This is a genomic window from Brachybacterium paraconglomeratum (genome assembly GCF_039541415.1).
GTDB classification, from domain to species: Bacteria; Actinomycetota; Actinomycetes; order Actinomycetales; family Dermabacteraceae; genus Brachybacterium; species Brachybacterium paraconglomeratum_A.
On sequence record NZ_BAABGE010000002.1, the window covers coordinates 1 to 115,343 of the forward strand.

Here is a 115,343-nt window from a genome sequence, read left to right on the forward strand (position 1 = left end):
AGACCTCGACGTCTATCCCGACACCGCCGCGCCGCCAGCTCCTACACCCTCATCTGTGAAGAGCCAGATATCACCGCTGGTAGCGGCGTGCTCGAAGCACTTCGTGGCGACCTGGTCGCGATACTCGCGCTCCGAGATCCGTGCCAGACAGCGCTTCATTGTCGAGCGGTGCACGGGATCCATGCCGATGTCGTCGAGCTCGCGAGCGCAGTCGCTCATCGAGGTCGGCTCGGTCAGTCGAGCAGCGACGAGCTGGAAGAACGCCTCATCCGCGATCACGCCGAAACCCAGGTCCGTCCACGCTGACCGGAGCGTCTCCAGCAGCTGGCGGGAGCGTTTCGAGTGGACCACCGCTGACTGCGGATCCTGCGAAAGTCCCAGGTCAAGAACCTCTTGGCCCGCATTGATCTTATCCCGGCCGGCGCTCATCAACGCAGCGAGCTCCGCCTCGGTATGTGCGGAGCCGAGGTGCTCGAGGACCACGTCCCGACGGTTCTTCCGCTCGGCGATCTGCACGGCCGTCGCCCCCGACGCCGTCTTCACCTTCCGCAGAAACACCACGCCGTTAGTGTGTCATCCACTCGGACCGTCAACGCCTTCACCAGAAGCAATACCTTCAGAATCGGCTTCCAGCCTCGAGAGAGGTCCAACTCAGGGGTGCCCCCACCCCACCGAGCGACTGAACAAAGAGATCCGCCGCCGCACCGACTCCGTGGGCATCTTCCCCACCCGCGAGGCGATCGTCCGCCTCGTCGGCGCGGTCCTGGCCGAACAGACCGACGAATGGGCCGAAGGACGACGCTATCTCGGACTCGACGTCCGGCGGTGTCATAGCGTCGAGGCAACACTCCCGGTCGGCGGGGGTCTGATCGGTGAGGTGCACGGGTGGCGCGAGTGGGGCTGACGTTCAGTGACAGGTCGGAGATCTCGACAGCGTCGAAAGCGGGCTGGTCCGTGCGGAGGATCGCTCGTCACCTGGGGCGATGTCCCTCGGTGATCTCCAGGGAACTCCACCGGAACTCGACGAAGACCCGCGGCTACCAGGCCGTGACCGCGGACGTGAGAGCGCAGCGTCGCCGGGCCCGTCCGCAGCAGCGGAAGGTTGCCAAGGGCCCGGTGCTGCAGGCCAGGGTGGACGCGGACCTCGCCGCGTCCTGGACGCCGAACGAGATCGCGGGCCGCTTGCGCCTGGAGGCCGCAGACCCGACCGTTGAACGCATGGCGAACTCTCCCGACGCACGCGGCCAGACCGTCTCCGGCGAAGCGATCTACCAGTACATCTACGCGCTCCCCAAGGGCGAGCTCGCCCGGCGGGGCATCTTCTTGCAGTCCAAGCGGACCAAGCGCCGGCCCCGCACGACAGGCCGGACGAGGGGCGGCCCGGTCGTGGGCATGGTCCCGATCGCGGAGCGGGGCGAGGACGCCGCCGAGCGGCGCGTGCCAGGGCACTGGGAGGGCGACCTGATCATCGGGAAGAACGGCACCTCGTGCGCAGCGACGCTGGTGGAGCGGATGAGCGGGTTCACCGGGCTGCTGGCCCTGCCCTCCAAACACGCCGAACCGACCGCGGACGCGGTCATCGAGTACTTCAACGCCCTGCCCGAGATGATGAAGGCGTCGCTGGCCTGGGACCAGGGCAGCGAGATGGCGCGGCACGTGAAGGTCTCCCTGGCCACGCAGATGCCGGTCTACTTCGCCGACCCCCACTCGCCCTGGCAACGACCCAGCAACGAGAACACCAACCGGCTCTACCGCGAGTACCTCCCCAAGGGCACCGAGATCCCCGATCACCAGCCCTACCTCACCACCATCGCGGAGGAGATCAACAACCGCCCCCGCCGCCGACTCGGCTTCCTGACCCCGACAGAATCCTTCGCCCGACTACTGGCCGGCGAGCCCCATGTTGCTTCGACACATTGACACCACCTCCTCGCCCGCTGCCGCCTCAACCTCGTCCCCGACACCAACACCGAGGAGGTCACCACAAGATCCCTGCCCGCACTGACAGCCTGACCCCTCCCAGCGAAGGATCGCTACACCACTTCCAGGGACTTGACCAACATCGACTATCCGGTCTTAGAGCAGCTCCTGCTTTACCCACTCGGGAATTCCACGAAGGGAGCCATTCTGCTCCTCATATTTCACGATGGCTATCTTGGCCTCGTGCGCGCGCCCCAGCTTGAGGAGGGCCTTGATCTCGCCGCTACCGCCCTCGGAGTTGAATTCAATGTCAAGGGATTGCTGAAACAAGCCCAGTGCCCGTTCATATTCTCTCTCCAAATAGGCCTCACGGCCACGCTCAGCAGGAAAAACCGCGAGACCGTCCTCCACGATCTCCATCTGGAGAACGTCATGCTCCTCAATGTAAGTGGTCATGAATGGCTTGAGCAATCCCATATGCTTCATGGTTTCCAACACGGTATGTCCCGCGTAAGGCAACTCAATAAGGTTTGCTTCCGGATATGCAGGGAGAACAAGCTTCCGAATAAACTTGGTCTCATCGCGGCGGTGCGGGTCGAACAGGATCAGCGGAGCATAATCCGAACGTGGGACTTCCGTCAGTTCTCGATGATGAAACCCAAGATCCGCGAATCGCTTCTGCAACACCAATGGATGCGCAGAATTCTTTGGTGCGGCCGCAATAATCCGCGCATTCACCGAACCCCCGAAGTATAGAGCCGCATATGCGCCCAAGCTCGATCCATAAGCAAACACATCGTACGCCGCCGCGATGCTGGACACATTCTCGCGGAACTGCTCAATGCTCAGATGTTGATACTGCGTCATTTCCTCTTGCGCGACGAATATGTGATCCCATCCTTGGTTGAGGATAAATTTAGACCCAAAGCCAGTCTGGGTCTTCTTTGAAGGCAGGCCTCCAAAGCTGATTACTAGTTTATCCGTCGGTGTAGAGTTTCGATGGTACGTAATCTTATATCCGGGCGCCTCGTCCAGAACCAGTTCCGAAGGCCGAGGGTTCGCAAGCAGCTTTGCATGTTCCTCCTTCCGGAATCTTTCACGAATCCTTCTCGCGTCCGCAAAGTTCACCGGAAGGATCTTCTCCCGAGATAGGCTATTGACATAATGAAGCACCGCCGATAGGGTCTCTGAGCTTACGTCATACTTGGAAAGCTCGCCTCCTTCAGCAACGACACCGTGAAACATCAACACGAGCCAACGCCGCTCTTGGATGGCCACATCTATCCACTCGGTGATCTCATCCAAGGTAGTGTCACAGCGAACCGGATAAGAGTTCAGCAGCCGCGACCTACTCGAGATGCTGTTCATCTTCTTCCCATCGATGCGTACGAAGTTGTACGCGGAGATGGCCGCCTCAAGGACGCGATTGTCAACCTTTGAGAACGGGACGCAAAATGACTCCACCCCAGTCTCTCGAGGCAGCAGCGAAGTTAAAACTTCTTTGCTCTGCTCAAGTTCGGCGTGAAGAAGTCCATCGTCGAGGTCTGTGAGCCGAGATCTGTGCGTCAATGAGTGACTGGATATCTCAACCCCTCTGCGCACCGCATCAGAAACCTCGAAAGGTGTCATAAACTTGTTCTCATATACACGATCTCGCGTACGTTCCGCAATTACTGAGAAAACAGCAGGGATCTGCGCATCCTCGTGAAGCGGGAGAGCTACTTCGTAATTGTTGCGACGCCCGTCGTCATAGGTGAACGTGATCAGAGCTTGCCCGTGGTAAGCATCTTCAATCATTCTGCTTGCCCCGCTCCCGATGGGATTCGTCAAATCTATACCTGATACACCAGAGCGTCACTGAGAACTTAGGTGTCGAGTCGCATCTCGAACATATGCACCGCTGATTAGGCAATCGAAACTCCGGGGGTAACAATAAAGGGATCCGCCTCTTCGAGCGTTACCTCGGAAATGCTAGCTGACCGTGGGAGGCCACCACGGTCGCTTACCAGCTTTTCGATCCCACGCCTCGTGCCACAAAGGTACGCTACGACGGAGCCGTCACTGGCATTGGACACCTTGCCATGCACTCCTGCCGCTCGTGCACGATCAAAGTCTTGCATGTTCTCAACTTTAGAATACACGCCCCTCCCCTTGCTCCAGCTATTTGCCTTTAGGGCAATCGGGAATCCGATGCTTTGAGCAGTTGATCGGATGTCTTCACGATTGAACGGGGCGGCAAACGCCCTTCCGCGGGGCGTTTTAACGCTATTCCTGGAAAGGAGGTTCTTTGTGGCGTCCTTGTTGCCGACGATCCGATTTGCCTCCCGCGCGGAATCTTGGTCTAGCCGACTAAGCTTGAACGAAACTTCCGTGTCTTCAAAGTTGAGGCGGAATCCTCGGTCGCGGAGTAGTCGTAGACTGATACCGCGGCGCCACGCCTCGAGTGCGATAAGCGCCCACCCGTTTCCAGTGACCGGGAAAAAGTCAGTCTCTGGCGACTTCCATCGTGATGCCACTGACGCATCCTTTCATCCAACCTTAAAGTTGAGCCTATTGCGTTATGATCGCAGCGCGCGGTGCGGGCGACTATGCCAAGTTGCTCGATCGACGGTACTCCAAGACCAGCGTCCGGCTCGAGCTCCAGTTGGTTCTGCGCAGATCTCCATCGAGCTCCAGCCACTCCGTGACCATTTGCTGCTCCTGCTCCCGATGGATGTCGTCGACGACGATTAGAGCGTGGTCTGCAAGTTTGGACCTCAGGAGGGGGAATGCCGGGTTTCGAGGGTCCGGGCCGGTCGACTCCGGCGGGCCGTCGACCACGACAAGATCGATCCGCGAGAGGTCCTGTAGAGCCTTGGTGTTGTACCAGCTGATCGCGACTTCACCGACCTCTAGCGGGGAGAGCTCGGCCAGGCGAAGCTCGACCGCATCAGTGAGACCGAACTCGTTTAGGTCATCTTGCGTCCGTGCCCGGTACTCCTCGAGGTGATCGATCGACACAACGGACGCACCGATGTTCTTCGCGAAGGAGCCCAGCCAGATTGTCGAAGTCCCGCTCCCTAGCTCGAGAATCTGCTCTGGGCGGTGGAGTTCGATCAGGTCCGAGAGAAGGAGCAGGCTGTCTGGAGTCATCGCGAAACCGCCGGATGCCGGCAGACGGCGAGTCTCAGCGTTCACTCGAGGCAACAGTTGCATCAGTGCCTCCGTTTGCCTCACCGTCTCGATACCTGCACGGTCGACGTGGCGGTGCAGAGCTTTCACATCATTCTTCAAGACGTCCGTCAGGCGTACGAGGCTGCTCAGCTCAGCTGCCGCGGAAGTATCAACGCCATCATGGTCTGTTGAGTCGGTCTTCGCACCGTTCCACTCCTCTTGGAGCGCGTCCCAGCGATCGACCAAGTCGTTCAGATCCGACCGGATCGACGTCACCAGCCCCTCGACTGCCTGTTGGGAGTCAGCGCGCTCCTTGAAGAGAGGCCTAAACTCTTCGTGCAGAAGGCTAATTTCCTGCATGGTCGATGCGGAGCTATCCGCGGCTCGAGATGTCACGTCGCCGAGACTCTCGAACGACTTCGAGTTCTCGGCTCTTACGCGGTCCATGACAGACGCAAGGGCTTCCATCTGACCGGCGATCTCGTTCGTCTTCGTATCGAGCGTTTCCACGAGGGCCCCCAAGGCCTGGGATCCGTGGCTGATGGTGCTAAGTTCGCTCCGCAGAGCACCTCCGTCGAGCACCTCGGCTCGCAGCCACTCCCTCAATCCAGAATGGGCTTGATCGACGGATCGTGAAAGCTCCCCGGAAGTCGTCAGTGCGCTTGATTCGACACTGTTCAACAGACGTCTCTCTGAAGCCTGCATGCGGTCAAGGACGAACTGAATGTTTCCTTCACGCCGCAGGAAGTTGATGAGTCGGCGCTGCGCACGCTCAATTTCCTCCAATCTGGTAGTAAGTGCCTGGAGATCCTGCGAGTGACCTGTGACCGCTGCGCGGTTCGCTTTCGTGTCGGCACGCACGACGTTCAGGAGTTTCCTACTGTTGTCACGGCTCTCCAGGGCTAGACCCCTGGCTTCGCCTGTCACGTTGGAAAGGCGATCCATCGCGTCCACCCCGGAACGGGACTGCTTCCGTATCGTGGCGATCCCGTCCGTCTGCTGTCGGAAGGACCTCGCAAGCGATCCGAGCGCCTTCGATGTCTCTTCATCCCGCTCTCGTAGAGAGTCAACTACTGCGCGTAGTTCCCGGGCATCATGTTCGAACTTTTCGAGCATCTCACGCGAGTGCTCCTCGACAAGGTTCAGCTGCTCGACAAGGTCAGCCTGGCGTCTGTCATGGTCCTCGAGGATGTACTTCGTCTGCTCCTTCATGCGCGCCCCGAGCCCGGTCAGGGCCTGTCTCATCGCACTTCGGAGGGTGAGTGCCAGGCTCACGATGCCTACTGCCAGAGCAAGAGTCGCAAGAATCGACCCGAACACGCGGGTAGGGAGCGCGTTCTCTGGCCCCGTCAGTGCCGTAGCGCTAATCAGCGCCACGGCGATGGTCAAGACTGCCAGGAGTCCGGGAATCAAGAGGCGTCGCCGGCCGTCAGACATCATCAATTGCTCCTGCCAGTGGATTGTTCAAACACTTTCGCACGTAGCCCTCGACTCTTGCAGGATCAGAGAAGTTCTTTATCAGCTGCTTGCTGTGGCGAAGAATTTGCTCCATCCGCTCTGAGTCCTCACTGACGGACCGCACCATCGAGACAGCCTCCTCTGGTGAGATCGGGACTACCGCCCCTTGGTATTTGCTCGCCGAGCTCATGCCTGTGAGAACCAAGGTCCCGGTTGCGAGCGCCTCCAGTACGGAGCGATCGATGCTCGGCCCCTCCAGCTCCCGTCCAAGAAAGACTGCGGCGTCCACGGTCCTCCAGAACAACGCAGAGTCTGTCTCGTTCTCCCGAAACTGAACCCAGTTCGCAGGGATGCGCGTCTCCTCGATCTCGCGGAGTGCTCCACGCGCGTCGCCGAGAACGCGCACGTCTTCCGTGCCGTCGAAGGGAAAAGCTGCGAGGAGGTCATCCCGCTCCGGCCATGCGAGAATATCGTCGATTGCAGCGCAGCCGAGAACCGGGGGGCCTCCTGCGGGTCTACGCAAGCGAGGGCCACTGTATCGACTCGTATCCACATATAAGGGGTATGTTTCTCCCCCTACAGGGATCCCAAATCTGTTGGCCACGCCGTCGGCGGGATCGCCCTCGGGGAAACTCCAGATAGGTTCTCTGCCGAACATCACCCGCGCAGTTGCATGCGCGTTCGCTGGATCGTAGTCCCGCACTTCCGTCCGGCGGTGGGCAAGCGCACCGTGACCGATCAGTACCGTCTGTCCGCATCGCAGCTCACTGGGTGTCCTGCGGGCGAAATCCATCGTCTCTGGCGCTCTCACCAGCATGAGGTCCACGTCGACCTGTTCGTCGACAAGGATCCTGTCCACTTGTCCTGTAGAGATCAGGCGTTGTACCTCGGGGTGGAGGGATCGCGGCTCTGTTCCCTGCCCCCAGGGGGTATCTATGTGGAGCACGGCGACCTCAAGGTCAGTGTCCGCTAATGCTGTCAACTCATCACGTGCTGCGCGCTGTTGTGGAGTATTTCCACGCCAATCGGCAACGATGCACACGTCGAAGCGCTTGTCCTTCGTCCACTCCCGCCCGGCGATTCTCTCTGGCGCTGTCGAAGGAATACTTGCGACATCGCCACTCGCATCGATCTGGAGTTCCTCCCTAGGCGCGCTCCTGTGCCAGAGCTTGTACGAGCTCCAGAATGCACGCCGCGCTGAGTGGGACCAGCCCGGACGAAAATCCATTCGGGACAGCGACCCGTACGACATCCTGATCATGTAGAGGGGGTGGTCGATCACTTGGGTGGGCTGTCCCGCCCAAGCCTCCAGACGCTCTCGGAACTCACTGTCCGCTGCCTTTCGCACAGGGAGGTAGCCTCCGATCGCTCGCGCATCGTCTACCCGGAGCATTAGGCTGACCTCGCACTTGCGATGAGGACTATGCCCCGGTGCCATCTTGACCAGCAGATCATCGGTCCGGTTGGCGGCAGTAGCCACACCTGGCAGGCTCTCGTTCCCCTCCAACACGGCCACCTGCATCGCAATGCGCTCCGGATGCGACCAGTCATCCGTGTCCTGCCCGGTCATATACTTCCCGTTCGCCTCCCTGATGCCGGCGTTCCTGGCGCGGTAGGTTCCCCCATTTACGGGCAGTCGAAGCAGCCTGATCCGCGGATCCTCCGCAGCTAGCTCATCCAGAGGCCGAACTTTATCTTCATCCGAGTGGTCGTCGACGAGGAGCACCTCAATGTTCTTCCACGTCTGCCTGAGAATGGAGCGCACCGCGGTACGGATCTCGACGGGGCTCGGGTTAAACGTCGTCACGATCACCGACACCAGCGGTCCTTCTACGGTCCCCGGCGAAATCTTCGGCGACAGTCCATCGAAAGGCGTCTGCGCGGCGGGGTCGACTGTAATCTCGCTGAGACCCGCATCCAGAAAAGGAGCATTTAACCCCTTGATCCACGCATCTGTTGTTTCGGAATCATCTCGCATATAGGGGTTGAGAAGGTCGGTGCCGAGATATCCGTGGTGGAGGCTGGACAGATCGCCGTTCTTACTCAGCATCTCCCTTGCACGATCAAATTTTCGAGCGCTGAACAGCAGCTCCAGGTGAAGCTTCCTCAGCATGAGGGTTGCGGGAGTCGTGGGAAGTTCATCGACAGCGAGCTCAAGCGCCCTGAATGCAAAACCATGCAGTTCATTCTCGTGGGGCTGGAGAAGGATAATCCTCGCAAGCCGCCCCACCCACGTCGCGTTCCAGCCTGCCAGACTGCCCTGGTGGACGCTGCCCATCAGGTCCCCGAATGTGCGCTTGCCATCGCTCGCTATCGAGGCATAGATGTCTTTCGCCACGGTGGCCTCGGACGCCAGAGCCCACGCGTCGAGCTTTGTGCCCATACGTCGATAGCGCTTGTAATCTATCGAGCTGTCCCGCACCTCATGCCCCATTGGTAGGCGACCCCTCCAGAGTCTCTGCGCGCTGGATCCATCCAGCCTGCTCGATCAAGCTTTCCAGGAAGCTGGCAGCTTCCTGAGCACCCCGCGGTTCGCTCAACGCATCGAGCCTCTGTTGGAGCGCTGCTCTCTGTTCTAGGTCCAGCATCTGCGCAAGAGCTTGACGCTGTCCGGCTTCGTCTTCGGCATTGAAGCACAGTTCCTGTGCGGCGAGCTGGCGTGTGCGGCGAACTTGGTCATCCGTTCGCGTCATCCGGTTGGGGACCATAATGGCCGGGATTCCAAGTGAGACCGCCTCCTGTGACGAGTTGTATCCGGCTGCGCAGACCATGAACTCGAAAGCCCGCACATACTTCATCACTGGGTATGCGCGGATTCGCTCCACACCTGGCACAGGCTCCGGTCTGGGAGCGAGCGGTGAGATGACTTGGACCGGGACTAGTTCTGGCGCCATCTCAGCAAGGAGGTGCCGGAAGGAGTGGGCCAGGGTAGTGGGGTCGCTGATGTCACCGCCGCCCAGGTTGAGCAGGACGTACTTCCGTCCCGGGTCGAGGTTCAGCGCTGCGCAGGCAGATTCTCGATCGAGCAGCTCGTCTTTGGTTGTCATGACCACCGGCCCGGTATACACAGGTGTGATGCGCGGGCCTGAATCAACCCGCTCCTCGCCTGCGTAATCGCCCGGCACGATCACGTAATCAGCTACCGTCGCCGCATGGTGGCGCTGAGTGGAAGCAAGATCCACCTCTTCTCGCCACATCCCCCGTTGCACCCAGACAAGGGGAATACCCTTTGCTCGACAGACCTCTGCGAGCGCCGAATAGACCCAAGTACCGTCGAATACGACCAGCCTGGGAAGGGACGATTCCATCAGTCGGTTCAGGTGGGCTCGAAAGTGTCGGTTCCAGCGCCGTGGATCCTGCCCTGAAGCCTCGCTCGAAGGGAAATAATGGACTGTCATCCCCTGACCGCCCAAGTTCCTGTATGCAGTCGACAGTGTGAGCAGTTCAGCTGATCTCTTTCCGGGAAGTTTGCGAGCGATCGCCATCATCCGAGAGATGTGTCCGAGACCAGCACCATTGCTGGTCACGAAGAGAACATCAATGTCGGCTTCATCGATGGCGAACGTGCGAGACTGGCTCTCGGCGGTCAGGCTGTGCAGTCGCTCCTCGATCCGCTGAAGAGCTCGGTCCTGCCGGCTCAGTGACGCGGAAAGGCCCTGGCGGGCTTTGGTGACGCCGTTAATAACTGCCTGCTGGGATCTTCTCAGGTCCTCACTGCTGGCAGTTTTCTTAAATTCCGCCCGTGCCCTCAACATCACGGCATATAGCACAGGCAGAACCCAGGCGCCAATAATCAGTGCGACGCCCACGGCACGGAGTACGGACAACTCCCCCAACAGCACAAGGAAGACGCCCAGCCCCAACAACATCCCGCAGATTCCCAGGGCCACGAAGAACCTGGGCCTACGGAGGCGGGTTGCAGAGGCCATCATTCGGCGCCGTTCTCCTGGAGAGTGCTACGGCCGTGCTCGAGCAACGCCAACAGCCGCTCCTCGAAAGCGTTGGCAGAGTACCGCTCCATCACGACCTCACGGGCCCGCTGGCGCTGCGCCTGCAGCTGCTCGGGATCCTGCCAGTACTCGCGGATCTTCTCCCGCACCTGGCCGGGTTCCGCATAGACGGCGCCGTCATCGAAGTTCGGGCGCATGTAACGGGGCAGGAACACGACCAGGCCGCTGGCCATCGCCTCGACCGTGGACATGCCGAAGGACTCCGTCAGCGAGTCCGAGTGGAAGTACGCCCAGAAATCCAGGTCCTGCAGGAACTCCTCGGGGGCCTGTTCGCCGAACTCGACGACCGTCGCGGCGGCGCGCAGCTCCTCCTGCAGCTCCTTCGACTGTGACGTCACCCCTCCGAGGATACGCACGTCGAGCTCGTCGTCCCCGCCATACACGGACAGGGTGGTGGAGCGCTTGTCCGGCCACTTCAGCACTGCGTCACGGGAGTGGCGACCGAGCACCGGCACCTCGCCGCGCCGCTCGTCCTGCGCAGCGGGGCGGAACCGCTCGATATCGATAAAGCCGGGCCAGTCGTAGTCCGCGAGCACGCTCGAGTGCACCATGGTGAGGGCCAGATGCCTGGTCACCTCGCTCTCCGGCGCGATATCGGGGGTGACACCGAAGAGCTTCGCCGCGTTGTCGCGCACCGTCTCCAGATCGAACACCACGCCGGTGCCGCCGGTGAGGATGGGCGGGTTGTTCACCACCACCACCACGTGACCCACTGCGAGCTTGGTGGTGAGCGACTCCGCGAACTGGAGCACCGTGGGATGGCGGACCACCAGGAGGTTCACATCCGCCTGGTCGTTCAGCGAAAGCACCTCGACGTTGTCGAGCTGCGCGACGTCCAGAGCGCGCAGGCCGATCGAGTCCTTCGTCGAGTTCATCGGGGAGTCCAGCTGGATCATCCCCACCCGAAGGCCCCGCTGCGCCGCGAACTCGATCTCGTTGGTGGTCAGCGAGGTGGTACCGCCCGGGAAGCGGAAATCGGTGGCGAAGACGACGTCGAAGGTTCCCAGGTGCTTACCCCGCATCCCCGGCTTCATGTTCAGCGGCCGCGGGAAGTCTTCCTGCTGGAGCTTTCCGTCCACCACCTCCGCGGAGTGCAGGGAGCGGAAGTAGGCGGACTGGTAGAACAGCCGCGCCGGATCGATGTAGCCGCGGCCGATCTCCCCGGCGGTCAGCGAGGCGCCGTGGGTGCGGGTGAACGAGAGCGGCGCGGTGCCCACGATCTCCACCGGCTGCCCGGTCAGCTTCACCACGCGGTCGCGGAACTCTGCGTCGGCACCGCGGTTGACGGTGTCCCATCCGCCCAGCTGGTCCACGAGCTCCCGGCGGGTCAGGAGAGAGGAGAAGTTCGCCTGGGAGAAGGAGGGGTTGTTGTTGATGCGGGTGAGCTGCAGGTCCTCGGAGGTACGAGCATGGCGGGTCATGTTCGCCGCCTGCTCCGGGTGCTCCAGCAGATGGTTCACCTGGATCTCGAGCTTCTGCGGGTGCGACCAGTCATCGTCATCGTGCACGGTGACGAACTCGCCGTCGGCAACCGTGAGGGCGCGGTTCCGAGCCATGTAGGCCCCGAGGTTCTCCGGCTGGAGCAGCAGGGTGACGTCCTCGTACCGGGCGCAGATCTCCTGCAGCCGCTCGCGATGAGCGGGATCCGAGAAGTCATCGACCACGATGATCTCGAGGTTCTTCCAGGTCTGGCCGGCCAGGGAGTCGAGCGTGGTGGTGATGTGCTCGGAGCCGTTGAAGGAGGGCACGAGCACGGACACCTTCGGCCCGTCCACGCTCCGGGCCGGCGCCTCGCAGCGCAGCGAATCCAGCAGCGTGGGCCCGAGCGGCTCCCGGAAGGCGACCGGGGCGAGCTCTTCCGCCGCGTAGATGGAGTTGAGCGCTGCCGCCCAGCGGTCTCGGTTCTCGGCGCTGTCCAGTCCGCGCTTGTGCACAGCGTTGAGCTCCATGAGCTTCGCCTGCATCGGGTCCCGCCGGGACAGCTTGGTCTCCCGGAACACGCGGGCGGCCTCGTTGTGCTGCCCCTCGAGGGCGAGCGCCTCGGCGAACACGTAGGCGTCGCTGCGACCCAGCTTCCCCACCCCGAAGACGTCCTTCACGAGGCGGAACAGCAGCACCGCGTCCCCGGAATCGCTGGGGGTGAGGCGCTGGTTCGCGACCACGCGCGCGGTGGCGAGGATCCCCTTCTCCGACCAGCCCTTCACCACCGATCCTGCGCCCGGTGCCTTGCCGGCGCGCAGAGCCCGCACGATCCGGAGCATCTCCCCGTAGTCGAACTGGAGGTTCGTCGCCGAGCGGGCGAAGGCATCGCGCATTGCCACGCTCTTCGAACGCAGGGCGAAGGTCTCGAAGTGCCCGGGCGCCTTGCCCGCGCGCTCCCCGTACTCGAACTCCGTGCCGATGCCGAAGTACGCGCCGCCGCCGCCCACGGAGTTGCCCGTCGAGGCCTTCTGCATATCCTTCCGGAGCGACTGCTTCGCGTCCTCCAGCAGCGCCTTGGATTCGGCTTTCACCGCGCTGCTCACGCCTGAGGAGTCGAAGGAATCCGCCAGCTGCGTGACCTTCGCCTTCGTGGCAGCGGTGGCTTTCGAGGTCTTGTCGAGGCTGTGATAGAGGGTGCGGGTGTCCCGCTGCTGGACCTCTCGCGCACGGACCGTGCTGCGGACCGTGTACCCGTGGGACAGCAGGATCAGGCCGAACATCCCGATCACGGCGAGAGCGAGCGCGGCGGCTCCCCACTGCGTCGCACCCACCGCGAACAGCACCACGGAGATCGCAGTCAGCGCGACGCCCGCCAGTGCGAGGAGACCGAATTTCGAGAAGAGGAGCTTCACAGGGCGACTTCCGAGTCGAAGGTGTTGGAGGAGATCAGGCCCGGGCTCTGGTCACGTGCCGCGCGAGCCCGGGCGGCGGGGATCGTCAGAGACGGACAGCCGGCTTCGGGGCGGCGCCCCGGGTGTCGAGCATGACCTTTGCGTCAGCGGCGAGCTTCTCGAGGTCGTACGTCTCGTGAGCCTGCAGCACGACGACCACGTCGGCGGCCTTGACGGCCTCCTCGAGGCTGGCCTCGCGGGTGACACTGCCGCTCTCGAGGTTCCAGTTCTCCACCATGGGGTCGTGGAAGCGGATCACCGCGCCGCGGTCGCGAAGCGCCTCCGCCACCGGCATCGCCGGGGACTCGCGCTGGTCCGCGATGTTCGCCTTGTAGGTCACGCCGAGCAGTAGGACCTCGGAGCCGTTGACCGGCTTGCGGTGCTCGTTGAGGAGCTCGCCGACACGGTCCGCCACGTAGCGAGGCATCGAATTGTTGATCTCCTGCGCGAGTTCGACGAAGCGGAAGGGGTAGCCGAGCTGGTTGCGGACCTCGTAGGAGAGGTAGTTGGGGTCGATAGGGATGCAGTGACCGCCCACGCCAGGTCCCGGCGTGAACTTCATGAACCCGAACGGCTTGGTGGCCGCGCCCCTGATGACCTCCCAGATGTCGATGTTCAGCTCCTTGCAGAACTTCGCCATCTCGTTGACCAGAGCGATGTTGACGTGCCGGAAGGTGTTCTCGAGCAGTTTGGCGGTCTCGGCCTCACGCATCCCGTCCATCGGGACGGGATGGTCGATGAACGAGCCGTAGAAGGCGACAGCGCCCTGCGTGGAGGCGTCATCCATGCCGCCCATGAGCTTTGGGGTGTTCTTGATGCCGTAGTCGGTCCGGCCCGGGTCCACTCGCTCCGGCGAGTAGGCCAGCTGGAAGTCGTCGCCGGCGGTGAGGCCCGAGGCCATCTCCAGGATCGGCTTGACGATCCCATCGGTGGTGCCGGGGTACGTGGTCGACTCGAGGATCACGGTGGTCCCCTCGGTGAGGTTGTCGCCCACAGTGCGGCTCGAAGCCTTCACCGCTCCGAGATCCGGGCTGCCACCGTCGCCGAGCGGTGTCGGCACACATATCACCACGACATCGGAGTCGGCGACGACCGCCGGGTCCGTCGTCGCGCGGTACCCGAGGCCGAGCATCTCCTGGATGTCCGCGTCACTGAGGTCATCCACATGCGAGGTGCCGTCATTCAGGGCCTCGACGAGCGACTCGGTGACGTCCAGCCCGTGCACCCTCCACCCGGCGCGTGCCGCCGCCTGAGCGAGCGGGAGCCCTACATAGCCCTGTCCGACGATGGTCACTGTCTTGCTGGTCATCTACTTCACTCCTTGGTCATGCTCTGGGTACAGGGGCCGCTTGGCCAATGATGGGGTCTGATCCGTCTATCCGGTGAAATCCTGTGGTCTTTCGCCGTCGCCGAACTTCCAACGGAGTGCGGCGACCGCTCTCTTCGCCGCGTGGCCGTCGCCATAAGGGTTCACCGCGTTGGCCATACCGCTGTAGGCCTCCTGCGAATCGAGCAGCAGGGAGACCTCGTCGACGAGGCGCTGACGGTGGGTTCCGATCAATTTCACAGTACCGGCCAGCACGGCTTCGGGCCGTTCTGTGTTCTCGCGCATCACGAGCACCGGCTTCCCGAGACTCGGCGCCTCCTCCTGCACCCCGCCGGAGTCGGTGAGCACCAGGTCCGCCAGACCCACCAGCTTGGTGAACTGCGGGTAGGGCAGCGGCTCCAGGAGCACGACGTTCTCTCGTGACTCGAGGAGCGGCATCACCGCGTCGCGGACCAGAGGGTTCTTGTGCAACGGGAAGGCGATCAGGAGGTCGGGATACTTCTCCGCGAGATCTGCCACGGCGTTCCCGATGGAGACCATGGCCTCGCCATGGTTCTCCCGCCGATGCGCTGTCACCAGCAGGACCCGCTGCTCCGACCCCTGCTCCTTCTCGCGCCGGAGACGCTCGAGGCGGTGATCGTCGAACTGCACCTCGAGGTTCTCAGCCGCGTGGAAGAGCGTGTCGATCACCGTGTTGCCGGTCACCACGATGTCCCTCTCGCTGATCGCCTCCCGCAGGAGGTTGCCCCTGCTGGTGGGCGTCGGCGCGAGATGAAGCGTGGCGATCTGTCCGGTGAGCCGGCGGTTGGCCTCTTCCGGGAACGGAGAGCTGATGTTGCCTGAGCGCAGGCCCGCTTCGAGGTGGATCACGGGGATGTGCCGGTTGAACGCAGCGATCGCCGCGCCCATGACGGTCGTCGTATCGCCCTGGACGATGACCGCATCCGGCTCTTCGAGCTGCAGGATCCGATCCACGCCCTCGATCACGCGGGACGCGATCTGGTTCAACCCCTGACTCGCGGACATGATGTTCATGTCGTGGTCGGGCACGATCCCGAACATGTCGTTCACCTGATCCAGCATCTCCCGATGCTGACCGGTCACCACCACGATGCTCTCCAGGCCCTCGGTGCGCTCGATCGCCTTGATGACCGGGGCGACCTTGATCGCTTCCGGGCGCGTGCCGTAGATCGTCATGATCCGCAGGTTCGGCGGATGAACGTCCTCGACGGCGGTCATCGGAGCGGCGCCTGCAGGAGGGGGGTGGCGGAAATCAGGCTATTCACAGAGATGAGACTACAGAGCCTTGCCGTCGCGCCGCGTGCTCGCCCGCCGTTGTCCACGGTGTATTCACCGTGCATATGGGACGAAGCACATTACTTTTTGGTCACATGCCCGCCCCACGGGCGTTATGCCAGAAATGTCCGTTGCGGAGGAATTCTCGAGTCCCCCTCCCTCGCCGTAAGATGGACAGAACCCCATGTCTTCCCGGAGGTCTTCGTGCCTAATCCGCTTTCTCAGCGCGTCACCTCAGTGCGCCAGGCCCTCTGGCACTTCCGTCAGGGAGGGATGGCCCAATTACGTCTGTGGTGGAGCCGTCAGGACTCCGGTCGCTCTCATCCCGGTGACGACGGCGCGGTGCGCAACTCCGACCTCGCCCGTGACGGGTTCCCCTTCCCTGAGCTGCGCCCTACACCTGAGTACGAGGCGCGCCGCGACCACGTGCTCTACCTGCTCCACAATTCTCTCCCCCATCACTCGGGCGGTTATGCGACCCGCACGCATGGGCTGCTCACCGAGTTGAACCGCAGCGGGTGGGACGTGGATGGCGTCACGCGTCTCGGTTACCCCTACGACATGCCCGGCATGGCTGATGTGCCGGATCTCCCTGCGCAGGAGCGAGTGGGGCTGGTCGACTACCACCACCTGCTCACCGGTCGGCAGATCGAGAAGAAGAATCCGATGTTCGACTACACCGAGCGATACACGGAGGCGCTTCTGCCACTAGCCCGTGCGGAGCGACCCGCGATCCTGCACGGAGCCTCGAATCATTGGAACGGGCTCGCGGCAGTGAAGACGGGCCGGCTCCTCGGCATCCCGTCCGTCTACGAGGTGCGGGGCCTGTGGGAGGTCACTCGAGCCTCCCGCGATGCGGACTGGGGGCGAAGTGATCAGTACTCCTACCTGGCGAGGATGGAGGCCGATGCCGCGCGCGGGGCGACGCGGGTCCTGGCGATCACCGAAGCGCTGAAGGCGGAGCTCGTGGACCGCGGCGTGGACGCCGAGAAGATCACGCTGGTCCCCAATGGTGTCGACACCGCACGGTTCACGCCGATTCCCCGGGACGAGGAGCTCGCCACAGAGCTCGGGGTGCAGGGCAGAACGGTGATCGGCTACGTCGGCACTGTCGTGGACTACGAGGGCCTGAACCTCCTGCTCACTGCCGCCCGCGAACTCCGGCGCACCCGCGAGGACTTCCATGTGCTCATCGTCGGCGACGGCGCACAGCTGGATTCCCTCCGCGCAGTCGCCGAGGACGAGGATCTCGGGGACGTCGTCTCCTTCATCGGGCGGGTTCCGCATGACGAAGTCGAGCGCTACTACTCGATCATCGACATCACTCCTTTCCCACGTCTGCCTCTGCCCGTGTGCGAGATGGTCTCACCGCTCAAGCCTTTCGAGGCGATGGCGATGGGCAAGGCCGTGATCGCCTCCGACGTCGCCGCGCTGGCCGAGATCGTCACCCCGGACGTGAACGGACTGCTCCACGCCAAGGGCAGCTCGGATTCCCTGCAGGAACAGCTCACCCGGCTGCTCGACGATCCCGAACTGCTCCTCGAGCTCGGCGAGAACTCACGGCAGTGGGTGGTGGAGAACCGAGATTGGCGCACACTCGCGCAGGTCATCGCCGGTATCTACGCTGAGCTGACGGAGTCATGAGCCTGGATTTCGATGCTGCCGCCCGGCAGGCCCTCGGGGGCTCGTACCGCGATGCAGCCGTGAAACGGCTGCTCGACGGCACGCTGCACTTGTCCCCCCATCCGGAGTGGGCGCTTCCCGCCACGATCGATTGGGGCGCGGACCCCTTCCAGGACGTCAACTGGCGCAGCCAGTTCCACATGCTGCGCTGGCTCGATCCAGTGCGGAGAGCCGCTGCAGCCGGGGAGGTCGCCGCTCATGAGATGTGGATCCGCTACGCGCGAAGCTGGGTGGAAGACAACCCTCGGCATGCCCCCGCCCACCAGTGGGTGTGGAGCGACATGGTCGACGGAATCCGTGCGATCAACCTCTGCCTCGCCGCCCCGCTGCTGCGGGACCACAGCCCCGAGGACCTCGGATGGCTCGAGCAGACAATCCGCGACCACGCCGAGCATCTCGCCGACCCCGCCAACCTCGGACACGCGAACCATGCCCTGCACCAGCACGAAGCACTGTTCGTCTGCGGGCGCGTGCTCGGCGATGACGCGATGGCGCAGCTCGCGGTCCAGCGATTCAACGAGCTGCTGGATGCGGCGTACGACGAGCAGGGAGTCAACGCCGAGGGAGCGATCGCCTACCACCACAACAACTTCCTCTGGTATGAGCGAGTCCTGAAGCGCTTCGATGCCGAGGGGGTGCCGCGGCCACCGGCTGCGGAACGTCACGCCCTGGCCCCTGAGGAGATCGCCCACGCCACCCGCCCGGACGGCACCTTCGTCTCCATCGGGGACACCGACGGCGGTGATGCGAAGAGGATCCGCTCACCGTTCACCGAGTACGTCACCTCCGGCGGCGCTGACGGAGAGGCCCCCGCCGATCTCCTGAAGATCTACGACCGCGGCTATCTGTTCGCGCGCAGCGGGTGGGGCGAGACGGAGCGGAACTTCGAGGAGGAGACCTTCTTCTCGGTGAGCTTCGGTGAGGCGGATCGCGTGCACGGGCATCCGGACGGCGGCTCGCTCACCCTCAGTGCCGCCACCGTGAACTGGGTCGTCGATCCGGGCAAGTACCAGTACGGCGGCGGCATCGAGCGCAAGTACATGCTGAGCCGCGACTCCCACAGCCTGGTCTCGATCGTGGGGAGGCGGCCGGAGAAGGGGGCCGAGGTCTCGCTGACCCGGCGTAGCGTCACTCAGCGCTCCTACGATTTGCTGTTCACCGACACCAGCTTCCCCGGCGTCGATCTGACGCGGCGTGTGATCTACTCCCGGACCGGCGACTATCTCGTGGTGATCGACCACGTGCGCTCGGCGGAGCCGGTGACTGCACGCCAGCGGTGGCAGCTGGGCCCGGACGTCTCGGCGTCGATCGTCGGACAACGTGCCGAACTGCGCTCGGGGGATCGTCGAGCAGTGCTCGCCTTTGCCGGCACCGCCGCGACCCTCGCACAGGTCACGGGCAGCGAGAGACCCTTCGATGGATGGGTCGCGACCGGCTGGAAGCAGAAGGTCCCGGCGACAGCCGTGACCGCGTCGAAGCAGGGAACCAGCTTCCGCTTCATCACCATCTTCGCGACGGGCGACGGTGCGGTCCCCACCGTGTCATCGATGCCGATCAAGGGGGCGGTGTTCAGCCTCGAGGTCTCTACGGGTCGGGTCACGGAGCAGCTGATCGTGCATCCCGATCACGTGACGTTCCCGGGCACCGACGAGGACGCGGACAGCGGCGAGGGCCTGCCCGCCCCGTCGGCGCTTCCTCCTGCCGCACCGCGCTCCTCGAAACCCGGGCCTGTCCCCCATCTGGACCCGGCGGTCCGTCGCGAGGTCTTCACCCTTATCGCCGAGGCGCGGCGCAACGCGCAGGGCGCTTCGGACGCCGAGCGCCGACAGGCCGCGGGCGTGCTCGGTGTCGAGGCTCGTGATCGTGGCCTGGACCAGGAGAACGACCTCGGAGTCATCGCCGCGATGACCGACCTGCGCCAGGTGGTCCGCGGCCGCATCGATCCTGCGCAGGTCCAGCCCCACCGCACAGCGCTGCACAACTGGTCCCAGGACACTCGGTGGAGGCCCACGCACTACCCTTTGCCGGTGCAGAATCACGGAACGGACTTCACCCTCGCCGGGAGGCCGCGTCACGCCGCGATCCACACGGTCGATGTCGGTCCGCTGGTCCTGCCGATGGCGCTGCAGCCCGATCGCGGAGAGATCCTGACCGTACTGTTCCAAGGAGCCGTGGACCGGGCGAAGATGCGCCTGCCGATCTTCCTGCGCTGGCGCTATCAGCTCGAGCTCGGACTCGGCCCCACACTTGCGGTCGCGGACCCTACGCTCGATCTGTCGGGATCGATGCGTCTGGGCTGGTACCTGGGTACTGAGCGTGATGACCTGACGCCGCAGATCGCCTCGTCGATCCGCCGTGCGGCGGAGGCCCTCGGCGTACGACGCATCGTGCTGGCCGGCAGCTCGGGGGGTGGATTTGCCGCCCTCCAGGTGGGCGCGCTGATCCCGGAGGCAGTGGTTCTCGCGATGAGCCCACAGACGGATCTGCGCCAGTATTCACAACGACTCGTGCAGTCGGCCGTCGAGCCGGCGTTCGGTGTCGCCGACCTGGCCGCGGCAGTGGTCGAGGCCACCCGGCTGAGCGTGGTGGAGAAGTACCGAAGCCTCGACGCCCTCCCCCGTGTGGAGCTGATCTCCAATCCCGGGGACAAGGTGCATGTCAAGCGGCACGAAGGCCCGCTGCGCACGGTCTACACCGCATCGGGCCATGCCGAACGATTCCGTACGACGAGCGTCGATCTGGGGCCCGGCCACCGCTCACTGGGGAACGACCAGTACGGCGCCTTCCTGACACAGCTGTACTCGACGCTCTAGCCCGTCCGGCGCCGCGTCACCGCTCGTCGTCGAAGGGGAGGATCGCTCCGGGAAACGGCTGTGCCTTCATCTCACGCTCGAAGATCTTCGCGAACGGGTCGGGCTCGAGCTCGGGCACGTCATCCTTGGTCACGGGATCCTCGTCATGAGTCAGGGACAGCTGTGAGGCCTTCCGCTGCGCCGCGCCTTCGGTGATGCACTCCCGCAGGTGCGCGAACGCCTCTTCTTCACGCTCCTTCGCCAGGAAGTAGCTGAAGGTGCGGTATTTGCCGCAGACGTCCTTGGTGTCGCCATCCATCACGATCCGGCCCTTCTCCATCCAGATCACGCGGGAGCAGACATTCTCGATCGTGCGCGGAGCGTGGTTCACCATGAACACGGTCCCGGCCTTCTCGAGCAGATCGTCCATCTTCTTGGCTGACCGCTCCGCGAAGGCTGCATCGCCGGTGGACAGCGCCTCGTCGATCATGAGGATCTTCGGCTCGGCCATCACGGAGATCGCGAACTTCAGCCTGGACGACATCCCGGAGGAGTAGGTGCGCATCGGCAGATCGATCGCCTCGCCGAGGGCGGAGAGCTCCACGGCCGCGCCGAACTGCTCCTCCACCCGGTCCGGCTGCATCCCCAGGGCGAGGAAGCCGAGCTTGATGTTCTCTGCGCCGGTGAGATCGCCGATCAGAGCAGCGCTCACCCCGAGCAGCTGCGGCCTGTCGCTCGTCATCACCACCCCGGAGGTCGGTGGTTCGACGCCGGCAAGCATCCGCAGCAGGGTCGACTTGCCGGAGCCGTTGCGGCCGATGATGCCGATGAACTCGCCCTGGCGCGCTGTGAGGTCCGCTCCGCGCACCGCCGAGACGGAGACCATGTGGCGGCGTTTGGTGAGCTTGCCGAGCAGGCCTTTCCGAGGCGTGCGGTCAGTGCGCGGCACCTTGTAACGCATTCGGACCCGGTGCGCGACGACGGTGAGAGGTGAGTGCTCCGGCGGGACCCAGAGGGAGCTTCCCACCGGGGTGTCATCCTCCGAGTCCTCCGAGAGGGATTCAGCGAAGCTCTCGGCCATAGCTCTCCTCCCCTCGCCAGAAGAACAGGAACCCGCCGACCACCAGGACCACGGCCCAGGCGCCGAGGATCAACCACGACTTCAGGTCCGGTACGGCTCCGTCGATCAGCACCGTGCGAGACATGTCGATGACCCGGAACAACGGGTTGAGCTTGACTATCTCGCTGACCGTCGGGTCATCGATGAAGCGCTCGATCGGGAACATCACTCCCGAGCCGTAGCGGAGCATCCGTCCGATGATCGACATCAGGTTCACCATGTCCGGGAAGTGGAAGCCGATCCGAGCGCAGATGAAAGTGACCCCGAGATTGACCGTCATGTGCAGAACGAAGATCGGGATGATGAGGAACCAGGTCAGCTGGGGCAGGGCATGTGGAGGCACCAGAATGATCGCCACGCACATTGCGGCGGTGGTCACCACGGCAGTCAACGCGCTCTGCAGCACATTGGAGATCGGTACCGCCGCCCGTGGGAACGAGAAGGCGCGCAGCATGGATTTCGCGCCGCGCATCGAGTTCGCTCCGCCTGAGATCGCACTGTTCGTCGACTGGAACATCAGGATGCCGATGACCAGGAAGGCAGGAAAGTTCTCCATGTCCTTGTCGACCTCGAGCAGCAGAGCGAAGATGACGTAGTAGAAGGCGGCATCCATGATCGGACGGATGATCAGCCAGAGATTTCCGAGGATGTTGCGGTTGTTCGTGTTGGCCGCCCGCTGTCGGGAGTCGAACCAGATGAAGTGCCGCCGCGCCCAGAGCTGCCGCAGATAGACGGTGAGCGGGGGGCGCACCCCGATGTGGAACAGCGCGCTCGGGTCCTGCCCGCGAGCTTCGAGTGCCTGTTTGACCTCGGCGGAGCTCTTCACGTCATTCGCCACGTGGGGTCTCCTCGGCTGAACTGTTCACGAGGGCACGATACGCGACCTCGTAGCGTTTCATCATCTCCGGCCAGGTGCGATGCCTCGCAGCCGCTCTGCCCTTAGCGCCGAGAGCATGACGGCGGCGCTCGTCACCAAGGAGATCGGCGAGCGCCTCGGCGAGCTCTCGTGGGGAGTCCGGCACCACCAGCACGCCCAGCTCCTCGCCGTGATCGTCGGTTAGCGTCTCTCGAATCGCTGGGAGGTCGCTGGCGACGACGGGCCGGGCGAGCGCCATGGCTTCGGCGGGCTTCTGCGGCGTGACGGTGCGGGTGACCTCGAAGTCCTTGCGGGGAACGACCACCACATCCAGCGCCTGCACCCAGAGCCTGGCCTCGTCGCGCGGAGCGCGACCAGGCATCAGGACGCGGTCCCCGATGCCCAGCTCCTTGGCGAGGTCGCTGAGTGCGGGTGCCGTGACCCCGTCCCCGACGATCACGATATGGAGGGCATCCTTGAGTGCTTGCGGGACCGCGGTGTCCGCGAGGATCACCGCCACCGCGCGGAGGAGGATGTCGTGGCCCTCGTAGTCGATGAGGGCGCTCACGGCGCCGACCGCGAGCGCTTCCAGAGGAAGATTCGCACCGAGCGCGCTGCGCGCTTCGGCGGGGCAGTAGCTGTCCGCGAGCAGGGTCGCATCGACACCGTTCGGCATCAGGGAGATCCGCTCCCCGTCCACGCCGCGCTCCTCGAGGGCGCCGGCCATCGTGCGGGAGAGGGTGACGACGGCTCCCGCCTCTCGAGCGAGCCCGCTCTCAGTCGCAATGATGCGACGCACCTTCTCCGACTGCTCTGCTTCCGTGCGCGCCTCCACGCCGCGATGGGAGGCGATCCAGGTCTGCTCCATCAGGCCGCGCACCTCGAACATCCAGGGAATTCCGCTCGCCTCGCTCACGGCCTGGGCGACCAGGCCGTTGCGGTAGTCGGTCGTGGCGTGGAGGACGTGCGGCCGGAACTCCTGCACGATCCGCAGCGCTTCCTCGACCTCCTGCTGGAGCCTGACCTCGGGAGTGGCCCCGAGCGTTGCCGGCAACGTGCGGCGGTAACGGATCCCGTCGACCACGTCCTCATCGGCGCACCACGGCTTGCCGACCATCACGGGATATCCCGTGCGCGTCAGGGCGAGGGAGTCGATGCCATGGTCCCGCAGTCCGGTCAAGATGTTGTGAGTGCGCAGCGAGTACCCGGACTGGGTGTGCGGGAGCGAGTTCGTGATCAGGTGGAGAACCCTGAGAGGTTCGTCCGCCCGTGGGAGGGCATGCCTCTGGGAAGTTCTCGGGACGCTCAGTCGATGGCCGCCCTCGAGGAGCTTCAGCTCGCTGCGCAGGCGGCGCGCATGCGATGAGTTCCCTCGCCCGCCTGTCTCGAGTATCCGGACAGCTCCGGAGAGATCGCCGCAGGACCAGGCGGCGCGAGCTCTCGTCGAGGCTGCGGCGTCGTGACGCACGAGGTCCAGGCGTCCGAGGAGCACCGCCACTTCGTTCGACAACGGTGCCGTGGCATCCCGGGACTTCTCCAGCAGTTCTTCGGCTCGGGCGGACTCCCCCGCCATGAACGCGCCGAGCGCCGCGAAGCCCGCACCCTTGGGCACCTGACGACCTGCCGCGAGAAGTGCTCGGCCGGCACGTGTCCGCACAGAGAGAGGCAGGCGGCGGCTCATCTGGAGCGCCAAGAGCGCGGGATCGTCGATGAGGTGCTGGATCGCCGATGCTGCGAGAAGCCGGCCGTTCCGCAGGGTCCGAGGAGCTGACGACAATGCTGCTGTCGCCCTGCGCAGCCGGCGCCCGGCAATCCCGATCATGTTCCTGAGAGTACCGAGGGAGCCGGTGCAGCGGCACATCGGGGAGTAAGAGCGTCGCATCCAGGAGATGTTCCTCATGGCGACTGTTCCCTCCCACGGGGCGGGCACATCTCGACCGCTGATCGCTCTACCGGTAGCGTGCCCCCGTTACGACGACCATCAGCCGTGCCCGGATCGCCACTCCACGACGAACGCCCGGGCTACGCCGAGGAGCACCCCGTGTCCGCGCTGTTCGGCCTCTCCCTGATCGGGATCTTCTGCGTGATCGGTATGGCGCTGCGGCGCTGGCAGTGAACCGGATCAGCCGCACGGGCCAGTCCATCGGCCCCGAGCAGCGGATCTCGATCTGGGAGGCGCTGCGCGCCGTCACCTGCGAGGCCGCCTACCAGTACGGCGAGGAGGACTCCAAGGGGCAGATCCGGGAAGGGATGCGGGCGGACCTGGTGATCCTCTCCGCTGATCCGCTCGCGAGCGCACCGCAGGACCTGCGAGACATCGCAGTGCTCGAAACGATCAAGGACGGCGAGGTCGTGTTCCGGGCGTGATCGTCACTCGATGATCTCGTCCCGCCCCGTCCGTCGCAGCTCCGCCAGCCCCTCCCGCATCGTGCGCACGCTCTCCTCGCTGTGCCGCGGCCAGTCCTCCAGCTCGCGCACCACGCGCACCGGCTCGGTGCTGCGGTAGGAGCGGGTGGGGTTGCCGGGGAGGCGCTTGTCGGTGACGTTCGGGTCGTCCTCGACCTGGCCCGTCGGCTCCACGACGTAGACGCGGGGCTCTCCGTCGCCGAGCGCGAGCTGCGCGCCCCAGGCCGCGGCGTGCATCGTCTGGGTGACGTACACATGCCGTAGCGGGGCGTTCTCGCGATAGTTCGAGGGCTGCGCCGGGGTGAGGAGATCTCCCGGCGTCAGCACGGCCCTGGTGCCGTGGAGGTAGACACCCTCCTCGTACACCTCGAAGGGGACTGGCTCGCTCATCGCATCCTCGCTCTCCGTCGGGCCCTCGCCCGGCCGGCCCTCATCCTCCTGCATGCGGACTCCTCGCGCACCGCCGTGCGGGAATCCCCCACCCCACGTTGGGGCCTGCCCCATCGTCCCTGCATCGCGGCCTCTCGTAGCCTTCCGACATGACGTTCGCCGGGATCCTCGCCTTCTTCGGGCTCGCCGTGGTGACGATGGACGTGCTGGGCGGCGTCATCGCGATCGGCGTCATGCTGCGCGGCGGCACGGTGCGGCACCTGCTCGCCTTCGCCGGCGGGTACTCGGTGGTCGTCATCGCGGCAACGCTGATCCTGCGGCCGCTGCTGGAGCTGCTGAACCGCTGGCTGCGGCCCGTGCTCGACTCGAACAACGCGATCGGCACCGTCGAACTCATCACGGGGCTCGCGCTCGTCGCGTTCAGCATCCACCAGTTCCGGGCCGCGTCCCGGCCGGCCGTGCCCCACGGCCGGCTCGAGCAGCGCTCCACCCCGAAGCGGCTGGCCACTGCTCCGCTGGTGCTCGCAGGCGTCGGCTTCTCGGTGACGGCGCTGGCCGATCCCGGGTTCACGATCGCCGTGGGCATGGCCTCCCAGGAGCATCACCTCCTGCGCCACGTGGCGCTGTTGGTGCTGTGGAACCTCGTCTACCAGCTGCCGCTGGTCGCCGTGCTCACCGCCGCCTCGTTCGGCCGGCACGAGCAGCTCGTCACGCGGGTCATGGAGCTCGTCGGCCCTCGACGCCGCGCCCTGCAGACCGTGCTCGCTGCCCTGCTCGCCCTCGCAGGCATCGCTGTACTGGGCGACGGCGTCATCTCGCTACTCAGCGAGCACGTGCCGTGGTTGCGCCAGCTGCTCCTGCTGCGGTGAGCCCGGGGGCGCCCCGGCGGGCCCCGTGAAGGCCCGAGGGGTGCGTCCCCGCCGACAGTCGGCGTCCAGGCCGTGAAACCTGGGCCCGCGACGCTTCCCTCGTGATCGCTCGCGCTCCCCCTGCTGCCCAAGTCCCCGCCCCGCGCCCCGCGCCCCGCCCGACCTTGGTCCCGGTCGGCACCCAGCGAGCGCCGAAAGTCGACACATGTCGGCAAGGCCACAACCGATTTCCGCGTCAAGTGTCTGATCGATAGCTGAAGATGTAATCACTCGGAGCTCCTCCTCAAGACAGAGGCACCGATGCTCATGGCTCGTCCCGCTGCTCACCGGTCTGACCGACCTGCAGCTGGCGACCTGGGCTCACCCACCCTCATCGGGCGACGTCACCGCTCCCGAACCCATGCACAGGGGCACCCCGTGACCTCGATGGACCCGCAGGGGGTCCTACACTCTCCGGTAAGCGCTGGCCTGCCAGTGCCCGATGTGCGTGCGCCCGCGCCCCATGCCTCATCCCGGGGTTCGCCGCCTTTCGGCCCACCGACCATCTCGACGGGAGTGCCCCGACATGCTGACTCCAGAAGCCGCCGCCGACCTTCAGCACGTCCCGCGGTTGACCTCCCGGGTGCTCCCCCGCCCCGCCCTGCTCGCGCGCCTCGACGGGCCGGCCCCGCTGACCGTGCTGCGCGCGCCCGGCGGCACCGGCAAGACCACACTCATGGCCCAGTGGGCGGTCGCGACCTCGCCCGACCAGCGCGGCACCCTGATGTGGATCGAGGCCGAGAACGGCACCCGCACCCGTACCGGGTTCTGGATGCGCGTGCTGGGCCGCTTCCACGCCCGCGGGCTGCTCGCAGATCGCGCCCTGTACCGGGAGATGGCCTCGATCGCCGACCACGCCGACACCATCCCGGCGACGATCTGCCGGGTGCTCGAGGACCACGGGCAGCCGGTGACCCTGCTGCTGGACGATGCCGGCTCCGCCGCCGACGGCGGCTACTGGGACGAGGTGTGCGAGGACCTGGTCGAGATCCTGCGCCGCGTGTCGTTCGCCCGTGTCGTGGTCGCGGGCCGTTTTCCCACCGTGCTGGAGTCCGCCCGCATCCACGCGGTCCTGGACATCCAGGTGCTCACCGAGGAGCATCTCGCACTCAGCCTCGAGGAGATCTCGACTCTCCTGGACCTGGCCGTCCCCGCCCTGCAGGGCGATCCACGACGCGCAGGAGTCCTGCACCAGCTCGGAGCGGTGCCCTCCTCCCGCCGGCTCGCCTCGATGCGCTGGTCGCTCGGGGTGCTGCAGCACGCCCTCGAGACCCGGCCCACCGAGGAGGATCTCGATCTGGATGACCTGCTGGTCACAGCATCCCGCCACGAGCTGGCCGCCCGCCCCGGAGACCCCGTGCTGCAAGAGTTCCTCGAGGTCACCGCGCAGTCGCCGCTCGTGGACGTCGACCTGGCGCGGCAGCTGAGCGGCCGCCACGACGCCGAGACGCTGCTGGGCACGCTCGAGCAGCTCGGTTCCGGGCAGTGGCTGCGCGGCCCAGAGGGCAGCGCGCCCGTCTTCCAGTACAGCCACCACCTGCGCCTGGCCGCCGCGGCGAACTTCACCCCGCCCGCGCCGGCCAGGCTGCGCGAGCTGCACTCGACGATCGCGCACTGGCTGGCCGAGGTGCGCGGCGAGAAGCTGGCGGCGATCGAGCATGCGCTGCGGGCCGAGGACATGGCCCATGTCGAGCATCTGCTGATGCGTTCCCATCCCCTGCCGGCGGAGGACGCCCGGCACCTCTCCCGCCTGCTGCAAGCGCTCCCCGCGGCCCGCATCCATCGCCACCCCATGCTGGCGCTCTGGCACGCACTGGTGCTGAACCGCTCCGCCGATACCCAGCCGAGGGCCATGCAGTTCTTCGTCTCCGCGGCGATGATCGGTCGCGTCCGCTCCTCCTCCATCCCGCCGCTGGACCGTGCGATACGCCAGGGGATCCAGTCCGCTGTGCATCGGATGCTCGGCCAGTCCCGGTCGATGAAGGACCTCGCCCTGCGCGCCCTGCCCGTCCTCGAGAGCGCCGCGGAGGATCCGCAGCGCGATCGCCAGCTGGACGGGATCCTGATGACCGCGATCAGCCAGACCGCGACCACCCTGTTCTACGCCGACGACTTCGCCGCGGCGCGCGATGCCCGCTTGCTGCAGGCCCGGTTCGCGGAGACCGTGCACCGAGCGCACCATCGCAACGTCGCCCACGCGCACCTGGCTCTGATCCACGCGGTGAGCGGGGACATCACCGCCTCGATCGCCTCCCTGGACCGGATCGACGCAGAGGACTGGCCGCACTCCTGGCGCAGTGGGTACCACGACGCCGTGGAGATCATCGCCCGCGCCTGGGTGTCGCTGAACGAGGCCCGCCCCGAGGCGGCGCTCACGCAGCTGGCCCGCCTCGATCCGCACTTCGCCACCATCGAGTACTGGGATCTGATCACCGCCGTCCGCAGCCTCGCGCTGGCCCAGCAGGGCCTCCCGGACGAGGGAGAGGCATTCCTCGCTCGCACCACGGCCGAGCGACGCTCCGAACGCACTCTCCCGTCGGCGCTCCAGCGCCTGGAGTCTGCGGCGGCGATGCTGCGGATCCTCGCCGGCGGCGTGCCCGCCCGTCGGCCCGCAGGCGTGCGGGATGCGCCGGTGGCGGCGATGCTGTCGGCGCTGTCGGCGCTGACCGTCCTCGCCGAGGGGCGGCCCGAGGAGGCGCTGCCGCTGCTGGCACGGGCCGAGCTCGCCGCGACCACCCCGCTGCACCGGATGATCACTGCGATCGCCGGGGTGCACGTGGCCCGCCGTTCCTCGCAGGGCCTTGACCTGGCCGGCTACGGGCTGCAGATCCGCGAGCTCACCGGCGGCCATGCGCTGCGCTGGCCGCTCGTGCTGCTCTCGGAGGGGGATCGCGAGGCCCTGCTCGGCGCCCTCACCGACTCCGGCCGGGAGCAGGCCGCCGCTCTGCTCGAGGCGGACCTCTCCCGGATCCCGCCTGGGACGGGCGTGGCCGAGCCCTCCCGCGTCCCGCAGCTGACCGCCCGGGAGCGCGAGGTGCTGACGCTGCTGGCCGAGACCGACCGGCGCAGCGAGATCGCCGCGCGCCTGTTCGTGTCCCTCAACACCGTCAAGGCCCAGCTGCGCAGTCTGTACGCGAAGCTCGGCGCGTCCACCCGCGAGCAGGCCCTGGCCAGGGCGATCAGCGCCGGCCTGCTGCACCCGGCGGACCCGCCCGGCGAGGACCGACCTCATGCGGACCGGCCTCACGAGAACCGGCCTCACGCGGACCGCCCCCGCCAGGACCGATGAGGCGATGAGGCGATGACTCGGATCCTGCAGCTGGCGGTGATGCAGTGCGCGGCGCTCGGCGCCCTCACCGCCCCGGCGGTGGTGGCCGTCTCCGTGCTGGTGCGGCGCATGGTCGGTGACGACTCCGCGCCCGACGTGTACGCGCTCATCGATGCGGCCGCCGCGCTCACCGCGATGATCGCGGCGCCGCTGTGCGGCCTGCTGGCGGATCGGACGATGAGCCGCCTGGGCAGGCGACGCCCCTGGCTGCTCGGCGGCTCGGTGGTGGGACTGCTCGGCAGCGCCGCCATGGCCTGGGCTCCCGACCCGCTGACCCTGGCAGCGGCCTGGATGCTCACCCAGGCCGGATACAACGCCGTGTTCGCCGCGATCAACGGCCTGCTCGCCGAAGGCCTCGCCCCCACCGACCGCACCCGCGCCGCCGGCATCTTCTCCGCCGCCGCCTTCCTCGGCACCGCCCCGGGGCTCCTCGTGGCAGCCCTGCTGGCCGAGAACGTCCGCGCGATGCTGCTGGTGGTCCCCGTCGCGGCCCTGGCGGTGATCGTGCCGCTCGCGCTGCGGGTGCCGGATCCGCCGCTCACAGCGCGGCGTCCTGCGGCCCGGCGCACACCCCGGCGGTGGCTCCGCGCAGCCGCCGCATCGGGCGTCTCCTCCGCGCCGTTCCTCGCCGTGCTCGCGATGCGCTTCCTGTTCTCGCTGCAGCTCTCGGCCGGCCTCACCTTCGCGCTGTACCTGTTCCTCTCCCGGTGGTCTCTCGCCGAGGGCGCGGCCGTGCGCGCCACCTCGCTGACCACCTTCACCGGCGTGGTGGGGGTGGTGGCCGGCGCCATGCTGCTCACCTCCTCGCGGTGGCGCAGCATCCGGATGACACCAGTGCTGGGCGTCGCGCTGGTGCTGCTCGCCGCCGCGATGCTGGCCCGCGCCCTCGCCCCGACTCTGCTGGTCTTCCATGTCGCCACAGCCGTGGCGGGGCTCGCGATCGGGCTGGGCATGACCGCCACCCGCTCCCTGGCCTACGCCCTGCTGCCGGCTGCGTCGGCCGGGTTCGGGCTCGGCCTGGTGGGTGCTGCCGGGAGCCTCGCGGGGCTGATCGCGCCGCTGGCCGCTGCCGCTCTGCTCACGCTGAGCACCAGCTGGGGATCGGCGGACCCCTACATCGGGATGTACACGCTGCTGGCCCTCCCCGCGCTGCTGGGCCTCGCCCTGCTCCCCCTGACCCGCGTACCGAGCGCTTCCCAGCGGCCAGCCGCGGAGGTGGTGGCGTCCTGAGCCGAAGAGCGCAGCGGCCCGGGCGCACGACGACCGCTGCCGTAGCGCGCCGGTGGGAGTCATTCCGCGCTGCATCGCGTGCCCTGGCGTGCCGCTACGCGGCGCGGGTGAAGGCACCGAGCGCTCTCAGTGCATCTCTCAGCGAGTCGGCGGGGAACGGTCCGACGGTGACTTCGTCCCCGTCCGTCGTGCAGGTGATCCAGATGCCCTCGGCGTCCGTGGTGAGGGTGAGAGCGTCGCCCTCGGGATCGGTGAGCTCGACGACGTCGAGCGTGAGCATGCGCTCGGGCGCCGCACCGAACCGGCGGGCGGCGATGGGTTCCACGGGGGTCAAAGGTCTTCTCCAGGGATGAGCGGGGACGGAGCCCCGCGGGCGGGCATGCTGCTCGGATGCCGTGAACGGGCAGGCGGGCAGCAGTGCGGTGGAGTCAGTCTTGACGAGGAATCGCGCCCGCGCGCTCCGTGCGGCGCCGAACCGCGTCTTTTCACCCCCGGCTCACCCCCGAGGACCATCGGCCGTTCGGGCGAAGGGCTGCGCCGATAGACGCTGAGAGGCTCTCCTTAGATCCGCCCCCGCTGATCCGCCCCCGCGCGAGGCACGAGACCCTGAGCGCTGGACCTCGGGACCCTGGAACGACGCCTTCTCCTCGGCGGCCGGGCACCCCGGCGAACCGGCTCCGCGCCGCCGCGAGGCCGTTCCCGAACTCTGGCACTCTCGCCCGGAGAGTGCTAATCTGCTCGTACTTGAGTCGGAGGGACTCAAGGTTCGGCGACCACCGGACGACCGGGGGTCACATCAGAGAGGAGAAGCAATGGCCACCACCGATCCGTTCCGAGAGATGGAGCGATTCGCGGGCACTTTTCTCGATGCTGGACGTCGGGGACCGCGGCAGATGCCGATGGATCTCTACCGCGCCGGCGATCACTACGTCCTCGCGGCCGATCTGCCGGGTATCGATCCCGGTTCGGTCGACGTCGACGTGGACGGTCAGCTCCTGACGATCCGTGCGGAGCGGACCCTTCCGAAGGACGAGGGCGCGCAGTGGATCACGCGCGAACGCACGGGCGGGACCTTCCTGCGCCAGCTCAGCCTCGGACAGGGCCTGGACACCGAGCGGATCTCCGCGAGCTACAGCAACGGTGTGCTCAGCGTGAGGATCCCGCTCAGCGAGAAGGCCAAGCCTCGCAAGATCGAGGTCACCGCTGACAGCCCACCCGCGCAGATCGAGTCCACCGCGACCTGAGGCTCCCCCTGCTGCCGGGCTCCCGGCATCCCACGATGCCGGGGCCCGGGCAGCACCGACCTTCCCACGGCGAGCGAAGGAGTGACAGCCATGCATGACGAGCTCACCGCGGCGACGGTGCGCACCTGGGTGGACGGATGGGCCCGCACCCGGGAGTACGAGGTGGTCCATGAGGGCACCTCGCACACCGTCGGTCCGCGCACCGAGCACGGGGATTCGGAGACCGTCCTGTTCCGCTGGAGCGAGGACGAGCTGCGCAGGGCGACCTCCTCTGTCGCGGGGAATCCGGGTCACCTGCTGACCCTCATCTCCGAGGTCGGCGAGGCGCCGCCGGCCCTCGGAGAGACCGGCGATCTCGAATTGATCAGCGATCAGGAGAGACTCATGGTCACCGATATGGAGCTGCAGGACGTCGAGGCCCCGATCGTGCCGGACTCCTGCACGGTCGCCCGCGAGACGTTCGACGGCTGGATGCTCCTCACCGTCATCCAGGCGGGCCGTGTCGTCGCCCGAGGACGCATGGCGGTGGTCGACGGCTGCGCCGTGCTCGACCGGATCTACACCGCCAGCACGCATCGCCGGCGGGGTCTGGGCACCTTCGTCACCCGCACGCTCCTGGCGATCGCCCATGAGCACGATGTCGACACGGGCCTGCTCGTGGCGACTGGACGGGGCGTCGAGCTCTATGAGCACCTCGGCTGGACGCCCCTCGCGGACGTGCGCGTCCTCGGCGCCCCGGGGGCGCGGAACCGGCGCCGGCCCTCGCACGCCCAGATCGACGAGGAGCTCGGCTAGCGCAGCGCGATCCGTGTCATGGCAACATGGGTCGACTCTCCCAGGATCCGCCCTGGATCATCCACACCTCAGCGGGCTCGGACGCACCCGGGTCGCGTCACGCCCCCTGCAGCGACTCCAGCATCGCGCGCAGCCGAGCGTCGGCGTCGATCCTCGCTTCGACGAAGCGCCCCGGGTTCTTCACCCGCCTCTTCGGTCGCTGATCGGAGTCACACGAGCATCGCGTCGTACCCGGAGCGGAAGTCCGGATGCCGGAGCTCTCCGAGCAGCTCCCTCATCCGCGCCCCGCTCAGCACGGTCCCGTGGCCGGAATCGGGGTCGGCGGCGGGCGGGACCGGCAGGCCGAGCCGGAAGGCGAGGTGGGTGACCACCTCTCCGAGGCGCGCGGGCGCGCCGTCGACCGCGTGCAGCAGCACCGGCGGTTCCGGATGCGCCAGCAGGGCGAGGAGCACGCGTGCGAGGTCCTCCTCGTGGATGCGGTTCGTGCGTCGGCGGTGGTCGACGGGGCGTCCCTCGCGCACCGTGCGCAGCAGCCGATCCCGGCCCGGGCCGTAGATCCCGGCGGGGCGCACCACGATCGCGTCGAAGAGCTCCCTCGCCAGGCGCTCCCCGTTCAGGAGGCTCTGGGCCCGGTCGCCGAGCGGCTGCGGGGCATCCTCCTCGGTGAGCACCGGGGCCGGATCGGCACGGTTCGCGTACCCCTCGAACACCCTGGTGGAGGAGACGAACACGGTCCGGGCGGGCCGGTGGGGCAGGGCGGCGGCCAGGTGGCGCAGCGGGGTCTCGTACCCGTCGGCCCCCTCCGGCGGGGGCAGGGTGATGACCATCGCCTCGCAGGCGGGCAGGGCCCCCTCCAGGGGTGAGGAGAGGTCCGCGGCCAGCGCGCGGAAGCCGCTCGGCACGGCGCCCGGATCTCGGCGCAGCGCGAGCACCTCTCCCCCCGCCTCCAGCAGGGCAGCGCCGGTGCGCCCGCCAAGGCGCCCGCAGCCCACCCACAGCGTCCGCGTCGGGACCGGTCCGCTCACTGCCCCACCTCTTCCTCGGTGAACCTGCGCTGCCTCTCCCGCTGGCCGTGGGTGAGGCTGCGCATATCGGTGTCCTTGTCGAAGCTCGAGCCCAGCGCGCCGGCGACCACGCCCATCGCCGCGCTCAGCCACGCGATGTCCAGATACCGCGCCAGGACGGGCTCGCGGCCGATGACCTCGGCGAGATAGTCCGGAGCGATGACGATGAGCGCGCTGGTGAAGATCAGCACCACCAGGCACACGTACAGCAGCGCGACGATCATCAGCAGCGTGAGCACTGTCGAGAGGTTGTACAGCAGCACCACGCGAGCCAGCCGCTCGTATCTGGGCGCGTCCCACAGGCGGTTGCCGACGATGAGCCATGCCGTGATCGCGCCGATCGCGAGGATCCCGATCAGCAGCAGCCGCTGGGTGGTCAGGTGCATCGACATCGACCAGATCGAGCTGTAGAAGATGCCGAACGCCCCGGTCGCGGCGGCCGCTGCGAGGGCGCTGGAGAGCTTCGGGGCGGTGCGGAGGGGTTCGTTGCCGGCCACCATCCCGGCCACGGTGCGCGCTCCCCCGATCACCCGCGATCCCAGCAGCAGCTGGTGATCGTCAGGGCCCGTCAGCTCCTCCCACTGCGCCCAGCGCCGGGCATAGCGCGAGGCGTCACGCGGTTCTGACGTCGGCGCCATGCGCAGGGTGCAGCGCATCAGCGCATCGAGGATGCGGCGCCGCGTGGTGAGCACCCCGAGCGTAGGGCAGGAGATCACCGCGATGTTGTGCTCGGGGAAGATCTCGGCGACCAGCGGCCTGCCGTCACGCAGACGCGGGATCTCCGTCAGCAGCAGCACGGCGTCCGGATCACCGGAGGACCGCGCCTGCTCCAGCACCTCGGAGAGGTCCAGCGTCCCGTCCGGGCGCAGCCGGAGCATGGAGGTGCGCACGTCGAGGCGGATCGGCGGGTGGTACGCCTCCTCGAGGTGCTGCTGCAGGGAGTCCTCGATCGACCTCGCCCGGTGCGTGGGCGGGCCAGGATCGGCGACCAGCAGCACCGTGGCCCCGGCGGCAGGATCCGGCGCGGGGCGCTGCGGCGAGTTCTGCGTCTCCGACATGCGTCCCACCCTGGCAGATCACCCGAGGTGCGGCCAGCCCTGGTGCCGCGGAAGCACCAGGCTCCTGCCCACGAGCACCAGCACCCCTGCCGACCAGCCGGTCGCTGCCCTCGCCGACCCGCTCCAGTGCGGGGACCCCGGCACCAGCGTCCCGTCCGCGACCGCCCGTTGTAGATCCGCACAACCGCGGTCGGCCGACACTGTCCCCCGCTCCGAGGCGCACATCGCCCGGCCAGGTCTAAGCTCGGAGTCATCCTGCCCTCCCCCGCCCGGCATCGCCGCCGGTGGTCACGAGGGCTGAACCAGTCGACAGGAGGGACAGTGATGTCCAAGGTCTCGGACGACGCAGCAGCCCAGCTCACCGCGGTGCTGCGCGACGGCATGACCATCGCGGTGGGAGGCTTCGGCCTGTGCGGGATCCCCACCGATCTGATCACGATCGTGCGCGACAGCGGGGTCACCGGCCTCACCATCGCCTCGAACAACCTCGGGGTGGACGGCAAGGGCCTGGGCCTGCTGCTGGAGAACGGGCAGATCACCAAGGTGCTCTCCAGCTATGTCGGGGAGAACAAGCTGTTCATGCAGCAGTACATCGAAGGGCAGCTCGAGGTGGAGTTCGTCCCCCAGGGCACCCTCGCCGAGCGGATGCGCGCCGGCGGCTCCGGGATCCCCGCGTTCTACACCCCCACCGGCTACGGCACCCCGATCGCGGAGGGCAAGCCCACGGCCGAGTTCGACGGCCGCACCTATGTGCTCGAGCGTGCGATCAACGCGGACATCTCCCTGGTCCACGCCCACACTGCGGATCACTACGGCAACCTCCGCTACCGCCTCACCGCCCGCAACTTCAACCCGATGGCCGCGATGTGCGGGGAGGTCACCTTCGCCGAGGCGGAGCACCTCGTCGCCCCCGGCGGGATCGACCCCGACGACATCCACACCCCCGGCGTCTACGTGCATCACCTGATGCAGGCCACCGCCGAGAAGGACATCGAACAGCGCACCGTGCGCCCCCGCCCGGAGGCTCCCGGAAACGACGCACCCCGCACCGAGACGCAGGAGGTGGCCTGACATGGCCTGGACCCGTGACGAGATGGCAGCCATCGCCGCTGCCGAGCTGCGCGACGGCGACTACGTGAACCTCGGCATCGGCATGCCGACCCTGGTCGCCAACAACCTCCCTGCCGGCGTGAACATCACCCTGCAGTCCGAGAACGGCGTGATGGGGATGGGGCCCTGGCCCTATGAGGGCGAGGAGGATCCCGACCTCATCAACGCCGGCAAGCAGACCATCACCCTGCTCGAGGGTGCGACGATCTTCGACTCCGCGACCTCCTTCGGCATGATCCGCGGCGGCAAGATGGGCACCGCGATCCTCGGCGCCATGCAGGTCACCGGCACCGGCGACATCGCCAACTGGCAGATCCCCGGCAAGCTCGTCAAGGGCATGGGCGGAGCGATGGACCTGGTCGCCGGCGCGAAGCGGGTGGTCGTGATGATGCAGCACGCCGCCAAGGACGGCTCGGCGAAGATCAAGCACGAATGCTCACTGCCACTGACCGGCGTGGGCGTGGTGGACCGGATCATCACCGAGCTCGCCGTCTTCGACGTCACCGAGGACGGGCTGGTGCTCACCCAGCTCGCCCCCGGCGTCACCGAGGACGAGGTCCGCTCCCTCACCGAGCCCGAGTTCACCGTCTCCCTCACCCCGGCATCGTGAAAGGTCCCTCCATGCGCTCCAGCGATGACCCGATCGTCGTCCTCGGCTACGCCCGCACCCCCGTCGGCTCCTTCGGGAAGTCCCTCGCGGGCGTGCCCGCCCACATCCTCGGCGCGACCGCCGCGAAAGCTGCGCTCACACGCGCCGGCGTCGCGGCCGACGAGGTCGACGAGTGGGTGATCGGCTGCGTCGGCTCCACCGGACGGGACGCGTACATCTCCCGCCGCGTCGCGATCGAGGCGGGCGCCGCCGTCACCTCCACCGCGATGACCGTGAACCGGCTGTGCGGCTCCGGCATGCAGGCCATCGCCCTCGGCGCCGCCGAGCTGATGATCGGCGAGTCCGACATCGTGGTCGCCGGCGGGACGGAGAACATGTCCGCCCAGCCGTTCCTGGACTACTCCGCCCGCCAGGGCTACACGCTCGGGGACCGGGTGCTGATGGACGGCACCTCGGCGCTGATCACCGACCCCTTCGACGAGGTGCCGATGGGCGTGACCGCCGAGAACGTCGCCGCCCGCTATCACGTCACCCGGCAGGAGCAGGACGAGTACGCACTGGAGTCCCAGCGCCGTGCCCAGGCCGCCCAGCAGGCCGGGGCCGTCGCCGCGGAGATCACCCCGGTGACCATCAGCGGCAGGCGCGGAGACACCGTGGTCGACACCGACGAGCACCCCCGCGAGGTGACCCTCGAGAAGCTCGCCGCGATGCGCACCGTCTTCCAGCGCGAGAACGGCACCGTCACCGCCGGCAACGCCTCGGGCATCAACGACGCCGGCGCCGCGATGGTCCTCACCCGCGCCTCGGTCGCTGCGGAGCGCGGCCTGACCCCACTCGCGGAGCTCGTGGACTTCACCAAGGTCGGCATCGACCCCCAGGTGATGGGCTACGCCCCCAAGCCCGCGATCGAGAAGATCATGGCCCGCAACGGGCTCGCGAACAGGGACCTGGGGTGGATCGAGCTGAACGAAGCCTTCGCCGCGCAGGCCGTGCCGATCGTGCGCGACCTGGACCTGGACCCGGCGCTCGTGAACCCTCTCGGTGGGGCGATCGCCTGGGGCCACCCGATCGGCGCGACCGGCGCGATCATCTCCGCCCGCACCATCGAGAACCTGCGCGTGAACGACCGCGAGCTGGGCCTGGCGACCATGTGCATCGGCGGCGGGCAGGCCGTCGCCAGCCTATGGCGAGCACTGTGAGCCTGTGGCGAGCACTGTGAACGCCCAGCACGCAGCATCATGAGAGACACAGACCCGTCGGACGAAGGAGTACCCGCTGTGACCACGATCGACTTCGAGGGCGATGCGCCCCAGGTGCCCGCGACCGCATGGGTGGCCCCGAACGCCACCCTGATCGGGAAGGTGACGCTCCGTGAGAACTCGAGCGTCTTCTACAGCTCCGTGCTGCGCGGAGACATGGACTCGATCACGATCGGTCCCGGCAGCAACATCCAGGACGGCTGCGTCATCCACACCGACGAGGGCTTCCCTGCCGTCGTCGGCTCCGGCGTCTCCGTGGGCCACCGCGCTGTGCTGCACGGCTGCACCGTCGAGGACGACGCCCTGATCGGCATGGGCGCCGTGGTGCTCAACGGCGCCGTGGTCGGGGCCGGCAGCCTGGTCGCCGCGGGCGCCGTGGTCACCGAGGGCATGCAGATCCCGCCCGGCTCGCTGGTCGCCGGCGTGCCCGCGAAGGTGCGCAAGGAACTGGACGAGGAGGGCCTGGAGTCCCTGCGTCAGAACGCCCGCATCTACGTCGAGCTCGCGGCGAAGCACCGGGCGGCGACGGCCGGCTGACCTCCGACGGCTCGGCGGCTGGACTCTGGGTCGTAGCTCAGTCCTGTGTCGGAGCGTCATCCTCCCCTGGAGTCTCCTCCTGACCAGTGAGCTCGGCTCCGTCCCCGGGCGCATAGTCGTCCGACGGCTCCTCGACGGGAGGGACGAGATCCTCGGGCGGCACCTCGGGATCCTCCGGCAACACCTCAGGTTCCTCGGGCGGCACTTCGGGATCCTCGGGCTGCGGAGTGGGGTCCACGGGGAGCCACGGCGGCGTTCCCCCTCCGAGCAGCGGCGGGGGCGGGGGCGGAGGCGGCGTCGGCACCGGTGTCGGCGCCTCGTTGAGGGGCGGAGGCGGTGTGCCTCCGAGCAGCGGCGGGCGCGGGGGCTCGGGCGCATCCTGCACGCCGACCGGGTCACCCACGATCTCCGAGGGGGAGCTTCCGCCCGGAGCGGGGGCGATCCCGGGATGGAGCACGAGGTCAGGTGCGGGTGGGGTGTCGACAGCGGACGGAACCTCGAGCGTCGGCGGGACCTCCACCGGCGCCTGGCTGTCTGCTGCCGGCGGGGCGTCCTCGGCGGGCGTGCCGTCCACCTCCGGGGAAGAGCCGGGAGCCGTCCCGGGCTCCGTCGGCGCACCGCCGATTCCGCTGCTGCCCGGCGCCGCCGCCCGCGACGGCGCGGCGTCGGCCGCCTCACCTGCCCCACCCGCGCCGGGAGCGGGAGCGTCCGTGGCCGGGGCCTCGTGATCCGCGTTGCCCGCCTCGCTCGCCTCACCTTCGTCGTCTTCTTCGCCCTCGTCCATGAGCGTGGGCAGGAGGGTCGGCGTGGCAGGCGCGGCAGGCGCGCCGGCCTCGAGGGGCGCGGCCTCCGCGGACTGGGGGCTGGCCATCTCCTGCGGAGTCATCAGGGCGCCCGGATGCTGGGAGCCGAGCATGAGCCCCGCCGCGCCCACCAGGATCGCGACGCCGGCGGCCGCCGCGGGAACCCCCACTGCAGCGGTCGAGGACCTCCACCAGGACGGCCGACGCGCCGCACCTCCCGCCTCCTCGGCGAGGGGGAGCACCTTCGCGAACTTCTCCAGCAGCACCGGCGTTCCCAGCACGAGCGGCAGCAGCACCCCGCGCATGCGCATCGACAGTGACCGCAGGTCACCCAGCGCGACGGAGCAACGCACACAGTCCGCGAGATGAGCGGTCGTCTGCTCGGCGCGCGCGGCGCTCAGCTGCCCTCGCTCATATCCTCCGAGGTCCGCGGCGACCTGCCGGCACTCCGGACGCACCGTCGCCCTGTCCACGTGGGCCTGCAGCCAGGCCGTGCGCAGTCCTTCGCGCGCCCGCCGGGACAGCTGCGCGACCGCATTCGGGCTCCGCCGCAGCTGCGGCGCCACCTCGCGCGGCGCCAGCCCGTCCACCTCGGTGAGCCAGAGGATCCGCTGCCACTGCTGGGGCAGCGCGCTGAACGCCGTGAGCACCAGGTCGCGATCCAGCTGCTCGCCCCCGGTGACCGCGGCCGACGCTGAGGAGTAAGTGGCCTCGAGGGCCTCGACATCGTCGACGGAGGCCTCCCGCGTCCGGCGCAGGCGATCGACGGCCTCGTTGTGGACCACGCGCATCAGGTAGGCGGCGAACCTGTCGTGCGGCCCTCCTCCGCCGGTGATCGCCCGCAGGACCTTGAGGAACGCCTCCTGGGCCACGTCCTGTCCGTCATGCGAGCCGACCAGGCGCCGCGCCTGCGCGAGCGCCGCCCCGAGGTGACGACGGTAGAGCGCGGCGTAGGCGCCGGTGTCGCCCGCGCGCACCGCGGCGAGCAGCTCCTCGTCGGTCATGGAATCCTGCTGCGCTGCGACATCGCCCTGGCTGGGATGCGTCATGCTCCGAGCCTTTCTCGAAGGAGGATCTGCCGACGCGATCGGGGAGGCACGGGAATCGTCGCGTCCGCGAACTCCACGCACAGGGGAGATTCGAGTATGTCTGAGCGTGACCGAGGCCACCAGGGCCTGGCCGAGATGTAGCGTGCGTCACACCTGCCGTCATAGAACACCTCGGTGCGCGTGGACAGGGTGAACGGCACCACGCTGCCGTCGCTCCCCCCGGCGCACTACGGAGAACCATGAACAGCTTCGAGATGACTGACATCGACGGTGACGCCCTCACCTTCATCGTCCGCGACGGGAGCACCTGGGTCACGTGCACCAGCGGCGCCGACGAGGTGACCGTCGGGCCCTTCCCCTCGCACCTGCTGCGCAGGGCTCTGGCCTCGGAGCCGCAGCCGAACGGGCAGTTCACCACGACCTTCCTCGGCTCCTCCGCACCGTCGAATGCCCTCCGGGAAGGGACGCCGGAGCTCCGCCTCCTCTCCCCCATGAGTGAGAGCGCCGACGATCCGACCGAGCAGCGGCCACCCCTCGCCTGCCTGGAGGGATGACCGTGCAGCGGCTAAGGGAGAGGTCTGAGCGCAGCGGCCGACCCGTGACTTGAGTGCGCCAACGCCCTCCTCCGCGCACGGAACTCACGGCTCGGCCGAGTCTCGCGCCTGAGCAGCGCGCCGTGGAGCGAAAGTCGCCAGGGGTGTGCGGCATGCGGCTCCGCAACGGCTCAGGATCGAGCCTCTCGCGACGGCGGGGCCGCGAGGGAGACTCCGCCGGCTCGGACCCGCGGCGAACGCCCGCGTATCCTGCCCAGATGGATCTCACCCCTGCCCTCATCGGCGCTCTGCCGAAGGTCGCCCTCCACGATCATCTCGACGGCGGCCTGCGCCCTGAGACCGTGCTCGAGCTGAGCAGGGAGCTGGGCCTCGAGGTGCCTGGCAGCGAGCCCGCAGCCAAGGGCACTGCAGTCGACGGTCACGCAGCCGGCGGTCGTGCAGCCGACGGTCGTGCAGACGTCGAGGGCGAGCCCGCTGCCCCGTCGGCCCAGGTGGTCGCCGACTGGTTCCAGTCCGCCGCCGATTCCGGCTCCCTGCCCGCCTACCTCTCCACCTTCGACCGCACCCTCGCCGTGATGCAGACGGCCCCGCAGCTGCGCCGCATCGCCCGCGAGTTCGTCGAGGACATGGTCGCCGACTCCGTGGTCTACGCCGAGACCCGCTGGGCGCCGCATCAGCACACCGGCGCCGGGCTCACCCTCGACGAGGCCGTGCAGGCCGTCCAGGACGGGCTCGACGAGGGCGTCGCCGCGGCAGAGCAGGCCGGCCGACGGATCGTCGTGGGCCAGCTGCTGTGCTACCTGCGCCACCTGGAACCCACCGACGATCTGGTCGAGATCGCGGAGGCTCGTCGTGACTCCGGGGTGCTGGGGCTGGACCTCGCCGGCCCCGAGGTCGGGTTCCCCGCGTCCCGGTTCCGGGCCCAGTTCGAGCGCGCCCGAGCGGCCGGTCTGCGCGTGACGATCCACGCCGGTGAGGCCGACGCCCCCTCCTCGATCGCCGACGCGCTGGACTGCGGCGCCGAGCGGATCGGCCACGGCGTGCGCCTGCTCGAGGACATCACCGGGGAGGACTTCGGGCCGGTCGCCGCACGAGTGCACCGCGAGCAGATCTGCCTCGAGGTGTGCCCCAGCTCGAACCTACAGACCGGTGCCGCCGCAGACCTCGCCGCCCACGCCGCCGGGCCCCTGCACGCCCGTGGCTTCGCCCTTGCCCTCAGCAGCGACAACCGTCTGATGAGCCGCACCAGCACCTCCCGCGAGATGACCCTGGTCGCGCAGACCTTCGACTGGACCCTCGAGGACCTTGAACAGGTGGTCCTGTGCGGCCTCGAGAACGGCTTCGCCCCGGCGGAGCAGCGGCAGGCGCTGCGGGACGAGGTCGTGCTGCCGGCCTTCCGTGCCGCGCGCGGCGGAGATCGAGACACGACCCTCGACGGCGACGCGCAGGGCGCGTAGGCGCCCCCACCCTCCCTCTCCCATTTCTCCCTCACCCCCTTCTCTTCCTCTCCCTCTCCCCCTTCTCCCCTCGCCGCATCCCCCTCTCCCCCTCTCTCATCCCTCCCCTCGTCCCGCTCCCACCAGTCAGCGGGGCAAAGTAGGGGAATAGATGCAGCCATTCGCCCATGTTTGCCCCGCTCACCGCGCGGGGCGGGGCGAGGCGGGGCGAGGCGAGGCGGGGCGAGGCGAGAGAGTCTCGCCGCCGGGCAGTGATCCACGGGGCAATATTCGACTCCGCGCACCGGGTGCATTTGGTCGGCGTGGTGGCAGGATCAGCTCTGTGCCCGAGAATATCTCGCGCTCGCCCCGCTCCGACGAGCCCCGCCCCACGCAGGATGAGCAAACCTCTCCGACCCACGACCTCGAGTCGTCGGCCCCTCCTCCGTCGGCCTCGCCCTCGGTGCCCGCATCCCCCGAAGGGCGGGGCAAACATGGGGGAATCGGGGCTCCATTCGCCCCTGTTCGCCCCGCTGACGCGCATGTCGCCGCACCGTCGGCCGCACGCCCTCACCCGCACCCGCACCCGCACCACAGGCTCGACCATCGCGGGGTGCCCCGCCCTCACCAGCCGCTGCCCGCGGCGATGCTCGGCGCGCTCGGCGTGGTGTTCGGCGACATCGGCACCAGCCCGCTCTACGCCCTGCAGACCGTCTTCAGCCTCCACCACAACGCCGTCGCCCCCACCGAATCCGATGTGCTCGGGGTGATCTCGATGGTCACCTGGTGCCTGGTGATCATCGTGACCGTCGCCTATATCGGGCTGATCATGCGCGCCGACAACCAGGGCGAGGGCGGGATCCTGGCCCTGGCCGCGCTGGTGCTGCGCAAGCTCGGCGCCGATGCTCATCCGCGGCAGGCATCGATCGCGCTGGTGCTCGGAGTGGTCGGCGCCGCGCTGTTCTTCGGAGATTCGGTGATCACTCCCGCGATCTCCGTGCTCTCCGCCTTCGAGGGCATCGAGGTCACCGGCGCGGTCCCGAACTCGGTGATCCTGCCCGGCGCGCTGATCGTCCTGACCGGGTTGTTCGCGGTGCAGCGCTGGGGCACCGCGCGCATCGGCGGCTCCTTCGGAATCGTGATGGTGGTGTGGTTCGTGAGCCTCGCGGCGATGGGTCTGCCGCACGTGATCGCGCAGCCCTCGATCCTGCGTGCGCTGTCCCCGCACTACGCGATCGCGTTCATGGTGGACCGTCCGCTGGTGGCCTTCCTCGCGATGGGCGCCGTGGTGCTGACCATCACCGGCGCCGAGGCGCTCTACGCCGACATGGGCCACTTCGGTCACCGTCCGATCGCTCTGGCGTGGGTAGGTCTGGTGCTGCCCGCGCTGCTGCTGAACTACCTCGGGCAGGGGGCGCTGATCCTCGCCGACCCTGCAGCGATCGAGAACCCCTTCTTCTCGCTGGTGCCGGAGGGGCTGCGGATCCCGCTGGTGGTGCTCGCCGCGATGGCGACCGTGATCGCCTCCCAGGCCGTGATCTCGGGCGCGTTCTCCGTCTCCCGCCAGGCCACCCGCCTGGTGCTGCTGCCGAAGCTGAAGGTCACCCAGACCTCCCGCGAGCACGGCGGACAGATCTATGTGGGCAGCGTGAACCTGCTGCTGTTCGTCGGCGTGGTGACCCTGGTGCTGGTGTTCCAGCATTCCCAGGCCCTCGCCGCCGCGTACGGGCTCGCGGTCACCGCCACGATCATCCTGGTGCTCGCACTGTTCCTGCTGTACGCCGTGGAGGTGCTGCGCTGGCCGCTGTGGCAGGTGGTGACGCTCGCGGTGATCGTCGGCGGACTCGAGCTGCTGCTGCTCGCCGCGAACCTGATCAAGATCCCCGACGGCGGCTGGCTGCCGCTGCTGATCGCCGCCGTGCTGACCACGATCATGCTCACCTGGCGGCGCGGAGCCCAGCTCCTGGCGGAGCGCCGCCGCGAGATGGAGGGTCCGCTCGCGGACTTCGTCACCGGGCCTGCCCGCGACCTGCCGAGGGTGCCGGGCCTGGCCGTCTACCCCCACCCGGAGCCCTCCACGGTGCCGCTCGCACTGCGCACCGGCGCCGCGATGAATCACGTGCTGCACGAGCACGTGGTGATCCTGACCCTCGAGCACCTGGGGGTCCCGCACGTACACCGGGACGACCGGGTGCAGGTGAACGTGCTGGGCAATGCGGCCGACGGGATCGTCCACGTCACCTACCAGGTCGGGTTCCACGACCCGCAGGACGTCCCCGCCGCACTGCGCATGGCGATCGCGCAGCACGGGCGCGCTGCGGGTGTGGCCGGAGATGGGGGCGTGGCCGGGGTTCGGGACGGGGACGAAGATGAGGACGGCGCCGTGGCCGGCTCCGTGGCCGGGGTCGAGGTAGTGGCCGGGGTGGGATCCGGAGCCGGCTCGAGGACTGCGCTCGACCCGGCCCCGGAGGCCGCGGCGTACGTCCCAGAGCTCGACCTCGATGCCGACGAGGCGATCTACGTGCTCTCGATACTGCGACTCCAGCCCGGACAGGACCGCAGCATGGCCCGCTGGCAGAAGGTCCTGTTCCGGCAGCTGGATCGCGCCTCGGCCCAGCGGACCCAAGTGCTGCACCTGCCCACCACCCGCACAGTCGTCCTCGGCGCGGAGACCGAGCTGTAGGGAGGCCCGTACCAGGGAGCGGAGCGGATTCACTTCGTGAGCGGGGCAAAGTGGGGGGATAGACGAATCTATCGCCCATGTTTGCCCCGCTAGCGGGAGCGGGGTGGACGGGGCGAGGGTGGACGGGGCGCAGGTGGACGGACGGGGCGCGGGCGGGGAGGGTGTCGCGGCGGGGTCAGTCGGTGGTGACGCCGTGGAGGATCTCAAGGTAGCGGCGGGCGAGCACGTCGTCGTCCGCATGCTCGGCGACCCAGTCCCGGCCACTGGCCCGCACTGCGGCCCGGGAGCGATCGGAAGCAAGGGTCCGCCACAGGTCGGTGAGCGCCTCGACGTCCTCCGGCGGGAGCACATCGCCCGCGCCGGCCTCGCGGACCACGTCGGCCGCCTCGCCGTCCAGCAGCGCGGTGATGTGCCGGCCGGTGGCGAGCATCTCGTAGAGCTTCGAAGGAACGGTCCAGGCGAACGGCGCCCAGTCGCGCAGGGACACGATCACGGTGTCGGCCCAGGCGTACTGCTTGCCGACCTCGCGGTGCGGGATCCGGGGGATGACCTCCACCGGGGCGCCGAGCTCATAGGCGAGCGCCGCCAGCGCTGGCGCCTCGACCCCGTGGCCCACCATCCTCACCTGCACGTCCACGCCCTGCTCATGCAGCGCCGCGGCGGCGCGGACCACCGTATCCAGGCCCTGGGAGCGGCCCATGTTGCCCAGATACAGGCAGCGCAGCTCCGGATGATCGCCGGCCAGGTGATTGTACTGGGGCCGCACCAGGGAGAGGTCGGTGCCGTTGCGCACGACTCGCACGGTGTCCACGCCGCGCTCCTGCAGCACCTCCGCGAAGCGTCCGGTGGTGGTGACCACGGCGCGGGCCCCGCTCTGCCAGCCGGTCACCTGGTGATGCACCTCGCCCTTCGCCAGCGCCACTGCCCACGAGAGGGCGCGACGCAGCGCGCTGCGTTGCACGGTGTGCGCCACCTCCGGGCTGAGCGCTCCGACAGGGCCGACGTGGGTGACCAGATCCGGCCACGCATCCCGCATCTCGACCACCAACGGGACGCCCCACAGCGACGAGAGCGTGCGCCCCACCAGCAGCGTGGGGATGGCCGGGGCAGTGGCGATGATGACGTCGGGCCGGGACCCGGGGCGCGAATAACGGCGCCGGAGCCGACGCAGCGCATCCCCCGCCGCGATCACGTGATCAGCGGTGCGCGAGGCGATGTCCGCGCGGTGCGGGAGGAAGGCGGTGCGCAGAATCGTCTCGCCATGCCGACCGGTCTCGACCGCGCCGACCCGGTGCATCCTGCGCTGCGTGGGCGTGGGGCGTCCGCTCGGGTAGTGAGGCACCGGAGCGGCGACCGTGACGCGATGACCAGCGGCGATGAACCGCTGCACGAGCGCTGACCAGCGTCGTTGCGGCGCCCCGAACTCCGGCGCGTAGTAGTGGGTGAGCAGCAGCATCTTCATGCGTCGTCCACCGCCGTCTCGCGGATGCCGGGGGCTCTGTCGGCGGCGACGGGAGCGGCGTCGGCGGCGGCATCGGCGGGGGCAGCGTCAGCGGGGGCAGCGCTGGCGTCAGCGTCCGACCCCGCGTCGGCGTCATCTGCGGCGGCGGATTCTGCAGTGGATTCTGCAGCGGTGGCGAGCCCGAGGGCCTCCGCAGCCTCACGCAGCATCTGCGGGGACGCGTGGCCCGTGTCGGGAGGCCGGAGCCCCGACCTGGCGGTGGCAGCATCGAGTCGCAGCCGCACCACGTCCGGGGGCTTCGCCTCGGAGGACTCCGAGTCGGCGGCGTCGATGGCATCCGGGGCGGTAGCAGTGGCTGCAGCGTCGGCAGTGCCCGCGCCCAGGGCAGGAGCGTCGGCGCCGGTGGTGCCAGTTGCGTCGGTGCGGCCGGTGGCGGTGTCCGTGGCAGTGCCATCGGCCGGCTGCTCGGCGGGCAGGGCGGCGATCGCGGCCGCCGGGATCAGCACGCTGCGTGAGCTCAGCTGGCGGGGCATCACCGTGATCGCCGCGAGCTCACCGCTGTCGTCCTGCTGATAGATGTCCCGCACCCGGCCCACGGTCTTCCCGTCGCTGCCGAGCACGCTCAAGCCGGCCAGTCCCTGCAGGCGGCGGCGTCTTTCGGCCCGGAGGGACGGCTCCTGCCCGCCGGGTGCGGACTGCTCCTGCGGCGGTCCGCCGGGTACCAGCGCCGCAGTGTCGCCCTTCGCCGCTGAGAGGCTCTCGCGCACGGCAGAGTCGGTCCCTGGTACGGGTTCCTGGCGGCCTGCCAGGGCGGAGGCAGGATCCTCCGGCGTCGCTCCAGGTCTCATCGATTTCTTCCGCAGGCGTTCACAACCTGGAAGTCTACCGATCGGTCCCTTCCGATGCGACGTCCCGGTGAGATCGTTACAGCTCAGCATCCTGCCGCAGCCCGGGGATCACGGATCAGGGTGTGCCGGAGAAGCGACCTACCGGGTCCGACCCTGCCCAGGACAGGCGGGTCAGACCACCACGCAGCGGCGGACGAACGCCTGCACGTCCTGGATCGGGTCCGCATCCATCCGGTGCTGCAGCTCGCGCACCGTGTGCTCACGCACCGCAAGGCTCAGCAGCAGCGACACGATCGTGCGCGCCAGCATCTTCGGATCCGCGTCGTCCACCAGATGGCCGTTCGCCGCCAGACCCGTCAGCGCCTGCTCCAGCACATGCTCGTGCACCAGGCGCAGCCGGGCGATGCGGAAGCGGCCCGGATGATCCGGGTTCACGATCTCCGCCGACAGCGTCGCCAGCAGCGCCATCGAGTGCTGCCGAGGATCCCAGGGACCCGCCAGCGCCGCCATCAGCGACTGCGGGGAGGTCTGCAGCGACTCGACGGAATCCAGCAGCCCCTGGGCGCTCGCCTCGAGGCGATCGATGACGGCCCCGAGCAGCGCGTCCTTCGAGGGGAAGTGGTGCAGCATCCCCGGATGCGAGATGCCCACCCGGCGCGAGATGTCCCGCAGGCTCGCCCCGTGATAGCCGCGCTCGGCGAACAGGGCCGAGGCGCTGTCGAGGATCGCCTCGCGGCGCGATGACCCCGGCGCCTCGATGGGAGGCTCGCTCGGGGGCTCGCCCGGCTCCCCGCTCAGAGACGTCTGCGGCGAGAGAGTTCCCGCCGGTGCGTCGACCACGGCGCGCAGATCCGCGCCGATGCCGAGCTCCGTGGCCGCGATCGTGTCGAGGGTGCGCAGAGCGCGGGCCAGAGGATCCGTGCTGAGGTTCACCGAACCACCGCCCGGAGCCTCCTCGCTGACGCGGTCGGAGAACATGGCGGAGAGAGGTGCCGGTCCGGTGCCCACTCCGGGAGGGCCATTGGTGGCTGCGAGGGTCATCGACGTCTCTCCTTGGTCATATCAGCGCGCAGCGATCAGCTCCGCGATCTGGATAGCGTTCAGGGCAGCGCCCTTACGAAGATTATCCGCCACCGCGAAGAGAACCAGACCCTTGCCGTCCGGCACCGACTGATCCTGTCGGATCCGGCCCACGAACGTGCCATCCTGACCGGCTGCTTCGAGCGGGTTCGGGAGATCGACGACATTGACCCCGGGGGCCGACGTGAGCAGCTCACGGGCGCGTTCCGCCGACAGCGGCCGGTCGAACTCGACGTGGATCGCCAGCGCATGACCGCTCATCACCGGCACCCGCACACAGGTCCCCGCGACCGGCAGATCCGGCATCCCCAGGATCTTCCGGGACTCGTGGCGCAGCTTCTGCTCCTCGTCGGTCTCACCGGAGCCGTCGTCCACCAGGCTCCCGGCAAGCGCGACCACGTTGAACGCGATGGGCTTGGCGTAGATGGTCGGCTGGCCTAGGTCCACGGCCGACCCGTCGATCGCGAGCTTCTCGACATCGTCGACACCCTTGCGAACCTGACCAGCCAGTTCCTTGACACCTTCGACGCCGGAGCCGGACACGGCCTGATAGGTCGCGACCTTCAGCCGGGCCAGGCCCGCCTCGTCGTGGAGAACCTTCAAGGCGGGCATCGCGGCCATCGTGGTGCAGTTCGGGTTCGCGATGATTCCGCGCGGCGGGTTCACTAGCGCCTCCGGGTTCACCTCGGAGACCACCAGCGGCACCTCGTCATCACGGCGATAGGCCGAGGAGTTGTCGACCACGATGGCGCCGGTCGCCGCGTAGCGGGGCGCGAGCGCCTTGGACGTCGAACCACCGGCGGAGAAGATCGCGATGTCGAGCCGGCTGCCGTCGGAGCTGATGTCCGCGGTCTCGGCGTTCTCGATGGTCAGCTCGTGGCCGGCGTACTGGACGGTCCTGCCCGCGCTGCGGGCCGACGCGAACACGCGGATCGCAGAGTGCTTGACCGCCCGGTCGGCGAGCAGGGCGAGCATCACACGACCCACCTGACCGGTGGCGCCGACGACGCCGATGACAGGCCCGTCGGCCGCATAACCCGGGGTGAGAGAGAAATCAAGCGTGCTGGGGGTGCTGGCGTTGCTGCTGGTGTTCATCGTCCGGTCCCTCCGTAGACCACGGCCTCGGTCTGCTCGGCGTCGAGGCCGAACGCCGTATGGATCACGCGCACCGCGTCGCTCAGCCGAGCCTGCTCGGTGACGACGGAGATGCGGATCTCCGAGGTGGAGATCATGTCGATGTTGATGCCGGCCTCGCCGAGCGAGCGGAACAGCAGCGCCGAGACGCCCGGGTGCGAGCGCATCCCGGCGCCGACGATGCTGACCTTGCCGATCTGGTCGTTGTAGCGGACCTCGGTGAAGCCGATCTCCTCGCGCGCCTCCTCGATCGCCTTCAGCGCGGCGGGGGCGTCGGATTCGGGGAGCGTCAGCGAGATCGCGACCGTGTCATCCACGGTCGAGGAGTTCTGCACGATCATGTCGATGTTCGCGCCGCTGCTGGCGACCACGTCAAACAGCTTCGCCGCACGGCCGGGGAGGTCCGGGACCTCGACCACGGTGATCTTGCCTTCGCTGCTGTCATGCGCGACGCCCGAGATGATCGGCGCCTCGAGGCCGGGTGCGGCGAAACCGCCTGCTGCGATGTCGTCCATGGGGAGCTCCTTGGTCGGGTCGGCGGCGTCGCGTCGAACGACATCCGCGGTACGGAGGGTCACGTCGGGGTCGATCGGGATCTCGCGCTCGGGATCGTCCGCGACGATCGTGCCGACGCGGCCCGAGTACGAGGAGCGCACATGCAGCGGCACCCCGTAGCGGCGCGCGTACTCGACGCTGCGGGCCATCAGGATCTTCGAGCCGTTGGCCGCCATCTCCAGCATCTCCTCGCTGGAGATCAGCGGCACCCGGCGTGCCGACGGGGCGATCCGCGGATCGGCCGAGAACACGCCGTCCACGTCCGAGTAGATCTCGCAGACGTCGGCGTTCAGCGCTGCGGCGAGCGCCACCGCGGTCACGTCCGAGCCGCCACGGCCCAGCGTGGTGATCTCCTTGGAGTCATGCGAGACGCCCTGGAAGCCGGCGACGATCGCGACCGCGCCCTCGTCCACGGCCTCCTGTATGCGGGCCGGGGTGACGTCGCGGATCTGCGCCTTGCCGTGATCGCCGTCGGTGATCAGGCCGGCCTGCGAGCCGGTATAGGCGCGGGCGGTGACGTCGACGTTGTTCAGCGCCATCGACAGCACCGCCATCGAGATCCGCTCCCCCGCCGTGATCAGCATGTCCATCTCGCGCGGTGGCGGATTCGGGGTCACCTGCTCGGCGAGGTCGATCAGCTCATCGGTGGTGTCCCCCATCGCGGAGACCACGACGACCACCTTGTGGCCGGCCTTCGCGTAAAGGGAGATGCGCTTCGCGACACGCTTGATGGAGTCGGCGTCAGCGACGGAGGATCCTCCGAATTTCTGGACGACCAGGCTCATGAGGCAGGTTCCTTACGCGGTGGAGGACAGGCGGGGTGATGCGGGTGGTGCGGTGGGCCAGCCGTGGGCGGGCCCTGGACGGGCCTGCCGTGGGGCGGGCCTTGGACGGGCCTGCCCTAGGTGGGCGGGCCCTGAGTGGGACCGCTGGTGGGCGGGCCCTGGGCTGGATCGGTACCGCAGAAATGTTCCCGTTCCGCCGCGCCGATGGGCAGTGCTTTCACTCGCCCGACGCGGCTCCGGGCACCCTGCGAGCGGGCACCAGCCGCCGCCCAGTCTACGAAAATGCCTGGTCCTGGCCACAGTGACCTCGGCATGCGAGACAGGCCCCCTGGTCAGCGCGATTCAGCCCCGTGACCAGCACAACATCCCCCCGGGCGTGGCGTGATCAGGCCAGGCCAGGCAGAGGCGTATTCTCCGCCGCTCACGGGTACTGCTCACGAGTGCTGTCCTCGGGGCCCCCCACCCCGCCAGCGGGCCCTCCGCCTCATCGCCGGGCACCTCCACCTCGCCAGCGGGGCAAAGTTGGGCGATAGATTCCGCTATCCCCCTACTTTGCCCCGCTGGTGCGACGGGACGGGCCCCACTGGCGCGACGGGACGGGCCCCACTGGCGCGAGGGCTGCTCTCGGGCAACGCCCGACCCTCCCTCGACGCCAGGATCACCGAAAAGAGAACTCCTCCATGGGGAGGATCGGTGGGCAGAGCAGTGACCTCGGGGTTGTGGATGACGGGGTGGAGGAGCCTCCGCGCGGCGGAGCATGTGCCCATGCCCCGACTCCCCTACCCGCTGCCACCATCGCTGCCGTATGCCGTGTTCACGGCGGCGGAGGCGAAGCAGGCTGGGGTGAGCGTGGATCGGCTGAGGGCGAATGATCTCCGCCGGCTGGGCTACGGGATCTACGCCCGCACGGACGTCGACCTCACGGAGCTCGCGCTCCTGACCGCGATGACCCGCAGCGACCCCCTGGTCGTGGCGAGAGGTCAGAGCGCAGCACGGCACTGGGGCTTCCCGTTGACGCAGGCACTGCAGAGATGGGACGCGGCTCCGCAGATCACCCCCGTCCATCTGACTGCCGGCGATCTCGTCCATCGCGACACGAAGCTCCTGCGTTGGAATCGGCAACGCTTGCGCGCTGAGGAGATCGTCACGATCTCGGACCTGAGAGTCACCAGTCGGATTCGCACCTGGCTCGATCTCGCTCAGGAGGTCTCCCTCGACCAGCTCGTGAAGATCGGCGACCACCTGGTGCGGATCCCGCGCGCCTGGGCGGAGAACCGTCTTGAGCCCTACGCCACGCCCGCCCAGCTCATCGATGCCACACTCGCCTACCCCGGCACCGGCAGGCCACGTCTGAGAGAGGCGCTCACGCTGATTCGAATCGGCAGCGATTCCGCCGCCGAGACGACTCTTCGCCTCGCCGCGGGCCGAGCACAGCTCCCCACCCCCGAGCTGAACGTTCGCCAGTTCACCGATGGGGTTGACCTCGGCGAACCGGACCTGGCCTGGCCCGAGTGGAAGGTGTGCGTCGAGCATGACGGGCCGTCCCACCGCACGAAGGAGCAGCAGGAGAAAGACATCAGGCGTCGGGAGCTCCGGGAAGCGCATGGCTGGATCGAGGTGCAGTCGGTCGCTGTCGACCTCCACAACGGGTGCCGCCGTGGGCTGCGGCGGATGCGGGAAGCGCTCCTGAAGCATGGCTGGCGCCCCACCGCCGACCCCGGCGCGCAACGCGCCCCACGCCGACGACGACCCGCCTCGCGCTCGGCCCCGATCATCTCGCCATCACCGGATCGCGCGAGCCGTCCGGCCAGATGAGTCGCCCAGCCAGATGAGTCGCCCAGCGACGTGATCAGGACGGTGGCGCGGATCGCCCGCCCCCGGAGGGAACTGCCACGTGAGCGGGGCAAAGTGGGGTGAATAAGGGTAGCTATCGCCCCACTTTGCCCCGCTCACGCGGCGGGAAAGGTGCGCGGGAGGGGGTGCCTCAGGTCCTGGTGACGAGCTCCGCAAGGAGGGCGCGGGCGCCGGTGGTGCGGAGCATCTCGAGAGCGTGGAGGTAGGGCGTCGTGAACGCTTCGCGCTGGACCAGGTCGCCGAAGAGCTCCTCATCACGAAGGAAGGCGAGCGGGTCCTCGTCGTGGCGGGCGGCGGCGGCCATCACACGGTCGTGGAGGCGATCCACCACCGGCCACTCCTCACCGTTCTCTCCCGTGCCTTCTGCGTAGCGGGCCCAGGAGGCGACGATCGCGGCGGAGGCGGTGACGTCTCGACCAGCCTCGAGGTTCTCCCGGATCACAGGGACCAGCCAGGTGGGGATGCGGTCGGAGGACTCGGCGGCCAGGCGGGCCAGGGTGTCCTTGACCTCGCGGTTCGCGAAGCGGGCCATCAGCTCGTCCTTGTAGGCGTCCAGGTCGATGCCGGGCACCTCGGGAACGGCGGGCGTGCCCTCATGGTCCATGTAGAGGGTGCGGGTGAAGGGCGCGAGGTGTTCGTCGACCGCGGCCTCGTCGGCGTAGGTCTGGCCGAGCAGCAGGCCGAAGTAGGCGATGGCCTGATGGGAGCAGTTCAGCAGGCGCAGCTTCATCAGCTCGTAGGCCTCGACGTCCTCGACCATCTGCACGCCGGCCTCTTCATAGGCGGGGCGACCGGCAGGGAAGTGGTCCTCGAGCACCCACTGCACGAAGTCCTCGCTCACCACCGGCCAGGCATCCTCGATGCCGTAGTCGCTGGCGATCATCTCGATGTCCTCGGGCGCGGTGACCGGGGTGATGCGGTCGACCATGCAGTTGGGGAAGGCGACCTCGGACTCGAGCCAGTCGGCGATCGGGGCATCGCCATGCAGGCCGTTCTCGTCGCGGCGACGCGCATAGGCGAGGATCATGCGCTTGGCGAGGTCACCGTTGCCGCGCACGTTGTCGCAGGACATGACGGTGAACGGTGCGGTGCCAGCCTCGCGGCGGCGGCGCAGCGCTTCGACGACGAAGCCGAACATGGTGCGAGGGTGCCCGGCGGGGTGCGCGGGATCCGCCCCGGCACCATCCGCACCGTCCGCACCGTTCACAACGTCCGCACCGTCCGGACCGTTCGCACCGTTCACAACGTCCGCACCGTCCGGACCGTTCGCACCGTTCACAACGTCCGCACCGTCCGGACCGTTCGCACCGTCCGGGCCCGCCGCGGCGGCGCCCACGGCGGCGAAACCGGTGGAGAGGTCCGCGGCGACGGCCTCGGTCTCGTACTGGAACTGACCGGTGGAGGGGTTGTAGTTGTAGCCGCCCTCGGTGACGGTCAGCGAGACGATCCGCACCGCCGGGTCGGTCATCTGGGCGAGCACGGCCTCGGGGTCGTCGGGCGCGAAGAGGTACTTCGCGATGGAGCCGACGATGCGAGGGTCGCGGGCTCCGTCGGGCGCCTTGGTGACCAGCGTGTACAGCCCGTCCTGGGCGGTGAGCGCATCGCGCATCCGGGCGTCGCCCGGCAGCAGGCCCACGCCGCAGAGCGCCCAGTCGCGGTCCCGGCCGGCGTTCATCAGCCGGTCCAGGTACATGGCCTGGTGCGCGCGATGGAAGCCGCCGACGCCGAAGTGGACGATGCCGATGCGTCGCTCGTCAGGGGCATAGCTCGGCACCGCGACCTCGCCGCGAGTGCCGATCTCGGACAGGGTGGAGGCGTTCAGCGCGGTCATGGCTCATCCTTCGTCGGCGAGTGCGGTGGGAGTCCGACGATACACACCCCGTCGTCAAATGAGCAGACCTATCGCTCACCTGATCCGGGAGTGCGCCGTCCCGGGGCAGGTTCTCGCCACACAGTCGCGACCCCGGTCCCGCGCTCGCCACCCGCGTCCATACTCGCACCCGCGCCCGCCCCCGCACCCGCCGTCACAGTCGCGGCCGCAGCCACACCCATGCCCGACCCCGCACCCTCAGTCGAGCAGTGCGGCGACCTGGTCGGCGAGCTCCGGGGCGAGCACGATGTCGTCGACCAACCCGGAGCGTGCGGCGGCGATCACGGCTTCGGGTCGCCCGACCGCCGGTGCGGCCGCGATCACGCGAGCCCGGCGCAGCTGGTCGGCGCGGACCCCGATCACCCGATCCTCCATGGTGGAGTGCCAGACCGCGCCGCTGCCGTTCAGCAGGATTCCGCAGATCTCGGCGACCACCCCGGCGTCCTGTGCGCGCTGCTGCTCGTCGGGCCGCAGCCGTGCCCACAGGGTCGAGGCTCCGGCGGACCAGGCCCCGATCGACACCATCGCGACGTCGAGCGCGTCGGCCGCATCGAGGGCCGAACGGACCTCCTCCATCGACCGCAGCGAGGCTGCGACCTGCGGGGAGTCGACGATCAACGGGGTGGGCAGCGCCCAGACCTGCCCGCCGGTGTGCCGGCCGAGGGAGTGGACCAGCGCGGAGGACTGTGCGGTGGAGTAGCCGGGGGCGCTGAGCGGCCCGACCAGCTGGACGATGTCCGCCAGGGGCAGCACCCCGAGGGAATCGGGGAGGTGGAGCAGGGTGCGGGACCAGGCGACGCCGAGGCGACCGCCCTCCTGCAGGTGCAGCGGCAGCAGGCCGGCGACCTGTCGTGCGATCGCGGCGCGCATCGACTCCCCCGGGCGAGCGGAGGCGACGGTGACCGAGGAGATGCCGAGCTGCGCGGCGAGCGGGGCGTGATCGCGCCCGGCGGCCACCGGATCGACGACCTCAATGCGCACGATGCCCTCCGCGCGGGCCTCGTCGAGCAGGCGCGCGACCTGGAATCGGGAGAGGTCGTGGCGGCGGGCGAGCTCCACCTTGGAGACGCCGTCGAGATAGTGCTCGGTCGCCAGCGCGACCTTGAGGGAGCGGTCGTCGACCGCACTGCCGTCGGCCGCACGACCGCGGGCTGCGCCGCCGTCGGATGGATGGCGCCTGCCCGCAGCGTCACCACCCGCAACCCCCGCTCCAGCATCCGTTCCGGAGGGCTCCCTGGACCCCATGGCGACTCCTTCCGCACTCATCGCGCGACGAACATCTGTGCCCGCCCCTTGCTCAGTTGAGAGTATATGACTACGCTCACTCTCAGTTGAGCGTCTACAACTATCAAGTGAGGGTCGCGGCAGAGCTGTCGTGTGCTCTCTGCGCGACGCTCTCAGCGCGTCACCCAGCGCGAGACCGACATCGCTGTCGGTCGACCATGTCGGACACCGCCGGCCCCCGGCCCGAACCGCTCACAGGAGACCAGTCATGGGACCCCTCTCCCCCTCCCCTCACCCCCGCTCGGGGCTGAGCCTACCTCCAGGATCGCCGCCACCTCCGCGGGATCCCCGCACCCGCCAGCGTCCCCGCTCGCCGCAGACTTCCAGCGCACCGCAGCCCTTCCGCACGCTCCAGCCCAACCGTCGCAGCGTGCTCGGAGCAGGCCTCGCCGGGCTCGGTGCGGCAGGCCTCGCCGCCTGCGGCGCAGGCTCCGGCGGCAAGGAATCGCTCGTCGTCGCGATCGTCTCGAATCCGCAGATGCAGGACGCGATCAGCCTCATCGACCGCTTCACCGAGCAGCACCCCGACATCGACGTGCGCTTCGTGTCCCTGCCGGAGAACGAGGCGCGCGCGAAGATCACCGCGTCGGTCGCCTCCGGCGGCGGCGAGTTCGACGTCGTGATGATCTCCAACTATGAGACTCCGCTGTGGGCCGCCAACGGCTGGCTCACCGACCTCGAGCCCTATATCGCGAAGACCGACGGCTACCAGCCCGAGGACTTCATCCCCACGATCAAGGACGCCCTGACCGTGGACGGCGCCATGCACTCGGTGCCCTTCTATGGCGAGAGCGCGTTCCTCGTGTACCGCCAGGACCTCTTCGACGCGGCAGGGCTCGAGATGCCCGAGCGTCCCAGCTGGGACGAGCTGCAGGAGTTCGCCGAGGTCCTCCACGACCCCGACGCCGGCATGACGGGCCTCGCGCTGCGCGGGTTGGCCGGCTGGGGCGAGAACCTCGCCCCGATGAACACCGTCATCAACACCTTCGGCGGCCGCTGGTTCGACATGGACTGGGCCCCCGCCCTCGAGTCCGCCGAAGTGCGCGAGGCGGTGAGCACCTACGTCGACACGGTGCGCACCTTCGGCCAGCCCGGTGCCGCGACCTCCGGGTTCGGCGACTGCCTGAACCTGGTCAGCCAGGGCAACGCCGCCATGTGGTTCGACGCCACCTCGATGGTCTCCGGCATCGAGGACCCTCGGTCCTCGACCGTCGTCGGCAAGACCGGCTACGCCCTGGGACCCACCGAGCTCACCGACTCCACCAGCTGGCTGTACTCCTGGGCGCTGGCCATCCCGGAGACCAGCGAGAAGAAGGATGCGGCCTGGGAGTTCATCGCCTGGATGACCCATCCCGACTACTTCCAGCTGGTGGGCGAGGAGATCGGCTGGGAGGCGCTGCCGCCCGGCTCCCGGCTGTCCACCTACGAGATCCCCGAGTACGCGGAGCTCTCGAAGACCTACGCCGAGCCCACCCTGAACTCGATGGCGGCCGCCACCCAGGAGCAGTCCATGACCGAGGAGGTCCCCTACCCGGGCCTGCAGTTCGTGGGCATCCCCGAGTTCCAGGACCTCGGCACCCGCGTCGGCCAGCAGTTCTCCGCCGCGATCGCGGGCCAGAAGAGCGTCGACGAGGCGCTGAAGCAGTCCCAGGGCTTCGCCGAATCGGTCGCCCGCACCTACGGATGGGAAGGCTGAGCCATGTCGACCACCACCGATGCTCCCGTCGGCCGCGGACCCGACGCACCGCGCACCCCGTCGGCCGACGGACCCCGCACTCGCCCTTCCCAGGGCGGCGACTACTCCAAGGCCGAGGCCTGGCGGCGCCGACTGCCGCTGATGCCCGCGTTCCTGTTCGTGGTCGTCTGCACCCAGATCCCGTTCCTGCTGACGATCTGGTACTCCCTGCGCTCCCGCAACCTGCTGCGCCCCGAGGGCGAGAAGTTCGTGGGCCTGCGCAACTACCTCGACATCTTCGTCGACTCCACCTTCCGCACCGCGGCGCTGAACTCCATCCTGTTCACGCTGGGCTGTGTGGTCGTCTCGCTGCTGCTGGGGCTGGGGCTCGCGCTGCTGCTGGACCGGAAGTTCTTCGGCCGCGGCTTCATCCGCACGCTGCTGATCACGCCGTTCCTCATCATGCCGGTGGCCGGCGCGATGCTCTGGTCGATCTCGATGTTCGATCCGACGTACGGCCTGGTCAACTGGCTGATCGGGACGGTAGGGATCTCCCCGGTGGACTGGACCAGCCAGTTCCCGATGGTCTCGATCATCATCGCGCTGGTGTGGCAGTGGACGCCGTTCATGATGCTGCTGCTCCTGGCGGGCCTGCAGTCTCAGACCGGTGACGTGCTCGAGGCCGCCTCGATGGACGGGGCCAGTCCCTGGCAGACCTTCGTGCACATCACCCTGCCCCACCTGCGGTTCTACCTCGAGCTGTCGGTGCTGCTGGGCGCGATCTATGTCGTCAACACCTTCGACCAGATCTATCTGATGACGGCGGGCGGGCCCGGCACCGCCAGCGCCAACCTGCCGTTCTACATCTACCAGCGCGCGTTCCTCGGCTTCGACATCGGGCAGTCCGCCGCGATGGGCGTGGTCACCGTGATCGCCACGATCGTGATCGCCACCTTCGCGCTGCGCCTGATCTTCACGAGCATCAACTCCAAGGAGCAGTCATGAGCACCGCGACCGCCACCGCCGACGCCCCTCGGCACCCCGCTGCCCACCCTGCCCCTGCGGCCACATCGATCCGTCCCCGCCGTCCGAAGGGTCAGGTCAGCGGGCATCTGCTGTCCGTGCTGGCCTGGGCCGCCGGACTGATCTTCTTCGCCCCCGTGGCATGGATGGTGCTGACCAGCTTCAAGCAGGAGAGCCAGGCGGCCTCGAGCCCGCCCACCTTCTTCTTCACCCCGACGCTGGACCAGTACGCCTCGATCATCGGCACCTCCGGCGCCGGCTCGTACCTGCTGAACTCGGCGATCGCGACCGTCTGCTCGACACTGCTGGTGCTGGTGCTCGCAGTGCCCGCCGCCTATGCGGTGAGCATCCGCCCCGTGAAGCGCACCCAGGACTTCCTGTTCTTCTTCATCTCCACGAAAATGCTGCCGGTGGTCGCCGTGATCATGCCGATCTACGTGATCGCCGGGCAGCTGCGGATGCTCGACAACATCCTCACGCTGATCGTTCTGTACACGGCGATGAACCTGCCGATCGCGGTGTGGATGATGCGCTCGTTCTTCCTCGAAGTGCCCGGCGAGGTGCTCGAGGCGGCATCGATCGATGGGGCCTCGCTGATGCGCACCATGCGCACTGTGCTGCTGCCGATGGTCGCGCCGGGCGTGGCTGCCACCGCGCTGATCTGCGTGATCTTCGCGTGGAACGAGTTCTTCTTCGCCCTGAACCTCACGGCCGCGAACGCCGCGACGGTGCCGATCTTCCTGATGTCGACCATGACCTCGGAGGGGCAGTTCCTGGCCCGGCTCTCCGCCGCCTCGGTGCTCGCCTCGCTACCGGTGGTGCTGGCCGGCTGGATCGCGCAGAAGCAGCTGGTGCGCGGCCTGTCGATGGGCGCGGTGAAGTAGGTCGGGGCGCGCTCGGCGGGGCGGGCCACATCAGGGGGCATCGGTCCTGTGTCAGGCACCCGCCACGCGCCAGCGGGGCAAAGTAGGCGCCAGCGGGGCAAAGTAGGCGCAGCGAGGCAAAGTAGGCGCAGCGGGGCAAAGTAGGGGGAATAGCCGCATCTATTCGCCCACTTTGCCCCGCTGGCTGGGCGACGGAGCCGCGCGGCGGGGCGCGGGGCGGCGGAAGGGCGCGGGAGGCGATCCCGCTCGCTGAGCTGGGCGCCGCCACGCTCTACTCCCCCGGCACCTCGCGCTCGATCTCGGCCAGCCACGCCTTCGCCGTCACGTCGGACGGCATCCGCCAGTCGCCGCGCGGGGAGAGCGAGCCGCCGGCCAGCACCTTCGGGGCGTTGGGCAGGGCGGAGCGCTTGAACTGGTTGGCGAAGAAGCGGCGGATGAACACCGTCAGCCAGTGCTTGATCTCCTCGCGGGAGTAGGGGCGCTTGTCGGCATCGGAGTAGCCGGCCGGCCACTCTCCGGCGTCGACGTCGCCCCAGGCCTGATGGGCGAGGTAGGCGGTCTTGGCCGGGCCGTAGCCGCGGCGCAGCAGGTGGTAGAGGAAGAAGTCGTGCAGCGCATAGGGGCCGATCGAGCTCTCGGTGGACTGCGCCTTCTCACCCTCCCGCGCCGGGATCAGCTCGGGGGAGATCTCGGTCTCCAGCACCGCCTGCAGCACCCCGGAGGCGTCGTCGCCGAAGATCCCCTCGGCGACCACCCAGCGGATCAGGTGCTGGATGAGGGTCTTGGGCACGCCGGCGTTTACGCCGTAGTGGGACATGTGGTCGCCCACCCCGTACGTGCACCAGCCGAGCGCCAGCTCCGAGAGGTCGCCGGTGCCCACCACGATCCCGCCGTGGTGGTTCGCGAGGCGGAACAGGTAGTCGGTGCGCATACCGGCCTGGACGTTCTCGAAGGTCACGTCATAGACCTCCTCGCCCTCGGCATAAGGGTGGCCCATGTCCTTCAGCATCTGGGTGGCGGAAGGGCGGATGTCGATGGTCTCGAAGCTCGCACCGACGGCGCGCGAGAGCAGCTCGGCGTTGGAGCGGGTGTGCTCGGTGGTCGCGAAGCCGGGCATCGTATAGGTGAGGATCTCGGAGCGGTCGCGGCCCAGCAGATCCATGGCGCGTGCGCACACCAGCAGCGCGTGCGTGGAGTCCAGGCCGCCGGAGACGCCGAGCACCGGCTTCGTGCCGCCGGGCTTGTCGCCGCCGATCGCGCTCAGCCGACGCACCAGCCCCGCGACCTGGATCGAGAACGCCTCATAGCAGTCCTGGGCCAGTCGCGCCGGGTCGTCGGGCACGAAGGGGAAGCGGTCCAGCTTGCGGCGCAGCGGCCCGGTCGCGGGGCGGCCGACGGGACGGGAGTCCTCATCATCGTCCCAGGCGTCGAAGGAGATCTCGTCGGCCACGACGTCCGCCGAGGAGGTCGCGAGCATCCCGTCCTCGCGAAGGGCGCCGGGCTCGTCAGCCACCCCGGCCCCGTCAGCCGCTTCCACTCCGAACAGGAGCTGTGCACGGTTGCCGGTGTACTCCTTCAGGCGTTCGGCGTGGATGCGCCGATTGTCGTCGAAGGTGTTCATGCGGCGCCGCTCGGCCACGACCCGGGTGAGGTCGATGTCTGCGATGGTGGCGCGCGGGCCCTGCGGGAAACGCTCGGTCTCGCCCAGCAGGTCACCGCATTCGTAGATGAAGGTCTGCCCATCCCAGGCGAGGTCGGTGGTGGACTCCCCTTCCCCGGCGGCGGCGTAGATGTACGCGGCCTGGGTGCGGGCGGACGCAGAGCGGGCCATCAGCTTGCGCTCGTCGGCCCGGCCGATGGTGATCGGCGAGCCGGACAGGTTCGCGATCACGGTCGCGCCGGCGAGCGCGGCCTCGGCCGACGGCGGGATCGGCACCCACATGTCCTCGCAGATCTCCACGAACAGGCTCAGGCCCGGCACGTCGGGCACCTCGATCAGCTGGTGCGGGGTGAGCTGATGCTCCGTCCGGCCGATGCGCACGTTCTCCCAGCAGACGTCGTCCCCCGGGGCGTACCAGCGTCGCTCGTAGAACTCGCGGTAGGTGGGCAGGTGCTGCTTGGCCTGGATGCCCACGATCTCCCCGCGATGGATGGTGATCGCGGCGTTCACCACGCGGTGGCGGGAGGGGACCCGCAGCGGGGCGCCGAGCACGATGATCGGCATCAGCTCACGGCTGGCCTCGACCACGGCGAGGATCGCCTGCTCGGCGGCGTCCAGCAGCGGCTCCTGCAGCACCAGGTCCTCCAGCGAGTACCCGGTCAGCGACAGCTCGGGGAACACCGCGAGCCCCACCTGCTGCGCGTGCAGGTCCCGCAGCACCTCGAGGTGGCGCTCGGCATTGGTGGCGGGGTCGGCGAGCGCGACCGGGAGGGTGACGGCGGCGGCGCGCAGGAAGCCGTGGTCGTAGATCGAGGCATGGGGGTCCGAGGGATCCTCATGGGTGATCGTGGGCAGCGCGCGGTCCAGGCGGTGGTCACGGTCCGGAGCGGCCGGTACATGCCCGCCGGGCACCGGGGCCGATGCCGCGGCCGCTTCATGGTGAGCCGGCGCGGACCTCGGCGGCTCGTTCTGGCCGGGCGGCCGTGACCGGTCCTGGCCGGAGGGCTGCGGGACTGCGGACTGCGACGCGGAGCTCATGGAGCCGAGCGTAATGGAGCCTCGTCGCACCGCGCTGATCTGCGTCCGTTCGGTCGGGTCGGAGCAGTGGTGGGTGTGGCGGTGCCGGCGCTGTCCACGTGCCCGCGCGACGCGCCGTCGCCGTGCTCACCTGCTATACGTTGACCCGATGCATCTACGCACGGCTCAGCACCCGGAGGGAGCGGCATGACCTCTCGCAGACCCCTGCTGGGTTGGCTGCTGATCGCCCCCAGCCTGATCGGTGTGACCGCGTTCCTGATCCTGCCGGTGCTGCTCGCCTTCGTCGTGTCCCTGTTCCGCTGGGACCTTCTGGGCACTCGCCGGTTCATCGGGCTGGAGAACTATCAGGCGCTCTTCTCGGACGGCGCGCTGGCGAACTCGTTGCTGGTCACCGGGATCTTCACCCTGATCTCGGTGCCGATCTCGCTCGCGCTGGGCTTGATCCTCGCGACCCAGCTGGTGCGCGCACTGCCCGGCTCGGCGATCGTGCGGGTGATCGTGGTGATTCCTTGGGTGTGCGCGCCGCTCGCGCTGGGCGTGGTGTGGAAGTGGATCTTCCAGCCGTCGGTCGGTGCGCTGAACCAGATCCTGGGTGTGCGGATCGAGTGGCTGACCGACCCCGCGCTCGCCCTGCCCGCGGTCGCCTTCGTCGCGATCTGGCAGAACGTCGGCTACATCTCGCTGTTCTTCCAGGCCGGGCTCACCCGCATTCCGGAATCGATCTATGAGGCCGCCCGCATCGACGGTGCCGGTCCCGCCCAGCAGCTGTGGTTCATGACCATCCCGTTGCTGCGGCCCACCACGTTCTTCCTCGCCGTCACGCAGGTGGTGGCGAGCTTCCAGGTGTTCGACATGGTCTTCGCCCTCACCGGCGGCGGCCCTCAGCACCGCACCGAGGTGATCGCCTCGCTGATCTACAACGAAGCTTTCGTCTCCAGCCGCCTGGGTCGCGCGAGCGCGGTCGCGGTGATCCTGTTCCTCCTGCTGGTGGTGATCACGGTGGCCCAGCAGCGCTGGTTCTCCCGCCGCATCACCTACGACATGAGCTGAGAGGAGCCGACCAGATGACCACACCGCACAGCACACCGGGTACGTCCGAGCCGCGCCCCGCGAGCGCCAGCCCCACGGCCGACAGGTCGCTGGCAGGCGCCTCCAACGCCCTTGCTCCTGCCTCCGGCGCCGCTGCGGCCGACGGGCGCAGCCCGGCCCGTCGGCCGCGCCGCCTGACCGGCTCGCTGCTCGCGCGACGCCTGCTCGGCCATGGCGTCACCTATCTGGTGCTCGCCGTCGCCGCCGTGCTGACGATCGGCCCGTTCCTGTTCTCCGTGCTGACCGCGTTCACCTCGACCCGGCAGTTCGCGCAGGAAGGTCCGCTGTCGATCCCGGCACCAGCGGTGCTGGAGAACTTCATCGGGCTGTTCACCTCGCCCGACGGCTTCGTGACCCCGGTGGTGGTCACCGTGCAGATGGTCGCGGTGATCCTGGTGGGCCAGATGGTGTTCTCGGTGCTCGCCGCCTATGCCTTCGCCCAGCTCCGCTTCCCCGGCCGTGACCTGCTGTTCTGGGTGTACATCGCCACGCTCATGGTGCCGCAGGTGGTCGTGGTGGTGCCGCTGTATCTGATGATGAGCGAGGTGGGGCTGCGCAACACGTTCTGGGCGCTGATCCTCCCCTTCGTGCTCGGCTCCCCCTACGCGATCTTCCTGCTGCGCGAGAACTTCCGCGGCGTGCCCAGCGAGCTGATGGACGCGATGCGGATCGACGGCGCGGGCACCCTGCGCCTGCTGTGGCACCTGGTGGTGCCGCTGAACCGGCCGATCATCGTCACCCTGGTGCTGATCACCGTGGTCACCCACTGGAACAACTTCATGTGGCCGATGGTGATCACCTCCGGCCCGGAGTGGCGGGTGATCACCGTGGCGACCTCCGCGCTGCAATCCCAGTACAACAACAACTGGACGCTGGTCATGGCGGGCACCACGCTCGCGATGCTGCCGCTGGTGATCCTGATGATCGTGTTCCAGAAGCAGATCACCCGCTCGGTGGGCGACGCGACGCTGCGCTGAGGCCAGGCGCCGCTGCGGTGAGGGGGCGGCATCGCACCCGCGCGCCCACGCCCACGCCCACGCCCACGCCCACGATCTGATCCCGCCAGCGGGGCAAAGTAGGGGGAATCGGGGCACCTATCGCCCCACTTTGCCCCGCTCACCGCATACTCGCCCCGTGAGCAACCCCCGCCCCCGCGCACCACGGCACCGGTGTCACGCGGGGACATACGCCGCTCCATCACCTGCCCGGATGGCCGATACTGGGATCACTCGTGTTCCCGGAAGGACATCACATGCTGAACCGTCGTACCCTCCTCTCCTCCCTCGCCGCCGCCGGCCTGCTCACCACCGCGGCGGCCTGCTCCCCCTCCAGCGACAGCGGCGATACCCGCGATGACGGCGCGGCCGGCAGCGGCGCGAGCGACGGGGGCGGCAGCACCGGCGGGGACAAGGGTTCGCTGACCTTCCGGCTGTGGGATGAGAATGCCGTGGCCGCGTATGAGGAGTCGTTCCAGGCCTTCACCGCCGAGAGCGGATGGAATGTGAAGATCGACGTGGTGCCGTGGGCCGATTACTGGACGCGTCTGCCGCTCGATGTGGCCAGTGGTGACGCGGCGGACGTGTACTGGATGAACTCCGCGAACTACATCCAGTTCAAGGATTCCGACGCGCTGCTGGACATCAACGAGGTCATCCCAGACGGTGCCGCCCAGTGGGAGAAGTCCGTGGTGGACCTCTACACCCGTGACGGCGGGCTGTGGGGCGTGCCGCAGATCTGGGACTCGATCGCCCTGTTCTACAACAAGGCCCTGGTCGAGGAGGCGGGTGTGGATCCGTCGGCCCTCGCCTTCGATCCCTCCGCGGAGACCGACTCGCTGCGCGACGCTGGCAAGGCGCTGACCGTGGACGGCGCCGGCAAGCACCCGGGCGAGGACGGCTTCGACGCCGACTCCCGTGAGCAGTTCGGCTTCAACTCGCAGGCGGACCGCCAGGCGATCATCGGCCCGATGCTCGCTTCGAACGGCGCCGAGTGGCAGAAGGATGACCAGTACACCTTCGCCTCCCCCGAGGGCATCGAGGCGTTCCAGTACATGGCCGACCTCATCAACGTGGAGAACGTGGCCCCCAGCGCCGCGGACACCAACGAGAACGGTGACTTCACCCGCGATCTGTTCACCCAGGGCAAGCTCGGCCTGTTCCAGTCCGGCCCCTACAACCTGCTGGCTATCTCCGACGGCGTCGCCGACTCGTTCGAGTGGGCGCTCGCCGCGCCGGTGGCCGGCCCGGCAGGTGCGAAGTCCCTGGTGCATGGCGTGGTCGCGGTGGGCAACGCGCAGGCCGACGAGGAGCAGCAGGCCGGCATCACCGAGCTGCTGACCTGGCTGGGCAGCAAGGACGGCCAGCTCCCGCTCGCCGAGAAGGGCGTCTCCTTCCCCGGCCATGTGGAGGCGCAGGACGCCTTCATCGCGTTCTGGGACGAGAAGGGCGTGGACGTCAGCATCTTCGTGGATGCCGCGAAGGACGCCGCCGAGGCTGATACCGGTGCCCGCGCGAACGCCGGCCTCACCGCCGCGATCCCGGTCTTCCAGGAAGTCTTCATCGGCCGCCTCACCGCCGAGGAGGGCATCCCGCAGGCGCAGGAGGAAGGCAACGCCGCCATGGCGGAGTGAGCCCGCTGGCTCAGCCGGGCCGACGGTCCGGCTGAGCCGGCAGTCGGGCAGTCGAGCTGGATCGGTGTCCCGGCTCGTTCGACGGCCCGGCAGTCCGCCAGTCCGGCAGTCCGGCAGTCCGGCAGGGCCATTGAGGTGCCCGGCACGTCCTGGGCGTCGTCGAGTACGGGCGCTGGAGCGCACGCTGCGGAAATATGACCAGAGCGTGCTCCCTGGCGCCCGTACTCGACGCTCAGTTCCGGAAGACCCTTCACCAGTCCCCCACGATCTGCGCCCGCAATATGCCCGGGAAGTCCCGCCCGCGCTGGGGTCCGCCGTGCCAGTCTGTACGCATGACGCACAGCACACCCCCGGCCGGGGGCGCGGGCCGGGGCCCGCAGGGAGAACAGGGCCGGCACGGGGAACAGGGGCCGCAGGGGGCATCGAGCATGCCCGGTGGCTACGACCACTGGCCGATCCAGCCCGACGGCCCAGGCCAGAGCACTCCAGGCCCGAGCACTCCCGCCCGCAACTCTCCGACCTCGGACGGTCCGGCACAGAACGGTTCGGCGCAGGACGGTCCGGCACAGAACGGTTCGGCACAGAACGGTCGAGCCCCGCACGGGATTCCGCCGAACCGACCGCCCCACGCCGGCTCGACGCAGAGCGAACCGCTCCACGCCGGCCCGACGCCGAACGGCCCGTCGGCGTCCGGTCTGCAGTCCTATCCCGGCCGCCCCACGAGCTACGGCGCACCCTCCCCGGCGCCCGCCCACCGCACCGACCTCGCCGCCGGCTCTGCTCCGGGGATCGTGGCCGAGCATGTGAGCCGCGCCTTCGGCCGCGTGCAGGCGGTGCATGACCTGAGCTTCACCGCGCCACGTGGAGCCGTGACCGCGCTGGTGGGCCCCAACGGCTGCGGCAAGTCGACCCTGATGCTGATGCTCGCCTCGCTGCTGGCGCCGCAGTCCGGCCGGGTGCTGATCAACGGCGTGGACCCGTCGGTCGATTCACCGACGGTGCGCGCGAGCGTGGGCTGGATGCCGGACCAGTTCGGGGCGTGGGACTCGCTGCGGGTGGCAGAAGTGCTCGAGGTGATGGGTCGGGCCTACTTCCTGCCCGGGGCGGAGCTGCGGCAGCGGGTCGATGAGCTGCTGGAGCTCCTGGATCTCGCCTCCCTCGCGCAGCAGCCCGCCCACGTGCTCTCCCGGGGGCAGAAGCAGCGCCTGGGCCTGGCCCGGGCGCTCATCCATGGCCCCTCGGTGCTGATCCTCGATGAGCCCGCCTCCGGGCTCGATCCGGCCTCGCGACGGCGCCTGCTGCGGGTGGTCCGTTCGCTCGCGGCGGCGGGAACAACGGTGCTGGTCTCCAGCCACATCCTCACCGAGCTCGAGGAGATGGCCGATCACGTGGTGTTCATGGATTCCGGCCGGGTGGTGGACGCCTCGAGCGTGCGCGATCTGGCCGCTCGTCCGCGCCCGTGGCGGATCAGCTCGCTGGATCTGCAGGCGCTCGCCGCAGCGCTCAGCCTCCTCGGGGTGCGCCACCGCGGGGTGCTCGGCCCGGATCGCACCACCAGCGGTCATGCAGAGGTGATCGTGCAGCTGCCCGATGAGGCCACTGCCGCCCGCCTGCTGGCCGACCTCACCACTGCGAGCGCCCAGGTCATCGAATTCGGACCGGCGACCGGGCGGCTCGAAGCCGCCTATCTCGCCTCCGATGCCGCCCACCGTGAAGGAGCCCTGTGATGAGCGTGCCCACCTCCGCCCCCGGGCAGCCCCCGCTCGGCGGCCCGGCGCCGGCCGGCCCGCGCCGCCCGCTGAACGGCATCCTGACTCTGCGTCCGCGAGGGCTGTGGCTGGTCACCTCGCTCGAGCTGCGTCAGCGGATCCGTTCGGTGCGCTGGTATGTTGCGCTCGCGGTGTGGACTCTGGTGCTGCTCGGGATCGGCGGGCTGGGGCTCGCACCGACGCTGTACACCGCGCAGTGGGACTCCCTCGAGCCGGTCGCTGCGGTGATCTTCAGCCTGCAGGTCATCCTGGTGCTGTTCGCGATGCTGCTGGTGGTGCCGGCGCTGTCCGCCGGGTCGATCAACGGCGACCGCACCGCCGGCACCCTCGCGACGCTCCAGGCGAGCCTGCTCAGCCCGGTGGAGATCGTCCTCGGCAAGCTGCTGGCCGGCTTCCTCACCGGCCTCGCCTTCCTGGTGCTGGCCCTGCCCTCGATCGTGCCGATCGCGGTGCTGGGCGGGATCAGCTTCTTCTACTTCGTGCGCATCGTGCTGGTCATCGCACTGCTCACGCTGTGCGTGACCGCGGTGGGACTCGGCCTGTCTGCGGTGACGAACCGGCAGCTGGGCTCCGTGGTGCTGGCCTATGTGATCGTGTTCGGCGTGTCCGTGGTGCTGCCGATCACCTGGGGCTCCACGGCGATCTTCCTGCAGCAGGACCGCGAGGTGACGACGTACCACTCCACCACCGAAGTGGCCGCGGGGACGAGCGTGCCCCGGTGCGTGGCGGAGCAGGACACCGTCAGCCTCCCGCGCATCGATCTGACGATGCCGCTGCTGTGGGGCAACCCCGTGGTGCTGCTGGCCGAGGCGTCACCCACGCTGCCGACGGACTGGAGCGAGGATGAGCAGAACGCCGACGTGCTGCGACTGGTCAAGATGGGAATGCGCGGAGCCGCCACCATCGTGCATCCCGCGCACAACAACTTCTGCGAATCAGGCCAGGAGGGCTATCCCGAAGAGCTCGCCGAGGTGCCGAACCGGCCGCTCTGGCCGATGGGGCTGACGCTGTGGATGCTCGCGGGCGGCGCCTCGCTCGCACTGGCGACCTGGAGGCTCGCGATACCGATCAAGCACCTGGGCAGCGGGACCCGGATCGCCTGAGGCCGCGCCTCCGTCGGCCCGTCGGTCGCAGCAACCGGGCCTCCCGCGCCGCCCGCAGCACCCGCAGCACCCGCAGCACCCGCAGCACCCGCAGCGGCCTACTGCTCCCGCAGCCCGGTGACGGAATCGGGGATGCCGTGTCGCGGCGGAACCTCGCCACCGCTGGCCTGTCCGTGGGCCTGCCCGCCGCCGGTGAAGCTCGAGCCTTCACCGCCGAAGTCCGGGAGGGTCCCGCTGGCGAGGTCCGCCTGGCGCACGGCGGTGTCCTTCGCGCCGGGCTCGGAGTCATCGACCCAGAGCCGCTCCCCGGCGGCGTCGAGGTCGAAGATCTCCAGCGTGTGGTCGCCGCCCGCGGCCTGCAGCCGCTTGCGCAGTGCGGCCCGCACGGCGGGGTCCTTGGCGCGATCCGCGCGGGTGCCGATGTCCGGGGCGACCAGCGCATACGGGGACTCCCTGCGCACATAGTCCCCGGCCTGGCCATAGAGCAGATCTCGCAGCCCGTGACGCATGGCGGAGGCAGCGGCCAGGCCCAGCAGGGGCACCAGCACCAGCGCTCCGGTCACGATCCACACCCAGCTGAGGGCGGTCGCGACCTGCACCACCTGCAGGAGCACGGCGAGCAGGACGGCGCCCAGCAGGCCCCAGCCGGCGCTGATCCAGCCGGTCAGTCCCGCCACTCGCGCCTCCCACGGGTTCACCCGGGCGCGGTGGTTCCAGTCCTCGTAGGTGCGCTGGTCCTTGACCTGGTCGCGCTGCCCTTCAGAGAGCATCATCGCGACCCCGGGGGTGAGGGCGAGGCCGAGCAGCACCACCGCGGCGACCGGCAACATGAGCAGCAGCTGCAGGAGGGGCAGCGAAGAGCCTGCCTCCACGAGATCCATCGTGGTGAAGCCTACGATCACGGTGACCATGTCCGTGATCCCGAAGATGAGCCAGCCGAGCCCGGCGGCGGCCGGGATCACCCAGGTCAGGCTCGCCCGGAGCAGCAGCGCCAGCGTGATCCCCGCACCGCGCAGGGTGAAGGCGGCGCTGGCCGCGTCGGTCCCGGGGTTCGGCGGCAGGTGCCGACGATCCTGGACCAGGACCTGCTTGGCGGCATTGCGCCGCTCTTCCGGGTCCGGGCCGATGCGGGCAGTGGTGCGCAGCGCCTCGGCATCGGGAACCCCCAGCAGCTTCTGCGCGGTGACCGTGCGACGCACCAGCACCCCGCCGAGCTGCAGGGCGAGGATCGCCAGGCACAGGGAGGACAGCGGACCGGCGCCGAGACCGGTCCACGGCTGCGGCGCACCCAGGAGCACCGCGACCGGCAGGGCGGCCACCACGAGCAGCGGCGGGAGCATCAGCACCGCCGTCACCCGCGTTGCCACGGCCCGCTGGAACTCCTTCTCGCTGAGGAAGCGGCGCGGCTGGAGTCCGGCGATCAGGCTGGGGGCCAGGGGGACCAGCGCCAGGCTGAGCAGGGTCGCCGCAGCGGGGACCAGCAGCGCCGCGGTGCCCAGTCCGGCGCTGGTGAATCCCAGATCGATCAGTGCCGCCCGCAGAAAGGTGGGTTCCGCGAGGGCGGAGAGCAGCGAGAGCATCCAGAACGTCGGCGACGCGCCGAGGACATACAGCGCGAGCAGCACGTACCAGAGCCCGAGCAGCACCAGGGCGGGGGCCCAGATGATGCGCAGCAGCCGCTTCCGGATCGCTCCCTTGGACTCTGCGATGATCTCGCCGGGCGGGGTGAGGTGGGTGGTTTCGCGTGGCAGCCGGTGGGGCGCCGGCAGGTCCTTCAGCGGCGGCAGCGAGCGGCTGTACGGCGAGGTCATCGGGGCTCCTGGCAGGCCTCAGACGGCGCGGCGGCCCAGGAAGGCGCGGCCCAGCGTCATCTCGTCGGCGTAGTCGAGGTCGCCGCCCACCGGCAGGCCGGAGGCGAGGCGGGTGACCGTGAGGTCGAGGGGGCTCAGCAGGCGGGAGAGATAGGCGGAGGTGGCCTCGCCCTCGATGTTCGGATCCAGCGCCAGGATGACCTCCGTGGTCTCCCCCGACCCGAGCCTGCTCATCAGCTGGGTGATCCGCAGATCGTTCGGGCCTACCCCGCCGATCGGGTCGATCGCGCCGCCGAGCACGTGATAGCGGCCCTTGAACTCGCGGATCTTCTCGATCGCGACGATGTCTTTGGACTCCTCGACCACACAGATGATCTCTCCGCTGCGGCGGGGGTCCGAGCAGATGCGGCACTCCTCCTCGGCAGAGACGTTCCCGCAGATCTCACAGAAGCGCACGGTGTCCTTGACCTTGACCAGCACCTCCGCAAGTCGGCGCACAGCAGCATCGTCGGCGTCCAGCAGATGGAATGCGATCCGCTGCGCCGACTTGGGGCCGATGCCCGGCAGCCTGCCGAGCTCGTCGATGAGGTCCTGAACAATGCCTTCGTACACAGGCCCAACTGTAGTTCCCAGGGCCGACGGGCGGTCCCTCGGGGTGACCCACCCGCCACCGGCCCGGGTCGGCAGCCCCTCGAGCGGCAGCTTCCCAGCTCTCGGAGTGGCGGTGCCCAGGCAGGGGCGGTACGGTCAGCGTCGGGTCGTCGCGCGCTTGCACGGCCCTTTGTCGACTCTGAACAGGACCAGGATCGATGTCCTCGATGCCCTACCCCTACGACTCCGCAGAGCCTGCCTCCGTCTGTCAGGTGGCGCAGGCCCCGGAGGTCCCCACCGCTGTGGTGTCGAAGCGGGACTTCCCGATGTACGAGATGCCCACTCTGATGGACGGCACCTTCTCGCATCTGGTCGAGGTGCTGGAAGCCGCGGGGCTGCACCCGATCGGCCCCGCCTTCGCCCTGCATCACCGCGCGCCGGTCGCGACCAGCGATCTCGAGGTGGGCTTCCCCCTCGACGCGCCCCTGACCGAGACGCTCTCCCTGCCCAGCGGCTATGAGGTGACCGGGTCGGTGCTGCCGGCGGGCCGCGTCGGCTGGATCTCCCATATCGGCGGCTACGGCGGGCTGGCGGAGAAGTGGGGGGAGTTCACGGAGCACATCGGCGAGTCCGAGGAGCAGATGACGTACCCCTTCTGGGAGTTCTACGTGACGCCCCCGTCCCCGGAGATGAACCCGGCACGGCTGCGCACCGATCTGTTCAGCCTGCTCGAGCCGCGCGACGTCTGAGCCTCGGTTCCCACCGCCGCCGGCGGGTGGGGGGCGGTCTTCGTCCCCCAGCTGACGTGCTCGGGCCGACGGCGATCAGTGCTTTCGACGATCAGTGCTTGCGCCGGCCGGTCTTCCGAAAGCCAGCCTTCCGAAGGTCTAGCGGGGCCGGTTCTCGTCGATGACCTCGAGGACCTTGCCACCGAGCAGCTTCTCGATGACCTCACGGCCGTTGCGGTTGGCGCCGGTGGCGTCCGCATCATCACGGGTCGCGCCCCCGGTGGGGTCGACGCCCGCCATGGACTCCTCCGACTGGGTCTCACGAGCGCCTCGGAAGCGCTGACCCGCCGGACGTGATGCCTGCGCTGCCAGCGCCGCCTCACGCACCATCGCGGCGCCGCTGCGGGCAGGCGCGGACTGCGCGGGAGCCGCAGCTGAGGAGGTGGGGGCCGACGGGGCCGACGCAGACGGGGCGAAGCTCGACGGTCCCTGCCCCGGCGACTCAGACACCGCGGAGCCGGCGGTCGAGGCGACAGTGCCCCAGGTGGCAGCGGCACGAGCGGTCGCGGATTCGGGCGGAGTGCCCGTGGAGAAGGGTGCGGTGCCAGCGTGCGGGGAGATGTTCGCGGAGGCCGCGCTCGGGGCCCAGTCCTGCCCCCTCTGCGGCGCAGACTGCAGAGCGGGGGATCCCGGCTCCTCGGCGGCGCCAGTGACATCGAGGCCAGCATCGTTCGCGTCGGCGGGCATGGCCCCGAACGCGCCGGCCCCCTCGGGGGCGGACCCACCAGGAGCCGTTGCAGCAGCGTTCTGCGCCGGACGGGAGCGGACGACGCGGCCCTCGGCGATCGCACGCTTCAGCGCATTCTGTCCGTAGGTGCGGGGCTCCTCAGACGAGACAGAGTCACGGCCCTCGTCGTCCACCACGGGAATCTCGCCGCTCGTCGCGACGGTGGCAGGCGCGGGGCTGGAGGACCCTGAGCTGCCGGGTGCGGGGCTGGATGACCGCGGGCTGCTGGTCGGCGGGGTGCCGGCCGACACGGCGTGGGCGGACCCGTCCTGGCCGGGCTCTGCCTGGCGCAGCGCATCGGACCAGCGCCCGGCGCCCTCTCCTCCGGTGTCCCCTCCCCCGACGCTGCCATGCGGGCGCTGCGCGGGAGCCTGCTGCGGCGGCTCGTTCCGCGCCCCGTGATCGTCCGACGGGTACTCGTCGCGCGGGTCCGGCGGGTAGGGGTCGTCGGGCTCAGGGGCGAAGTCCTCGACGCGTTCGGCGGCCGAGCCGCCGCGGCCCGCCTGGGCTGCGCGAGCTGCGGCCTGCATGGCGCGATCGGAGGCCCGCTGGCCGAGCGAGACGGGGGGCTCCTCGCGAGGGGTCGGCCGCGCGTTGCTCGCTGCTGTACCTGCTCCAGCGCTTGCTCCAGCACTCGTCAGCGGGTTCGCTGACGTGCCTGTCGGAGCGTTCGCCGAGGTGCTCGTCGCCGTATTCGCGGTGGTGCCGCGTGGAGGCAAGGAGGCTGCGGCGTCTCCCCATCGAGCCGGGGCGGACCGCTGCGCATCCGGCTCGGGGCGTGCTGCCTGCGAGCTCACCGGTCCTGCGGACCCACTGGCAGGACCGGAACCGCCCTGCCCTGCCGAACCGCCGGACCCGCTCGGCTCGCCCTGCCCTGCCGAACCGCCGGGTCCACTCGGCCCGCCGCCGCTTCCGCCGCCGGATCCGGGGCCGCTTCCGCCGCTGGGGCCGGGTCCGGGCCCGCCGCTGCTGCCGGGGCCGGGGCCCTCCCCCACCACGGCCTCGATGGACACGTCGGTGTGCAGGATGCGCCGCACGGCGTCGGCCAGGTTCTCCCCGGCGGTGCCGCGGTGGAACGCGTTGACCAGCCCCTCGGTGCGGAAGCCGATCACCAGGGTGCTGCCGTGAGCGCCGTTGACGTGCCCGTTCTGGGACACCAGTGCCCAGCTGGGGCGCCGGATCTGCTGGAGCTCGTCCAGGATCGCGGACCAATGGCCACGCACATGATCCGCATCGAGACCTCCCGGCGCCGACGCAGCCGGCGCGTCCTGCTGCGCGGTGGGCTCCGACGACTCCGACGGCGGGCCGCCCGGCTGCTGCGCCGAGGGAGCGTCCTGCGCCGCCGGCGGCTCCTGCGACGCTGCGAACTGCGGCGCTGAGGAGGGCGCCTGCGACGAAGCAGGATGCTGTGCGGAGGGTGGCTGAGCTGGCGGCGGCTGCTCCTGCTGCGTGGGCGTGGGCGCCCAGGTGGTGGCGCCCTGCGCGGCGGGAGCCTCAGCGTGGCTGCTCTGCTGCGCCGCACTCTCGGGCGCGGTCGGGGCAGCAGGTGAGGCTGCGGCCGGAGCTGACCCGGCCGGCGCCGGCGCCTGCTGCGGGGCGGACTGGTCCCGCGTCTCGGTGGGCGCCGAGGGGCGTCCGCCGCGGGCCTGGCGTGCCGCCTCGACCTTCTGCTGGGCGATGCGTCGCGCCTCGTCACGCGCGCTGGAAGCACCGGGGGCACCAGAAGCGCCACCGCCCTGGGCCGGCGCCGCCGCCGGAACCCCTGCCCCGGCAGACGCCCCGGTCCCGACCGGTGCAGGTCCGTCACCGGCGGCGAGGGCGGCCCGTTCGTTGCGCAGCACCAGGCGGGCCGCGAGCAGCTCGAGGTGGAGCCGCGGAGAGGTCGCACCGCTCATCGTGGAGAGGGTCTCGTGGACCAGATCGCCGCACAGCGACAGATCCGCCGGGGAGAACATGGTGGCCTGGCCACGCATCTGCTCAAGGTCACCGGCCGCGACCTGCGGCAGCAGATCGGCGCCCTTGTCCGGCACGGCGGCCAGCACGATCAGATCGCGCATCCGCTCGAGCAGGTCCTCGACGAATCGGCGCGGCTCGTGGCCGGTGGCGAGCACATGCTCGACCGCGCCGTACAGCGCAGCGGCATCCCGCTGGGCGATCGCGGCGACCGCGGTGTCCAGCAGCGCGGTATCGGTGAAGCCGAGCAGAGCGATCGCGGTGGCGACGTCGAGACCGCCCTCGTCGGCCCCGGCCATCAGCTGGTCCAGCACCGACATCGAGTCACGGGCGGAGCCGCCGCCGGCGCGCACCACCAGCGGCATCACTCCTTCGCCGACGGTGACCTGCTCCGCAGCGCAGACCTCTTCGAGGTAGGGGCCCAGCACCTGCGGCGGGATCAGCCGGAACGGATAGTGGTGGGTACGGGAGCGGATGGTGCCGATGACCTTGTCGGGCTCAGTGGTCGCGAAGACGAACTTCACGTGGTCCGGCGGCTCTTCGACCAGCTTCAGCAGCGCGTTGAACCCGGCGGAGGTGACCATGTGGGCCTCGTCGATGATGAACACCTTGTAGCGATCCCGCACCGGGGCGAAGGACGCGCGTTCGCGCAGTTCACGGGCATCATCCACACCACCGTGGCTGGCGGCGTCGATTTCCACCACGTCCAGGCTGCCGGTCCCGCCGGTGGCGAGGTCACGGCAGGAGTCGCACTGCCCGCAGGGGATATCCGTCGGCCCCTCCGCGCAGTTCAGGCAGCGCGCGAGGATCCGTGCGGACGTGGTCTTGCCACAGCCGCGCGGGCCCGAGAACAGGTAGGCATGACCGACTCTCCCGGCACGCAGCGCACGCCGCAGGGGCGTGGTGACGTGGTCCTGGCCGATCACCTCGGCGAAGGACTCCGGGCGGTAACGTCGATACAGAGCTATGGCCACCCCGACAGGCTAGTCGAGGGTGCCGACCTTCCTCACCGCTGGGGACGAAGAGGATCTGTGGAGGAACGGTCGGGCGAGCTCCCCGGCGTCTGTCGGATCCACACCCGTATTCAGCTATTCAGCACCGCCACCCGGCATGGGAGAATTCTCGAGGTGACGACCGACACGGACCGCGCCACCCCTCCCTTGCGCCCCCGACCCACCACCGCCGTGCACGTGGTGGTCGGGCTGGTCCTGCTGCTGAGCGCCCCTGCTGGGACCGTGCTCATCGGGAGGGCCACGAGCTCCCGCGAGGTCTGGCCCTACCTCGCGATCGGTGCGATCCACCTGGTCCTGCTCGCCGTCGTCGTGCCCGGTGGCATCGGCTGGTTCCGGGCGACGCGCGCGCCCCGGCTCCTGGACGCGGTCCCCGCCCTGTGCGTGGCGGCGGGAGCGTTCCTCTCCCTCGGTCTCACCCTCGTGCTGGCCGAGGCGCAAGGTATCCGCGGCAGTGCGCTCCCCCGGCTGCGGCAGGGCGTCCCACTCGCGCCCGACCTCCCGTATCTGCTCGCCGTGGGCACTGCGGTCGCGACCCTGCTGGTGGTGCTCCTGAGCGTCGTGCTGATGGTCCGTCGTGCGCGGTCCGTGCGCGACGCGGTCGGAGAGGTGCGCAGTGAGCTGACCGGTTCGATGTCGCGCCTCCGCACCCGGATCGAGTCGGGCCCCGGACCGCAGAACGTGACCCATGCCGAGGACGGGCTGCTGTCCCGCCTCCTGTCCCCGGTCACCAGGCTGCTCGTGGTCGTGGGCGCGATCGTCTCCCTGGCCGCGCTGCTGATGTTCTCGCTCACCGAGGTGGACCGCGACACGGCCGAGCGGCTGACCATGGTGGTCGTCTTCACCCCGGCGGTTCCGATGCTCTGGGCTGTGCTCGAGTCCCTCTGGCGCCCCGACGAGGAGTTCGGGATACCGATGGCGGCGCTCTATCGCACGATCGCGGGACCACCGGCGATCGGCGTGATCGCTCTGATGCCATCGCTGCTGACAGGGCTGCTGCCCCCGGTCTGGACGGGATTCTCCGCCCAGCACCTCGCCTCGATCGGCGACGGCGGGCTGGTCGATGCGGGAGCGCCCGTGGTCGCCTTCGTCGGATTCGCGATGCTGGTCGCCGCGGGCGCGGGCATGGTGGGCGGGCTCGTCCTCTCGGTGGCGGTGGTCCTGCCGGTCACGGCGCTGTTCCTCCCGGGGGTGATGGTCGCGGACAACGAACTCAGCACGAGGCCCGCGGATCGGCGGCGCAATGTCGCCTCTGTGCGGCTGCTGTCACTGCTGATCCTCATGATCTTCGTGTTCAGTGCACTGATCGCCGGGGCCGAGCCCGGGGAGCTCCGCTTCGGGCTCGCGATGGCGGCACTTGCGGTGCTCGTCGTGCTGACCGTCGCCATCCTGCGCACGCAGCGGGTCGATCACGAGGCCCGACGCCGGAGCGGGCACAGCGCCCGGGTGCCGAACCCTTACGACCCGCCGCCACAGGACGAGGACACGCCCTCGGAGGGCAGCGACTCGGAGCGCGCCTGATCCTCCACCTCGGGGTCCGACGCCTTTTTCGCGCTCCCGGCGTTCCCTGAGGTCCCGGTCTCCGCTGCCGGCCCCGGCTCTCCCGCCGTCGGAGACCTCATGGCCTTCGCTGCGGCGAGTCGCTCCCCGCGGCTGCGCAAGGTTTTGCGTGTCCCCGAGAACACCGCCACCACCACGACGACCGGGATCGCCAGATCCACCACCCACTCCGGGATGCCGAAGGGGAGGTCGATATCCGGCAGCAGCCCCACCAGCCAGGCCAGCAGGTCCCGCACCGGCCGCAGCAGCATGGCGAAGAACTCCTTGATCGGGGAGAACACCGCCTCGAGGAACTCCTGGATCGGGCGCAGCAGCTGTGCGATCCACTCCCGCGGCGGTTCGGTCATCCGCGCGATCGCTTCGAGCGCCGGACGCACCCGCGCCTCGATCCAGTTCACCAGCGGGTCCAGCAGTCCGCTGAACAGCGCACCGAGGCCGAGCAGCGGCACCAGATAGCGGGCTGACTTCGTGAGCGCGGCGACCAGCGCATAGCGGGTGGGGTGGGCGGCGCGCTTCTCCTCGCGGGCGGCCGACGGGGACCCGTCCGCCGGGACCAGCACGATGCGCTTGAAGCCGTGACGGATATCGACTTCGCCGGCGCCGCCCAGGCCGACGGTGCGGACAGTGATGTCCTCGGCGTTGACATAGCTGCCCTCGTCCCGAGGGCGTCGCACCGTGCAGAGCAGGGTCGTGAACCCGTCCTTGAGCGTGAACCGCAGGTCGTCCTCGGCCCAGGGCCCCGCGGCGTGCTCAGCGCTCTCCTCCGGGGATCGCGCCTTCATCTCCGCCTTCGGATCGTGCTCGATGCCGTCGATGGCCACGGTGAACGTGGTGTCCAGGAGCCGGTGACGCACGCGGACCAAGTAGTCATGACGCCCTGTGCTGCCGGTGTATTCGATGTCGGCGGCGAAGCGGCTCGAGGTCTTCTCCCCAAAGACCGGTTCTTGATCGTCCTTCGCGGGCTCGCCGTGTGGCATCGGATCCGTCGAGGCCTGATCCTCCGCCGCCGGATCCGTCATCGACGAGTCCGTCATCGATGAGGTAGCGCGGTGGCGATCCGGGGAGCTCTCAGGCATGCCGCCACGATGCACCATCGCTGCGCCGTCTCGCATCCGCCGCTCGGCCAGGAACCGTCGGCCGCCCCTCGACCGAACGTCGGACCCTGGATCGACGCACCGACAGATCGGCGGATCGACAGAACCACGCGCCGCATCCATCGTCGACCACCGGGGCCATTACGGACCGGGAGCCCCAAGCCCCACGATGCGCCACCCCCAAACCCCAAAGTTTCTCTACTGTGACCGCATAGCAATTTCGTTGAAAGAGCGATCAGGTCGGCGTAATGTCGCCCCTCGTGAGCACCTCGACCCCTTCCTCCTCCACGACCGCGACGCGCCAGCGCAACCCGCTGCGCGCAATCCTCGGCATCCCCTTCGGCTGGCAGGTCCTGATCGGACTCGTCCTCGGCATCGTCCTCGGCCTGGTCGCCGCCCAGATCGGCCCCGTCGCCGGGGCCGGCGAGGACGGCGGTGACGGCGCGAACTGGCTGACCACCGCGCTCGACACCATCGGCACCATCTTCGTGACGCTGCTGAAGGCCCTGGTCCCGCCGCTGATCTTCCTCGCGATCGTCACCTCGATCGCCAACCTCCGCAATGTCACCAACGCTGCGCGCCTGGCCTGGAAGACCCTGCTGTGGTTCGCGATCACCGCCCTCATCTCGGTCGGCGTCGGCATCACGCTGGGCGTGATCACCTCCCCCGGCGAGAACTCCGGCGTGGATCGCTCCGCCGAAGCCGCCTCCTCCACCCAGGGCGGCTGGATGGACTTCCTCACGGGCCTCGTGCCCTCGAACTTCCTCGGCATCGCCGGGAAGGCCGGCGAGGACGGCTCCGTCTCCCTGAGCTTCAACGCCCTCCAGATCCTGGTCATCTCCATCGCCGTGGGCATCGCGGTGCTCAAGGTGGGCGAGAAGGCCGAGCCCTTCCTGAAGTTCACCGGCTCCGCGCTCGAGATCGTGCAGAAGCTGCTGTGGTGGGTCATCCGTCTGGCTCCGATCGGCACGGTGGGCCTGCTCGGCAACGCCGTCGCCTCCTACGGCTGGGAGGCCATCGGCCAGCTCGGCGTGTTCACGGTCGACGTCTACGTGGGCATGCTGATCGTGCTGCTGGTCGTCTACCCGGTGCTGCTGAAGCTCAACGGCCTCTCCATCGGCTCCTTCTTCCGCGGCGTGTGGCCCGCGACCTCGCTGGGCTTCGTCTCCCGCTCCTCGCTGGGCACCATGCCGATGACCCAGACGGTCACCGAGCGGATGGGCGTGCCCCGTCACTACGCGAGCTTCGCGATCCCGCTGGGCGCGACCACCAAGATGGACGGCTGCGCCGCGATCTACCCCTCGCTGGCCGCGATCTTCGTCGCGAACTTCTACGGGGTGCCGCTGGGCATCACCGACTACCTGCTGATCGTGCTGGTCTCGGTGCTCGGCTCCGCCGCGACCGCCGGCATGACCGGCGCGACCGTGATGCTCACCCTCACGCTGTCCACCCTGGGCCTGCCGCTCGAGGGCGTGGGCCTGCTGCTCGCGATCGACCCGATCCTGGACATGGGCCGCACCGCCCTGAACGTCACCGGCCAGTCGCTGGTCGCCGTGATCGTCTCCAAGCGCGAGAAGATCCTCGATCAGCCGACGTACGACGCCACTCGCCGCACCTCCTTCCAGGTCATCCAGGCCGAGGAGACGGCTGCGGTGGAGGCGAACGCCCCCGCCGGTGCAGCCGACGCAGACGAGCTCGACGGACAGGCAGCCGACGGCGAGACCTCCGGCGGCGAGCCGGAGAAGCAGCCCGCCACCGCCTGATCGCGCGCGGCACGTGGCACGCCGCGCGAGCGTGGCACCACGCGGGGTCGAGTCGAACCAGCGGGGCAAACATGGGCGAATGGCCGAGGCTATCGCCCATGTTTGCCCCGCTGACGCGGGTGGGGCGCCCCGCGGGCGTGGGTGAGCAGGCCCGCTGGCGTGGGTGGGGTGCCCCGCTGACGCGGGTGAGCAGCCCCGCTGGCGCGGGTGGGGTGCTTCGCCGGCGGGGGCGGACCATGGGGTGAATCCGGGCACGACCGGGCTGCGCATCCTGGCCGGTCCCGCCGTCGGACCCTAGAGTGGTGCCGTCAGATCGGCCCGTTCTCCCGGGCCTCAGCAGTGCATCTACCTCGGGTCCACAGAGTGGATCGTCCAAGGCGGCACCCCCGTCCGGAGCAGTGATGACCACTCAGCAGACCTCCCCCGCGCCACAGGCGCCCACCACCCTTCGCCGCGTCGCCGGGACCGCCTACTTCCCGATCGCGTTCGTGGCCCGCTTCCCCTTCGCGATGATGGTCGTGGGCACCCTGACCCTCGTCGTCTCCGCGCGCGAGTCCATCTGGCTCGGCGGCGTGAACTCGGCCGTGGTGGGGCTGGGCTCCGCGCTCGTCGGCCCCCTGCTCGGCGCCGCAGCCGACCGGATCGGGCAGCGCCCGGTCATCCTGATCTCCGGGATCGTGAACTCGCTCGCGCTGCTGGCGATCGCGGCCGTGGCCTTCAGCTCCCTGCCCGATATCGCGGTGCTCGCGGTCGGCTTCATCATCGGCGCCTCCTCCCCGCAGATCGGCCCGTTCTCCCGCAGCCGCCTGGTGCACCTGATCCTCACCCGCCTGCCCAGCGGCCGACGGGCCCACAGCCTGAACGCCACCATGGGCTACGAATCCGCCGCCGACGAGACAGCGTTCGTGTTCGGGCCAGTGGTGGTGGGCCTGCTCGCGACCACCCTCAGCCCGGCCGCCCCGATGATCGGCGCCGCGGTGCTGACGCTGCTGTTCGTCACCGCCTTCGCCCTGCACCCCACCGCCAAGGTCGCCGCTCCGACCGCCGAGGCGCCCGTCGTCCAGGCCCCCGCCCGGGAGCTGCGCACGCTCCGTGTGCTGGTGGTCGTCGCCGGGGCGCTCGGTGTGGGTCTGTTCTTCGGCACGGTGCTCACCTCGCTCACCGCCTTCCTCGCCGACACCGGGAACGGCGAATCCGCCGGTCTGGTCTACGGCGTGATGGGCGTCGGCTCGACGATCCTGGCGCTGTCGGTCGCGCGCTTCCCCGAGCGGTTCCGGCTCTCGGCGCGGTGGCTCGTGTTCTCCGCGCTGATGCTCGCCTCGATGATCGGCTTCGGTCTCGCGGGCGGTCTGGGCGGCCTGATCGTGGCGATGGCGATCGCCGGGATCGGGATCGGGCCGACGATCGTGACGCTCTACAGCCTCGCCGCCGAGCGCAGCCCCCAGGGCCGTTCCGCCACCGTGATGACCATGCTCGGCTCGGCCACGATCGTCGGCCAGTCCGCCGCCTCTGCCCTGACCGGCGCAGTCGCCGAGAGCGCGGGCTCTCAGCTCGCGATGTGGCTGCCCGTCGGCGCTGCCGCCCTGGTGGTGCTCGCCGCCGTGGTCAACGCGCTGGCCTGTCGTGCGGCGGACGTCGAGCCTCCGGCGAAGCATGAGCTGAGCGATGACGAGGTCCGCGAGGAGGCCCGCACGCTCACGGAGCTCCCCACCGAGCATCTCTGAGCTGCTGCGAAGCGGCTCGACCGCCCGGCGACTCCGCATCTCGGTAATTGAGCGCCTCGGCAACTCGGCACTTCGGCAACTCCCCGGCTTATCGCCGCAGCGCGTGGCGCAACGCCTCCTCGAGGGTGCGGTGCGCGGGTTCGAAGCCGCTCGCCCGCAGCTTCTCGTCGGAGGCGTTCTGGTCGGTGCGGATCAGCTCGTCCGCTGCCGCCCCGCCGAGGACCAGTCGCGGCCCGAAGGGCGGCACGGGCAGCAGTGAGGGCCGGTGCAGCACCTTCCCGAGGGTGCGGGCGAAGTCCTGGGCGCTCACCGGCTGCGCCCCGACCCCGTTGACCGGTCCGTGCAGCTCGGCGCTGAGCGCGGCGTGGGCGAAGCTGCGCACGATGTCATCCAGCGTGATCCACGAGGTCATCGCGTCACCGTCGGTGAGCCTGCCCCCCACTCCTGCGAGGAACAGTGGCAGCTGGGGAAGCAGCGGGCCGCCGCCGTCGGTCAGCGCCATCCCGGTGCGCACATGCACGACCCGCACCCCGGCCTCCGCAGCGGCATGGGTCGAGCCTTCCCAGTCCCGGACCAGGTCCGCGAGGAAACCCTCCCCGCCCGGATCCGCCTCGGTGAGCAGCTCATCCGGACGGCGCGGACCGTAGATGCCGATCGCGGAGGCCTGGACCAGGACGGTGGGACCCTCGCGCATACCTGCGAGGGTGCGGGAGATCAGCGTCGCGCCGTTGACCCGAGAGCCGCGGATCTCGCGCCGCGCGGACGAGGTCCAGCGGGTCGCGATCGAGCGGCCGGCGAGGTTCACGACCACATCCACGCCCTCGAGATCGGCAGGGTTCAGCTCGCCGGACCTCGGGTCCCAGGAGATCTCTCCCGGACCCACCTGGCTCTCGCGCACCATCCGGCGCACCGTGTGCCCGCCGGTCTCGAGCAGCGCGGCGAGCTGGGTGCCGATCAGGCCCGAGGAGCCGGTGATCGCGATGGTGCGGCGCGGCAGCTGCGCCCAGCGCGCATGGAAGGCGAGGTCGTCGCGCAGCTGGCGGGCACGGAAGTCGAGCAGGCGACGCATCTGCGACTCAGCGAGAGGGGTCAGGCGTTCGAGCCGGCGGGGCAGCTCGAACTCGATGCTGTCGCGGACCTCTGTGGCGGCGCCGGCGGTGGCTCCGGCGGTGCTGGTGCCGTCTGCAGTCGTCGCGGAACCTGCAGACTCGATGCGGTGCTCATGGCGCCAGGTGCGCCAGGGCCCGCGAACCTGCTGGTCCACGAAGCGGCCCTGCGGATCGTGCTCGAGATGGCGCAGGATCCAGTGCGGTCGCAGCGCGGTGGGCAGAGCCGGCGGGCCGACGCGCACCCCGACGAGCCGTCCGGCCTTCATCCCCCCAGTCGCCGGCGCATCGGCCGAGGCGAGACCGGGCGGGGTCAGACGTACGAGCGCCCCGGGCCGGTCGTACCAGGCCAGCACGTCGGCCTGCGGATGGGGCGTCCGATGCACAGTCTCGATCCTCATGGCGGCTCCCTGCCTCAGACACGGTGGTCACCGGCCACGCTACGCACCGCAGGGCGGCGAGGGAAGATGCAGATGCTACACGCGGGACGGGGTGACGGAGTCTGGGGTGCGAGGCGGGGCATCCGCCCGGCCGCGGTGGGGGCAGCCCCCGCTCGTGTTCCCCCGGACATGGCCTGCCCCCGGGCATGAAAGGACCCCTCGTGCACCTGCCAGAGCTCACCTGCCCTTGCTGCCGTCAGGCCCTGGGGGAGTTCAGCAAGATGACACCGCACGAGGGGTCATCACCAGTGTAACGGCTGTCCTGCCTCGACTTCGAGCCCCTGCTGAGCGACTCCCGTCACGACACGCCGGGAGACGGTGAGCGACAGCCCCATCACTCCCGTAGGCCGCCACCACCAGGGCGAATGCAAGCTCCCCGGCTGCGGGTTGCATAACGACCCGGCCACAGGATGCTGAAAGGACCCTCAGAGCCCTGCCTGTCCGGTATGTTCCATCCAGCACGAGGCGGTGACTGCGGTCACTTCTGTGCGCGACGCCAAGGGTGTCGTCGCTTCCCCTATCCCCTCAGGAGCACACATGATCGCCTATCTCATCGAGGGCGCGAACGGGCTGATCTGGTCCATCCCCCTCATCGGCGGCCTGCTCGTCGTCGGCCTGTACTTCACGATTCGCACCGGGCTGCTCCAGATCCGCAACCTTCCCGACATGCTCGATCAGCTGAAGAAGGGCGAGACCTCCCCGGACGGGACCTCCTCCTTCCAATCGCTGATGATGTCGCTGGCCGGTCGCGTCGGCATGGGCAACATCGGCGGCGTCGCCACCGCGATCGCCTTCGGTGGCCCCGGTGCCGTCTTCTGGATGTGGGTCTCCGGCTTCCTCGGCGCCTCCACCTCGTTCATCGAGTGCACCCTCGGCCAGATCTACAAGGAGAAGGATCCGGACACCGGCGAGTACCGCGGCGGCCCGGCGTTCTACTTCGAGCGGGCCTACAAGCACAAGGCCCCCCGCCTGTCGATGTTCTACGGCATCCTCTTCGCCATCGTCACCATCGTCGCGATGAGCTTCTTCCTGCCGGGCGTGCAGGCCAACGGCATGGCCTCGGCGATCGACCTCGCCTGGGGCATCCCCACTTGGGTCACCGCAATCGGCCTGGTGATCCTGCTCGGCTTCATCGTCATCGGCGGCGTCAAGCGCATCGCCCACTTCGCCGTGGTCGCGGTGCCGGTCATGGCGATCTCGTACATCATCATCGCGATCATCGTGTTCTTCATGAACTTCGAGGCGATCCCGCGCGTGTTCGAGCTGATCTTCGCCAGCGCCTTCGGCATCCAGCCGATCTTCGGCGCGATCATCGGCCTGGCCATCAAGTGGGGCGTGCAGCGCGGCATCTACTCCAATGAGGCCGGCCAGGGCACGGGACCCCACGCGGCCGCGGCCGCCGAGGTCTCCCACCCGGCCAAGCAGGGCTTCGCCCAGGCGTTCTCCGTGTACATCGACACCCTGCTGGTGTGCAGCGCGACCGCGTTCATCATCATCTCCACCGGAATGTTCAACACCTTCACCAACGAGGACTACCCGGGGGCGGACGCCGTCTCCGAGGCGGACCTCGTCGGCAGAGGCATCGGCGATCTCCACCTGGGCGTCGAGCCCGGTCCGGGCTTCGTCCAGCAGGGCCTGGACTCAGCCTTCCCCGGCTTGGGTCCGACATTCATCGCCATCGCGCTCGCGTTCTTCGTGTTCACCACGATCGTGGCGTACTACTACATGGCAGAGGTCAACCTGACCTACCTCACCCGCAAGATGAAGAACCGCACGCTCGCCCGCGCGCTGTTCCGCCTCCTGCAGGCACTGGTGCTGGTCTCCGTGGCCTACGGCGCGGTGACCTCCGCAGGCGCCGCCTGGGGCCTCGGCGACATCGGCGTGGGCTCCATGGCCTGGCTGAACGTCATCGGCATCCTGTTCCTGCAGGGCCCCGCCCTGAAGGCGCTGAAGGACTACCGCGAGCAGAAGAAGGCCGGCCTGGATCCGCAGTTCGATCCGCGCAAGCTCGGCATCGAGAACGCCGAGTTCTGGGAGCTGCGGGCCGACGGCCACGCCCTCCAGGGCCGCACCGGCGGCGAGCTGGAGGACGAGGGCGTCTCCAAGAAGTGAGCCGCTGGGGATCGGTCGCACCCCAACCGACACCCCTCACACAGCCGAAGGGCCGGACCGTCATCGCGACGGTCCGGCCCTTCGGTCATTGCTGCGTCGCCCATTGCTGGCGGGCGGGCGCCGCCGCATGATCAGCTCAGGCGTGCCCCCGGCGCCTGGGTCAGCGCCGCGTCGGTCTCGGGCAGCTCGCCGAGCACCTCGTCGATGCGGGCCTTGACGTCGGCATCGAGCGTGACGCCTGCGGCCTTGACGTTCTCGGTGATCTGCTCGGGGCGGGAGGCGCCGATGATCGCGCCGGCCACGTTGTCATTGCTGAGCACCCACGCCACGGCGAGCTGCGCCGGGGTGAGGCCGAGCTCTTCCGCGATCGGGAGCAGCCCCTGCACGGCGGTGAGCACCTCGTCGTTCAGGAAGCGCTTGATCATGTCCGCGCCGCCCTTCTCATCGCGAGCGCGCGAACCCTCGGGCGCCTCGGCGCCGGGCTTGTACTTGCCGGTGAGGATGCCCTGGGCGACCGGTGACCACACGATCTGGGAGATGCCGAGCTCGCGCGAGGTGGGCACCACGCGCTCCTCGATCACGCGCCACAGCATCGAGTACTGGGGCTGGTTGGAGATCAGCTGGATGCCGAGCTCGCGGGCCAGCTGGTGGCCTGCGCGGAGCTGATCCGCGTTCCATTCGGAGACCCCGATGTACAGCGCCTTGCCGGAATGGACGACGTCGGCGAAGGCCTGCATCGTCTCCTCGAGCGGGGTCGCGACGTCATAGCGGTGTGCCTGGTAGAGGTCCACGTAGTCGGTCTGCAGGCGGCGCAGCGACGCGTCGATCGACTCGCGGATGTGCTTGCGGGACAGGCCGGTGTCGTTGTGACCCTTGGGGCCGGTGGGGAAGTAGACCTTGGTGAAGATCTCGAGCGACTCGCGACGCTCCCCCTTCAGCGCCTCGCCGAGGACCACCTCCGCGGCGGTGTTCGCGTAGGTGTCGGCGGTGTCGAAGGTGCTGATCCCGGCGTCGAGCGCGGCGCGCACGCAGGCGCGGGCACGGTCATCCTCCACCTGGGAGGCGTGGGTGAGCCAGTTGCCGTAGATGATCTCGCTGATCTTGAGGCCGGAGCGGCCGAGGTGACGATGTTCCATGCGGAAACCCTATGGCCGCAGAAGAGGTCTATCGTGGTGAGCCACGACACATTCCCATCGGCCCCTCGAGGGAAGGACTCGCCATGACCGATCTCTCCGCTTCCGCTCCCCCGCAGTTCACCCGCACCGCGGCCCCGCCCGGCCCGCAGCCGGGCCAGCCGCCCGCGCCGCCGCTGCCCGAGCCGTCCGCCTCGGACGACGTCCTCGAGATGGCGCCGACGGTCGAGGGCGAAGACTTCTCCCGCGTCGCGTTCACCAGCGCCGCGGTCACCCAGATCCAGCGCCTGATCGACCGCAACGGGCCGCTGATGTTCCATCAGTCCGGGGGCTGCTGCGACGGCTCCTCCCCCATGTGCTTCCCCGAAGGTGACTTCATCACCGGCGACGCGGACGTGAAGATGGGTCACGTCGAGGTGCCGTTGCCCGGTGGCACCACCAGCCCGCTGGACTTCTGGATGAGCCGCGAGCAGTTCGCCTACTGGCGGCACACCCACCTCACGATCGACCTGGTGGACGGGCGCGGCGGCGGCTTCAGCCTCGAGACGCCCGACGGGAAGCGATTCCTGACCCGGTCGCGGATGCTCGGGGACCGAGAAGTAGCAGGGGCAGGAGCAGGAGGCGCAGATGACATCGCCGGATGACCTCACCGCCGGGGGAACCCTGCCCCCTCCCAGCGAGCCGCCGCTGACCCCGCCCGGGTATCCGCCCACGGACCCTCCCACCGAGCCGCCGACGCAGCCGCCGGGCGCCCCGCCCACCGGTCCCCCGATGCCGATCCCGGGCCGTCCGCCCGAGCCGAGCCCCGAACCGGCCCCGGAGCCGCCGACCCAGCCCGAGCAACCTCCGCCGGTAGATCCGCCGCCCGGCGCGCCGCCCTCGACGCCGTTCTGACGGGCGGGTGCCGGCGGCGTCCGCGGGCAGGATCCTACGAGCCTCACGTCCGGCGATGTCACAGATCCGGCACGGCCGGTGTCTCCCTTCCGACGGGCCCGCCCGGGCCCCCGAGGGAAGGAACCGACATGTCCGCGATCACTCCTCTGCACACCGCTCCCCCGGCGCGGCCCGCCGCTCGGGTCCCGCTCGATCACGACGGGAGCTTCGCGCGCCTCGCGCTCTGGGCGACGCGCCGGCTGTACGGAAGGGTGCTGGACCCGGTGCGCGCCGCCCTCCATCACCGCGGCGTGCTCACCGCCTCGCTCGTGCTCGAGGCGACCGCCGCCCGTTGGAAGCAGCTCTCTCCCACCCTGAATGCGCTCGCGGTGATGGTGGTGGCGCGCGAGATCGGCTGCTCCTGGTGCATGGACTTCGGCTACTGGGAGAGCCACCGCCACGGCGTGGATCCTGCGAAGCTGCAGGCGATCGGATCCTGGCGCACGAGTGACGTCTACTCACCGCTCGAGCGGGCGGTGCTGGAGTACGCGGTCGCAGCGACGCATACCCCGTCGGCCGTGACCGACGAGATGGTGTCCCACCTGCGGGAAGATCTCCGCGACGCCCAGATGGTCGAGCTCGCCGCGCTGGTCTCGCTCGAGAACTATCGCTCGCGCACCAACGCCGGACTGGGGCTGACCAGCCAGGGCTTCCGGGAGGACTGCGACGTACGCTGAGCACAGCTCCGCGAACCGCAGCGAAGGGCGCGCCATGAACACCGCATCGACCGCGCATCACGAGACCTTCGAGACGCACCGACGCGCGCTGCTCGGCGCCGCCTACCGGGTGCTCGGCACCGTGGCCGACAGCGAGGACGCGGTCCAAGAGACCTGGCTGCGCTGGCAGGACGTGGACCCCACGACGGTGCGAGAGCCGCGCTCCTACCTGGTGCGAGCGGTGACCCGGGTGGCGCTGAACATCGTGCGCTCACGGGACCGGCGCCGCGAGGAGTACATCGGCCCCTGGCTGCCCGAGCCGATCTCGACAGATGCCTCCGCAGAACCGGGCCGCGCCGCGGAGATCGCCGACGAGGTCTCGCTCGCATTGCTGGTGGTGCTCGAGTCCCTGTCCCCGCTCGAGCGGGCGGCGTTCGTGCTCCGGGAGGTGTTCGCCCTGCCCTATCCCGAGGTGGCGGAGACTCTCGAGCGCTCCGAGGCCTCGGTGCGGCAGCTGGTCAGCCGCGCCCGGGCCGATGTGCGCGCACGGACGCCACGCCATCCGGTGGACGAGGACACCCATCGTGCGCTGATCGCCGCGTTCCTCGAGGCCGCGCAGGGCACGGTGGCGCTGACGGAGATGGTGGCGGTGCTCGCTCCGGACGTGCTCCTGACCACCGACGGCGGCGGCGTGAAGCGGGCCGCGCGGCGCCCGATCCATGGCACCGCGAACGTGCTGGCATTCATCGCGGGGATCATGGCGAAGCCCGAGGTCATGCTGCTGTCCTGGCGGATGGCGGAGCTGAACGGCCGGCCTGCGCTGATCGGCCACGAGGGACCGCGGATCGACTGCGCGGTCTGGATCGAGGCCGATGGCGAGGGCGCCGACGCGGTGGTGACCCGGATCGACATGATCCGCAACCCCGCGAAGCTCGGCGCGATCCGGGTGTGATCCGCCGTCCAGGTGACGGCGCGAGGGCAGAGGGCCAGGCCACGGCGCGAGCGCAGAGGGCGGAGGACGGAGGGCGGAGGGCGGAGGGCGGACACTCCCGTCGCGCTCCGCCAACCGGTCGGAAGGCCCAGCTTTACAGATCCGCACCTCAGGACGAGGGTGGACGGATGGCTGGATACACCACGACCAACCCGACCACGGGACGGACCGACAAGGAATTCACCACGCTGGACGGCGCGGCGGTCGAGCGCGTGCTCGATCGTTCCCATGCCGCCTTCGCCGACTGGCGCGCCACGTCGCCGCAGGAGCGCGCCTCGCTCCTGGAGCGGGTCGCCGACGCCTACGACGAACGCTCGCGGGAACTGGGCGAACTGATCGCCGTCGAGATGGGCAAGCCGCTGCAGCAGGCCATCGGCGAGGCCGAGCTGGCCGGCTCGATCTACCGCTGGTACGCCACCCACGGGCCGGAGCTGCTGCAGTCCGAGCAGCTGGATCCGCAGGGAGCGCAGGAGTCACTGGTCCAGACCGAGCCGATCGGCCCTCTCGTCGGAGTGATGCCCTGGAACTACCCCTACTACCAGGTGGCGCGCTTCGTCGCCCCGAATCTGATGGTGGGCAACACGATCATCCTGAAGCACGCGGAGATCTGCGCCGGCTCCTCGGAGGTCATGGCGCAGATCCTCCATGACGCCGGGGTGCCCCGCGATGCCTACGCGAACGTCTTCGCCTCCCACGACCAGATCGCCGACATGATCGCCGACCCGCGGGTGCGGGGGGTGTCCCTCACCGGCAGCGAGAAGGCGGGTGCGGCGGTCGCGGAGACCGCCGGCAAGCACCTGAAGAAGTCGGTGCTGGAGCTCGGCGGATCCGACCCGCTCATCGTGCTCGACGATGGCGACCTCGAGCAGGTCGCCCGGACCGTCGCCACCGCCCGGCTGTCGAATGCGGGACAGGCCTGCAACTCCCCGAAGCGCATCATCGTGCCCACGGCTCGTCTCGAGGCGTTCGTCGCGACCATCGTCGAGAGCTTCGAGGCCGCGACCATCGGCGATCCGTTGGACGAGGACGTCGACGTCGGCCCGCTCTCCTCGGTCGGTGCGCGCGACGGCGTCGTCGACCAGGTGCAACGTGCCGTCCAGCAGGGCGCGACGCTCCATACCGGCGGGCAGGCGCTCGACCGCGACGGAGCCTTCATGCAGCCCGCCGTGCTCACCGGTGTCACCGAGGACATGGACGCCTATGCCGAGGAGATCTTCGGCCCTGTGGCCGTGATCCACGGTGTGGACTCGGAGGACGAGGCCGTGACGCTGGCCAACGACGTCGACTTCGGGCTGAGCGGGTCCGTCTGGAGCACCGATCTCGAGCGCGCTCAGGCGGTCGCCGATCGCCTCGACGTCGGGATGGCGTACATCAACGAGCACGGGACCACCTTGCCCGGCCTGCCCTTCGGCGGCGTGAAGCGCTCAGGCTTCGGCCGTGAGCTCGGTCGGTGGGGCATGGGAGAGTTCGTCAACGTCCGGCTGCGGCGCACCTCGGCCGCCTGATCCCCGACCGTCGTCGTCTGCGGCCGGGCGGGTCGACCCGCCTGGCCTCAGGCGGCGATGAAGGTCCGCGTCACCAGGCGGCTCACACCCGGCAGCCCGATCGCGCGGCGGCCGACTTGCTGCAGGCGCAGCTGCGCAGGGCTGGACGGAGTGAAGAACGAGGCGCTGCGACGTCCTGAGTGCTGCACCTTCTCGGCCGTAGGCCGCCATCGTCGCTCGTAGTCCGCGAGCCCCGCCTCGACGTGCGGTCCCGTCGCGCGCAGGCTCCGGGCCAGCGCCTCCGCTCCGGCGATCGCGACCGAGGTGCCCTGGCCCGCCAGCAGGGACGGGGCGTGCGCGGCGTCCCCGGCCAGCGCAATCCGGCCACGGCTCCAATGCGGCGCGATCGCCTGGGCGACCAGGTCGTCGTAGAAGCTCTCCGGGGCATGGGCCAGGGCCCGGTCCACCTGCGGGTGCAGCCCCGTGAAGTCCCGCTGGAGCCGTTCCCGGTCCGGCTCGGGACGCTTCGTGCCCGCGACCTCGACGCGCTCGGCGAGCATCACGCCGACGCGGGTGTCGTCGGCCGCATACGCCCAGCCGACGCGCCGCACGGTATCGGTCATGAGCATCCGCTCCCCCAGCTCGGCAGCGAGTTCCGGGTCCTCGTAGAGGTAGCTCGCGACCCGGTAGCCCATCGGCACGATCGCCCCGTGGCCGGGTGAGACCTGCTCCCGCACAGGGGAGCGCACTCCGTCGCAAGCCACCACCAGATCGGAGTCCAGGGTGGTGCCGTCCGCGAGCTCGACCACGGCACGGCGGGCATCACCCGGGCCGAGATCCGAGGCCGGCGCCGGAGTCGGAGCGTGGGCGTGAGTGATGGCGTCCGCTCCCACATTGCGCACCGCCACGACCTGCGCGCCGTAGCGCAGATCCACCGAAGCCGGCAGCACCGCGAGCAGTCCCAGCTCCACCTCGGGACGCAGGATCGAGAAGTAGCGGCCGCCGGCGGCCTCGACCAGAGGGCCGACGTCGATGCGGCCGGAGTCGACCCCGTCGGGCGTCGCGTAGCGCACGCCCTCGAATTCATGGCCGCGGGAGCGGAGCTCCTCGAGGATGCCCATCCGCTCCGCGGCGCAGAAGCCGGGGCCGAAGAAGTCGATCATGTAGCCGCCGCCGCGGGGGCCCGGGGAGGACTCCAGCACGGTGACATCGTGATCGGGGGCGAGCTCGTGGGCGAGGGCGAGGCCGGCGATGCCGCCCCCGATGAGAGTGACGTCCATGGCCCGACGCTACCCGCCGGGACAGCACCCGCCCACCCCTGCCCTGCCCAGCCCGCCCAGCCAGCCCGAGACTTTCGCGCCGGTGACGACTCATGCGCGAGTCACCATCGGTCCTCACGGACACAAATTCTGACCGTCACCGGGCAGGGAACGCGCCGGCACCGCGCCGGCACCGGGGCGGCGCTGGCTTACGCTCCGGCCGCCGGGAGCTCCCCGGTTTCAGCAGGTGCCGTCCCCGCACCGTCCCGCGTCGCGGCGACCTCGGGGATCGCGCCGGTGACGGTCGGCGCGCCCTTGACCACCGCGTCGTCCGCGTCAGGGTCCGTGCCCGCAGCGAACTGTGACCAGTAGAGCCGATGGTAGGCGCCCTCGGCCTCGAGCAGCACCTCGTGGGAGCCCTGCTCGACGATATCGCCGTGCTCCATCACCAGGATCACGTCCGCGTCGCGGATGGTGGAGAGGCGGTGGGCGATGACGAAGCTGGTGCGGTCGCTGCGCAGCGCCGCCATCGCCTCCTGCACGAGCACCTCGGTGCGGGTGTCCACGGAGCTGGTGGCCTCATCGAGGATCAGCAGCGCCGGGTCGGCGAGGAAGGCGCGGGCGATGGTGATCAGCTGCCGCTCCCCGGCGGAGACGTTCGCGCCCTCATCCTCGATGAGGGTGTCGTAGCCGTCGGGGAGGGTGTGCACGAAGCGGTCCACGAAGGTTGCGGTCGCGGCGGCGGCCACCTCCTCGTCGGTCGCCTCGAGCCGGCCGTAGCGGATGTTCTCGCGGATGGTGCCGCCGAAGAGCACCGCGTCCTGCAGCACCATCCCCACCCTGCTGCGAACCGCGCCGCGGTCCAGGGCGCGGATGTCCACGCCGTCCAGGCGGATCTGCCCGCCGTCGATCTCGTAGAACCGCATGATGAGGTTCACCAGGGTGGTCTTGCCGGCGCCGGTGGGGCCGACGATCGCGATCGTCTGGCCGGGCTCTGCGATCAGCGACAGGTCGCTGATCAATGGCTTCTCCGGGGTGTAGGAGAAGGCGACGTGATCGAACTCGATGCGGCCGCGGGTGGGACCGGTGAACTCGGCGCGCTCGATGCGGCGCGGGGCGGGGGCGCCACCGTCCGCCACCAGCCCGCCGACTGCGACCCCTTCGGCCGCCGCTGCGCCGGCCACACCGGACGGCGCGGTGATCTCCCCGTCGGCCTCCTGCTCCTCCGCATCCAGCAGCTCGAAGATCCGCTCGGCGGAGGCGACGCCGGAGATGAGCATGTTCGCCATCCCCGCCACCTCGCCCAGCGGCGCGTTGAACTCGCGGGAGTACTGGATGAAGGCGGTGACCTGACCGAGCGACATCTGGCCGGCGGCGATCCGCAGACCGCCCACCACGGCGATGCCGACATAGCCCAGGTAGGTCACCCACTGCATGATCGGCATGATCATGCCGGAGTAGAACTGGGCCTTGAAGGACGCTTCCCACAGCTCCTCGTTGCGCTCATCGAACTGCTCGCGCATCGAGTCCTGACGGTCGAAGACGGTCACCAGGTCGTGGCCCGTGAAGGACTCCTCGACGTGTCCGTTCAAGCGCCCGGTGTTGCGCCACTGGGCGGTGAACAGCTTCTGGGACTTCGCCCCGATGAAGCCGATGACCACGGCGGAGATCGGCAGCGCGATGAGGGCGATGAGCGCCAGCTGCCAGGAGAGCCAGAACATCATCGCGGTGATGCCGACGATGGTCAGCACCGCGTAGACCAGGGACGCGAAGGCCTGCTGGAGGGCGGTCTGGACGTTGTCGACGTCGTTGGTGGTGCGGGAGAGCAGGTCGCCGCGCTGGCGGGTGTCGAAGTAGGAGAGCGGCAGGCGGTTGACCTTCGCCTCGATCTTCTCGCGCAGCACGTAGACGATCTTCATGACCACGTCGTTCAGCAACCGGCCCTGCAGCCAGTCGAACAGCGCGGCGACGAGATACATGCCCAGCACTATCAGCAGCAGGCGGCCGAGCGCGTCGAAGGCGACGCCCTCGCCGCTGAGGAAGCCGTCGAAGATGATGTCCATCGCGTCGCCCAGGATGCTCGGCGCCCAGACGGTGAGCACGGTGGAGATCAGGCCGAAGCCCAGCACCACGGCGAGGCCGAGCTTGTGGTCCCTGAAGGTGCCGGCGAGCCGCAGTGCCGAGGGCCAGAAGGCCTTCGCCTTGCGGGGCGCACCCTCACCCCACTCGCTGCTCATCGAGTCCTGCATCTCGAGAATCTCTGCCTCAGTGAGCTCGACGGCAGGGGCCCCGGACTTCTTCGCAGAGGTCTTCTCCGCAGCGTTCTTCTTCGCGTTCATGCCGTCGCCTCCGCGGTGATCTGGGAATCGACGATCTCCCGGTAGGTCTGTGAGCTCTCCAGCAGTTCTTCATGGGTGCCGCGGCCCACCACCCTGCCTTCCTCGAGCACCAGGATCTGGTCCGCGGAGGTGATGGTGGAGATGCGCTGGGCGACGATGATCGTGGTCGCGCCCCGGGTGTTCCGGGCGAGTCCGTCCCGGACCAGCGCATCGGTGGTGACGTCGAGCGCCGAGAAGGAGTCGTCGAAGACGTACACCCGGGGTGCGGCGACCAGGGTGCGGGCGATGCACAGGCGCTGGCGCTGACCGCCGGAGACGTTGGTGCCGCCCTGGGAGACGGTGGACTCGAGCCCCGTCGCCGCGCTCTCCCCCTCGCCGGTGCTGCGGTCCTTGACGAACTCGGTGCCCTGGGCGACGTCGAGCGCGCGCCACAGCTGGTCGTCGTCGGCCATCGGATCCCCGAAGCGGAGGTTGTGCGCGATGGTGCCGGAGAACAGATAGGGCTTCTGGGGCACGAGGCCCACCACGCGGGAGATCGTGGCGCGGGCCAGGTCGGTGACGGGGACGCCGTCCAGCAGCACCTGGCCGCTGGTCGCGTCGTGCAGGCGCGGGATGAGGCTGACCAGGGTGGTCTTGCCGGCGCCGGTGGAGCCGATGATGGCGGTGGTCTTCCCGGCCTCGGCGGTGAAGGAGACGCCGTCGAGCACGGGTGACTCGGCGCCGGGGTAGGCGAAGGTGACGTCGCGGAACTCCACGGTCGCGCCACCGCCGGCCGCCTCGAGGGCGACGGGCCGGGCGGGCTCGGCGAGGGTCGGGGTGGTCTCGAGGACCTCCCCGATGCGCCTGCCGCTGATGATCGCGCGCGGGAACATCATGAACATGAAGGTGCCCATCATGACGGCCATCAGGATCTGCAGCAGGTACTGCATGAAGGCGGTCAGCGCGCCCACTTCGACGAGACCGGCGTCCACGCGGTGGCCGCCGAACCAGAGCACGGCGGCGGTCGCGAGGTGGAGCACGACGGTGATGGCCGGGCCCATGATCACGAACAGCCGGCCGATCCGCACCGAGGTGTCGGTGAGAGTGGCGTTCGCGCTCTCGAAGCGGGCGGTCTCGTGCTGCTCGCGCACGAAGGCGCGCACCACGCGGATGCCCATGATCTGCTCGCGCATCACGGAGTTGATCGAGTCGATGTTGTCCTGCATCCGCTGGAACAGGGGCATCAGGCGCGTGACCAGGAGGCCGACGATCACCATCAGCACCGGCACGGACACCCACACCAGCCAGGACAGGCCCGGGTCCTCCTGGATCGCCATGACGATCCCGCCGATCGACATGATCGGCACCATCACCATGAAGTTCAGCGTCATCAGCACCAGCATCTGCACCTGCTGGACGTCATTGGTGGCGCGGGTGATCAGGGTGGGCGCGCCGTAGCGGCCCATCTCCTCGGTCGAGAAGCGGTCCACGCGCGTGTAGATGGAGCGGCGGATGTCCCGGCCCATCCCCATCGAGACCCGCGCCCCGAACCAGACCGAGGTGATCGCGGTGATCACCTGCACCATCGCGACGATCAGCATCACACCGCCGACGCGCCAGATGTAGTCGGTATCGCCCGTGGCGACACCGTTGTCGATGATGTCGGCGTTGAGGCTGGGCAGGTAGAGCGTCGCGAGCACGGTCGCGAGCTGGAGGACGGCGACGGCGACCACATGCGGCAGGTAAGGCCGGATATGGCGCCGGATCAGGGTCCAGAGCATGGGTGTTCCTCCCGGAACATGATGAAACGGCCCGGCCGACGGGGGCGGTCAGCCGGGATCTCCTGGGAAGCGTAGAACGGGCCGAGGACAGATCCTGTCCTAGAACCCAGGGCGGGGTAGGAGAGGCGGGTCAGGTGGAGCTGGCCGCAAGCGTCCATTCTGGCCGACGGGCGCCTGCGCCGCACCCGACTTTCGGTGGTGCTCACACGGCAACGGGGACGGTGAGTCCGCAGCGAAGAGGCTGAGGAGCGCGGGCCTCCGTCACGCCCGGGCGTGCTCGCGCGATGCCCGCACCAGCTTCTCGACGAGGTCGTCCGGGATCGGCCTGCTCGGCGAGAAGGTGATGCCGGTCTTGGTGGCCTTGAGGTCGGCAGCCGCGATGTCCTCGGCATGCTCTGAGAGTGCACCCGCCTGGAGGTACAGCCCGCATTGCTTGCTGAACGCCGCATAGCTCGCGACGACGGTGCCGTCGATGGTGAAACCCGGCATGCTGTAGGCCACCATCTCCTCCGCCTCCGGCAGGGTGCGGCGCAGGATCGTGCGCAGATGCTGCAGCGCGGGCTGGAACCGTTCGGGGGCGGCGGCGATGTAGGCGTCGTGGTCGATGATCGCCGTCATGGGGGTGCCTCGCTTCGGATGCCTCGATGCTGTCAGGCTCGGTGCTGTCAGGAACGTCGCGCGTTCCGCAGTCAGGCTACCGTCCGGGTCTGCCCCGAGCATCCCCTCGGCCTCCTCGCGCTCAGCTCGCAGGCCCGTCGGCCGTGAGTTCCGTGAGCAGCGCCCGGACCCGTCGGTCGATGTCGTCTCGCACGAGGCGCATCCGCTCGGCGCCCTCGATGCCGCGCTCGGAGGGCTCGTCGGTGACCCAGGTGGTGATGGTCCCTGCCATCCCGGGGACGGGCTCGACCACGGCCTCCTCCCCCAGCACCACGACCCGGTCCACCCGGGCCAGCAGCGCGGCGTCGATCGGCTTGGTGACAGCGGAGGACATGTCCGCGCCGACCTCAGCGACGACCTCGGCCGAGAGGGCGTTGACCGCACTGCCGGGCTTCGTGCCGGCGGAGTGGACCTCGACCGCGCCGGCCGCGCGGGCCTCCATCAGAGCGGCGGCCATCTGGGACTTGCCACCATTCTTCACGCAGACGAACAGGATCGACGGCGCGGCGGACGAGAACGGGGAGGGAGGCGGAGTGCTCATGCGGAGACCTTCTCGGGAGTGCGGGCGGAGGATGTGGGGACGGTGGGGTCACCGGGGAACAGTCGCGGGCCCAGCCACAGCGAGACGTAGACCAGGCCGACCAGCACCGGAACCTCGATGAGCGGGCCGACGACACCGGCGAGCGCCTGCCCGGAGGTGACGCCGAAGGTGCCGATCGCGACGGCGATGGCGAGCTCGAAGTTGTTGCCGGAGGCGGTGAAGGCGACGGTGGTCGACTTCGCGTAGTTCAGTCCGACAGCGCGCGAGGCCAGCAGCGAGACCAGGAACATGACCACGAAGTAGGCCAGCAGCGGCAGGGCGATCCGGGCCACGTCCCAGGGGCTGGAGGTGATCGCCTCGCCCTGCAGGGCGAACAGCAGCACGATCGTGAACAGCAGGCCGTAGAGGGCGAAGGGGCCGATGCGGGGCAGGAAGCGGTTCTCGTACCAGTCGCGGCCCTTGGCCCGCTCCCCGAGGGTGCGCGTGAGGAAGCCGGCCAGCAGCGGTATCCCGAGGAACACCAGCACGGAGAGCACGATCGCGCCGACGGAGAACTCGGCCGAGGTCACGGGCAGGCCCAGCCAGGAGGGCAGCACCTGCAGGTAGAACCAGCCGAGCGCCCCGAAGGCGACGACCTGGAAGACGGAGTTGATGGCCACCAGCACGGCGGCGGCCTCGCGGTCGCCGCAGGCGAGGTCGTTCCAGATGAAGACCATCGCGATGCAGCGGGCGAGGCCGACGATGATCAGGCCCGTGCGGTACTCGGGGAGGTCTGCGAGCAGCAGCCAGGCCAGGGCGAACATGAGCGCGGGGCCCACCACCCAGTTCAGCACCAGCGACAGGACCATGAGCGTGCGGTCCGCGGTCACACGGCGGGTCTCGTCATAGCGGACCTTCGCCAGCACCGGGTACATCATCACCAGCAGCCCGATCGCGATCGGTACGGAGATCCCGGCGATCGACATGCTCTCGAGCACCTGGTTCAGGCCCGGCACGAAACGCCCCAGCGCCAGGCCCAGGAACATGGCCAGGACGATCCAGACCGGCAGGAACCGGTCCAGGAACGACATCTCCCCGGCGACACCGGTCGGTGCGCTGGGTGCGGTGGTCGTCGTCATGACGAGGTCTACCTCTTCCTATAGGCGGGTATCGATGCGAACGCTAACCTGCCACATAGATGACCGTCAATGTAAGGTGGGTCCATGTCCTCCACGACGTCCTCGCGCCCGGTGAGCCTCACGACCGGGCGCACCGCACCGGCCGCACCGACTGCACCGACCGACGCGACCTGCGAGCCGGGTATCTCCTGTGAGCCCGGCTCGTCGGCCGCAGTCAGCTCGTCCACCGCAGTCAGCTCGTGGGCCGCGGTCAGCTCGTCCACCGAGATCGACTGCTGCGCGCTCGGCGCCGGACCGATCGACGCCGCCGAGGCGGAGCATCTCGCGCAACGGCTGAAGGCGCTCTCGGACCCGACCCGCCTGCAGCTGCTCTCCCATGTCGCCGCGCGCGGCTGCGGCAGCGTGTGCGCCTGCGATCTCACCGAGCCGCTCGGCATCTCGCAGCCCACCGTCAGCCATCACATGAAGAAGCTGGTCGACGCGGGCCTGCTGACCCGCGAGCAGAAGGGCCGCTGGGCGCACTACACCGCGGTCCCGTCGGCCTTCGCGGAGCTGCGCGCCTTCCTCGACCTGTCCTGAGCTGAGCAGACCCGAGCCGGGCCGAGCTGACCCGAGCGGCCCGCTCCGCCCTTCCCCGTCCGAACGCTCCCGGACGCCGCCGCGAGCGTTGCAGAGTGGGGCGATAGCGGTGGCCCATTCCCCCACTCTGCAACGCTGGCGCGGCAGAGTGCGCTGGCGCGGCAGCGGTCCGTGAGTCGAGGCTCTCGACCTGCGCGGCCTCTCAGGCTCCCGGACCCACAGAGCTCAGCCGGTGACCAGCGCCGCCACAATCGGCAGCACGATCGTCATGACCAGGGCGTTGAGCACCATCGCCGCGCTGGACCAGCCACCGGCCACGGAGGACTCGTCGAGCACCCGCGAGGTGCCGATGCCGTGGGAGGTCAGGCCCACGGCAAAGCCGCGCGCCCGCTCGTCCCGCACCCGCGCAAGGGTCAGCAGCGCCGGACCGAAGGCCGCACCGAGAACCCCAGAGACCATGGTCAGCACCACCGCGAGCGGCACCGAGGCCTGCAACGCTTCCGCGATCGACAGGCCCACGGGCGAGGTCACCGAGCGGGGCAGCGCGGCGAGGAGGATCTCGTCCCCAGCGCCGAAGAGCGTGAGCACTCCGACGGTGATCGCGATGCTGAGCACACCCCCGGCGACCAGCGTTGCGGTCACGGCCGGTGCCGAGCTGGTCAGCGCCCGTCCGTTGCGCAGCAGTGGCAGGGCGAGGGCGACGGTGGCGGGCCCGAGCAGCATCGTCAGCAGGCCCACCTGCTCGAGGTAGACCTCGTACGGCAAGCCGGTGAGGAGCAGGACCGACGCGACGATCGCGGTGGTGACCAGCACCGGGGAGAGAACTCCGGGCCGACCGAGCCGGTGGTACAGCCAGTACGCCCCCAGATAGGCGCCGAGCGTCAGGGCGAGCCCGAAGACGGGCAGGTGGATGAGGGTGCTCATGCGGGCGACCCCCCGGGCTGCGGGGCGGTGCCCGGCCCGGTCGAGTCGCAGGGCCCGGTCGAGTCACCCGGCCCGGTCGAGTCGCTCGGCCCGTCGGGCGCGCCGGCATCCCCCCGTCGGCGATCCTGCCTGCGCAGCAGCGCCTGCAGCACCATCCCGGAGATGATCAGCGGCACCAGGAAGGACCCGCCGACGGCGAGCGCGAGCGGCAGAGCGTTCTCGGCCAGGGACTGCAGCTCGAGCACGATCCCGACGCTGGGCGGGACGAACAGCAGCTGCAGGTGAGCGAGCAGCGGGGTGGCGGCCGGTTCCGCAGCGCGCACCACTGCGCGGGTGGGGCGCAGGATCCCGAGCAACACGATCAGCACGATCCCCAGCACCACCCCGGGCACGGGCAGGCCGAACAGGGCCGACGCGGCCAGGCCCACCAGCTGCGCAAGCAGCAGGACCACGAGGCCGAGCAGCACAGGGGGCAGGAGAGCGGCGCGAGACATCCTGGTCAGGGTAGCCCGCGCCGTCCCCTCGGAAGCGCGTTGACCACGGCCGCCGAACGCTCGAGAGCACCGGATCCGCGCGGGTGCCGGTGAAGCTGAGCTTCCCTCCGGAGTGCACGATCACCGCGTCCGCGCGCCCGCACCACCACGTCCCACTTATCTGTAGCCCGAGTCACCACGACGGGTCCGGTGAGTGACTTCACGGCACTCGTCCGACCTCTGCCGAAGGTGCTGCCCTGACCAGCACGCGGAGACCGGATCAGGCAAGCTCTCGGGCGCTTTGCGCTGCGCCGAGCAGGAGCGGTGGATCACTGCGGACTTGCCGCGACGCGCCCGTCTGTCACAGCGTGGAGGTCCCTCGACGGATGCGGGACGCGACCCGCAGAGCTCCAGGGACGCCGTCCACGACCATCGCTCGAAGGCGTCCCTGCACTTGCCCCAGTCGCACCCTCGGAGGTCGCCGGCGTGACCAGCCCCCTGCACACCACCCTCAGCCGACGCGCCGCGCTGCGCGGCTTCGGCGTCGTCGGCCTCACCGCCGCCGCCGGGTTGTTCGCTGCCTCGCAGGCCCACGCCAGCAGTGACCTCGTGGTGGTCGACCAGATGGGTACCGGCCCGTGGGACGCGGAGAACTGCGGACCGACCTCGGCCGTCATCGCCATGGTCGCCGCCGGCCGGCCGGTCGAGCACTACGTCTCCGGGTCGAAGGGCGCTGCGGAGGGCGGCAACGCCCGCGCTGTCCTGGAGATGCGCGCCCGCTGCGGACTGTCCCCGTGGGATGACCCGGAGACCAAGAACGTCGACTACGTGGGCGCCTACCTCGGAGACCTCGAAAAGGGGATCCGGGACGCCGACGCCACCGCCACGCGTTCCCAGTACAAAGAGGGAATGGCAGCTGCCGCGAACGGCTCCGTCGTGATCCTGCACGTCCATCACGGCAGGCTGCTCGGTGAAGACGCGGACTACGGCCACTTCGTGGTCGCCCAGGGTGAGGACGAGGAGGGGAACCTCCTGGTCTCCGATCCGGGGCGGGCCCAGACCATCGGCATCACCAGCTACTCCCGCGATCGCCTGCTCGAGGCCCAGCAGGGCGACGCCACGATCGTCAGCTGACCCCCGCCACCGCTCCGCTTCCCATCAGAAATGCACGTGGACGACTCCTGCTCCCCGCGACCACCGGTCCCCAGCTCGCATTTCCCGAGAGGGCGACGGGCGGGGCACCGCGCAGCCAGCGGGCACCGCACAGCCAGCGGGCACCGCGCAGCCAGCGGGCACCGCGCAGCCAGCGGGGCAAAGTCGGGCGATAGATTCCGGCATCGCCCTACTTTGCCCCGCCAGCGCGCAGTGGGCCCTGCCAGCGCGCCCGCCCCGTCCCGCCTCGAGCCTCACCCCATGAAGATGCCGTTGCCGGGGCCGAGCGGCAGGTCGAAGAAGAAGAACACGGCCAGGATCGCGGTCCACACGATCCAGAAGGGCACCACGAAGGGGAGCATGCGCGCCATCAGCGTGCCCAGGCCAGCGGCCGGCTCGTACTTCCGCAGCATGCCCAGCAGCACGATCATGTAGGGGTTCATCGGGGTGATGACCTGGGTGGCGGAGTCGCCCACCCGGAAGGCGGCCTGCGTGAAGGCGGGCTCGTAGCCGATCAGCGCGAACATCGGCACGAACACGGCGCCCATGATCGCCCACATGCCGGAGCCGGAGATGATGAACAGGTTCAGCACGCTGGCCAGCAGGATGAAGCCGATCACCGCCCCGAAGCCGGTCAGCCCCGCGTTCTCGAGGCCCGCCGCGCCGGTGACGGCGATCCAGGTGCCGATCCCGGACCAGTTGAACAGCGAGATGAAGTTGCCCAGGATGAAGGCCAGCACGATGAACGGCAGCATCTCCTTGAGCGCATCGGACATCATCTGGACCGCGTCGCGGGTGCTGCGCAGGGTGCCGACGATGACGCCGTAGGCGGTGCCGACCACCATGAAGTACGCGACCACGATGAACACGATCGAGCTCAGCAGCGGGGACTTGGGCAGGAAGCCACCCTCCTCGTTCCGCCACGCGGAACCCGCCGGCAGCACGGCCACCAGGATCAGCGCGGTGAGCACCACGCCGGCGAGCACCGCGACCAGCAGCCCCTTGTTCTCCTTCGGGGTGAGGGCGGCGCGCATGTGCTCGGCGCTCTCTGCGGAGTCCTCGGCGCCCTCGACGGCGACCTCGTCGACGGGGACGTTCTGACGCTTCAGCCGCGGCTCGATCAGCTTGTCGATGATGAAGCCCGCGACGAAGCCCAGGATGAGCGAGGCGACGATGTTGAAGAACCAGTTCGACACCGGGTTCACGGCGGTGAACTCGAAGCCGGGCAGCGCCTCCATCACGGAGGTGGTGATACCGGCGAACAGGGCGTCGAGCGAGGTGGGGAAGATGTTGGTGGAGTAGCCGGCGCCCGCGGCGGCGAAGCCACCCAGCAGTCCGGCCACGGGGTGTCGGCCGGCGGCCTTGAAAACGAGGGCTGCGAGCGGCGGGACCACCACGAAGGCGGAGTCGGCCATGATCGAGGAGATCACGCCCACGAAGCCCACCACGTACGGGAGCATCCACGCCGGCGAGGAGCCGAACAGCTTGCGGATCCCGGCGGCGAGCAGCCCGGAGTGCTGGGCGATGCCGATCGCGAGCAGGATCGGCATCACCGTCACCAGCGGCGGGAACCCGATGTAGTTGATGCCGAGGTTGGTGGTCAGCCAGGCCATGCCCTCCCCGGTGAACAGGCCTCTGATCACGGTGGGCTCGTCCGAGCCGGGAACGGTGACGACCACCCCTCCCATCTGCATCCCGGTGGAGACCAGCCCGGTGATCACGAACAGGACCATGAACAGCATGAACGGCTCGGGCAACTTGTTGCCCGCCCACTCCACCCAGTTCAGGGCCCGATCGGTGAGGCCGCTCTTGGTCGGCGTGGTCTGTGCTGCGCTCATGGTCACTCCAGTCGGGTCTGGTGATTGGCGGCTGCCGGTGGGCCTGGTCGTTCCCGGCACGGCGGACTGCTGTCGGTGGAGGTGCTGCTGTCGGTGGGGGTGCTGCGGTCAGTCGAAGAAGCCGGGGACGTCGATCGCGCCGCCCGCGGCGATGAACTCCTCGGCGATGGCGGCGGCGAGCGCCGGGTCGTGGAGGGTGTCGAGCACGGTCGCGGCGAGGCCGTAGGCCCCGTCGGCCGCGGCGGTTCGCGCAGCCTCGGAGACCGCCGCCGACGCGAACTCCCGGGTGTGGAGCGCGACCTCGGGCGGGGCGATGCGGATGACCGGGTGGATGCCGGGGATCCGGTAGCTGACGTTGCCGAAGTCGGTCGAGGCGGCGAGCGAGGGCGAGACGACGCCGTGGGGCAGCGGGTCCCGCCCGCGGCGGCGCTGCGCCTGCACCCAGCGGCCGGTCAGCGCCTCGTTGGTGCGCACCGGCAGCGAGGGCGGGTGCTCGTCCCAGCGGATCGTGAGGCCGACGCCGGCCATCATCGCCGCCCCGCGTGCCACCTCTTCGACACGTCGCGAGAGGTCCTTGAGGGTCTCGGGGCGCTGGGAGCGCACGTACAGGTCCAGCTGCGCATGGTCGGGGACGACGCTCGCGCGCTCGCCGCCTTCGCGGATCACCGCGTGGATCCGGTCCGTGGGCGGGGTCTGCTGCCGCATCAGGCCGATGCCCTGGTACATCAGGCTCGCGGCGTCCAGCGCGTTGCGCCCCATGTACGGCTGGGCGGAGGCGTGGGCGGTGTGCCCGTGGAACTCGACGGTGAGGGTCCGGCGGCCCAGCCAGGTCTGATCGGCGAGGTCATAGCCGTAGGGATGTGCCATGACCGCGGCATCCAGCCACTCGAAGGCGCCCTCGCGGGCCATGTACTCCTTGCCGGTGTGGCCCTCCTCGGCGGGCGTCCCGAGGAACACCACCTTCCCGGGCACGGCCGACGGATCGGCCTTGGCGAGCGCGGCCAGGGCCAGGAAAGCTCCCAGCCCCATCACGGCGATGACGTTGTGGCCGCAACCATGGCCGATCCCCGGCAGCGCGTCGTACTCGGAGAGGATCGCGAGGGTCGGCGCATCATCTGCCCCCGACCCCGCACCCGCACCCGCACCCGCACCCGCACCCGAGATCTCCGCGCGGATCGCGGTGTCCAGGCCGTGCACCCCCACCTGGGCCTCGACCCCGTGCGATGCGAGGACATCGGCGATCGCACGGGCGGAGCGGTGCTCCTGAAAGGCGACCTCGGGATGCTCGGCGAGGTCGAGCATCAGCGCGACCATCTCGTCGGCGTCCGCCGCCACCTGCGCCTCGAGCCGCTCGTGCAGGGCGGGCGGGGCACCATCGAAGGCGGAGCCGGGATGGACCGAGGTGCGCATCGCCGTCTCGCGCTCCTCGTCGAGCTGGCGGAGGTAGGCGGTGGACACCTCGGTGTGCTGGGCGTCCGGGCGCGGCCGCTGGGAGGACGAGGACAGTGACGACGGGGAGTGCGTCGACGGGGAGGACGTCGGCTGAGGAGGCATGGGACCGAGGATAGACATGCCGCTCGGGATCGCGCCGGAGATGCCACCGTGGTGCAGGTTCGTGACCTTCGCGGCTCCTCGAGGCGTGACGGGCGCAGCTGGAGAGGCGCGGACGGCCGGCACCCGCGTAGTCTCGGCCATCGCATCTGCGCATCCCTCGTCAGGAGAATCTCTCCCATGTCACTTCTCAGCGACCTGATCGATCCGGCCGCCATCCTCCTCGATGCCTCTGCTGCGGACTGGCGCGAGGCGATCCGTCTCTCCGGCGACCTGCTGGTCTCCACCGGCGCGACCGACGGCGCGTATACCGACGCGATGATCCGCACCGTCGAGGAGCACGGCCCCTATATCGTCCTCACCCCGGGATTCGCCCTCGCGCACTCCCGGCCCGACGAGTCCGTGCACCGCACCGCCCTGTCCTTCGTACGACTCGCCTCGCCGATCCCCTTCGGCCATCAGGCCAACGACCCGGTGACGCTCGTGATGGCGCTCGCTGCGGCCGACGCCACCGCCCACCAGGCGGCGCTAGCAGCCCTCGCCGGCGTGCTCGCCGACCCCGAAGGCCGTCGCGCGCTGGACTCGGCCACCTCCCCGGCCGAAGTGCTCGCCGCGCTCGGAGCCGATGCTCCCGCTTCCTCGCCCGCCCCCGCCGCGCAGGAGCGCTCCCAGGAGCCCGCTGCGCAGCAGAGCACCGCCGCAGTCGACACAGCGACGGCCAGCGCCGCGACAACCGGCACCGCAACGACCGGCGCCGGCGCCGGCACCATCGAGGCCGACGCAGTCCCCTCCACGGGCCTGATCCTCACCGTGTGCGGCAACGGTCTGGGCACCAGTCTGTTCCTCAAGAACACCGCCGGGCAGGTCCTGGACCGCTGGGGCTGGTCCCCCTATCTCGACATCCAGGCCACCGACACCATCTCGGCCAAGGGCCGAGCCAAGGAGGCGGACGTCATCCTCACCTCCGGCGCGATCGCCGAGACCCTCGGCGATCTCGGCGTGCCCGTCGTGGTGATCGAGAACTTCACCTCCCAGGCCGAGATCGACGCCGCGCTGCGCCGCATCTACGCCGTCTGAGCCTCTTACCCCACTCCTCATTCCCCGGAGCCATCTCATGAACGTGCTCGTCACGATCGCCGAGTTCCTCGTCAACGAGTTCCTCAGCGTCCCCGCCTATCTCATCGGCCTCATCACGGCGATCGGTCTGATCGCCCTGCGCAAGTCCGTCGGCCAGATCGCCGGCGGAGCCCTCAAAGCCGTCCTCGGCTTCCTCCTCATCGGAGCCGGCGCCACCCTCGTGACCGCCTCCCTCGCCCCGCTGGGCATCATGATCCAGGGAGCACTCGGCGCCCAGGGCGTCGTCCCCACCAACGAGGCCATCGCCGGCATCGCCCAGGAGCAGTTCGGCGCCCAGGTGGCGTGGCTGATGATCCTCGGCTTCCTCGTCGCGATCCTGCTGGCCCGGTTCACGCCGCTGCGCTACGTCTTCCTCACCGGCCACCACCTGCTGTTCATGGCCACCCTGATCACCGTGGTGATGGCCTCGGCAGGAATGCCGACCGTGGTCGTGGTGGTGCTCGGCGCGGTGCTGCTGGGCATCCTGATGGTGTCCCTGCCAGCTCTCGCCCAGCCCTGGACGCGTCGCATCACCGGCGACGACTCGATCGCGATCGGCCACTTCGGCACCGCCGGGTACATCGCCGCCGGCGCCGTCGGCCGCCTCGTGGACCCCAAGGGTCGCAGCCGCTCCACCGAGGATCTCAAGGTCCCCGAGTCCCTGCGGTTCCTGCGCGATTCCATGGTCGCCACCGCCCTGTCGATGGTCCTCATGTACCTCGTCGTCGCCGTCGTCTACCTGGCTCGGGCCGGGCAGTCCACTGCCTTCGGCGCCTTCGAGAACGGCGCGAGCGGTGTCGGGAACTACCTCATGCAGTCCGTGAACCAGGGCCTGCAGTTCGGCATCGCCGTCGCCGTGATCCTCTTCGGCGTCCGCACGATCCTCGGCGAGCTGGTGCCCGCCTTCCAGGGCATCGCCGACAAGGTGGTCCCCGGAGCGATTCCGGCCCTCGACGCCCCGATCGTCTTCCCCTACGCCCAGAACGCCGTGCTGATCGGCTTCCTCTCGAGCTTCGCCGGCGGACTCATCGGGCTGCTGGTGCTCGGCGTATGGCTCGGCCCGGTGCTGGGTCTCGCGCTGATCCTGCCAGGCCTGGTGCCGCACTTCTTCACCGGTGGCGCGGCGGGCGTCTACGGCAACGCGACCGGCGGCCGACGGGGCGCGGTGGCGGGAGGTTTCGTCAACGGCCTGCTGGTGACGTTCCTGCCCGCACTGCTGCTCAAGGTGCTGGGATCCTTCGGCTCCGCGAACACCACCTTCGGGGACACCGACTTCGGCTGGTTCGGCATCCTCATCGGCTACTCCGCCCGCACCGGCGTGCTGCCCGGCATCGTGCTGCTCGTCGTGATCGGCGCCGTGATCCTCGGCAGTGCGATCCTCATGCAGCGCCGCGTCGTCGACGCCGGCTGGGACCCCTCTCCGGCCCGTGCGGCCGTCGGCGCCTCCGCTGCGGAGGCCGGCGACGGCGCGACCACGGAGCGGCGCACCCTCGTGGGCGCCGGACGCTACCCGCGGGTCACTCCCCCGGTCGGCGCACCGACTCCGCCGCCGCCCGTCGACTGACCCCGCTGTCAGGGGCGTCCCGCAGCACCGACCGGCGCTGCGGGAGGCCCCTGCACTCGGCAGCGGATCGACAGGGAGGCGCGTCGACGGCCCGGCCGCTCGCCGTCGGGGCCGAACCTCGCGCCCCACTGATATGCCCGGGAAGATCGGGCGAGTATCATCGCGTCACCAGGCGCAACCTCCCACCCTCACCGGTTGCGCAGCAATCGGCTCTCGCACAGTCGCGGGACCCGCAGTCCATGCGTGCTTCGGCCTCGCCGGGCGCGCCCTGCCTACCCCATCCGCTGCCACTCCTCGGCGCAACTTCCCGGAGGCGACACCCTTGAGCGCACATCCCACCTCCCCCGGCACCACCGAACGCCGCGCCGATCGTGGCGCGTTCGCCGGCCGGACGACCTTCATCTTCGCGGCCATCGGTTCCGCCGTCGGCCTCGGCAACATCTGGCGCTTCCCGGCCGTGGCCTACGAGAACGGCGGCGGCGCGTTCATCCTGCCGTACCTGGTCGCACTGCTGACCGCCGGCATCCCGCTGCTCTTCCTCGACTACGCGCTCGGCCACCGCTGGCGCGGCTCGGCGCCCGCCGCCTGGCGTCGCTTCAAGCGCTGGACAGAGTTCATCGGCTGGTGGCAGGTGCTGATCGCCCTGATCATCGCCCTGTACTACGCGCTGATCCTGGCCTGGGCCACGAACTACACGATCTTCTCGCTCGACCAGCGCTGGGGCGATGATGCAGGCGCCTTCTTCGGCGAGTACACGCAGGCGCTCGGCGGGGCCGACGCCACCATCTCCTTCGACGTCGTGCCCGCTGTGCTGATCTCCATGATCGTGGTCTGGCTCGCGGTGATCATCGTGATGGCGCTCGGCGTGCAGCGGGGCATCGCGGCCAGCTCGGTCATCTTCATCCCGCTGCTGATCGTCATGTTCATCATCCTGGTGGTGCGCTCGCTGTTCCTGCCGGGTGCGATCGACGGGCTGGACGCCTTCTTCCAGCCGAACTGGGCAGCTCTGACGGATCCTGGAGTGTGGATCGCCGCCTACGGGCAGATCTTCTTCTCGCTCTCGGTGGCGTTCGGCATCATGCTCACCTACTCCTCCTACCTGAAGAAGAAGACCGACCTCACCGGCTCCGGCCTGGTCGTCGGCTTCGCGAACTCGAGCTTCGAGATCCTCTGCGGCATCGGCGTGTTCTCGGCGCTGGGCTTCATGGCGCAGGCGCAGGGCGTGGCGATCGACGAGGTCGTCACCTCCGGCGTGGGCCTGGCGTTCATCGCCTTCCCGACCATCATCAGCGAGGCCCCCGCCGGCGCACTGATCGGCGTGCTGTTCTTCGGCTCGCTGGTGCTGGCGGGCTTCACCTCGCTGATCTCCATCGTCGAGGTCGTCATCGCCGCGATCCAGGACAAGTTCGGCCTCGGCCGTCTCTCCGCGACCCTGGTCGTGAGCGTCCCGATGGCCGTGGTCTCCATCGTGCTGTTCTCCACCACGATGGGCCTGCCGCTGCTGGACGTGATGGACAAGTGGGTCAACGAGTACGGGATCGTCGCCGCCGCGGCGGTCTCGACGATCGTGGTCGCCTACATCGTGCGCGGCCTGCCCACCCTGCGCGACCACCTCAACCACCGCGGCACCTTCCGGATCGGTTGGATCTGGATGCTATGCGTGGCCGTGATCGCGCCAGTGGTGCTCGGCGTCTCGCTGATCCTCAGCACGATCCGGATTCTCACCGCCGACGGGACCTACGAGGGGTATCCCGGCTGGTTCGTGCTGGTGTTCGGCTGGCTGATGGCGATCGGCCTGGTGGTCATCGCGATCGGGCTGTCTCTGATTCCCTGGCCGGCCGGCTCCAACCTCTACAAGGCGGACTCCGACGGCGACCCGATCGCCCCGGAGGCCGTGGCCGGCAAGGGTCTGGTCACCACGCCCGAGGCCGCGACCCCGCACGAGCTGCGCTCGGCGCCGTGACGTCCGGGCGGGCCGGCCGCACCCTGCGCTGCGGCCGGCCCGCCGGGCCTGAGGCCGAGCCCACCCGGCCAGATGTCGGGCCCTCCCGGCCAGATGTCGGGCCCTCCCGGCCAGATGTCGGGCCCGCCCGGCACTTCCTTCCAGATCTCGTTCCCGCTTCCCCTCACCCACTAGGAGTAGCAATGTCCGTCTCCGCCATCATCATGATGATCGTCGCCATCGTCACCGTCTGGGGCGGCCTCGTCGCCGCCATCGTCAATCTCAGGCGCCACCCCGAGGTCAACGACTGAGCCTCGGTCCCGAAACCGCCGTGGCTTCGCCGTCCTTTGCCTGATGAGGACCTATCCGGATTTCCCGGATAGGTCCTCATCGCGCAATGGTTGACGGCACCGCACGGCACCGCCCCGCCCCGCCCGGCACGGCACGGCACGGCACGGCACGGCACCGCACGGCACCGCAAGGCGAGGCGAGGCGAGGCGAGGCGAGGCGAGGCGAGGACCGTTCCTCCCCGACGCAGGTTCATCCACAGCTCGGGCCACTCTGCGCCGCAGGCAGTGCGCGCCCCCTACAGTCGCCGCATGCGTGCCACCCCCATCCCGAACGGCGTCCTGCTCCCGCGCAGGCGCTGGCGTGAGATGGGTGTCTCCAGCGCACGCTTGGCCGGTGACGAGTTCGCCCGCCCCCTGCCTGGCATGCTCACGCCGCGCGCTGCCCCCGCATGGTTCACAGACGTCGCTTCCGCAGTGCAGACGGTGCTGATCCCCGGCGCTGTTCTCAGCCACACCACGGCGGCCGCGCTGTACGGGATACCCGTTCCCATCGACGCCGACAACGGGGTGGGTCTCCTCGTGCGACGACGCGATCCTCGAAGCGGACGGCGGCGGCTGAGCCTGTTCGCACCGCAGAACGATCCGGACGCTCCCCCTCTCGCCGACCTCTCCCTCGACCGTCCGGGAGGGAAGCATCCCGCGCTGACCTTGCTGCTTCCCCACCTGCACTGCCGGGTCCCGCCGGACTCCCGCGCCACGGCAGGCAGGAACGTCACGGTTCATCGAATGGAGCCGGGGATGACCCGATGTCATGACGGCCTCACCCTCTCCGCGCCCGCGGAGCTTCTGGTCGAGCTCGCTCTGACCCTCGAGCACGACGAGGTGGTCATCGCGATCGACCACGTCCTGGGACCGAACAGCGCCCTCGGCCCTACCTCTCACGAGTCCGTGGGGCAGGCGCTTGAGAAGTATCGCGGCCGCCCCGGATACCGCAGCGTCTCACGAGCCCTCGCTGATGCCCGCGAGGGTGTCGAATCCCCCGGCGAGACCCGTACGCGACTGCTCGTGACACGCGCCGGGTTCCCTGAGCCCATCCCGAATCTCCGCGTCCGAGATCCCGACAAGGGGGTCAACCGGCGGATCGACAACGCCTACGCTGCGCTCCAGATCGGCATCGAGTACGACGGTGATATCCACCGCAGCAAGTCGGCCTGGCGCGAGGAACACGCTCGGCGGGACTCACTGGAATCGCTCGGCTGGACGCTGCGGCGCCTTACCGCAGCTGACATCCGCGAGCCCGCCCGCTTCCTCAGCGCGCTGCGCCGCACATTCCTCGCCGCCGATGCCCCCGCTCCGCCGGAGAGCGCGTGGCGAGGGCCGGCCGGCCAGGCGCTCCGTCGGCCACAAGCCCGGCCCCGAGCCCGGCCACGAGCCCGCTCCCGGTCCCGGCCCACGTGAGTGGAGTCGTCCATTGCCACTTCAGGACCGATCAGCTGCCGCGCGATAGGTCCTGAAGGCGCGATTGGCGAAGCGTGAAGGCATGGAAAGAGGTTGGTGCGGGGCAGGACGGTGGCGTGCGGGGCAGGACGGTGCGGTGCGGATCGGTGCGGTGCGGATCGTTGCGGGGGCACGACGGACGTGCAGCCAGCGTCACCGGTACAGCGGCACCTGCACGCCCAGCCAGTACACGCCGATCACGGTCAGTGCGGTCGCCGCGAGCACGGCCACGTCCAGCGCAGTGACCTTGAGATAGGCGAGCCGGAGGCTACGACCGGCGGGGTTGTTCGCGCCGTAGGTGAAACCGCGGGTCTCGAGCGCCTCCACCGTGGTGCGCACATTCTTGGCGGTGTTGAGCATGATCGGATAGAACGCCATCACCGCCAGGACGCACCATTGCCAGATCACCCGCCAGCCGAGCAGCCCGCGGCGCTCGGGCGGGGCGCTGCGCAGCCGCTGCCCCTCGAACACCGTCACGTACTCGTCCACCAGGATCGGCAGCATCCGGTACCCGTAGCTCACACCGAAGGCCAGCAGCTCCGGGGCGCGCAATGACAGCAGCGCATCAGAGAGTTTCTCGGGGTCCAGGGACACGAAGGCGGCCATGGACGCCATCGAGACGGCGCCGAGCTTGAGGTTCAGCTCGGCGAGCGCGACCAGTGTGGTGAGGTCGCCGCCGAACAGGAAGGCGGCGACGAACAGGGCGATGATGTCCGCGCCGAGGCCGATCACGAACAGGCCCAGCACCAGCGGACCCACCCGGGCGAGGACCACCGAGGCGACCCCGAGCACGAAGAAGCCGATCAGCACGGTGAGGTTGTGGGTGAACCAGGGGGCCAGCGCCATCACCAGGTACCAGGCGATGACCATGCGCGGGTCCATGCGGGAGAAGAGCCCGCCGCGGGTGGAGTAGGCGGTGCGCAGCAGCTCCAGGCGCACCCAATCGACGCTGAGCACGTCATGGGTCTTGCGGGCCATCAGGACTCCTGCAGGTGATGGAGGGCGGTGGGTGCGGGCGACGGGGAGGCTGCAGCCGACGGGCTGTGCAGCCACCCCCGCAGCTCCGCGGCGGTCAGCGGCAGCGGGTCCAGGCCCAGCTCATGCGCGATGCGGGCGGCCTGAGGTGGGACCAGGCGGGCCTGGGCGGTGAGCTCGGGGTGGGAGAACAGCTCGCGCGGCGTGACGTCGGCGAGCACCCGGCCCTGGTCCAGGACGATCACGCGACTGGCCCAGGAGGCCACCAGCTCCATGTCATGGGTGGCGACCACGGCGCAGCGCACCGTCTCGGCGAGAGACTCGAGCATCCCGGTGACATCGTGGCGGGAGCGGACGTCCAGGCTCGAGGTGGGCTCGTCCAGCAGCAGCATCGTGGGCCTCATGGCGAGGCCTATGGCGATCGTGGCCCGGCGCTGCTGACCGCCGGAGAGAGTGCGGCCGTCGCGTTCGGCGAGCTCGACGAGGCCCACCCGGTCGATCACCTCGTCGACCCGTTGCTGGGCGTCGGGTACTTTCCGTCCGACGGGGAAGAGGGCGACGTCGGCCCGCACGGTGTCCTTGAGGAACATCTGCTGGGGGTGCTGGTAGAGGTAGGCGACGTGATCGGAGAGCCGCGCGGCGGAGCGGGAGCGAGTGTCAATTCCGTCCACGGCGACGGTGCCCTGACGGGGCACGATCAGTCCGGTCAGCAGCTTCATGAGGGTGGTCTTGCCCGCGCCGTTGGTGCCCACCAGCGCGATCCGCTCCCCCTCGTTCAACTCCAGGTTCAGGTCCACGAGCACCGGGGCGAGGTCTCCGCCGACGGTGCGATAGCCGTGATGGATCCCGGTCAGGGTGGCGACAGGCTCGGCAGGAGCGACCAGGGCGACGCCGGTGGGTGCCACCCCCGTCGGCCGCTCCCGGACGTGGGGGCGCAGCATCGCCACGGCCGAGGGCACATCCAGCGCCACCGTCTCCTCGCCGACCGCAGCGGTGAGAGCCACCGCATCCGGGGCAGGAATCCCATGGTCCTCGAGATCCCGGTGGCGGTCCATCGCCTCCTGCACGGGCAGGTGCCACACCGGGGCGCCGTCGGCCATCAGCACCACCGAGCGGGCGAACTCGGCGATGAACTCGGCATGGTGCTCGATCGCGATCACGGTGATGCCGTGGCGCTCGTTGAGCTCGCGCAGCCGCAGATAGATCTCGCGGGCACGGGCCGGGTCCAGCTCGGCGACGGGCTCGTCGACCACGATCACCTCGGGGCGCATGGCGAGCACCGCGGCGAGCGCGACCAGGTGGGCCTGCCCGCCGGAGAGCTGCCAGACGAAGCTGTCGCGGAGGTGGCTGATGCCGAGCTGCTCGAGGGCTTCCTCGGTGCGCTCGCGATAGTCCGCGTGCCCGAAGTTCAGCGGTCCGAAGGAGATCTCGTCGCGCACCGTCGGCCGCACCAGCTGGTTCTGGAAGTCCTGGTAGACGTAGCCGACGCGGCTGGAGAGCTCCGCGACGGAGGAGTCCCAGGTGTCCACGCCGCCCACGTGGACGGCGCCGGCGTAGTCGCCGTTCCAGTAGTGCGGCACCAGGCCGTTGAAGGTCTTGCACAGCGTGGTCTTCGCAGAGCCGTTGCCCCCGACCACCGCTACGAAGTCGCCGCGCTCGATCGTGAGATCGACGTTGCGCAGCGTGTCGCGGTCGGTCCCGGGATAGCGGAAGGACAGGTCCTTCACGACGATCACGGGGTCCGACGGGCCGGCGGCCGACGGGGTGGGACCCGCCGGGGCCGTCGGGATCGAGGTCGCCGGCGCGGCGCGCGTCGGAACCGGGGCGATCGGGTCGGCGGTGGTCGGGGGAACGGTCTGCATGATGCTCCTGCTCGTGGGGTCCGGAGTCGTCGAGGTCCGCAGTCGTCGGGGTCCGGCGCCTCAGCGCTCGGTGGTCCCGGCGTCGGCCCCGTCGTCCTCGCGCACCGCGGAGGGGGTGGAGCGGGAGAGGCGGAACAGGATGATCGCCACCAGCATCACCACTGCGATCGCGGCGACCGAGATCAGCAGGAACCCGTTGCCGAACTGGTCCAGGAAGTCCGGCTCCCAGGCACCGGCGCTGATGTCGAAGGCCTCGAGGAAGGCGAAGCCGAAGGACGCGATCGCGAGCAGCAGCACGAAGCCGACGAACATCGGGGTCTTCGGAGCATCACCCGGGATCGGCTCGCCGGGGACGCGCGGACGCATACCCATCAGCGGCTCGATCTTGCCGTGCAGGGCCGGGATCAGCCACATCGCGGGGATCGCGCCGAGCAGGATGCCGCTCATGATCACGTCGACGCCCAGGCCCAGGATCTCCAGGGTGAGGATCGATTCGGGCAGGCCCTCGACGTACTCGGCGTCCTCGACGCCGACCCACACCTTCCCGAGGTCCACGACGGCGGAGAGGATCTTGTCGATGAGGATGATGGCGACCGCGCCGATCGCGATCTGGATCCGGTTGCGGGGGTTCCGCACCAGGGACCCGCCGATGTAGATCGCGAGGAACATCTGCAGGTAGCCCTCGATCTCGGCGAGGCCGGAGAAGTCACCCATCAGCAGGTCGGTGAACACGATCTCTCCCAGCGGGGCGCCGAGTGCGGCCCAGAACGGGGAGAGCAGGGCGGCCATCGCGAGCGGCACGAAGATCATGTTGGAGACGGAGATGTCGACGGGGCCGATCGAGGGGTCCGGGACGATCTCCAGGATGATGTTCGACAGTCCGAACAGCGACATCGACAGCACGAAGACCATCAGCTTCTGGGAGGTGGTCAGCTCCACGCGGCGCACGCCGTCGACGACGCCGCGCAGGGTGCCGCGGCGCTGGTCCGTGGCGGGAGGTGAGGGGATCTGGATGGACATGGTGACGCTCCTTGGCAGGCGAAGGGCAGACGGGGTCAGCTGCCCTGCGGGTGGGTGGCACTGCGGGTGGAAAGCACTGCGGGGGGAAGGCACTGCGGTGAGGCGGCCCCGGGGGCGGGGTCCGGTCGGGGCGCCGACGAGGGTCGGGGCCGGGTCTCGGGGCGGTGACGGACGGGTCAGGAAGGTCGGGGGCCGACGGCCAGCCGCGCGGCGAGCAGGTCGATGACCTGGGCCGGGGAGTCGAGCACGTGGTCGGCGTCGCCGCTGGTGAGGGCGGCATCGAGGTCGGCGTCGGAGTCCTTGCCGCCGCGCAGCA

At 69.2% G+C, this 115,343-nt stretch carries 86 protein-coding genes, 1 other RNA gene and 2 pseudogenes (1 of these 89 running past the window's edge); 43 read left to right on the forward strand and 46 right to left on the reverse strand.

Annotated elements, in window-relative coordinates; genetic code table 11:
- Positions 1 to 60: 60 nt before the first annotated feature.
- Positions 61 to 561, reverse strand: a pseudogene (locus ABD893_RS00080) (IS1634 family transposase); the annotation flags it as partial.
- Between the two features lie 103 nt (positions 562 to 664).
- Between ABD893_RS00080 and ABD893_RS00085 the strand changes: the two are divergent.
- A pseudogene (locus tag ABD893_RS00085) lies at positions 665 to 904 on the forward strand (transposase); the annotation flags it as partial.
- Positions 886 to 1,920 (forward strand): IS30 family transposase, encoded by a 1,035-nt coding sequence (locus ABD893_RS00090; protein ID WP_425548320.1) that lies wholly within the window; start codon positions 886 to 888, stop codon positions 1,918 to 1,920. The pseudogene ABD893_RS00085 and the gene ABD893_RS00090, both read left to right, overlap by 19 nt.
- A gap of 156 nt (positions 1,921 to 2,076) precedes the next feature.
- Here ABD893_RS00090 and ABD893_RS00095 read toward each other — a convergent pair whose 3' ends face one another.
- From ABD893_RS00095 to wecB, 8 genes are all read right to left on the reverse strand, one after another.
- On the reverse strand, positions 2,077 to 3,750 hold the full coding sequence (locus tag ABD893_RS00095; protein ID WP_345075437.1) for a polysaccharide deacetylase family protein: 1,674 nt from the start codon (positions 3,748 to 3,750) through the stop codon (positions 2,077 to 2,079).
- A gap of 74 nt (positions 3,751 to 3,824) precedes the next feature.
- Positions 3,825 to 4,040 carry an acylphosphatase gene (locus ABD893_RS17065; protein WP_425548333.1) on the reverse strand — a complete coding sequence of 72 codons (216 nt, stop codon included), beginning with the start codon at positions 4,038 to 4,040 and terminating at the stop codon, positions 3,825 to 3,827.
- Between the two features lie 466 nt (positions 4,041 to 4,506).
- Complete coding sequence (locus ABD893_RS00100; protein ID WP_345075439.1) at positions 4,507 to 6,513, reverse strand: class I SAM-dependent methyltransferase; 2,007 nt, start codon at positions 6,511 to 6,513, stop codon at positions 4,507 to 4,509.
- Positions 6,503 to 8,914 (reverse strand): glycosyltransferase, encoded by a 2,412-nt coding sequence (locus tag ABD893_RS00105; protein ID WP_345075440.1) that lies wholly within the window; start codon positions 8,912 to 8,914, stop codon positions 6,503 to 6,505. Before ABD893_RS00105 ends, ABD893_RS00100 begins: the two co-directional genes overlap by 11 nt.
- A gap of 40 nt (positions 8,915 to 8,954) precedes the next feature.
- Entirely contained in the window at positions 8,955 to 10,421 is a 1,467-nt protein-coding gene (locus ABD893_RS00110; RefSeq protein WP_345075441.1) for a glycosyltransferase, read from the reverse strand.
- Between the two features lie 38 nt (positions 10,422 to 10,459).
- Positions 10,460 to 13,375: a glycosyltransferase gene (locus tag ABD893_RS00115; RefSeq protein ID WP_345075442.1), complete on the reverse strand. Its 2,916-nt coding sequence runs from the start codon at positions 13,373 to 13,375 to the stop codon at positions 10,460 to 10,462.
- An 85-nt stretch (positions 13,376 to 13,460) separates the two neighbouring features.
- Entirely contained in the window at positions 13,461 to 14,723 is a 1,263-nt protein-coding gene (locus tag ABD893_RS00120; protein ID WP_345075443.1) for a nucleotide sugar dehydrogenase, read from the reverse strand.
- A gap of 66 nt (positions 14,724 to 14,789) precedes the next feature.
- The gene (wecB, locus tag ABD893_RS00125) at positions 14,790 to 15,980 is read right to left on the reverse strand and encodes a non-hydrolyzing UDP-N-acetylglucosamine 2-epimerase (RefSeq protein WP_345075444.1); all 1,191 of its coding nucleotides are present in this window, start codon (positions 15,978 to 15,980) and stop codon (positions 14,790 to 14,792) included.
- A 330-nt stretch (positions 15,981 to 16,310) separates the two neighbouring features.
- On the opposite strand from wecB, the gene ABD893_RS00130 reads away from it, so the two are divergent.
- Together ABD893_RS00130 and ABD893_RS00135 are read left to right on the forward strand one after the other, a co-directional pair.
- Positions 16,311 to 17,681, forward strand: a complete 1,371-nt coding sequence (locus ABD893_RS00130; protein WP_345075445.1) for a glycosyltransferase — start codon at positions 16,311 to 16,313, stop codon at positions 17,679 to 17,681.
- On the forward strand, positions 17,678 to 20,533 hold the full coding sequence (locus ABD893_RS00135; protein WP_345075446.1) for a heparinase II/III domain-containing protein: 2,856 nt from the start codon (positions 17,678 to 17,680) through the stop codon (positions 20,531 to 20,533). The genes ABD893_RS00130 and ABD893_RS00135 overlap by 4 nt, the downstream gene beginning before the upstream one ends.
- Before the next feature lie 16 nt (positions 20,534 to 20,549).
- On the opposite strand, the gene ABD893_RS00140 is transcribed toward ABD893_RS00135, so the two are convergent.
- From ABD893_RS00140 to ABD893_RS00150, 3 genes are read right to left on the reverse strand one after another with little or no spacing between them, the layout of a single operon-like run.
- Entirely contained in the window at positions 20,550 to 21,593 is a 1,044-nt protein-coding gene (locus ABD893_RS00140) for an ABC transporter ATP-binding protein (RefSeq protein ID WP_345075447.1), read from the reverse strand.
- The gene (locus ABD893_RS00145) at positions 21,574 to 22,470 is read right to left on the reverse strand and encodes an ABC transporter permease (protein WP_345075448.1); all 897 of its coding nucleotides are present in this window, start codon (positions 22,468 to 22,470) and stop codon (positions 21,574 to 21,576) included. Before ABD893_RS00145 ends, ABD893_RS00140 begins: the two co-directional genes overlap by 20 nt.
- Positions 22,460 to 24,100 (reverse strand): glycosyltransferase, encoded by a 1,641-nt coding sequence (locus ABD893_RS00150; RefSeq protein ID WP_345075449.1) that lies wholly within the window; start codon positions 24,098 to 24,100, stop codon positions 22,460 to 22,462. The genes ABD893_RS00145 and ABD893_RS00150 overlap by 11 nt, the downstream gene beginning before the upstream one ends.
- Positions 24,101 to 24,475: 375 nt before the next feature.
- Between ABD893_RS00150 and ABD893_RS00155 the strand changes: the two genes are divergently transcribed.
- A complete protein-coding gene (locus tag ABD893_RS00155; RefSeq protein ID WP_345075450.1) occupies positions 24,476 to 24,604 on the forward strand; it encodes a hypothetical protein in 129 nt (42 codons plus the stop codon).
- The gene (locus ABD893_RS00160) at positions 24,601 to 24,855 is read left to right on the forward strand and encodes an amidohydrolase family protein (protein WP_345075451.1); all 255 of its coding nucleotides are present in this window, start codon (positions 24,601 to 24,603) and stop codon (positions 24,853 to 24,855) included. The genes ABD893_RS00155 and ABD893_RS00160 overlap by 4 nt, the downstream gene beginning before the upstream one ends.
- Before the next feature lie 3 nt (positions 24,856 to 24,858).
- On the opposite strand, the gene arr is transcribed toward ABD893_RS00160, so the two are convergent.
- Positions 24,859 to 25,284 carry an NAD(+)--rifampin ADP-ribosyltransferase gene (arr, locus tag ABD893_RS00165; RefSeq protein ID WP_425548334.1) on the reverse strand — a complete coding sequence of 142 codons (426 nt, stop codon included), beginning with the start codon at positions 25,282 to 25,284 and terminating at the stop codon, positions 24,859 to 24,861.
- Positions 25,285 to 25,433: 149 nt separating this feature from the next.
- On the opposite strand from arr, the gene ABD893_RS00170 reads away from it, so the two are divergent.
- The 3 genes from ABD893_RS00170 (at position 25,434) to ABD893_RS00180 (ending at position 30,750) form a co-directional block, all read left to right on the forward strand.
- On the forward strand, positions 25,434 to 26,153 hold the full coding sequence (locus ABD893_RS00170; RefSeq protein WP_345075453.1) for a hypothetical protein: 720 nt from the start codon (positions 25,434 to 25,436) through the stop codon (positions 26,151 to 26,153).
- A gap of 565 nt (positions 26,154 to 26,718) precedes the next feature.
- Positions 26,719 to 29,481, forward strand: coding sequence for a helix-turn-helix transcriptional regulator (locus ABD893_RS00175; protein ID WP_345075454.1), 2,763 nt, complete (start codon positions 26,719 to 26,721; stop codon positions 29,479 to 29,481).
- Between the two features lie 12 nt (positions 29,482 to 29,493).
- The gene (locus ABD893_RS00180; RefSeq protein WP_345075455.1) at positions 29,494 to 30,750 is read left to right on the forward strand and encodes an MFS transporter; all 1,257 of its coding nucleotides are present in this window, start codon (positions 29,494 to 29,496) and stop codon (positions 30,748 to 30,750) included.
- A gap of 94 nt (positions 30,751 to 30,844) precedes the next feature.
- Here the strand turns inward: ABD893_RS00180 and ABD893_RS00185 are convergent, their stop codons facing one another.
- Positions 30,845 to 31,075, reverse strand: a complete 231-nt coding sequence (locus ABD893_RS00185; RefSeq protein WP_345075456.1) for a hypothetical protein — start codon at positions 31,073 to 31,075, stop codon at positions 30,845 to 30,847.
- A 487-nt stretch (positions 31,076 to 31,562) separates the two neighbouring features.
- Between ABD893_RS00185 and ABD893_RS00190 the strand changes: the two genes are divergently transcribed.
- Positions 31,563 to 31,994: an Hsp20/alpha crystallin family protein gene (locus ABD893_RS00190; RefSeq protein WP_345075458.1), complete on the forward strand. Its 432-nt coding sequence runs from the start codon at positions 31,563 to 31,565 to the stop codon at positions 31,992 to 31,994.
- Positions 31,995 to 32,084: 90 nt separating this feature from the next.
- Complete coding sequence (locus ABD893_RS00195; RefSeq protein WP_345075459.1) at positions 32,085 to 32,789, forward strand: GNAT family N-acetyltransferase; 705 nt, start codon at positions 32,085 to 32,087, stop codon at positions 32,787 to 32,789.
- A 209-nt stretch (positions 32,790 to 32,998) separates the two neighbouring features.
- Here ABD893_RS00195 and ABD893_RS00200 read toward each other — a convergent pair whose 3' ends face one another.
- Both ABD893_RS00200 and ABD893_RS00205 read right to left on the reverse strand, forming a co-directional pair.
- Positions 32,999 to 33,814 carry a sugar nucleotide-binding protein gene (locus tag ABD893_RS00200; protein WP_345075460.1) on the reverse strand — a complete coding sequence of 272 codons (816 nt, stop codon included), beginning with the start codon at positions 33,812 to 33,814 and terminating at the stop codon, positions 32,999 to 33,001.
- Positions 33,811 to 34,911, reverse strand: coding sequence for a hypothetical protein (locus tag ABD893_RS00205; RefSeq protein WP_345075461.1), 1,101 nt, complete (start codon positions 34,909 to 34,911; stop codon positions 33,811 to 33,813). Before ABD893_RS00205 ends, ABD893_RS00200 begins: the two co-directional genes overlap by 4 nt.
- Before the next feature lie 324 nt (positions 34,912 to 35,235).
- Between ABD893_RS00205 and ABD893_RS00210 the strand changes: the two genes are divergently transcribed.
- From ABD893_RS00210 to ABD893_RS00225, 4 genes are read left to right on the forward strand one after another with little or no spacing between them, the layout of a single operon-like run.
- Positions 35,236 to 35,982 (forward strand): CoA transferase subunit A, encoded by a 747-nt coding sequence (locus ABD893_RS00210; protein WP_345075462.1) that lies wholly within the window; start codon positions 35,236 to 35,238, stop codon positions 35,980 to 35,982.
- A 1-nt stretch (position 35,983) separates the two neighbouring features.
- Positions 35,984 to 36,631, forward strand: coding sequence for a CoA transferase subunit B (locus tag ABD893_RS00215; protein WP_345075463.1), 648 nt, complete (start codon positions 35,984 to 35,986; stop codon positions 36,629 to 36,631).
- Positions 36,632 to 36,642: 11 nt separating this feature from the next.
- The gene (locus ABD893_RS00220) at positions 36,643 to 37,830 is read left to right on the forward strand and encodes a thiolase family protein (protein WP_345075464.1); all 1,188 of its coding nucleotides are present in this window, start codon (positions 36,643 to 36,645) and stop codon (positions 37,828 to 37,830) included.
- 39 nt (positions 37,831 to 37,869) lie between these two features.
- Positions 37,870 to 38,427 carry a gamma carbonic anhydrase family protein gene (locus ABD893_RS00225; RefSeq protein WP_425548321.1) on the forward strand — a complete coding sequence of 186 codons (558 nt, stop codon included), beginning with the start codon at positions 37,870 to 37,872 and terminating at the stop codon, positions 38,425 to 38,427.
- A 37-nt stretch (positions 38,428 to 38,464) separates the two neighbouring features.
- On the opposite strand, the gene ABD893_RS00230 is transcribed toward ABD893_RS00225, so the two are convergent.
- Complete coding sequence (locus ABD893_RS00230) at positions 38,465 to 40,279, reverse strand: sigma-70 family RNA polymerase sigma factor (RefSeq protein ID WP_345075467.1); 1,815 nt, start codon at positions 40,277 to 40,279, stop codon at positions 38,465 to 38,467.
- 239 nt (positions 40,280 to 40,518) lie between these two features.
- Here ABD893_RS00230 and ABD893_RS00235 point away from each other — a divergent pair, with 239 nt between their 5' ends.
- The 3 genes from ABD893_RS00235 to ABD893_RS00245 all read left to right on the forward strand — a co-directional run bounded on the left by ABD893_RS00235 (position 40,519) and on the right by ABD893_RS00245 (position 44,952).
- The gene (locus ABD893_RS00235; RefSeq protein ID WP_345075469.1) at positions 40,519 to 40,833 is read left to right on the forward strand and encodes a hypothetical protein; all 315 of its coding nucleotides are present in this window, start codon (positions 40,519 to 40,521) and stop codon (positions 40,831 to 40,833) included.
- Positions 40,834 to 41,090: 257 nt separating this feature from the next.
- Positions 41,091 to 42,290, forward strand: coding sequence for an adenosine deaminase family protein (locus ABD893_RS00240; protein ID WP_345075470.1), 1,200 nt, complete (start codon positions 41,091 to 41,093; stop codon positions 42,288 to 42,290).
- Between the two features lie 592 nt (positions 42,291 to 42,882).
- Entirely contained in the window at positions 42,883 to 44,952 is a 2,070-nt protein-coding gene (locus ABD893_RS00245) for a potassium transporter Kup (RefSeq protein ID WP_345075471.1), read from the forward strand.
- 175 nt (positions 44,953 to 45,127) lie between these two features.
- Here ABD893_RS00245 and ABD893_RS00250 read toward each other — a convergent pair whose 3' ends face one another.
- From ABD893_RS00250 to ABD893_RS00270, 5 genes are all read right to left on the reverse strand, one after another.
- Positions 45,128 to 46,414 (reverse strand): glycosyltransferase family 4 protein, encoded by a 1,287-nt coding sequence (locus ABD893_RS00250; RefSeq protein ID WP_345075472.1) that lies wholly within the window; start codon positions 46,412 to 46,414, stop codon positions 45,128 to 45,130.
- Positions 46,411 to 47,181 carry a PRC-barrel domain-containing protein gene (locus tag ABD893_RS00255; protein ID WP_345075473.1) on the reverse strand — a complete coding sequence of 257 codons (771 nt, stop codon included), beginning with the start codon at positions 47,179 to 47,181 and terminating at the stop codon, positions 46,411 to 46,413. Before ABD893_RS00255 ends, ABD893_RS00250 begins: the two co-directional genes overlap by 4 nt.
- A gap of 252 nt (positions 47,182 to 47,433) precedes the next feature.
- A complete protein-coding gene (locus ABD893_RS00260) occupies positions 47,434 to 48,303 on the reverse strand; it encodes a TetR/AcrR family transcriptional regulator (RefSeq protein WP_345075474.1) in 870 nt (289 codons plus the stop codon).
- Positions 48,304 to 48,324: 21 nt separating this feature from the next.
- Entirely contained in the window at positions 48,325 to 49,437 is a 1,113-nt protein-coding gene (locus tag ABD893_RS00265; protein ID WP_345075475.1) for an aspartate-semialdehyde dehydrogenase, read from the reverse strand.
- On the reverse strand, positions 49,434 to 50,816 hold the full coding sequence (locus tag ABD893_RS00270) for an aspartate kinase (protein WP_345075476.1): 1,383 nt from the start codon (positions 50,814 to 50,816) through the stop codon (positions 49,434 to 49,436). The genes ABD893_RS00265 and ABD893_RS00270 overlap by 4 nt, the downstream gene beginning before the upstream one ends.
- Positions 50,817 to 51,581: 765 nt before the next feature.
- Between ABD893_RS00270 and ABD893_RS00275 the strand changes: the two genes are divergently transcribed.
- The gene (locus ABD893_RS00275) at positions 51,582 to 52,631 is read left to right on the forward strand and encodes a hypothetical protein (RefSeq protein ID WP_345075477.1); all 1,050 of its coding nucleotides are present in this window, start codon (positions 51,582 to 51,584) and stop codon (positions 52,629 to 52,631) included.
- A 169-nt stretch (positions 52,632 to 52,800) separates the two neighbouring features.
- Here the strand turns inward: ABD893_RS00275 and ABD893_RS00280 are convergent, their stop codons facing one another.
- Positions 52,801 to 54,501 (reverse strand): mannitol dehydrogenase family protein, encoded by a 1,701-nt coding sequence (locus tag ABD893_RS00280; protein WP_345075478.1) that lies wholly within the window; start codon positions 54,499 to 54,501, stop codon positions 52,801 to 52,803.
- Positions 54,502 to 54,738: 237 nt separating this feature from the next.
- Positions 54,739 to 55,785: a sugar-binding transcriptional regulator gene (locus ABD893_RS00285; RefSeq protein ID WP_345075479.1), complete on the reverse strand. Its 1,047-nt coding sequence runs from the start codon at positions 55,783 to 55,785 to the stop codon at positions 54,739 to 54,741.
- Positions 55,786 to 56,194: 409 nt separating this feature from the next.
- Between ABD893_RS00285 and ABD893_RS00290 the strand changes: the two genes are divergently transcribed.
- Genes ABD893_RS00290 through ABD893_RS00300 form a run of 3 tightly spaced genes read left to right on the forward strand, consistent with a single transcriptional unit; the run spans position 56,195 to position 59,406 of the window.
- Positions 56,195 to 57,520, forward strand: coding sequence for an ABC transporter substrate-binding protein (locus tag ABD893_RS00290; protein ID WP_345075480.1), 1,326 nt, complete (start codon positions 56,195 to 56,197; stop codon positions 57,518 to 57,520).
- 3 nt (positions 57,521 to 57,523) lie between these two features.
- On the forward strand, positions 57,524 to 58,504 hold the full coding sequence (locus ABD893_RS00295) for a carbohydrate ABC transporter permease (protein ID WP_345075481.1): 981 nt from the start codon (positions 57,524 to 57,526) through the stop codon (positions 58,502 to 58,504).
- Complete coding sequence (locus tag ABD893_RS00300; RefSeq protein ID WP_345075482.1) at positions 58,501 to 59,406, forward strand: carbohydrate ABC transporter permease; 906 nt, start codon at positions 58,501 to 58,503, stop codon at positions 59,404 to 59,406. The genes ABD893_RS00295 and ABD893_RS00300 overlap by 4 nt, the downstream gene beginning before the upstream one ends.
- Positions 59,407 to 59,677: 271 nt before the next feature.
- Here ABD893_RS00300 and ABD893_RS00305 read toward each other — a convergent pair whose 3' ends face one another.
- A complete protein-coding gene (locus ABD893_RS00305; protein ID WP_345075483.1) occupies positions 59,678 to 62,104 on the reverse strand; it encodes an NAD(+) synthase in 2,427 nt (808 codons plus the stop codon).
- A 186-nt stretch (positions 62,105 to 62,290) separates the two neighbouring features.
- Here ABD893_RS00305 and ABD893_RS00310 point away from each other — a divergent pair, with 186 nt between their 5' ends.
- The 5 genes from ABD893_RS00310 to ABD893_RS00330 all read left to right on the forward strand — a co-directional run bounded on the left by ABD893_RS00310 (position 62,291) and on the right by ABD893_RS00330 (position 68,694).
- Positions 62,291 to 63,154, forward strand: coding sequence for a carbohydrate ABC transporter permease (locus ABD893_RS00310; RefSeq protein ID WP_345075484.1), 864 nt, complete (start codon positions 62,291 to 62,293; stop codon positions 63,152 to 63,154).
- 14 nt (positions 63,155 to 63,168) lie between these two features.
- On the forward strand, positions 63,169 to 64,170 hold the full coding sequence (locus tag ABD893_RS00315; RefSeq protein ID WP_345075485.1) for a carbohydrate ABC transporter permease: 1,002 nt from the start codon (positions 63,169 to 63,171) through the stop codon (positions 64,168 to 64,170).
- Positions 64,171 to 64,445: 275 nt separating this feature from the next.
- Positions 64,446 to 65,822 (forward strand): extracellular solute-binding protein, encoded by a 1,377-nt coding sequence (locus ABD893_RS00320; RefSeq protein WP_345075486.1) that lies wholly within the window; start codon positions 64,446 to 64,448, stop codon positions 65,820 to 65,822.
- Between the two features lie 332 nt (positions 65,823 to 66,154).
- Positions 66,155 to 67,549, forward strand: a complete 1,395-nt coding sequence (locus ABD893_RS00325) for an ABC transporter ATP-binding protein (protein WP_345075487.1) — start codon at positions 66,155 to 66,157, stop codon at positions 67,547 to 67,549.
- The gene (locus ABD893_RS00330) at positions 67,549 to 68,694 is read left to right on the forward strand and encodes an ABC transporter permease (protein ID WP_345075488.1); all 1,146 of its coding nucleotides are present in this window, start codon (positions 67,549 to 67,551) and stop codon (positions 68,692 to 68,694) included. Before ABD893_RS00325 ends, ABD893_RS00330 begins: the two co-directional genes overlap by 1 nt.
- 98 nt (positions 68,695 to 68,792) lie before the next feature.
- Here the strand turns inward: ABD893_RS00330 and ABD893_RS00335 are convergent, their stop codons facing one another.
- The gene (locus ABD893_RS00335; RefSeq protein WP_345075489.1) at positions 68,793 to 70,505 is read right to left on the reverse strand and encodes a hypothetical protein; all 1,713 of its coding nucleotides are present in this window, start codon (positions 70,503 to 70,505) and stop codon (positions 68,793 to 68,795) included.
- An 18-nt stretch (positions 70,506 to 70,523) separates the two neighbouring features.
- Entirely contained in the window at positions 70,524 to 71,117 is a 594-nt protein-coding gene (gene recR / locus ABD893_RS00340; RefSeq protein ID WP_345075490.1) for a recombination mediator RecR, read from the reverse strand.
- A gap of 197 nt (positions 71,118 to 71,314) precedes the next feature.
- On the opposite strand from recR, the gene ABD893_RS00345 reads away from it, so the two are divergent.
- A complete protein-coding gene (locus tag ABD893_RS00345) occupies positions 71,315 to 71,845 on the forward strand; it encodes a GyrI-like domain-containing protein (protein ID WP_345075491.1) in 531 nt (176 codons plus the stop codon).
- Positions 71,846 to 71,983: 138 nt separating this feature from the next.
- Here the strand turns inward: ABD893_RS00345 and ABD893_RS00350 are convergent, their stop codons facing one another.
- A complete protein-coding gene (locus ABD893_RS00350) occupies positions 71,984 to 75,538 on the reverse strand; it encodes a DNA polymerase III subunit gamma and tau (RefSeq protein WP_345075492.1) in 3,555 nt (1,184 codons plus the stop codon).
- Positions 75,539 to 75,691: 153 nt separating this feature from the next.
- Between ABD893_RS00350 and ABD893_RS00355 the strand changes: the two genes are divergently transcribed.
- On the forward strand, positions 75,692 to 77,095 hold the full coding sequence (locus ABD893_RS00355; RefSeq protein ID WP_345075493.1) for a hypothetical protein: 1,404 nt from the start codon (positions 75,692 to 75,694) through the stop codon (positions 77,093 to 77,095).
- Here ABD893_RS00355 and ABD893_RS00360 read toward each other — a convergent pair.
- Positions 77,032 to 78,210 (reverse strand): AI-2E family transporter, encoded by a 1,179-nt coding sequence (locus ABD893_RS00360; RefSeq protein WP_345075494.1) that lies wholly within the window; start codon positions 78,208 to 78,210, stop codon positions 77,032 to 77,034. The genes ABD893_RS00355 and ABD893_RS00360 overlap by 64 nt on opposite strands.
- A gap of 266 nt (positions 78,211 to 78,476) precedes the next feature.
- Between ABD893_RS00360 and ABD893_RS00365 the strand changes: the two genes are divergently transcribed.
- Both ABD893_RS00365 and ABD893_RS00370 read left to right on the forward strand, forming a co-directional pair.
- Complete coding sequence (locus ABD893_RS00365; protein ID WP_425548322.1) at positions 78,477 to 79,991, forward strand: dicarboxylate/amino acid:cation symporter; 1,515 nt, start codon at positions 78,477 to 78,479, stop codon at positions 79,989 to 79,991.
- Between the two features lie 401 nt (positions 79,992 to 80,392).
- Positions 80,393 to 81,715: an MFS transporter gene (locus ABD893_RS00370; RefSeq protein ID WP_345075496.1), complete on the forward strand. Its 1,323-nt coding sequence runs from the start codon at positions 80,393 to 80,395 to the stop codon at positions 81,713 to 81,715.
- A gap of 88 nt (positions 81,716 to 81,803) precedes the next feature.
- Here the strand turns inward: ABD893_RS00370 and ABD893_RS00375 are convergent, their stop codons facing one another.
- Both ABD893_RS00375 and ffs read right to left on the reverse strand, forming a co-directional pair.
- The gene (locus ABD893_RS00375; RefSeq protein ID WP_345075497.1) at positions 81,804 to 83,222 is read right to left on the reverse strand and encodes a TIGR01777 family oxidoreductase; all 1,419 of its coding nucleotides are present in this window, start codon (positions 83,220 to 83,222) and stop codon (positions 81,804 to 81,806) included.
- A gap of 186 nt (positions 83,223 to 83,408) precedes the next feature.
- Positions 83,409 to 83,505, reverse strand: an RNA gene (gene ffs / locus ABD893_RS00380) — signal recognition particle sRNA small type.
- A 293-nt stretch (positions 83,506 to 83,798) separates the two neighbouring features.
- On the opposite strand from ffs, the gene ABD893_RS00385 reads away from it, so the two are divergent.
- Positions 83,799 to 85,373, forward strand: coding sequence for an alanine/glycine:cation symporter family protein (locus tag ABD893_RS00385; RefSeq protein WP_345075498.1), 1,575 nt, complete (start codon positions 83,799 to 83,801; stop codon positions 85,371 to 85,373).
- 131 nt (positions 85,374 to 85,504) lie between these two features.
- On the opposite strand, the gene ABD893_RS00390 is transcribed toward ABD893_RS00385, so the two are convergent.
- Positions 85,505 to 86,509, reverse strand: coding sequence for an aldo/keto reductase family protein (locus ABD893_RS00390; protein WP_345075499.1), 1,005 nt, complete (start codon positions 86,507 to 86,509; stop codon positions 85,505 to 85,507).
- A gap of 209 nt (positions 86,510 to 86,718) precedes the next feature.
- On the opposite strand from ABD893_RS00390, the gene ABD893_RS00395 reads away from it, so the two are divergent.
- The 4 genes from ABD893_RS00395 (at position 86,719) to ABD893_RS00410 (ending at position 90,591) form a co-directional block, all read left to right on the forward strand.
- The gene (locus tag ABD893_RS00395) at positions 86,719 to 87,150 is read left to right on the forward strand and encodes a DUF779 domain-containing protein (protein WP_345076234.1); all 432 of its coding nucleotides are present in this window, start codon (positions 86,719 to 86,721) and stop codon (positions 87,148 to 87,150) included.
- 378 nt (positions 87,151 to 87,528) lie between these two features.
- The gene (locus ABD893_RS00400; protein WP_345075501.1) at positions 87,529 to 88,116 is read left to right on the forward strand and encodes a carboxymuconolactone decarboxylase family protein; all 588 of its coding nucleotides are present in this window, start codon (positions 87,529 to 87,531) and stop codon (positions 88,114 to 88,116) included.
- Between the two features lie 34 nt (positions 88,117 to 88,150).
- Positions 88,151 to 89,047 (forward strand): RNA polymerase sigma factor SigJ, encoded by an 897-nt coding sequence (sigJ, locus tag ABD893_RS00405; protein ID WP_345075502.1) that lies wholly within the window; start codon positions 88,151 to 88,153, stop codon positions 89,045 to 89,047.
- A 167-nt stretch (positions 89,048 to 89,214) separates the two neighbouring features.
- A complete protein-coding gene (locus ABD893_RS00410; protein WP_345075503.1) occupies positions 89,215 to 90,591 on the forward strand; it encodes an NAD-dependent succinate-semialdehyde dehydrogenase in 1,377 nt (458 codons plus the stop codon).
- Between the two features lie 47 nt (positions 90,592 to 90,638).
- On the opposite strand, the gene ABD893_RS00415 is transcribed toward ABD893_RS00410, so the two are convergent.
- The 6 genes from ABD893_RS00415 to arsB all read right to left on the reverse strand — a co-directional run bounded on the left by ABD893_RS00415 (position 90,639) and on the right by arsB (position 98,244).
- The gene (locus tag ABD893_RS00415; protein WP_345075504.1) at positions 90,639 to 91,850 is read right to left on the reverse strand and encodes an FAD-dependent monooxygenase; all 1,212 of its coding nucleotides are present in this window, start codon (positions 91,848 to 91,850) and stop codon (positions 90,639 to 90,641) included.
- 188 nt (positions 91,851 to 92,038) lie between these two features.
- Positions 92,039 to 94,168 carry an ABC transporter ATP-binding protein gene (locus ABD893_RS00420; protein ID WP_345075505.1) on the reverse strand — a complete coding sequence of 710 codons (2,130 nt, stop codon included), beginning with the start codon at positions 94,166 to 94,168 and terminating at the stop codon, positions 92,039 to 92,041.
- The gene (locus tag ABD893_RS00425) at positions 94,165 to 95,928 is read right to left on the reverse strand and encodes an ABC transporter ATP-binding protein (protein WP_345075506.1); all 1,764 of its coding nucleotides are present in this window, start codon (positions 95,926 to 95,928) and stop codon (positions 94,165 to 94,167) included. Before ABD893_RS00425 ends, ABD893_RS00420 begins: the two co-directional genes overlap by 4 nt.
- 261 nt (positions 95,929 to 96,189) lie before the next feature.
- Positions 96,190 to 96,546 carry an iron chaperone gene (locus tag ABD893_RS00430; protein ID WP_345075507.1) on the reverse strand — a complete coding sequence of 119 codons (357 nt, stop codon included), beginning with the start codon at positions 96,544 to 96,546 and terminating at the stop codon, positions 96,190 to 96,192.
- A 121-nt stretch (positions 96,547 to 96,667) separates the two neighbouring features.
- Positions 96,668 to 97,126, reverse strand: coding sequence for an arsenate-mycothiol transferase ArsC (locus tag ABD893_RS00435; protein WP_345075508.1), 459 nt, complete (start codon positions 97,124 to 97,126; stop codon positions 96,668 to 96,670).
- Positions 97,123 to 98,244, reverse strand: a complete 1,122-nt coding sequence (gene arsB / locus ABD893_RS00440) for an ACR3 family arsenite efflux transporter (protein WP_345075509.1) — start codon at positions 98,242 to 98,244, stop codon at positions 97,123 to 97,125. Before arsB ends, ABD893_RS00435 begins: the two co-directional genes overlap by 4 nt.
- Positions 98,245 to 98,511: 267 nt before the next feature.
- On the opposite strand from arsB, the gene ABD893_RS00445 reads away from it, so the two are divergent.
- Positions 98,512 to 98,823, forward strand: coding sequence for an ArsR/SmtB family transcription factor (locus tag ABD893_RS00445; RefSeq protein WP_345076235.1), 312 nt, complete (start codon positions 98,512 to 98,514; stop codon positions 98,821 to 98,823).
- Between the two features lie 225 nt (positions 98,824 to 99,048).
- On the opposite strand, the gene ABD893_RS00450 is transcribed toward ABD893_RS00445, so the two are convergent.
- Both ABD893_RS00450 and ABD893_RS00455 read right to left on the reverse strand, forming a co-directional pair.
- Positions 99,049 to 99,747 (reverse strand): LrgB family protein, encoded by a 699-nt coding sequence (locus ABD893_RS00450; RefSeq protein ID WP_345075510.1) that lies wholly within the window; start codon positions 99,745 to 99,747, stop codon positions 99,049 to 99,051.
- Entirely contained in the window at positions 99,744 to 100,241 is a 498-nt protein-coding gene (locus ABD893_RS00455; RefSeq protein ID WP_345075511.1) for a CidA/LrgA family protein, read from the reverse strand. The genes ABD893_RS00450 and ABD893_RS00455 overlap by 4 nt, the downstream gene beginning before the upstream one ends.
- A 465-nt stretch (positions 100,242 to 100,706) precedes the next feature.
- Here ABD893_RS00455 and ABD893_RS00460 point away from each other — a divergent pair, with 465 nt between their 5' ends.
- Positions 100,707 to 101,354: a cysteine peptidase family C39 domain-containing protein gene (locus ABD893_RS00460; protein ID WP_345075512.1), complete on the forward strand. Its 648-nt coding sequence runs from the start codon at positions 100,707 to 100,709 to the stop codon at positions 101,352 to 101,354.
- Positions 101,355 to 101,626: 272 nt separating this feature from the next.
- Here ABD893_RS00460 and ABD893_RS00465 read toward each other — a convergent pair whose 3' ends face one another.
- Positions 101,627 to 103,210 (reverse strand): AbgT family transporter, encoded by a 1,584-nt coding sequence (locus tag ABD893_RS00465; protein ID WP_345075513.1) that lies wholly within the window; start codon positions 103,208 to 103,210, stop codon positions 101,627 to 101,629.
- 108 nt (positions 103,211 to 103,318) lie between these two features.
- Positions 103,319 to 104,764 carry a M20 family metallopeptidase gene (locus tag ABD893_RS00470; RefSeq protein ID WP_425548323.1) on the reverse strand — a complete coding sequence of 482 codons (1,446 nt, stop codon included), beginning with the start codon at positions 104,762 to 104,764 and terminating at the stop codon, positions 103,319 to 103,321.
- Between the two features lie 177 nt (positions 104,765 to 104,941).
- On the opposite strand from ABD893_RS00470, the gene ABD893_RS00475 reads away from it, so the two are divergent.
- The 5 genes from ABD893_RS00475 (at position 104,942) to ABD893_RS00495 (ending at position 111,131) form a co-directional block, all read left to right on the forward strand.
- A complete protein-coding gene (locus tag ABD893_RS00475; protein ID WP_345075514.1) occupies positions 104,942 to 105,838 on the forward strand; it encodes a PTS sugar transporter subunit IIA in 897 nt (298 codons plus the stop codon).
- A 37-nt stretch (positions 105,839 to 105,875) separates the two neighbouring features.
- A complete protein-coding gene (gene ulaA / locus ABD893_RS00480; protein WP_345075515.1) occupies positions 105,876 to 107,441 on the forward strand; it encodes a PTS ascorbate transporter subunit IIC in 1,566 nt (521 codons plus the stop codon).
- Positions 107,442 to 107,763: 322 nt separating this feature from the next.
- Positions 107,764 to 109,404, forward strand: a complete 1,641-nt coding sequence (locus tag ABD893_RS00485; protein ID WP_345075516.1) for a sodium-dependent transporter — start codon at positions 107,764 to 107,766, stop codon at positions 109,402 to 109,404.
- Positions 109,405 to 109,586: 182 nt separating this feature from the next.
- On the forward strand, positions 109,587 to 109,694 hold the full coding sequence (locus ABD893_RS00490; RefSeq protein WP_345075517.1) for a methionine/alanine import family NSS transporter small subunit: 108 nt from the start codon (positions 109,587 to 109,589) through the stop codon (positions 109,692 to 109,694).
- 288 nt (positions 109,695 to 109,982) lie between these two features.
- Positions 109,983 to 111,131 carry a hypothetical protein gene (locus tag ABD893_RS00495; RefSeq protein WP_345075518.1) on the forward strand — a complete coding sequence of 383 codons (1,149 nt, stop codon included), beginning with the start codon at positions 109,983 to 109,985 and terminating at the stop codon, positions 111,129 to 111,131.
- A 192-nt stretch (positions 111,132 to 111,323) separates the two neighbouring features.
- Here the strand turns inward: ABD893_RS00495 and ABD893_RS00500 are convergent, their stop codons facing one another.
- The 4 genes from ABD893_RS00500 to ABD893_RS00515 form a co-directional block, all read right to left on the reverse strand.
- A complete protein-coding gene (locus tag ABD893_RS00500; RefSeq protein WP_345075519.1) occupies positions 111,324 to 112,148 on the reverse strand; it encodes an energy-coupling factor transporter transmembrane component T family protein in 825 nt (274 codons plus the stop codon).
- Entirely contained in the window at positions 112,148 to 114,007 is a 1,860-nt protein-coding gene (locus tag ABD893_RS00505) for an ABC transporter ATP-binding protein (RefSeq protein ID WP_345075520.1), read from the reverse strand. The genes ABD893_RS00500 and ABD893_RS00505 overlap by 1 nt, the downstream gene beginning before the upstream one ends.
- 60 nt (positions 114,008 to 114,067) lie before the next feature.
- Positions 114,068 to 115,027: a DUF8171 family membrane protein gene (locus ABD893_RS00510; protein WP_345075521.1), complete on the reverse strand. Its 960-nt coding sequence runs from the start codon at positions 115,025 to 115,027 to the stop codon at positions 114,068 to 114,070.
- A 176-nt stretch (positions 115,028 to 115,203) separates the two neighbouring features.
- On the reverse strand, positions 115,204 to 115,343 hold the 3' end of the coding sequence (locus ABD893_RS00515) for an HAD family hydrolase (protein ID WP_345075522.1). It continues 1,684 nt past the right edge of the window; the window shows 140 of its 1,824 coding nt (coding positions 1,685-1,824); its start codon lies off the right edge, out of view; it ends in the stop codon at positions 115,204 to 115,206.

Excerpts from the sequence above, each read along its gene's own strand:
- ABD893_RS00465 (WP_345075513.1), bottom strand. The coding sequence starts at position 103,210 with ATGAGCGCAGCACAGACCACGCCGACCAAGAGCGGCCTCACCGATCGG.
- ABD893_RS00490 (WP_345075517.1), top strand. The coding sequence starts at position 109,587 with ATGTCCGTCTCCGCCATCATCATGATGATCGTCGCCATCGTCACCGTC.
- ABD893_RS00220 (WP_345075464.1), top strand. The coding sequence starts at position 36,643 with ATGCGCTCCAGCGATGACCCGATCGTCGTCCTCGGCTACGCCCGCACC.
- ABD893_RS00395 (WP_345076234.1), top strand. The coding sequence starts at position 86,719 with ATGGCGCCGACGGTCGAGGGCGAAGACTTCTCCCGCGTCGCGTTCACC.
- ABD893_RS00320 (WP_345075486.1), top strand. The coding sequence starts at position 64,446 with ATGCTGAACCGTCGTACCCTCCTCTCCTCCCTCGCCGCCGCCGGCCTG.
- ABD893_RS00435 (WP_345075508.1), bottom strand. The coding sequence starts at position 97,126 with ATGAGCACTCCGCCTCCCTCCCCGTTCTCGTCCGCCGCGCCGTCGATC.
- ABD893_RS00410 (WP_345075503.1), top strand. The coding sequence starts at position 89,215 with ATGGCTGGATACACCACGACCAACCCGACCACGGGACGGACCGACAAG.
- ABD893_RS00315 (WP_345075485.1), top strand. The coding sequence starts at position 63,169 with ATGACCACACCGCACAGCACACCGGGTACGTCCGAGCCGCGCCCCGCG.
- ABD893_RS00300 (WP_345075482.1), top strand. The coding sequence starts at position 58,501 with ATGAGCACCGCGACCGCCACCGCCGACGCCCCTCGGCACCCCGCTGCC.
- ABD893_RS00345 (WP_345075491.1), top strand. The coding sequence starts at position 71,315 with ATGTCCTCGATGCCCTACCCCTACGACTCCGCAGAGCCTGCCTCCGTC.
- ABD893_RS00195 (WP_345075459.1), top strand. The coding sequence starts at position 32,085 with ATGCATGACGAGCTCACCGCGGCGACGGTGCGCACCTGGGTGGACGGA.
- ABD893_RS00505 (WP_345075520.1), bottom strand. The coding sequence starts at position 114,007 with ATGCAGACCGTTCCCCCGACCACCGCCGACCCGATCGCCCCGGTTCCG.
- ABD893_RS00215 (WP_345075463.1), top strand. The coding sequence starts at position 35,984 with ATGGCCTGGACCCGTGACGAGATGGCAGCCATCGCCGCTGCCGAGCTG.
- ABD893_RS00235 (WP_345075469.1), top strand. The coding sequence starts at position 40,519 with ATGAACAGCTTCGAGATGACTGACATCGACGGTGACGCCCTCACCTTC.
- ABD893_RS00105 (WP_345075440.1), bottom strand. The coding sequence starts at position 8,914 with ATGGGCACAAAGCTCGACGCGTGGGCTCTGGCGTCCGAGGCCACCGTG.
- ABD893_RS00385 (WP_345075498.1), top strand. The coding sequence starts at position 83,799 with ATGATCGCCTATCTCATCGAGGGCGCGAACGGGCTGATCTGGTCCATC.
- ABD893_RS00390 (WP_345075499.1), bottom strand. The coding sequence starts at position 86,509 with ATGGAACATCGTCACCTCGGCCGCTCCGGCCTCAAGATCAGCGAGATC.
- ABD893_RS00280 (WP_345075478.1), bottom strand. The coding sequence starts at position 54,501 with ATGACCGCGCTGAACGCCTCCACCCTGTCCGAGATCGGCACTCGCGGC.
- ABD893_RS00230 (WP_345075467.1), bottom strand. The coding sequence starts at position 40,279 with ATGACGCATCCCAGCCAGGGCGATGTCGCAGCGCAGCAGGATTCCATG.
- ABD893_RS00365 (WP_425548322.1), top strand. The coding sequence starts at position 78,477 with ATGTCGCCCCTCGTGAGCACCTCGACCCCTTCCTCCTCCACGACCGCG.
- wecB (WP_345075444.1), bottom strand. The coding sequence starts at position 15,980 with ATGACCGCCGTCGAGGACGTTCATCCGCCGAACCTGCGGATCATGACG.
- ABD893_RS00305 (WP_345075483.1), bottom strand. The coding sequence starts at position 62,104 with ATGAGCTCCGCGTCGCAGTCCGCAGTCCCGCAGCCCTCCGGCCAGGAC.
- ABD893_RS00370 (WP_345075496.1), top strand. The coding sequence starts at position 80,393 with ATGACCACTCAGCAGACCTCCCCCGCGCCACAGGCGCCCACCACCCTT.
- ABD893_RS00180 (WP_345075455.1), top strand. The coding sequence starts at position 29,494 with ATGACTCGGATCCTGCAGCTGGCGGTGATGCAGTGCGCGGCGCTCGGC.
- ABD893_RS00250 (WP_345075472.1), bottom strand. The coding sequence starts at position 46,414 with ATGAAGATGCTGCTGCTCACCCACTACTACGCGCCGGAGTTCGGGGCG.
- ABD893_RS00170 (WP_345075453.1), top strand. The coding sequence starts at position 25,434 with ATGACGTTCGCCGGGATCCTCGCCTTCTTCGGGCTCGCCGTGGTGACG.
- ABD893_RS00425 (WP_345075506.1), bottom strand. The coding sequence starts at position 95,928 with ATGCTCTGGACCCTGATCCGGCGCCATATCCGGCCTTACCTGCCGCAT.
- ABD893_RS00190 (WP_345075458.1), top strand. The coding sequence starts at position 31,563 with ATGGCCACCACCGATCCGTTCCGAGAGATGGAGCGATTCGCGGGCACT.
- ABD893_RS00265 (WP_345075475.1), bottom strand. The coding sequence starts at position 49,437 with ATGAACACCAGCAGCAACGCCAGCACCCCCAGCACGCTTGATTTCTCT.
- ABD893_RS00470 (WP_425548323.1), bottom strand. The coding sequence starts at position 104,764 with ATGCCTCCTCAGCCGACGTCCTCCCCGTCGACGCACTCCCCGTCGTCA.
- ABD893_RS00210 (WP_345075462.1), top strand. The coding sequence starts at position 35,236 with ATGTCCAAGGTCTCGGACGACGCAGCAGCCCAGCTCACCGCGGTGCTG.
- ABD893_RS17065 (WP_425548333.1), bottom strand. The coding sequence starts at position 4,040 with ATGCAAGACTTTGATCGTGCACGAGCGGCAGGAGTGCATGGCAAGGTG.
- ABD893_RS00270 (WP_345075476.1), bottom strand. The coding sequence starts at position 50,816 with ATGAGCCTGGTCGTCCAGAAATTCGGAGGATCCTCCGTCGCTGACGCC.
- ABD893_RS00295 (WP_345075481.1), top strand. The coding sequence starts at position 57,524 with ATGTCGACCACCACCGATGCTCCCGTCGGCCGCGGACCCGACGCACCG.
- ABD893_RS00330 (WP_345075488.1), top strand. The coding sequence starts at position 67,549 with ATGAGCGTGCCCACCTCCGCCCCCGGGCAGCCCCCGCTCGGCGGCCCG.
- ABD893_RS00375 (WP_345075497.1), bottom strand. The coding sequence starts at position 83,222 with ATGAGGATCGAGACTGTGCATCGGACGCCCCATCCGCAGGCCGACGTG.
- ABD893_RS00205 (WP_345075461.1), bottom strand. The coding sequence starts at position 34,911 with ATGTCGGAGACGCAGAACTCGCCGCAGCGCCCCGCGCCGGATCCTGCC.
- ulaA (WP_345075515.1), top strand. The coding sequence starts at position 105,876 with ATGAACGTGCTCGTCACGATCGCCGAGTTCCTCGTCAACGAGTTCCTC.
- ABD893_RS00285 (WP_345075479.1), bottom strand. The coding sequence starts at position 55,785 with ATGGGGTCCAGGGAGCCCTCCGGAACGGATGCTGGAGCGGGGGTTGCG.
- ABD893_RS00500 (WP_345075519.1), bottom strand. The coding sequence starts at position 112,148 with ATGGCCCGCAAGACCCATGACGTGCTCAGCGTCGATTGGGTGCGCCTG.
- ABD893_RS00475 (WP_345075514.1), top strand. The coding sequence starts at position 104,942 with ATGTCACTTCTCAGCGACCTGATCGATCCGGCCGCCATCCTCCTCGAT.
- ABD893_RS00510 (WP_345075521.1), bottom strand. The coding sequence starts at position 115,027 with ATGTCCATCCAGATCCCCTCACCTCCCGCCACGGACCAGCGCCGCGGC.
- ABD893_RS00335 (WP_345075489.1), bottom strand. The coding sequence starts at position 70,505 with ATGACCTCGCCGTACAGCCGCTCGCTGCCGCCGCTGAAGGACCTGCCG.
- ABD893_RS00420 (WP_345075505.1), bottom strand. The coding sequence starts at position 94,168 with ATGAACGCGAAGAAGAACGCTGCGGAGAAGACCTCTGCGAAGAAGTCC.
- ABD893_RS00310 (WP_345075484.1), top strand. The coding sequence starts at position 62,291 with ATGACCTCTCGCAGACCCCTGCTGGGTTGGCTGCTGATCGCCCCCAGC.
- ABD893_RS00100 (WP_345075439.1), bottom strand. The coding sequence starts at position 6,513 with ATGATGTCTGACGGCCGGCGACGCCTCTTGATTCCCGGACTCCTGGCA.
- ABD893_RS00415 (WP_345075504.1), bottom strand. The coding sequence starts at position 91,850 with ATGGACGTCACTCTCATCGGGGGCGGCATCGCCGGCCTCGCCCTCGCC.
- ABD893_RS00175 (WP_345075454.1), top strand. The coding sequence starts at position 26,719 with ATGCTGACTCCAGAAGCCGCCGCCGACCTTCAGCACGTCCCGCGGTTG.
- ABD893_RS00325 (WP_345075487.1), top strand. The coding sequence starts at position 66,155 with ATGACGCACAGCACACCCCCGGCCGGGGGCGCGGGCCGGGGCCCGCAG.
- ABD893_RS00240 (WP_345075470.1), top strand. The coding sequence starts at position 41,091 with ATGGATCTCACCCCTGCCCTCATCGGCGCTCTGCCGAAGGTCGCCCTC.
- ABD893_RS00450 (WP_345075510.1), bottom strand. The coding sequence starts at position 99,747 with ATGAGCACCCTCATCCACCTGCCCGTCTTCGGGCTCGCCCTGACGCTC.
- arsB (WP_345075509.1), bottom strand. The coding sequence starts at position 98,244 with ATGACGACGACCACCGCACCCAGCGCACCGACCGGTGTCGCCGGGGAG.
- ABD893_RS00135 (WP_345075446.1), top strand. The coding sequence starts at position 17,678 with ATGAGCCTGGATTTCGATGCTGCCGCCCGGCAGGCCCTCGGGGGCTCG.
- ABD893_RS00360 (WP_345075494.1), bottom strand. The coding sequence starts at position 78,210 with ATGCCTGAGAGCTCCCCGGATCGCCACCGCGCTACCTCATCGATGACG.
- ABD893_RS00260 (WP_345075474.1), bottom strand. The coding sequence starts at position 48,303 with ATGACCCTCGCAGCCACCAATGGCCCTCCCGGAGTGGGCACCGGACCG.
- ABD893_RS00140 (WP_345075447.1), bottom strand. The coding sequence starts at position 21,593 with ATGGCCGAGAGCTTCGCTGAATCCCTCTCGGAGGACTCGGAGGATGAC.
- ABD893_RS00120 (WP_345075443.1), bottom strand. The coding sequence starts at position 14,723 with ATGACCAGCAAGACAGTGACCATCGTCGGACAGGGCTATGTAGGGCTC.
- ABD893_RS00130 (WP_345075445.1), top strand. The coding sequence starts at position 16,311 with ATGGCCCAATTACGTCTGTGGTGGAGCCGTCAGGACTCCGGTCGCTCT.
- ABD893_RS00495 (WP_345075518.1), top strand. The coding sequence starts at position 109,983 with ATGCGTGCCACCCCCATCCCGAACGGCGTCCTGCTCCCGCGCAGGCGC.
- ABD893_RS00430 (WP_345075507.1), bottom strand. The coding sequence starts at position 96,546 with ATGACGGCGATCATCGACCACGACGCCTACATCGCCGCCGCCCCCGAA.
- ABD893_RS00400 (WP_345075501.1), top strand. The coding sequence starts at position 87,529 with ATGTCCGCGATCACTCCTCTGCACACCGCTCCCCCGGCGCGGCCCGCC.
- arr (WP_425548334.1), bottom strand. The coding sequence starts at position 25,284 with ATGAGCGAGCCAGTCCCCTTCGAGGTGTACGAGGAGGGTGTCTACCTC.
- ABD893_RS00275 (WP_345075477.1), top strand. The coding sequence starts at position 51,582 with ATGCCCCGACTCCCCTACCCGCTGCCACCATCGCTGCCGTATGCCGTG.
- ABD893_RS00455 (WP_345075511.1), bottom strand. The coding sequence starts at position 100,241 with ATGTCTCGCGCCGCTCTCCTGCCCCCTGTGCTGCTCGGCCTCGTGGTC.
- sigJ (WP_345075502.1), top strand. The coding sequence starts at position 88,151 with ATGAACACCGCATCGACCGCGCATCACGAGACCTTCGAGACGCACCGA.
- ABD893_RS00225 (WP_425548321.1), top strand. The coding sequence starts at position 37,870 with ATGAGAGACACAGACCCGTCGGACGAAGGAGTACCCGCTGTGACCACG.